The 112,784-nt window shown below is 68.1% G+C and carries 120 protein-coding genes (2 of these 120 cut by a window edge); 43 read left to right on the top strand and 77 right to left on the bottom strand.

The annotated features are described in order from the left end of the window. The 8 genes in view from NM203_RS25175 to NM203_RS25140 are tightly spaced (at most 60 nt apart) and all read left to right on the top strand, a layout consistent with a single transcriptional unit that may run on beyond the window. On the top strand, window positions 1-1,500 hold the 3' end of the coding sequence (locus tag NM203_RS25175; RefSeq protein ID WP_255063314.1) for an AAA family ATPase. 2,799 nt of this gene lie to the left of the window's left edge; only the last 1,500 of its 4,299 coding nucleotides appear in the window; its start codon lies beyond the left edge, outside the window; it ends in the stop codon at window positions 1,498-1,500. A 60-nt stretch (window positions 1,501-1,560) separates the two neighbouring features. Next, complete coding sequence (locus NM203_RS25170; RefSeq protein WP_255063313.1) at window positions 1,561-2,364, top strand: hypothetical protein; 804 nt, start codon at window positions 1,561-1,563, stop codon at window positions 2,362-2,364. 19 nt (window positions 2,365-2,383) lie between these two features. After that, a complete protein-coding gene (locus NM203_RS25165; protein WP_255063312.1) occupies window positions 2,384-3,568 on the top strand; it encodes a polyprenyl synthetase family protein in 1,185 nt (394 codons plus the stop codon). Continuing rightward, entirely contained in the window at window positions 3,565-4,017 is a 453-nt protein-coding gene (locus tag NM203_RS25160; RefSeq protein ID WP_255063311.1) for a hypothetical protein, read from the top strand. The genes NM203_RS25165 and NM203_RS25160 overlap by 4 nt, the downstream gene beginning before the upstream one ends. Further along, window positions 4,014-4,286 carry a hypothetical protein gene (locus NM203_RS25155; RefSeq protein ID WP_255063310.1) on the top strand — a complete coding sequence of 91 codons (273 nt, stop codon included), beginning with the start codon at window positions 4,014-4,016 and terminating at the stop codon, window positions 4,284-4,286. Before NM203_RS25160 ends, NM203_RS25155 begins: the two co-directional genes overlap by 4 nt. Next, a complete protein-coding gene (locus tag NM203_RS25150) occupies window positions 4,283-5,296 on the top strand; it encodes a hypothetical protein (protein ID WP_255063309.1) in 1,014 nt (337 codons plus the stop codon). Before NM203_RS25155 ends, NM203_RS25150 begins: the two co-directional genes overlap by 4 nt. Further along, window positions 5,289-5,693 carry an SCP-2 sterol transfer family protein gene (locus NM203_RS25145; protein WP_255063308.1) on the top strand — a complete coding sequence of 135 codons (405 nt, stop codon included), beginning with the start codon at window positions 5,289-5,291 and terminating at the stop codon, window positions 5,691-5,693. The genes NM203_RS25150 and NM203_RS25145 overlap by 8 nt, the downstream gene beginning before the upstream one ends. Next, complete coding sequence (locus tag NM203_RS25140; protein WP_255063307.1) at window positions 5,690-8,878, top strand: FAD-dependent oxidoreductase; 3,189 nt, start codon at window positions 5,690-5,692, stop codon at window positions 8,876-8,878. The genes NM203_RS25145 and NM203_RS25140 overlap by 4 nt, the downstream gene beginning before the upstream one ends. A 9-nt stretch (window positions 8,879-8,887) precedes the next feature. Here the strand turns inward: NM203_RS25140 and NM203_RS25135 are convergent, their stop codons facing one another. Continuing rightward, window positions 8,888-9,439 carry a CGNR zinc finger domain-containing protein gene (locus NM203_RS25135; RefSeq protein ID WP_255063306.1) on the bottom strand — a complete coding sequence of 184 codons (552 nt, stop codon included), beginning with the start codon at window positions 9,437-9,439 and terminating at the stop codon, window positions 8,888-8,890. A 31-nt stretch (window positions 9,440-9,470) separates the two neighbouring features. Between NM203_RS25135 and NM203_RS25130 the strand changes: the two genes are divergently transcribed. Genes NM203_RS25130 through NM203_RS25115 form a run of 4 tightly spaced genes read left to right on the top strand, consistent with a single transcriptional unit; the run spans window position 9,471 to window position 12,658 of the window. Beyond that, window positions 9,471-10,535 carry an EamA family transporter gene (locus tag NM203_RS25130; RefSeq protein ID WP_303625142.1) on the top strand — a complete coding sequence of 355 codons (1,065 nt, stop codon included), beginning with the start codon at window positions 9,471-9,473 and terminating at the stop codon, window positions 10,533-10,535. A 37-nt stretch (window positions 10,536-10,572) separates the two neighbouring features. Next, window positions 10,573-11,238, top strand: coding sequence for a cutinase family protein (locus NM203_RS25125; protein WP_255063305.1), 666 nt, complete (start codon window positions 10,573-10,575; stop codon window positions 11,236-11,238). A 25-nt stretch (window positions 11,239-11,263) separates the two neighbouring features. Beyond that, window positions 11,264-11,935, top strand: a complete 672-nt coding sequence (locus tag NM203_RS25120) for a cutinase family protein (RefSeq protein WP_255063304.1) — start codon at window positions 11,264-11,266, stop codon at window positions 11,933-11,935. Window positions 11,936-11,992: 57 nt separating this feature from the next. Next, window positions 11,993-12,658: a cutinase family protein gene (locus tag NM203_RS25115; protein WP_255063303.1), complete on the top strand. Its 666-nt coding sequence runs from the start codon at window positions 11,993-11,995 to the stop codon at window positions 12,656-12,658. On the opposite strand, the gene NM203_RS25110 is transcribed toward NM203_RS25115, so the two are convergent. From NM203_RS25110 to infA, 10 genes are all read right to left on the bottom strand, one after another. Next, the gene (locus NM203_RS25110; RefSeq protein ID WP_255063302.1) at window positions 12,655-12,930 is read right to left on the bottom strand and encodes a hypothetical protein; all 276 of its coding nucleotides are present in this window, start codon (window positions 12,928-12,930) and stop codon (window positions 12,655-12,657) included. The genes NM203_RS25115 and NM203_RS25110 overlap by 4 nt on opposite strands. A gap of 146 nt (window positions 12,931-13,076) precedes the next feature. After that, entirely contained in the window at window positions 13,077-14,498 is a 1,422-nt protein-coding gene (locus NM203_RS25105) for a DUF222 domain-containing protein (protein ID WP_255063301.1), read from the bottom strand. 135 nt (window positions 14,499-14,633) lie between these two features. Continuing rightward, the gene (gene truA, locus NM203_RS25100) at window positions 14,634-15,509 is read right to left on the bottom strand and encodes a tRNA pseudouridine(38-40) synthase TruA (protein WP_255063373.1); all 876 of its coding nucleotides are present in this window, start codon (window positions 15,507-15,509) and stop codon (window positions 14,634-14,636) included. 13 nt (window positions 15,510-15,522) lie between these two features. Beyond that, entirely contained in the window at window positions 15,523-16,098 is a 576-nt protein-coding gene (gene rplQ / locus NM203_RS25095) for a 50S ribosomal protein L17 (protein WP_255063300.1), read from the bottom strand. Between the two features lie 60 nt (window positions 16,099-16,158). Then, window positions 16,159-17,211 (bottom strand): DNA-directed RNA polymerase subunit alpha, encoded by a 1,053-nt coding sequence (locus tag NM203_RS25090; RefSeq protein ID WP_255063299.1) that lies wholly within the window; start codon window positions 17,209-17,211, stop codon window positions 16,159-16,161. A gap of 72 nt (window positions 17,212-17,283) precedes the next feature. Further along, window positions 17,284-17,889: a 30S ribosomal protein S4 gene (gene rpsD / locus NM203_RS25085; protein ID WP_255063297.1), complete on the bottom strand. Its 606-nt coding sequence runs from the start codon at window positions 17,887-17,889 to the stop codon at window positions 17,284-17,286. Window positions 17,890-17,903: 14 nt separating this feature from the next. Then, entirely contained in the window at window positions 17,904-18,320 is a 417-nt protein-coding gene (rpsK, locus tag NM203_RS25080) for a 30S ribosomal protein S11 (RefSeq protein WP_163918913.1), read from the bottom strand. 6 nt (window positions 18,321-18,326) lie between these two features. Continuing rightward, window positions 18,327-18,707, bottom strand: coding sequence for a 30S ribosomal protein S13 (gene rpsM / locus NM203_RS25075; protein ID WP_255063296.1), 381 nt, complete (start codon window positions 18,705-18,707; stop codon window positions 18,327-18,329). 148 nt (window positions 18,708-18,855) lie between these two features. After that, window positions 18,856-18,969, bottom strand: a complete 114-nt coding sequence (gene rpmJ, locus NM203_RS25070) for a 50S ribosomal protein L36 (RefSeq protein ID WP_003879483.1) — start codon at window positions 18,967-18,969, stop codon at window positions 18,856-18,858. Between the two features lie 45 nt (window positions 18,970-19,014). Beyond that, window positions 19,015-19,236, bottom strand: coding sequence for a translation initiation factor IF-1 (gene infA / locus NM203_RS25065; protein WP_003418601.1), 222 nt, complete (start codon window positions 19,234-19,236; stop codon window positions 19,015-19,017). A 294-nt stretch (window positions 19,237-19,530) separates the two neighbouring features. On the opposite strand from infA, the gene NM203_RS25060 reads away from it, so the two are divergent. From NM203_RS25060 to rfbC, 6 genes are read left to right on the top strand one after another with little or no spacing between them, the layout of a single operon-like run. Further along, window positions 19,531-21,234 (top strand): NAD(P)/FAD-dependent oxidoreductase, encoded by a 1,704-nt coding sequence (locus NM203_RS25060; RefSeq protein WP_255063295.1) that lies wholly within the window; start codon window positions 19,531-19,533, stop codon window positions 21,232-21,234. A 15-nt stretch (window positions 21,235-21,249) separates the two neighbouring features. Next, on the top strand, window positions 21,250-22,764 hold the full coding sequence (locus NM203_RS25055; protein ID WP_255063294.1) for an ATP-binding protein: 1,515 nt from the start codon (window positions 21,250-21,252) through the stop codon (window positions 22,762-22,764). Window positions 22,765-22,793: 29 nt separating this feature from the next. Further along, on the top strand, window positions 22,794-23,648 hold the full coding sequence (locus NM203_RS25050; RefSeq protein WP_255063293.1) for an LLM class F420-dependent oxidoreductase: 855 nt from the start codon (window positions 22,794-22,796) through the stop codon (window positions 23,646-23,648). Window positions 23,649-23,663: 15 nt separating this feature from the next. Beyond that, complete coding sequence (locus NM203_RS25045) at window positions 23,664-24,521, top strand: LLM class F420-dependent oxidoreductase (protein WP_255063292.1); 858 nt, start codon at window positions 23,664-23,666, stop codon at window positions 24,519-24,521. A 16-nt stretch (window positions 24,522-24,537) separates the two neighbouring features. Next, window positions 24,538-25,533: a dTDP-glucose 4,6-dehydratase gene (gene rfbB, locus NM203_RS25040; protein ID WP_255063291.1), complete on the top strand. Its 996-nt coding sequence runs from the start codon at window positions 24,538-24,540 to the stop codon at window positions 25,531-25,533. After that, window positions 25,530-26,120 carry a dTDP-4-dehydrorhamnose 3,5-epimerase gene (gene rfbC, locus NM203_RS25035; RefSeq protein ID WP_255063290.1) on the top strand — a complete coding sequence of 197 codons (591 nt, stop codon included), beginning with the start codon at window positions 25,530-25,532 and terminating at the stop codon, window positions 26,118-26,120. The genes rfbB and rfbC overlap by 4 nt, the downstream gene beginning before the upstream one ends. On the opposite strand, the gene NM203_RS25030 is transcribed toward rfbC, so the two are convergent. The 4 genes from NM203_RS25030 to NM203_RS25015 form a co-directional block, all read right to left on the bottom strand. Beyond that, window positions 26,107-27,777: an LpqN/LpqT family lipoprotein gene (locus NM203_RS25030; protein ID WP_255063289.1), complete on the bottom strand. Its 1,671-nt coding sequence runs from the start codon at window positions 27,775-27,777 to the stop codon at window positions 26,107-26,109. The two genes, rfbC and NM203_RS25030, sit on opposite strands and share 14 nt — an antisense overlap. A gap of 72 nt (window positions 27,778-27,849) precedes the next feature. After that, window positions 27,850-28,560, bottom strand: coding sequence for an LpqN/LpqT family lipoprotein (locus NM203_RS25025; protein ID WP_255063288.1), 711 nt, complete (start codon window positions 28,558-28,560; stop codon window positions 27,850-27,852). Between the two features lie 76 nt (window positions 28,561-28,636). Continuing rightward, window positions 28,637-28,966, bottom strand: coding sequence for a DUF732 domain-containing protein (locus NM203_RS25020; protein ID WP_255063287.1), 330 nt, complete (start codon window positions 28,964-28,966; stop codon window positions 28,637-28,639). A 97-nt stretch (window positions 28,967-29,063) separates the two neighbouring features. Next, window positions 29,064-30,479, bottom strand: coding sequence for a YncE family protein (locus NM203_RS25015; protein ID WP_255063286.1), 1,416 nt, complete (start codon window positions 30,477-30,479; stop codon window positions 29,064-29,066). 207 nt (window positions 30,480-30,686) lie between these two features. Between NM203_RS25015 and NM203_RS25010 the strand changes: the two genes are divergently transcribed. The 4 genes from NM203_RS25010 to NM203_RS24995 all read left to right on the top strand — a co-directional run bounded on the left by NM203_RS25010 (window position 30,687) and on the right by NM203_RS24995 (window position 36,159). After that, on the top strand, window positions 30,687-32,207 hold the full coding sequence (locus NM203_RS25010) for a CoA-acylating methylmalonate-semialdehyde dehydrogenase (RefSeq protein WP_255063285.1): 1,521 nt from the start codon (window positions 30,687-30,689) through the stop codon (window positions 32,205-32,207). Window positions 32,208-32,218: 11 nt separating this feature from the next. Continuing rightward, complete coding sequence (locus NM203_RS25005; RefSeq protein WP_255063284.1) at window positions 32,219-33,382, top strand: acyl-CoA dehydrogenase family protein; 1,164 nt, start codon at window positions 32,219-32,221, stop codon at window positions 33,380-33,382. 13 nt (window positions 33,383-33,395) lie between these two features. After that, a complete protein-coding gene (mmsB, locus tag NM203_RS25000; RefSeq protein ID WP_255063283.1) occupies window positions 33,396-34,271 on the top strand; it encodes a 3-hydroxyisobutyrate dehydrogenase in 876 nt (291 codons plus the stop codon). Window positions 34,272-34,401: 130 nt separating this feature from the next. Further along, complete coding sequence (locus NM203_RS24995; RefSeq protein WP_255063282.1) at window positions 34,402-36,159, top strand: HNH endonuclease signature motif containing protein; 1,758 nt, start codon at window positions 34,402-34,404, stop codon at window positions 36,157-36,159. A 30-nt stretch (window positions 36,160-36,189) separates the two neighbouring features. Here the strand turns inward: NM203_RS24995 and NM203_RS24990 are convergent, their stop codons facing one another. Together NM203_RS24990 and NM203_RS24985 are read right to left on the bottom strand one after the other, a co-directional pair. Beyond that, complete coding sequence (locus NM203_RS24990; protein WP_255063281.1) at window positions 36,190-37,341, bottom strand: NAD(P)/FAD-dependent oxidoreductase; 1,152 nt, start codon at window positions 37,339-37,341, stop codon at window positions 36,190-36,192. A gap of 17 nt (window positions 37,342-37,358) precedes the next feature. Beyond that, the gene (locus NM203_RS24985) at window positions 37,359-38,126 is read right to left on the bottom strand and encodes an HAD family hydrolase (protein ID WP_255063280.1); all 768 of its coding nucleotides are present in this window, start codon (window positions 38,124-38,126) and stop codon (window positions 37,359-37,361) included. A gap of 105 nt (window positions 38,127-38,231) precedes the next feature. On the opposite strand from NM203_RS24985, the gene NM203_RS24980 reads away from it, so the two are divergent. Next, the gene (locus tag NM203_RS24980; RefSeq protein WP_255063279.1) at window positions 38,232-38,885 is read left to right on the top strand and encodes a response regulator; all 654 of its coding nucleotides are present in this window, start codon (window positions 38,232-38,234) and stop codon (window positions 38,883-38,885) included. After that, window positions 38,882-40,090: a GAF domain-containing sensor histidine kinase gene (locus NM203_RS24975; RefSeq protein WP_255063278.1), complete on the top strand. Its 1,209-nt coding sequence runs from the start codon at window positions 38,882-38,884 to the stop codon at window positions 40,088-40,090. The genes NM203_RS24980 and NM203_RS24975 overlap by 4 nt, the downstream gene beginning before the upstream one ends. A 13-nt stretch (window positions 40,091-40,103) precedes the next feature. On the opposite strand, the gene NM203_RS24970 is transcribed toward NM203_RS24975, so the two are convergent. Then, complete coding sequence (locus NM203_RS24970) at window positions 40,104-42,233, bottom strand: DUF7159 family protein (RefSeq protein WP_255063277.1); 2,130 nt, start codon at window positions 42,231-42,233, stop codon at window positions 40,104-40,106. A 371-nt stretch (window positions 42,234-42,604) separates the two neighbouring features. Between NM203_RS24970 and NM203_RS24965 the strand changes: the two genes are divergently transcribed. Then, a complete protein-coding gene (locus NM203_RS24965) occupies window positions 42,605-44,308 on the top strand; it encodes a DUF7937 domain-containing protein (RefSeq protein WP_255063276.1) in 1,704 nt (567 codons plus the stop codon). 24 nt (window positions 44,309-44,332) lie between these two features. On the opposite strand, the gene NM203_RS24960 is transcribed toward NM203_RS24965, so the two are convergent. The 10 genes from NM203_RS24960 to secY are packed head-to-tail and all read right to left on the bottom strand — an operon-like array spanning window position 44,333 to window position 53,195. Continuing rightward, window positions 44,333-44,863, bottom strand: coding sequence for a MarR family transcriptional regulator (locus NM203_RS24960; protein WP_255063274.1), 531 nt, complete (start codon window positions 44,861-44,863; stop codon window positions 44,333-44,335). A gap of 7 nt (window positions 44,864-44,870) precedes the next feature. Continuing rightward, window positions 44,871-45,902, bottom strand: coding sequence for a pyridoxal phosphate-dependent aminotransferase (locus NM203_RS24955; RefSeq protein WP_255063273.1), 1,032 nt, complete (start codon window positions 45,900-45,902; stop codon window positions 44,871-44,873). Continuing rightward, window positions 45,899-46,912 (bottom strand): 3-oxoacyl-ACP synthase III family protein, encoded by a 1,014-nt coding sequence (locus NM203_RS24950; RefSeq protein WP_255063372.1) that lies wholly within the window; start codon window positions 46,910-46,912, stop codon window positions 45,899-45,901. Before NM203_RS24950 ends, NM203_RS24955 begins: the two co-directional genes overlap by 4 nt. Before the next feature lie 7 nt (window positions 46,913-46,919). Continuing rightward, window positions 46,920-47,567, bottom strand: a complete 648-nt coding sequence (locus tag NM203_RS24945; protein WP_255063272.1) for an SRPBCC family protein — start codon at window positions 47,565-47,567, stop codon at window positions 46,920-46,922. Continuing rightward, window positions 47,548-49,194: a thiamine pyrophosphate-binding protein gene (locus NM203_RS24940; protein ID WP_255063271.1), complete on the bottom strand. Its 1,647-nt coding sequence runs from the start codon at window positions 49,192-49,194 to the stop codon at window positions 47,548-47,550. The genes NM203_RS24945 and NM203_RS24940 overlap by 20 nt, the downstream gene beginning before the upstream one ends. A gap of 48 nt (window positions 49,195-49,242) precedes the next feature. Beyond that, window positions 49,243-49,950: an anti-sigma factor family protein gene (locus NM203_RS24935; RefSeq protein WP_255063371.1), complete on the bottom strand. Its 708-nt coding sequence runs from the start codon at window positions 49,948-49,950 to the stop codon at window positions 49,243-49,245. Further along, a complete protein-coding gene (locus NM203_RS24930) occupies window positions 49,950-50,465 on the bottom strand; it encodes a sigma-70 family RNA polymerase sigma factor (protein ID WP_255063270.1) in 516 nt (171 codons plus the stop codon). The genes NM203_RS24935 and NM203_RS24930 overlap by 1 nt, the downstream gene beginning before the upstream one ends. A 59-nt stretch (window positions 50,466-50,524) precedes the next feature. Next, the gene (gene map, locus NM203_RS24925; protein ID WP_255063269.1) at window positions 50,525-51,328 is read right to left on the bottom strand and encodes a type I methionyl aminopeptidase; all 804 of its coding nucleotides are present in this window, start codon (window positions 51,326-51,328) and stop codon (window positions 50,525-50,527) included. Then, the gene (locus NM203_RS24920; RefSeq protein ID WP_255063268.1) at window positions 51,328-51,873 is read right to left on the bottom strand and encodes an adenylate kinase; all 546 of its coding nucleotides are present in this window, start codon (window positions 51,871-51,873) and stop codon (window positions 51,328-51,330) included. The genes map and NM203_RS24920 overlap by 1 nt, the downstream gene beginning before the upstream one ends. Further along, a complete protein-coding gene (gene secY, locus NM203_RS24915; protein WP_255063267.1) occupies window positions 51,870-53,195 on the bottom strand; it encodes a preprotein translocase subunit SecY in 1,326 nt (441 codons plus the stop codon). The genes NM203_RS24920 and secY overlap by 4 nt, the downstream gene beginning before the upstream one ends. 237 nt (window positions 53,196-53,432) lie before the next feature. Here secY and NM203_RS24910 point away from each other — a divergent pair, with 237 nt between their 5' ends. The 3 genes from NM203_RS24910 to NM203_RS24900 are packed head-to-tail and all read left to right on the top strand — an operon-like array spanning window position 53,433 to window position 56,178. Further along, a complete protein-coding gene (locus NM203_RS24910) occupies window positions 53,433-54,338 on the top strand; it encodes a class I SAM-dependent methyltransferase (RefSeq protein ID WP_255063266.1) in 906 nt (301 codons plus the stop codon). A gap of 12 nt (window positions 54,339-54,350) precedes the next feature. Beyond that, complete coding sequence (locus NM203_RS24905; protein WP_255063265.1) at window positions 54,351-55,259, top strand: class I SAM-dependent methyltransferase; 909 nt, start codon at window positions 54,351-54,353, stop codon at window positions 55,257-55,259. Between the two features lie 10 nt (window positions 55,260-55,269). Beyond that, window positions 55,270-56,178: an SAM-dependent methyltransferase gene (locus tag NM203_RS24900; RefSeq protein ID WP_255063264.1), complete on the top strand. Its 909-nt coding sequence runs from the start codon at window positions 55,270-55,272 to the stop codon at window positions 56,176-56,178. 4 nt (window positions 56,179-56,182) lie between these two features. Here the strand turns inward: NM203_RS24900 and NM203_RS24895 are convergent, their stop codons facing one another. From NM203_RS24895 to NM203_RS24820, 16 genes are all read right to left on the bottom strand, one after another. Then, window positions 56,183-58,927, bottom strand: coding sequence for an ATP-binding protein (locus NM203_RS24895; protein ID WP_255063263.1), 2,745 nt, complete (start codon window positions 58,925-58,927; stop codon window positions 56,183-56,185). Between the two features lie 70 nt (window positions 58,928-58,997). Further along, window positions 58,998-60,770, bottom strand: a complete 1,773-nt coding sequence (sppA, locus tag NM203_RS24890) for a signal peptide peptidase SppA (protein ID WP_255063262.1) — start codon at window positions 60,768-60,770, stop codon at window positions 58,998-59,000. 50 nt (window positions 60,771-60,820) lie between these two features. After that, window positions 60,821-61,270, bottom strand: a complete 450-nt coding sequence (locus tag NM203_RS24885; protein WP_255063261.1) for a hypothetical protein — start codon at window positions 61,268-61,270, stop codon at window positions 60,821-60,823. Window positions 61,271-61,378: 108 nt separating this feature from the next. After that, the gene (gene rplO / locus NM203_RS24880) at window positions 61,379-61,825 is read right to left on the bottom strand and encodes a 50S ribosomal protein L15 (RefSeq protein WP_255063260.1); all 447 of its coding nucleotides are present in this window, start codon (window positions 61,823-61,825) and stop codon (window positions 61,379-61,381) included. Further along, window positions 61,822-62,022 carry a 50S ribosomal protein L30 gene (gene rpmD / locus NM203_RS24875; RefSeq protein WP_255063259.1) on the bottom strand — a complete coding sequence of 67 codons (201 nt, stop codon included), beginning with the start codon at window positions 62,020-62,022 and terminating at the stop codon, window positions 61,822-61,824. The genes rplO and rpmD overlap by 4 nt, the downstream gene beginning before the upstream one ends. A 3-nt stretch (window positions 62,023-62,025) precedes the next feature. Continuing rightward, window positions 62,026-62,691 carry a 30S ribosomal protein S5 gene (gene rpsE / locus NM203_RS24870; protein ID WP_255063258.1) on the bottom strand — a complete coding sequence of 222 codons (666 nt, stop codon included), beginning with the start codon at window positions 62,689-62,691 and terminating at the stop codon, window positions 62,026-62,028. 28 nt (window positions 62,692-62,719) lie between these two features. Further along, the gene (rplR, locus tag NM203_RS24865) at window positions 62,720-63,133 is read right to left on the bottom strand and encodes a 50S ribosomal protein L18 (protein WP_255063257.1); all 414 of its coding nucleotides are present in this window, start codon (window positions 63,131-63,133) and stop codon (window positions 62,720-62,722) included. A 2-nt stretch (window positions 63,134-63,135) separates the two neighbouring features. Then, window positions 63,136-63,675 carry a 50S ribosomal protein L6 gene (rplF, locus tag NM203_RS24860; protein WP_255063256.1) on the bottom strand — a complete coding sequence of 180 codons (540 nt, stop codon included), beginning with the start codon at window positions 63,673-63,675 and terminating at the stop codon, window positions 63,136-63,138. 12 nt (window positions 63,676-63,687) lie between these two features. Further along, window positions 63,688-64,086, bottom strand: a complete 399-nt coding sequence (gene rpsH / locus NM203_RS24855) for a 30S ribosomal protein S8 (RefSeq protein ID WP_255063255.1) — start codon at window positions 64,084-64,086, stop codon at window positions 63,688-63,690. A gap of 89 nt (window positions 64,087-64,175) precedes the next feature. Then, window positions 64,176-64,361: a type Z 30S ribosomal protein S14 gene (locus NM203_RS24850; protein ID WP_255063254.1), complete on the bottom strand. Its 186-nt coding sequence runs from the start codon at window positions 64,359-64,361 to the stop codon at window positions 64,176-64,178. A gap of 4 nt (window positions 64,362-64,365) precedes the next feature. Further along, window positions 64,366-64,929 carry a 50S ribosomal protein L5 gene (gene rplE, locus NM203_RS24845; protein ID WP_255063253.1) on the bottom strand — a complete coding sequence of 188 codons (564 nt, stop codon included), beginning with the start codon at window positions 64,927-64,929 and terminating at the stop codon, window positions 64,366-64,368. Between the two features lie 2 nt (window positions 64,930-64,931). Then, window positions 64,932-65,249, bottom strand: coding sequence for a 50S ribosomal protein L24 (gene rplX, locus NM203_RS24840; protein WP_255063252.1), 318 nt, complete (start codon window positions 65,247-65,249; stop codon window positions 64,932-64,934). After that, the gene (gene rplN / locus NM203_RS24835) at window positions 65,250-65,618 is read right to left on the bottom strand and encodes a 50S ribosomal protein L14 (protein ID WP_255063370.1); all 369 of its coding nucleotides are present in this window, start codon (window positions 65,616-65,618) and stop codon (window positions 65,250-65,252) included. A 169-nt stretch (window positions 65,619-65,787) separates the two neighbouring features. Further along, window positions 65,788-66,666 carry a formylglycine-generating enzyme family protein gene (locus NM203_RS24830; RefSeq protein ID WP_255063251.1) on the bottom strand — a complete coding sequence of 293 codons (879 nt, stop codon included), beginning with the start codon at window positions 66,664-66,666 and terminating at the stop codon, window positions 65,788-65,790. Further along, complete coding sequence (locus tag NM203_RS24825) at window positions 66,663-67,328, bottom strand: MotB domain-containing protein (RefSeq protein WP_255063250.1); 666 nt, start codon at window positions 67,326-67,328, stop codon at window positions 66,663-66,665. Before NM203_RS24825 ends, NM203_RS24830 begins: the two co-directional genes overlap by 4 nt. A gap of 29 nt (window positions 67,329-67,357) precedes the next feature. Next, the gene (locus tag NM203_RS24820) at window positions 67,358-69,709 is read right to left on the bottom strand and encodes an arylsulfatase (protein WP_255063249.1); all 2,352 of its coding nucleotides are present in this window, start codon (window positions 69,707-69,709) and stop codon (window positions 67,358-67,360) included. A gap of 172 nt (window positions 69,710-69,881) precedes the next feature. Here NM203_RS24820 and zwf point away from each other — a divergent pair, with 172 nt between their 5' ends. Continuing rightward, entirely contained in the window at window positions 69,882-71,381 is a 1,500-nt protein-coding gene (gene zwf, locus NM203_RS24815) for a glucose-6-phosphate dehydrogenase (RefSeq protein WP_255063248.1), read from the top strand. Between the two features lie 219 nt (window positions 71,382-71,600). Continuing rightward, window positions 71,601-73,547, top strand: a complete 1,947-nt coding sequence (locus tag NM203_RS24810) for a hypothetical protein (protein WP_255063247.1) — start codon at window positions 71,601-71,603, stop codon at window positions 73,545-73,547. An 84-nt stretch (window positions 73,548-73,631) separates the two neighbouring features. On the opposite strand, the gene rpsQ is transcribed toward NM203_RS24810, so the two are convergent. The 13 genes from rpsQ to NM203_RS24745 form a co-directional block, all read right to left on the bottom strand. Continuing rightward, window positions 73,632-73,940, bottom strand: a complete 309-nt coding sequence (gene rpsQ / locus NM203_RS24805) for a 30S ribosomal protein S17 (RefSeq protein ID WP_255063246.1) — start codon at window positions 73,938-73,940, stop codon at window positions 73,632-73,634. Beyond that, window positions 73,940-74,173 (bottom strand): 50S ribosomal protein L29, encoded by a 234-nt coding sequence (rpmC, locus tag NM203_RS24800; RefSeq protein ID WP_255063245.1) that lies wholly within the window; start codon window positions 74,171-74,173, stop codon window positions 73,940-73,942. Before rpmC ends, rpsQ begins: the two co-directional genes overlap by 1 nt. Next, window positions 74,173-74,589 carry a 50S ribosomal protein L16 gene (rplP, locus tag NM203_RS24795; protein ID WP_255063244.1) on the bottom strand — a complete coding sequence of 139 codons (417 nt, stop codon included), beginning with the start codon at window positions 74,587-74,589 and terminating at the stop codon, window positions 74,173-74,175. The genes rpmC and rplP overlap by 1 nt, the downstream gene beginning before the upstream one ends. Before the next feature lie 3 nt (window positions 74,590-74,592). After that, complete coding sequence (gene rpsC, locus NM203_RS24790) at window positions 74,593-75,465, bottom strand: 30S ribosomal protein S3 (RefSeq protein WP_255063243.1); 873 nt, start codon at window positions 75,463-75,465, stop codon at window positions 74,593-74,595. Continuing rightward, window positions 75,465-75,968: a 50S ribosomal protein L22 gene (gene rplV / locus NM203_RS24785; protein ID WP_255063242.1), complete on the bottom strand. Its 504-nt coding sequence runs from the start codon at window positions 75,966-75,968 to the stop codon at window positions 75,465-75,467. The genes rpsC and rplV overlap by 1 nt, the downstream gene beginning before the upstream one ends. Then, complete coding sequence (gene rpsS / locus NM203_RS24780) at window positions 75,968-76,249, bottom strand: 30S ribosomal protein S19 (protein WP_083410212.1); 282 nt, start codon at window positions 76,247-76,249, stop codon at window positions 75,968-75,970. The genes rplV and rpsS overlap by 1 nt, the downstream gene beginning before the upstream one ends. Before the next feature lie 16 nt (window positions 76,250-76,265). Further along, a complete protein-coding gene (rplB, locus tag NM203_RS24775; protein WP_255063241.1) occupies window positions 76,266-77,105 on the bottom strand; it encodes a 50S ribosomal protein L2 in 840 nt (279 codons plus the stop codon). A 28-nt stretch (window positions 77,106-77,133) separates the two neighbouring features. Continuing rightward, window positions 77,134-77,436: a 50S ribosomal protein L23 gene (gene rplW / locus NM203_RS24770; protein ID WP_255063240.1), complete on the bottom strand. Its 303-nt coding sequence runs from the start codon at window positions 77,434-77,436 to the stop codon at window positions 77,134-77,136. Then, entirely contained in the window at window positions 77,436-78,092 is a 657-nt protein-coding gene (rplD, locus tag NM203_RS24765) for a 50S ribosomal protein L4 (RefSeq protein ID WP_255063239.1), read from the bottom strand. The genes rplW and rplD overlap by 1 nt, the downstream gene beginning before the upstream one ends. Beyond that, complete coding sequence (gene rplC / locus NM203_RS24760) at window positions 78,092-78,742, bottom strand: 50S ribosomal protein L3 (RefSeq protein WP_255063238.1); 651 nt, start codon at window positions 78,740-78,742, stop codon at window positions 78,092-78,094. Before rplC ends, rplD begins: the two co-directional genes overlap by 1 nt. A 13-nt stretch (window positions 78,743-78,755) precedes the next feature. Further along, the gene (gene rpsJ / locus NM203_RS24755; protein WP_003883485.1) at window positions 78,756-79,061 is read right to left on the bottom strand and encodes a 30S ribosomal protein S10; all 306 of its coding nucleotides are present in this window, start codon (window positions 79,059-79,061) and stop codon (window positions 78,756-78,758) included. Between the two features lie 332 nt (window positions 79,062-79,393). Further along, the gene (locus tag NM203_RS24750; RefSeq protein ID WP_255063218.1) at window positions 79,394-79,603 is read right to left on the bottom strand and encodes a hypothetical protein; all 210 of its coding nucleotides are present in this window, start codon (window positions 79,601-79,603) and stop codon (window positions 79,394-79,396) included. Window positions 79,604-79,636: 33 nt separating this feature from the next. Further along, window positions 79,637-80,011 carry a hypothetical protein gene (locus tag NM203_RS24745; protein WP_255063217.1) on the bottom strand — a complete coding sequence of 125 codons (375 nt, stop codon included), beginning with the start codon at window positions 80,009-80,011 and terminating at the stop codon, window positions 79,637-79,639. Between the two features lie 279 nt (window positions 80,012-80,290). Here NM203_RS24745 and NM203_RS24740 point away from each other — a divergent pair, with 279 nt between their 5' ends. Next, window positions 80,291-80,779 (top strand): hotdog fold domain-containing protein, encoded by a 489-nt coding sequence (locus NM203_RS24740; RefSeq protein WP_255063216.1) that lies wholly within the window; start codon window positions 80,291-80,293, stop codon window positions 80,777-80,779. 224 nt (window positions 80,780-81,003) lie between these two features. Here the strand turns inward: NM203_RS24740 and NM203_RS24735 are convergent, their stop codons facing one another. Beyond that, the gene (locus tag NM203_RS24735; protein ID WP_255063215.1) at window positions 81,004-81,249 is read right to left on the bottom strand and encodes a hypothetical protein; all 246 of its coding nucleotides are present in this window, start codon (window positions 81,247-81,249) and stop codon (window positions 81,004-81,006) included. A gap of 142 nt (window positions 81,250-81,391) precedes the next feature. Between NM203_RS24735 and NM203_RS24730 the strand changes: the two genes are divergently transcribed. Then, window positions 81,392-83,860, top strand: coding sequence for an Ig-like domain-containing protein (locus NM203_RS24730; RefSeq protein WP_255063213.1), 2,469 nt, complete (start codon window positions 81,392-81,394; stop codon window positions 83,858-83,860). A 36-nt stretch (window positions 83,861-83,896) separates the two neighbouring features. Here NM203_RS24730 and NM203_RS24725 read toward each other — a convergent pair whose 3' ends face one another. Continuing rightward, window positions 83,897-84,130: a hypothetical protein gene (locus NM203_RS24725; protein ID WP_255063212.1), complete on the bottom strand. Its 234-nt coding sequence runs from the start codon at window positions 84,128-84,130 to the stop codon at window positions 83,897-83,899. Window positions 84,131-84,183: 53 nt separating this feature from the next. After that, on the bottom strand, window positions 84,184-84,426 hold the full coding sequence (locus NM203_RS24720) for a hypothetical protein (protein WP_255063211.1): 243 nt from the start codon (window positions 84,424-84,426) through the stop codon (window positions 84,184-84,186). Between the two features lie 150 nt (window positions 84,427-84,576). Between NM203_RS24720 and NM203_RS24715 the strand changes: the two genes are divergently transcribed. Beyond that, window positions 84,577-86,706 (top strand): hypothetical protein, encoded by a 2,130-nt coding sequence (locus tag NM203_RS24715; RefSeq protein WP_255063210.1) that lies wholly within the window; start codon window positions 84,577-84,579, stop codon window positions 86,704-86,706. Here the strand turns inward: NM203_RS24715 and NM203_RS24710 are convergent. After that, entirely contained in the window at window positions 86,703-87,056 is a 354-nt protein-coding gene (locus tag NM203_RS24710) for a nuclear transport factor 2 family protein (protein ID WP_255063209.1), read from the bottom strand. The two genes, NM203_RS24715 and NM203_RS24710, sit on opposite strands and share 4 nt — an antisense overlap. A 6-nt stretch (window positions 87,057-87,062) precedes the next feature. Continuing rightward, window positions 87,063-88,610, bottom strand: a complete 1,548-nt coding sequence (locus NM203_RS24705) for a carboxylesterase/lipase family protein (protein ID WP_255063369.1) — start codon at window positions 88,608-88,610, stop codon at window positions 87,063-87,065. Window positions 88,611-88,784: 174 nt separating this feature from the next. Here NM203_RS24705 and NM203_RS24700 point away from each other — a divergent pair, with 174 nt between their 5' ends. After that, the gene (locus NM203_RS24700) at window positions 88,785-90,038 is read left to right on the top strand and encodes a cytochrome P450 (RefSeq protein WP_255063208.1); all 1,254 of its coding nucleotides are present in this window, start codon (window positions 88,785-88,787) and stop codon (window positions 90,036-90,038) included. Here NM203_RS24700 and NM203_RS24695 read toward each other — a convergent pair whose 3' ends face one another. Continuing rightward, the gene (locus NM203_RS24695) at window positions 90,039-90,659 is read right to left on the bottom strand and encodes a TetR/AcrR family transcriptional regulator (protein ID WP_255063207.1); all 621 of its coding nucleotides are present in this window, start codon (window positions 90,657-90,659) and stop codon (window positions 90,039-90,041) included. A 92-nt stretch (window positions 90,660-90,751) separates the two neighbouring features. On the opposite strand from NM203_RS24695, the gene NM203_RS24690 reads away from it, so the two are divergent. Together NM203_RS24690 and NM203_RS24685 are read left to right on the top strand one after the other, a co-directional pair. After that, window positions 90,752-92,332 carry an MFS transporter gene (locus tag NM203_RS24690; RefSeq protein WP_255063206.1) on the top strand — a complete coding sequence of 527 codons (1,581 nt, stop codon included), beginning with the start codon at window positions 90,752-90,754 and terminating at the stop codon, window positions 92,330-92,332. Between the two features lie 14 nt (window positions 92,333-92,346). Continuing rightward, complete coding sequence (locus NM203_RS24685; RefSeq protein WP_255063205.1) at window positions 92,347-93,012, top strand: aspartate/glutamate racemase family protein; 666 nt, start codon at window positions 92,347-92,349, stop codon at window positions 93,010-93,012. On the opposite strand, the gene mftG is transcribed toward NM203_RS24685, so the two are convergent. The 7 genes from mftG to mftA form a co-directional block, all read right to left on the bottom strand. Continuing rightward, complete coding sequence (gene mftG, locus NM203_RS24680) at window positions 92,999-94,420, bottom strand: mycofactocin dehydrogenase MftG (protein WP_303625140.1); 1,422 nt, start codon at window positions 94,418-94,420, stop codon at window positions 92,999-93,001. The two genes, NM203_RS24685 and mftG, sit on opposite strands and share 14 nt — an antisense overlap. 21 nt (window positions 94,421-94,441) lie before the next feature. Continuing rightward, window positions 94,442-95,854: a mycofactocin biosynthesis glycosyltransferase MftF gene (mftF, locus tag NM203_RS24675; RefSeq protein WP_255063203.1), complete on the bottom strand. Its 1,413-nt coding sequence runs from the start codon at window positions 95,852-95,854 to the stop codon at window positions 94,442-94,444. Next, window positions 95,851-96,582: a mycofactocin biosynthesis peptidyl-dipeptidase MftE gene (gene mftE, locus NM203_RS24670; RefSeq protein WP_255063202.1), complete on the bottom strand. Its 732-nt coding sequence runs from the start codon at window positions 96,580-96,582 to the stop codon at window positions 95,851-95,853. Before mftE ends, mftF begins: the two co-directional genes overlap by 4 nt. Before the next feature lie 132 nt (window positions 96,583-96,714). Beyond that, window positions 96,715-97,899 carry a pre-mycofactocin synthase MftD gene (gene mftD, locus NM203_RS24665; RefSeq protein WP_255063201.1) on the bottom strand — a complete coding sequence of 395 codons (1,185 nt, stop codon included), beginning with the start codon at window positions 97,897-97,899 and terminating at the stop codon, window positions 96,715-96,717. Between the two features lie 3 nt (window positions 97,900-97,902). Beyond that, the gene (gene mftC, locus NM203_RS24660) at window positions 97,903-99,087 is read right to left on the bottom strand and encodes a mycofactocin radical SAM maturase (protein ID WP_255063200.1); all 1,185 of its coding nucleotides are present in this window, start codon (window positions 99,085-99,087) and stop codon (window positions 97,903-97,905) included. After that, window positions 99,084-99,365, bottom strand: a complete 282-nt coding sequence (mftB, locus tag NM203_RS24655; protein ID WP_255063368.1) for a mycofactocin biosynthesis chaperone MftB — start codon at window positions 99,363-99,365, stop codon at window positions 99,084-99,086. Before mftB ends, mftC begins: the two co-directional genes overlap by 4 nt. 32 nt (window positions 99,366-99,397) lie before the next feature. Beyond that, complete coding sequence (mftA, locus tag NM203_RS24650) at window positions 99,398-99,493, bottom strand: mycofactocin precursor MftA (RefSeq protein ID WP_255063198.1); 96 nt, start codon at window positions 99,491-99,493, stop codon at window positions 99,398-99,400. Window positions 99,494-99,608: 115 nt separating this feature from the next. Here mftA and mftR point away from each other — a divergent pair, with 115 nt between their 5' ends. The 3 genes from mftR (at window position 99,609) to NM203_RS24635 (ending at window position 102,084) form a co-directional block, all read left to right on the top strand. Continuing rightward, window positions 99,609-100,181: a mycofactocin system transcriptional regulator MftR gene (gene mftR, locus NM203_RS24645; RefSeq protein WP_408633408.1), complete on the top strand. Its 573-nt coding sequence runs from the start codon at window positions 99,609-99,611 to the stop codon at window positions 100,179-100,181. 104 nt (window positions 100,182-100,285) lie between these two features. Further along, window positions 100,286-100,795, top strand: coding sequence for an RNA polymerase sigma factor (locus NM203_RS24640; RefSeq protein WP_255063196.1), 510 nt, complete (start codon window positions 100,286-100,288; stop codon window positions 100,793-100,795). Then, window positions 100,792-102,084 carry a VOC family protein gene (locus NM203_RS24635; protein WP_255063195.1) on the top strand — a complete coding sequence of 431 codons (1,293 nt, stop codon included), beginning with the start codon at window positions 100,792-100,794 and terminating at the stop codon, window positions 102,082-102,084. Before NM203_RS24640 ends, NM203_RS24635 begins: the two co-directional genes overlap by 4 nt. Before the next feature lie 55 nt (window positions 102,085-102,139). On the opposite strand, the gene NM203_RS24630 is transcribed toward NM203_RS24635, so the two are convergent. Continuing rightward, window positions 102,140-103,312: an FAD-dependent oxidoreductase gene (locus NM203_RS24630; RefSeq protein WP_255063194.1), complete on the bottom strand. Its 1,173-nt coding sequence runs from the start codon at window positions 103,310-103,312 to the stop codon at window positions 102,140-102,142. 60 nt (window positions 103,313-103,372) lie between these two features. Further along, on the bottom strand, window positions 103,373-103,819 hold the full coding sequence (locus NM203_RS24625) for an Rv2324 family transcriptional regulator (protein ID WP_255063192.1): 447 nt from the start codon (window positions 103,817-103,819) through the stop codon (window positions 103,373-103,375). 124 nt (window positions 103,820-103,943) lie between these two features. On the opposite strand from NM203_RS24625, the gene ddaH reads away from it, so the two are divergent. Genes ddaH through NM203_RS24605 form a run of 4 tightly spaced genes read left to right on the top strand, consistent with a single transcriptional unit; the run spans window position 103,944 to window position 108,461 of the window. Continuing rightward, window positions 103,944-104,789: a dimethylargininase gene (gene ddaH / locus NM203_RS24620; protein ID WP_255063191.1), complete on the top strand. Its 846-nt coding sequence runs from the start codon at window positions 103,944-103,946 to the stop codon at window positions 104,787-104,789. Next, window positions 104,786-106,072, top strand: a complete 1,287-nt coding sequence (rocD, locus tag NM203_RS24615) for an ornithine--oxo-acid transaminase (protein ID WP_408633407.1) — start codon at window positions 104,786-104,788, stop codon at window positions 106,070-106,072. The genes ddaH and rocD overlap by 4 nt, the downstream gene beginning before the upstream one ends. A 17-nt stretch (window positions 106,073-106,089) precedes the next feature. Then, window positions 106,090-107,583 carry an amino acid permease gene (locus NM203_RS24610; RefSeq protein WP_255063189.1) on the top strand — a complete coding sequence of 498 codons (1,494 nt, stop codon included), beginning with the start codon at window positions 106,090-106,092 and terminating at the stop codon, window positions 107,581-107,583. Further along, window positions 107,580-108,461 carry a universal stress protein gene (locus NM203_RS24605; protein ID WP_255063187.1) on the top strand — a complete coding sequence of 294 codons (882 nt, stop codon included), beginning with the start codon at window positions 107,580-107,582 and terminating at the stop codon, window positions 108,459-108,461. The genes NM203_RS24610 and NM203_RS24605 overlap by 4 nt, the downstream gene beginning before the upstream one ends. Here the strand turns inward: NM203_RS24605 and NM203_RS24600 are convergent. From NM203_RS24600 to NM203_RS24580, 5 genes are all read right to left on the bottom strand, one after another. Continuing rightward, window positions 108,458-109,174: a dienelactone hydrolase family protein gene (locus tag NM203_RS24600; RefSeq protein ID WP_255063185.1), complete on the bottom strand. Its 717-nt coding sequence runs from the start codon at window positions 109,172-109,174 to the stop codon at window positions 108,458-108,460. The two genes, NM203_RS24605 and NM203_RS24600, sit on opposite strands and share 4 nt — an antisense overlap. A 60-nt stretch (window positions 109,175-109,234) precedes the next feature. After that, window positions 109,235-110,089, bottom strand: coding sequence for a mycofactocin-coupled SDR family oxidoreductase (locus NM203_RS24595; RefSeq protein WP_255063184.1), 855 nt, complete (start codon window positions 110,087-110,089; stop codon window positions 109,235-109,237). A gap of 132 nt (window positions 110,090-110,221) precedes the next feature. Continuing rightward, window positions 110,222-111,490: an arginine deiminase gene (locus tag NM203_RS24590; protein WP_255063182.1), complete on the bottom strand. Its 1,269-nt coding sequence runs from the start codon at window positions 111,488-111,490 to the stop codon at window positions 110,222-110,224. Next, a complete protein-coding gene (locus NM203_RS24585; protein WP_255063181.1) occupies window positions 111,487-112,344 on the bottom strand; it encodes an SHOCT domain-containing protein in 858 nt (285 codons plus the stop codon). Before NM203_RS24585 ends, NM203_RS24590 begins: the two co-directional genes overlap by 4 nt. A 78-nt stretch (window positions 112,345-112,422) precedes the next feature. Next, on the bottom strand, window positions 112,423-112,784 hold the final stretch of the coding sequence (locus tag NM203_RS24580) for a PP2C family protein-serine/threonine phosphatase (protein ID WP_255063180.1). It continues 562 nt past the right edge of the window; the window shows 362 of its 924 coding nt (coding positions 563-924); its start codon lies beyond the right edge, outside the window; its stop codon occupies window positions 112,423-112,425.

The raw sequence follows: 112,784 nt of genomic DNA, 5'->3' as shown, positions 1-112,784 counted from the left end.
ACCGCCGGACTCTACTCCGAGACCGGCCGGACGAGGCTGGGCCAGCACATGCTGCGAACGGCGTATCAACGCTTCTCCAATCTGGGACTCGCCGTACGCACCGATCGACTTGCGCAGGACAATCCGTGGCTGCTGAGCCGTGACCTCGTCTCGACTGACGACATAGGGGTGGACACCCGCAGCGCGCATCGCCTGGTGAGAACGTTGTCCGCAGCACACACGGCCGATGAACTGGCCAAACTCGTTCTGGGCACCATTGCGGACGCAACCGGCGCCCACCGCGTGCTGTTCCTCACCGGAGAGGGGGAGCATCTCGCGGCCAAGGCCTCGCAAGAGGACGGGCACGTCACACGCATCGACGGACCGTGGACCGAACTCACGTACGACGCCTCTCTCGTCAGCAGGATGAGTGCGATCCGTTCGCCGCTGACCACCGGCGATCCTGCCACCATGGTCGTACCGATCATCGTGCAGGACAAGATCATCGGAGCGATCTACGCCGAGCACAATCGGTCGGGTCAGCACTTCACGATCGACGACGAACATGCGGTTGCACTGGTGTGCGCTCAGGCGGCCGCGCCGTTGTGGAACTTCCATCTGGAGGCTCGGTTGCGCGATGCCGACGAGCACCGGCAGTCGCTGATGGACGTGCAGTCGCGATTCGTGCCCAACGAATTGCTGCGCATCCTCGATATCGACGACCTGCGCAGGGTGCGCAGCGGCTACCGCGTGGATCGCGAAATGACCGTGCTGATCAGTGACATTCGCGGCTACACCACGATGCTCGAAGACATGGACGTGTCGGAGGCGAGCAATCTGGCCATGGGTTTCCTGCGTGCAACGGAGATGCCGATCGTCAGTTGTAACGGCATGATCCAAGACGTCCGTGGAGACGAGATCGTCGCGGTCTTCGAGTCGGAGGCCGACGCCGTGCGAGGCGGCCTGGCCATGCTTCGGTCGATGCGCGAGCACAACCGGGAGCGAATCGCGCTCGGCACCCAGGAGCTGCGCGCCGGGGTGGGACTGAACACCGGTCGGGTCGGCGTGACGCTCGTCGGCGGCGTGAACCGCATGGTGTTGACGATCATCGGTGACACCGTGAACCTGGCCGCCCGCATCGAGAGCACCACGAAGCGGTACGGCTCGTCGATGCTGATGTCGGGCACGACCCTGGCCGGTCTCGCCGATCCGAGCGAGTTCGACATCCGGCGCATGGAACGGGTGATGGTGGTGAACCGTCGGAAGGCGGTCACGATCTACGAGGTCTACGACGAGGACCCGCCGGAGCTCCGTGATGCCAAGCGCGTCGCCCAGCCCGCGTTCGACGAGGCGTTCGCACTGTTCGACGCCGGCGATAACAACGCCGCGCGGGCAGCGTTCGAGCGGTGCCGGCAATTACTGCCCGATGATCCGGTAGCCCCGTTGCACCTCGCCCACTGCGACGCGGTCGACCGTGGTGAGATGACGCCGGGTCAGGACATCGTGCTCGCTCAGAAATGACGCGGGCGACGACTCCGGTCTGCCATGATGTGCTGACTATCGACTTGGGGGGTCTAGGGCATGTACGTGACCGCAGAACGGTTGGCCATCGCAGACCGGGCAGTCGTCGAGACGTTCAAGCAGACCAGCATCGCGTGGCAGGCCTTCCCGAACTGGAACACAGGTGATCCCGGCCAGTCGCGAGTCCGCAGCGACGTTCTCGATACGCCCAGCTTCCTGCCCCTGCATCTCGAAGAGGTCCAGTTTCAGGCGTCCCTCGCACAGCTGGGCGCACCGACGCCCGACTCGCTCCTGGCCGAAGTCATGGCACGCGCGACGAAGCTTGCGGCGCAAGTGGATGCCCGCGCCTTCACATCAATCATCGCTGCCGCTGCCGCTGCCGCCGCTGCCGCCGGGAACGCTGACACGGAAGTCGTCCTGAGCACGCCCCCCGACATCATGGACGCGCTCATCGACGCACGGGCGAGCGTCGAGGACGCCGGCTATCGCGCCCCGTCATGCTTGATAACGAACACCGCAGGAATCAAGGCACTCAACAGGCTCGACGACGGACGCCCTGCCTATGACGCCATCGTGAAGGCGGCCAACATCAACTCCGTGCACAGGACGTCCCTTCTGCCCGGAAAGTCGCCCAACCCGCTCATGCTTCTGATCGGCAGACGGAACCGGATGGCACACGGTGCCGCCGCCGAAGCGTCGCCGGGCGAGGAACCGGTCGATCTAGCGGTGAGCGTGGTCCCGAGCTTGGAGATTCTCGGCGAAGCGGGATCGGACGTGGGGGGTATCGAGTTAGGCCTTCGAATCCGTTTCGCCACCCGCGTGACCGACCCGGAGGGTGTCGTGCGTCTCACCGGTTCGGCTTGACCGGCGACCTCGATGCCACATGACCTCGACACTGCCTGAGGCACTTGCGATCCAGAGCACATCTGACGCTCTCGAGGCCTACCTCGCTGAGTGCAAGGAGGCCTGCGACGCGGAACTGAGTCGGCTCTACGCGCCGTCGGAGGACCAGAGCCGCCTTCTCGAGCTGATCCTCGACTACCCGTTGCGCGGCGGCAAGGCGCTGCGTCCTGCACTGTCGATCGCATCGTGCCTGGGACTCGGCGGGCATCTCGACGCCGTACTTCCGACGGCGGCCACGCTCGAGCTCTACCACAACGCGTTTCTGATTCACGACGACATCGAGGACGAATCCTGGCGGCGTCGCGGCAAACCGACGATGCACATCGATCACGGCATTCCGATCGCGGTGAACGTCGGCGACGCCATGCTGTCGCTCTCGCTGCAACCGTTGCTCGACAACGTCGAACGCGTCGGCCTCGGCCCCGCTCTTCGGATCCTGCGCGCAGTCGCCCGCATGACTCAGCAGACCGTCGAAGGCCAAGCGCGCGAACTGGAATGGGTGCGCTCGAATGCGTGGCAACTGTCCGACGCCGACTATCTCGACATGGTCGAGCTGAAGACCAGCTGGTACTCGTTCATCACGCCGCTGCAAGTCGGTGCGATCGCCGCCGGTGCGCCTGCGGAATACCTGGCGCCACTGGAAACCCTGGGCCGCCATCTCGGCGCGGCGTTTCAGATCACCGACGACCTGCTGAATCTGCGCGGCGATCCCGAGGAGTACGGCAAGGAGATCGGTGGCGATCTCTGGGAGGGCAAACGCACGCTGATGCTGCTGCACACCTTGCGGCGGGCGGAAGCCGACGAACGGCTGAGAGCGGTGGAAATCCTCTCCAAGCGGCGGCCGGGCATCGATGACGGTGGACTCGGACTGACCGAGTTGCTCGATCGACTCGCCGTCCAGGGCCACCTGTCCCGCGATGGACACGATGCGATTACGGCACAGCTGGCTGGGCTCGATGTCTTGGAGACCAAGCGGCTCGATGACATCCAATGGCTCTACGATCTGATGGGGCGTGTGGGATCGCTCAAGCACGCGCGGGACATCGCCGAGCGACATGCCCGCGCCGCAGCCGGCACGTTGCTGGACATGAACTGGTTTCAGCCGAGTCCGCACCGCGACGCGATATCGAGCCTGGTCGAGTTCGTCCACGGGCGGACGCGATGACCCCCGAGGATCTGGTCAAGTCGTTAGTCGAGCTCGAACGCATCCGCGCGCTCGTTCTCGATCAATTAGAAACGCACACAACACAATTGCGACCTCCTCCGTCCGAGGACTCAGGGGAGCAGCCCATCGTCGACCTGCTTCTCAGCGTCCGCAAATCCGTACTCGGCAGCCCGGCGGCGGCTCGCGGACTCCACAATCTGCTGGTGACCGAGGGCCGCCGGTACGCGGCAACAGCCGACGGCGCCCGGCTGCGCGACGGCCTAGCCTCATCCTCAGCCGTCGACGACCTCCGACGCATCTGGGAAACTCTGAGCCTCAACGTCCTCGACGGGCCGGCGGAACCGAATGCCGCGCCCGACGCCTGGGCTGAGGTGCTCGCCGACGCCGTCATCGGCGGCAGCCTCAACGATGCGATTCTCGCCAGGCTGCGGCCAGAGGGCTTCGCATGACGCTCCTCGACCCTCGCGACGCCCTCGCCGATCAGAACAGCTTCATCGGGTATCTGCTGGGTATCGCCGGTCTGGCCGATACGGTCCGGACCCTGGCGACCGACGAGAGCCGCGCGCTTCCCCCGCCAGAGCACGTCGACGACTTCGTCTATGCACTCCTCGGCATCGCCGGCCTGGGCGACCGCATCAACGGACTCTCTCGATCGGGCTCCAACCCGGAACCGTTGATCTCGTCAGCAATTCAGCCTCCGATGCGGTGGCTGCGATGACCGCGATCCTGGCGATGAGCGACTTCCTCCGCGCGCCCACGCACGGGACCGCTCGCCCCCGCGGCTTCAAGGAATGGCAGCACTTCGTCGTCCACGGCCGCGGCGGACACTTCCTCATCAACTTCAGCCTCAACAACGAAGGCGCCAACGACCTCCTGGTGCCGCGTGTCATCGTCATCGGTCACGACGGCACGTGGACCGGGGTCGTCGAGCGATTCGACGACGCGGACTTCGACGTTGCCGCCAACCTCGGCGACCTCACCATCGGCGGCAACCGAATGACGTTGCGCCCCGACGGCTATCACGTGATCATCGACCTTCCCGGCTCGGGCATCAGCGGCGAAATCGACTTCACCTCCGTCAGCCGCCCCTTCGTCGTCAACAATCAACCGCTGGGCGAAGGCCGCCTCAGTTGGCTCTTCGTGCCGAGGCTGCGGGCCACGGGGTGGCTGCGCATCAGCGGCGATGAACATCGATTCGACGGCGATCTCGCCTACCACGACCACAACTGGGGCAGGTTTCAGTGGGGCGACGATTTCGGTTGGACGTGGGGAACGATCCTGCCGAGAAGTTCGCACGACCCGTGGTCGATGGTCTTCCTTCAGATGACCGATCGCAAACGTCTCCGCTGCCTGTCCAAGGCACTGTACGTGTGGCGCAATGAAGAGCCTGCCGGGCTGTACCGGCATTCCGCCGTGCAGACGCACTTCCGCGGCGCGCTCGCCGGCGGCGCGGACTGCACGCTTCCAGCACCCATGCGCATGCTCCTCGACGGCGACGTGCCCGGCGTGCCTGAGGTCGTCGAGGTAACGGCGTCCGGCGGGGAGGATCGCGTTCGAGCCGAGTTCCGCTCACAGTCGTACGCGCGCCTGGCGAAGCCGAGCGAGGTGCACCTCGACCGCTCGATCGTGCTCTGCGAGACCAATGGAACCGTGCATGTCAGCGGAAGCATCCAGGGCGAGGACGTCGACTTCGTCGGCGACGGCGTATTCGAGTTCTTTTATGGCTGAGGGCATTTCGGCACTGTTGAGACAGTCTGTCGGACACCTCGCCGAGGAAGCACCCGACAGCTATCGATTGCTGCTCGACAAGCTCGGGGAGCTCAAGGTCAATCTCGAAGTCGACGGTGAGTACTTCCACGTCGTAGGTGGACGCCGACTCGACGTGTACGACGGCGCGGGCGGCGCCGTGGGCGCCACCATCACGACGACGCGCGCCGCGATGCTCGACGTGCTCGACGCGAACGTCGGTCTGCGGGAGGCCGTCGAGGCTGGAACGGTCTCGATACGCGGCTCCCTCGACAACGTCCTGCGCGCGCACGACGCGATCATCGCCTACGTCCACGCCGCGGTCCGGGCGCCGTCTCAGCCCGAGCTGTTGGTGGAGTTGCGAGCGGGGGCGTCGTGACCGAATGCATCACCACGCCCGCGTCGTGCGCGCGCCGACCCACCGTCGCGGTGCTCGGCGCCGGAATCGCCGGTCTGACCGCCGCACACGAACTGGCGGAGCGCGGCTTCGACGTCACGGTTTACGAGCCGCGTCGCGATGAGCGCAACGGCATCGGCGTCGAGCCCCCCGGCTACTACCCACCGGTGAAACTCGGCGGACTGGCGGCCTCTCAGTATTCGACCGTCGGAACACAGGACGGCAGCCCCGCCGAACTCCGGCCGTTCCCCGGTCGACGAGGTACGCCTCCGACACCCGGACGCGCCATTGCCGGCGAGCACGGCTTCCGGTTCTTCCCCGCGTACTACTTACACACCTGGGACCTGTTCCAGCGCATACCCACATACGAACCGGTCGCCTCAGCTCGCGGCGACGTCACCTGGCAGGCGACATCGCGGACCGTCATGGACAACGTGAAGCGGGTCATCACGCAGGGCACCACGCTGAAGGGCCACGAGAACCTGGTCTTCCCCAGAGAGGCACCGCGCTCACAGGTCGAAAGCCGAGACGTCAACAAACAACTCAGACAGTTGGGCTTCACGTCCGACGACATCACGAAGTTCCTGAGCCGGATTCTGCGCTACCTCGCCACGAGCCCCCTGCGTCGCGCCACCGAACTCCAGAACATCTCGGCGTACGACTTCTTCGTGGGTCGGGACAAGCCGGGTGATCCCCGGCGCATCACCTACTCACCGAGGTTCGAGAAGTACCTGCTCGAGATGCCGCGCGTGCTTGCCGCTTTCGACTCCCGCTGGGGCGACGCCCGCACGAACATCACGACATTCCTGCAGCTGCAGTTGCAGCTGGACCGGCGGGATAACAAAGCCGACGGGGTGCTCAACGGGCCGACCACCGAAGCGTGGTTCGACCACTGGTACCGACACCTGGTCAACCTCGGCGTGCGTTTCGTGCACGGCTCAGTCGACCACATCGAGCCGCTCGCCGCGCGGCCTGATCTACCGCCACACCTAAGGCCGAGAGTCCGGATCACGCTGGCAGACGGCAGTACTGTGACTCCGGATTACACGGTGGTCGCGGTCGACGCCCCTGCTGCCGAGCGGATTTCGGCACCGATGCGTGCGTCGGGCACCGGTGGCGCCGCGGCCAAACTCGACGGTTTCACCACCTTCGCTCCCCCGTCCGACGGTCCTCTGACCCCCGGTCACGCACGGTCCGCTGCGCGGCGCAACCCCTACGCGATGGACGAGATGGGTCGCAAACCCTGGGATCGGTTCCAGACGTTGGCGGGTATCCAGTACTTCTTCGACACCGAGTTCCAGTTGATCCGCGGACACATGTACTACTCGGGTTCGGAATGGGGACTGTCGTCGATCAACCAGCACGGCATGTGGGAGAAGCGACCGACACTGCTTCGCGACGGGCACATTTCGGTGCTCTCCGTCGACATCGGCGACTTCAACGCCGTATCGAGCCATTTGGGAAAGGCAGCGCGCGACTGCACCGCCGACGAAATCGCCGCTGAGGTCTGGCGCCAGATCGCCGCCGCCGTCACGGACACCGTGGACAACACCCCGGAGGGGCTGCTGCCGTGGCCGTCCTGGTACGCCCTCGATCAAGGGCTGATCATGGCTGGTGGTCCCGGACAAGGCGGCGGCAGAGCGACGCACAACCTCACGCCCTACCTCGTTCCCATCGTGGGCGACTGGGACAACCGACCCGGCCGCGACCCGTGGAACCCGCACAACACGTCACTGCAGGACATTCCCCCCGAGGACGTGTGGCTCGACGATCTGGAGTTGCGCAACGTCTGGCAGGCTCGCCACGGCGGCTACTTCGTGCACAACAACTCCGTCGTCTTCGCGGGCACCTGGGCGAGGACGTTCACCCGGATGACGTCAATGGAGGCGGCCGGCGAATCGGCGCGTCATGCCGTCAATGCCATCCTCGATCACTACGTGTGGGTTACCTCGAACGGTGCCGACCGACGTGAGCACACATCGCTCAACTGGCGGTTCCCCTTCGGCTTCATCGACCAGGGTTTCTCCAGCCCGGTCCGGATGCCCTCGCCCGCAGGCGATTACTGCTACGTCTTCGACATCGAGAACCGCGAGCCCGCCGAGACCAGAGAACTCCGCATTCTGGACGGTGACCGGTGCGAGCGATCGCAACCCCATCCGCTCGACAGCCCGTTTCCGCCGCCCGTCTCAACTCCCGAATGCAGTCCCCCCGGACCGAATGGAGGCCACCCCATGATGCCGTCGCCCTTCGATGACAATCAACAACTGACTACGTACGTGAACGCATTGCGGCAGTTATTGGAACCGCTGACAAGCGCGACGACGGGTCAGCCCACCCCACCGAATCCTTTTGCACAAGGCCAGAATTCATTGCTGCCGCCAGCGCCCGCCGATTACAGCCAACAACTCTTCAGCTATCTCCAGGCGTGGCGCCAGTACCTCGAGAACTCGGTCGGTACCCCGCTGGCACCGGCGTCGCCTCAGCCCCCGCACGGGAACAGGGCCGCGCCGGCGCAGTCGCCGTCGGCCATGGCGCCCACGCGCGTTGACAGGCGGCAGAACGCCGTCGACCCCAGGGGTGGCGGTCAGATCGGCGACCCCAACGCCAATTACGAGGACCTGGTCAAGTCCCCGGAACCACACACCCATCGCGATACTGCGTCTACGCCGTCCACCGCACTCACGCCGCCTGCGCCGCCGACACCACCCAAGCACGAACGTGGACAGAACGAACGCGGAAGCACGCGCCTTCCGACAGGTGAAGGTCCCAGCCTGTACAGCACATCCGCGGCATCGGGCGCCACGCCTCCGCAAGAGATCATCAAGATGTCGCGGAGCTCGCTGCTGGGCGGAGAGCGCGCGGCGGAGCTTCAGCCGTCAGCGCCAGGACGCCTGCAGAACGCCGAAATCGGCGACGGCAGCATGGGAACCGACCGTGAGATCGGCGTGGTGACTGTCGGCCCCGTCATGGACCTCTCGAAGTACAACCTGTCGCCTGCGCTCCACGAGGACAGAAGCTTCATAACGTCCAACGATCTCGCCAGCCTGTTCCAGGCTCCGCCCGCAACAGCCGTCACTTCCTCCACCACTAGGCACTTCGGCACAGCTCATGCGCGAATCAGTGAAGCTGTAGCACAGCACGAGGAGTCGAACGTTCAGCCCGACTGAACCGGACCACTACCCCTTCGCGCGGCGCTCTCGATAGGCCGCGACGTGCTGCCGATTGCCGCAATTGCCGGTGTCGCAGAACATCCGCGAACGGTTACGCGACAGGTCGACGAGCACGGCCTCGCAGTCCGGCGCTTCGCAGATCTTGAGCCTGCGCAGTTCGCCGGCTCGGATGAGGTCGGCCAGCGCCATCGCCATCTCGGCGCCCATGCGCTGCCACAGCGGATCGTGAATCGACGCCAGATGCAGATGCCACTCGGGCATCTCGGCGTGACGGGTCAGCCACGGCGACGCCTTCGTGTCGCTGAGTAACGCGTTGACCTGACCGACCACGCGCTCCTCGTCGTCGGCGACGGCCCAGATCTTGCCGAGGCGTTCGCGGAGCCGATGCACCGAGGCGAGCTCGGCGTCGTCCCTGTCCCGCCTGCCGGTCCAGCCGAAGCCGTCCAGGTACTCGTCGAGGGGTTTGAGGGTGCCGAGTTGCTCGCCGTCGACGCGATCGGTGTTGACCAGGACACACGCAGCCCGGAGCGTGAGCTCGGTGTCATGACTGAAAATCATTTGACTCATGACTCCTCTCGGCGATAGCGTCATGACCAATCGTAATTTTACTCATTACAGTGCAGTTCAGCGTACTGGAGGTGGCATCGTGACCGCACAACTGGAACCCCGCACCGCCTCGGCCAACCGGTTCCGGCTCGGACTGGCGTTCGCCGTCGCTTCCGCGCTCACCTTCGGCTTCTCCGGCCCACTGGCCAAATCGCTGATCGAAACCGGCTGGTCGCCGACCGCCGCCGTCACGGCACGACTCGCCGGCGGCGCCCTCCTGATGGCGGTGTTCGCCACCGTGATACACCGCGGGTGGGTGCGCGAAGCCCTTCAGCACTGGCGCACCGTGCTCGCCTACGGCGTCATCCCGGTCGCGGGAGCGCAGTGGTGCTACTTCAACGCGGTGTCACACCTCTCGGTCGGCGTCGCCCTGCTGCTCGAGTACACCTCCCCGCTGCTCGTCGTGGGCTGGGTGTGGGCCACCACCCGGAGTCGCCCCAGCAACCTGACGCTCGTCGGCGTCGTCGTCGCCATCGCCGGAATCATGTTGGTGCTGAACGTGTTCGCCGCCGCGCACATAAACCTGGTAGGCGTCACCTGGGGCCTCGCGGCAGCCGTCTGCGCGGCCTGCTACTTCATCATGTCCGCGCGCGTCTCCTCCGGCGACGGTGAAGCCGGTGGGCTCAATCCGATCACGCTCGCCGCGAGCGGTCTGTTCGTCGGTGCGATCACGGTCGCGCTGCTCGGCTTCTCCGGCGTCATGCCGATGACCTTCACCACGAACGACGCCGTCATCGCGGGGTGGACCACCTCGTGGATCGTGCCCGTCGTCGCGCTCGCGCTGATCCCAACGGCGATGGCCTACACACTCGGCATCATGGGCATCGCCCGACTGCGGCCGCGGTTCGCCTCGCTCGTCGGGCTGGCCGAGGTGCTGTTCGCGGTGCTGGCCGCCTGGGCCATGCTGGGTGAGGCGATGACGATCACCCAGGCCATCGGCGGAGTTGTCGTGCTGGCCGGGCTAGCGCTCGCGCGTCAGGGTGACCGCAGCGAGCAGGTCGAGCGCGCGAGCTGGCCCGAGGCGCCACCCGACGGTCGGGTGCTCTGAGCAAACAGTTCGTCGTAGCTGATTCCGATATGTGAAGATGGGCTACGTGACACTGCTCAGATTCACCGCCCGGCTCGGAGCGATCGCATCGGCACTCGGTTGTGCGGCGACCGTCGTGGCAGCTCCCCCGGCCGTCGCCGAGCCGGGGTGCTCCGACATCGAGGTCGTCTTCGCCCGCGGCACCAACGACGCCCCGAATCTCGGAAACGTCGGGCAGGCGTTCGCCGACGCACTGCGCTCGCAGGTCGGCGGGCAAACGGTCACCACCTACGCGGTCAACTACCCGGCCAGCTTCGACTTCCTGACGTCGGCCGACGGCGCGGCGGATGCGACCAATCACATCGCGAACCTGGTCAGCCAATGCCCGTCGACGCGGATCGTGCTCGGCGGCTACTCGCAGGGCGCAGCGGTGGTCGACATGCTCGGCGGCATTCCCCCGCTCGGCAACAAACTCGGCGGCGAGATCGCCCCGGCGCTGCCGAGCAACCTCGCGCAGTCCGTCGCCGCCGTCGCTGTCTTCGGCAACCCGTCCGCCAAGTTCTCGGTCCCGATCACCAACTCGCAGTTCGGCGGCAGGGCCATCGACATCTGCAAAGACGGTGACCCGATCTGCTCGGACGGCCGCAACCCGTTTGCCCACAGTGACTACGTGAGCTCTGGATTGGCGCAACAGGGCGCGAGCTTCGTTGCTGGACTCGTTTAGGCAGTCTTAACGGTTATCATTCGGTGTGACGTTCAGCCGACTGCGCCGCCTCGCCCTTGCAACGACTACCGCCTTCGTAACGGCCTCCGCGGCCGTTCTCCTTCCGGTTCTATCGCCGAACGCCGTTGGCGGACTCGGAACCGCCAACGCCGACTGCCCCGATATCGAGGTCGTGTTCGCGCGCGGCACCAACGAGGCTCCCGGACTCGGCGTCGTCGGCGGTACGTTCGTCGACCAACTCCGCGGCAAAGTCGGCGGCCGGTCGGTCGGCGCCTACGCCGTCAACTACCCGGCGAGCTACGACTTCCTCGCCGCGGCGAGCGGGGCCAACGACGCCAGCGGCCACATCCAGTTCATGATGAACTCCTGCCCCAACACCCGCCTGGTTCTCGGCGGCTACTCGCAGGGTGCCGCGGTCATCGACGTCATCGCCGCAGTGCCGATTCCGGCGATCGGGTTCAACAGCCCGTTGCCGCCCAACACCCCGGACTTCGTGGCGGGTCTGGCCGTGTTCGGCAATCCCTCGGCGAAACTGGGTCTCCCGCTGACGACCAGCCCGGTGTGGGGCGGACGGTCGATCGACCTGTGCAACGGTGGCGACCCGGTCTGCACCAGCGGTGAGGACGTGGCGGCCCATCGCGCGTACGCCGGCGGACCGACCGACAACGCAGCCAACTTCATCGCCGGTTTGCTCTAACCGCGGGTAATCGTCGTAACCTCGGCGGCGGCAAATCGTTCGGCTAGAGTCGATTTCGTGAGCCGCCGCCCAGTCACCGCGTCACTCGTCATCACGCTCGTCGCGAGCTTCCTGTTCGTCGCCCCGGCAGTCGTCGGCCACGGGGTCCCCACCGCGTCCGCGGCCTGCTCCGACGTCGAGGTGATCTTCGCGCGCGGGCGGCTCGAGCCCGCGGGCCCCGGCCAGATCGGCAACGCCTTCATCAGAGCGCTGCGCTCCAAGACGGGCAAGAACGTGTCGCAGTACGCCGTCCAGTATCCCGCGGACAACCAGATCGACATCGGCGCCAACGACATGAGCCAGCGGGTGCAGAACACGGCGGCCAACTGCCCAGACACCAGGATCGTCCTCGGCGGCTACTCGCTCGGCGCCGCGGTGACGGATGTGGTGCTGGCGCTGCCGTTCTCGTTCTTCGGGTTCAAGAACCCGCTGCCGGGCGATATGGAACGGCACATCGCCGCGGTCGCCGTCTTCGGCAACGGCAGTGCGTGGGCCGGACCCATCGGCACCTTCAGTCCGGTGTACCGCGAGCGGACGATCGAGCTGTGCCACGGCGCCGACCCGATCTGCAACCCCGCCGACCCGAACACCTGGGAGGAGAACTGGACCGACCACGCGGCGACGGCGTACATCGACGCGGGCATGGTCAACCAGGCGGCCGATTTCGTGGCGGGCCGCGTCTAGAACGGTGGGATGCTGTCGCGGAGGTACTGCTCGGCCCAGGGCGTGTTGCGTTCGCGTTCGTCGTCGATGCGCTTGGCGCGGGCCTGTTTTCGGGTGATCGCGCGTGTGGGCATGGTCAGGCCCGCGGCGTGTTTCGGTGGCGGACTCCCGCGGGTGGCGGCCGGTGCGGTGGGTTCGCAGAGTTCACCGAAGAGCAGTCGGCTGCCCGGATAGCTGGTGGAGCTCTGGCCGTCGGGGTCGGTGAACACGATCCGCCCGTCGGGGTACTGCACGCTGGACCAGCCGGGGAAGAACGTCTTGAGCAGGTGGTGCTCGCGGCAGAACCCGGCCAGGTTCGACGCGCACGTCGGCCCCCACGGGTAGGGGATGGTGTGGTCGAGGTCGTCGATGTCGCGGGTGCAGCCGGGCTGTCGGCACCTCAGATCGCGTGCTTTGACGAAGTCGGCGAGTTGTCGGGAGGGCCGGTAGCGCGGTTCGGTGGGGCGTGACCCGGATGGATCAGGTCCGTGACGGTGGCGTGCATCGCCAGCCGCGCGATCACCGGTGCCGGCAGCACCGGGCCGCCCAGGACGATTCCCGGTGAGGCGGGGCAGTGCTGGCCGCGGTCGGCGCTGACCTCGTCGACGAGTTCGGTGATGGTGTACTCGCGCAACGGTTTGGGCAGCATCCGCGGCTGCTCACCGACCAGGCCGCGGCGCTGAGCGGTCAGATCCCCGGTGGGAACGTCGGCGGGCTCGGATTCGTCACTCGGCGCGCTGCTCTCAGGCTCGGGGTCGCACACCGGATCGGCCGTGGACTCGCCGGTGCCCTCGCGGGACGACTGATCCCCGTAACGGGCCTGCGGCGAACCGTGACCGGTCGCCGACCCGGATTCACCATTCGGCGAATCGGTTTCGACGTCGAATTCGGGGTCGGGTCGTGGTTCGTCGCCGTCGTCGGGAGGTTGGGGGTCGACGTCGAACCGCTCCTCCGGATGCTCCGGTGCGGTGGGTGGTTCGGGTTCGGTGTCCGGCTCGTCGTCGGTGGCGCCGTCGAGGGTGTCGCGGCGGGTGATGACGTGGATGACGACCCCGCCGACGGCCGGTCGGCTCGCCGCGGCGCAGCCGTCGGTCTCGCACATGCAGGGCAGCCGGTCCCAGCCGAAGCCCATCGCCCCGACCGCCGCCGCGCGGCGTTGATCGGCGGTGCGGGGATCGCGGTCGCACACGGTGCGGGCCAGCAGCTCGACGCGCCGCTCGAACGCCGCCCCGTCAGTCGCCTCCACCGTCGCCTCGATGCGGGACACCCCGGTGGCCTTCTCGGTGTCCACGCTGACGCCGGTGGAACGCACGACGTCCTGCACGCGGCGCAGCGCGTGCGGGTCGTGACGCAGGATCAGGGCGTCGATGTCGGCGTCGGTCTGATCCAGTGACTTCGCACCCCAGCCCCTGAGTTCGGCGGCCAGCTCGGCGTCGATCGCGGCCAGCGCGGCGGGGTCCTTGACCAGCGCGGTGCGCCGGCAGATGGTGCGCACCAGCAGGTAGGTGATCAGACCCTCGGCGAAGACCGCCCCGACCTTCGGGAGTTTCTCGCGCAGGACGACCGCGTGGGTCAGCAGACTGTTGACCATGCCCGCGGTCAGGGTCTGCGCGGCGCCGATCTGGGCGCACACCGAGGCCCAGTTGTCGCAGCGCCACCGGTCGCGGTCGGCCGACCCGGAGGCGCGGTGGGCCTGCTCGAGCAGATCGGCCATCGAGGACAGCCGCGCCGCGCACGCGGCGTTCTCCAGCATCGCCTGCGCGCGGACCCGTTGGCCGGGGGTGCGGGCGGCCGCCACGGCGGCGGTGAACTGATCGAACACGCTTTCGACACTACCGGCGTCCACCCCCCGAAACCACAAGTCCACCCCCACCCTGTGGATCAACCAGCGACTGTGGATAGCTCAGACCCACAACACCTTTCATGTCACACCACAGTGCTAGGGCTCGGCACGCACCTAACGCTCGACGTCGTCGGCGGTGCGCACGTCCCGCGTCACCGAGGTACGGGCCGACAGCTCGTCATCGGCCGGGTAGTCGACGCCCACCAGCGTCAACCCCCGCGCCGGCGCGACCGAGAACGCGCTCGATCGCGACGTCTGCGAAAGCAGTCCGGCACACCACGCGGGATCCAGCCGACCCTCCCCCACCGCCAACAGTGCGCCGACCAGCGAGCGCACCATCGACCAGCAGAACGCGTCCGCCGTGACGTACGCCGTGATCGCGTGACCGTCGCGCTCCCAGTCGAGCCGCTGCAGATCGCGGATCGTCGTCGCTCCCTCGCGTGGTCGGCAGAACGCGGCGAAGTCGTTCAGCCCCAGTAGTTCCCGTGATGCCGCACGCATTGCGTCGAGATCGAGGGGCCGGCCCCAGGCGGTGACGAAGCGCGCAACGGCGGGCTCGGCGCCGAATGGGGCAGTCGACAACCGGTACTCGTAGTGCCTGCGCAATGCCGAGAAACGCGCGTCGAATCCCGTTGGTGCACGGGTGATCTCACGGACCCTGACGTCATCGGTGAGCAGCTTGGCCAGCCGTCGTACCAGCGCCAGGAACTCCGGCTCACCGACACGCTGCATACGCGGGTAGGCGAGCGAGACGGCCTCGGTGGGCACGTCGACGTGCGCGACCTGGCCCGTCGCGTGCACCCCGGCGTCGGTGCGGCCCGCCGCCCTGGTGACGATCGGCGTGCGGAACACCCTCGACAGCGCGTCGTCGATCGCACCCGCGACGGTGCGTTGCCCCGTCTGCGCGGCCCACCCCGCGAAATCGGTTCCGTCGTAGGAGACGTCGAGCCGCAGACGAACATGCCCGCCACCGGATTCGGTGGCGGGCATGGTCACTGGTCGACTACTTGGTGTCGTCAGCCTTGTCCTCGGCGGACTCGGCGTCGGCCTCGGCGACCTCGTCGGCTGCCTCGGCTTCCTGGGCGTCCTCGATGGCCTCGTCTTCGACCTCGGCCTCTTCGACAACGGGAGCCTCGTCGGCAGCCGGAGCGGCGGCCGCCACCGGCTGAGCCTTCTTGGCGCCCGAGACCCGACGCGCGCGGTCGGCCTCGGAGGTCACGGTCTTCTCCCGCACCAGTTCGATGACCGCCATCGGGGCGTTGTCGCCCTTGCGGTTCTCGACCTTGATGATGCGGGTGTAGCCACCGTTGCGGTCGGCAAAGAACGGACCGATCTCGGCGAACAGGACGTGGACGATGTCCTTGTCGCGGATCTTCTTCATCACCTCACGCCGATTGTGCAGCGTGCCCTTCTTGGCGTGGGTGATGAGCTTCTCCGCGTAGGGCCGCAACGCCCGCGCCTTGGGCTCGGTCGTCTTGATGCGGCCGTGCTCGAAGAGCGACGTGGCCAGGTTGGCCAGCAGCGCCTTCTGGTGCGAGGACGACCCGCCGAGGCGGGGACCCTTAGTGGGCTTGGGCATGGCGACTATCTCCTTTTCGGGGCCGGCCCCCGTATCAGGTAGGGCCGGGACGGAATTGTGTTAGAGCTGTTCGGTTTCGGCGAAGTCCTGGTCGGTGTCCAGGTCGTAGCCTGCATCGCTGTTCCAGGTGCCGGTCGCCACGTCATAGCCCGCAACCTCCGAAGGATCGAAGGTGGCCGGGCTGTCCTTCAGCGAGAGACCCAGCTGGTGCAGCTTGATCTTCACCTCGTCGATGGACTTCTGGCCGAAGTTGCGGATGTCCAGCAGGTCCGACTCGGTGCGCGAGACCAGCTCGCCCACCGTGTGGACACCCTCGCGCTTGAGGCAGTTGTACGAGCGGACGGTGAGCTCGAGATCGTCGATCGGCAGCGCGAACGACGCGATGTGGTCGGCCTCGGCGGGCGAGGGACCGATCTCGATGCCCTCGGCCTCGACGTTGAGTTCCCGTGCCAGACCGAACAACTCGACGAGCGTCTTGCCCGCCGAAGCCAGCGCGTCGCGCGGGCTGATGGAGTTCTTGGTCTCGACGTCCAGGATCAGCTTGTCGAAGTCGGTGCGCTGCTCGACGCGGGTGGCCTCGACCTTGTAGGTCACCTTCAGCACGGGCGAGTAGATGGAATCGACCGGGATACGGCCGATCTCGGCGCCCGACGCCTTGTTCTGCACGGCGGGCACGTAGCCACGACCGCGCTCGACGACGAGCTCGACCTCGAGCTTGCCCTTGTCGTTCAGCGTCGCGATGTGCATGTCCGGGTTGTGCACCGTCACGCCGGCGGGCGGAACGATGTCACCGGCGGTGACCGCACCGGGGCCCTGCTTGCGCAGATACATGGTGACCGGCTCGTCCTCTTCGGACGACACGACCAGACCCTTGAGGTTCAGGATGATGTCGGTGACGTCTTCCTTCACACCGGGTACGGTGGTGAACTCGTGCAGCACGCCGTCGATACGGATGCTGGTGACCGCTGCGCCCGGAATGGACGACAGCAGCGTGCGCCGAAGCGAGTTACCGAGCGTGTAGCCGAAACCCGGCTCCAGGGGCTCGATGACGAACTTGGACCGGTTCTCGGCCAAGCTCTCCTCGGACAGGGTGGGCCGCTGAGAAATCAGCATTTTTCTATCTCCTTCTCGACACCCGCTATTTGATGTCGTCTGGCAACTCTCGGCCGGGTGACCGAAAGTTATTTACTTCGAGTAGAACTCGACGATGAGCTGTTCGGCGAGTGGCACGTCGATCTGCGCCCGCTCGGGCAGCTGGTGGACGAGGATGCGCTGACGCTCCCCGACGACCTGCAGCCAGCCCGGGATGGGCCGATCGCCCGCCACCTCGCGCGCGATGATGAACGGCACCGTGTTCAGCGAGTTGTCCCGCACGTCGATGATGTCGTACTGCGAGACGCGGTAGCTGGGGATGTCGACCTTCACACCGTTGACGGTGAAGTGGCCGTGGCTGACCAGCTGGCGGGCCATGCGGCGCGTGCGGGCGAGCCCGGCGCGGTACACGACGTTGTCCAGCCGGCTCTCCAGGATGCGGAGCAGGTTCTCACCGGTCTTGCCGGCGACGCGGTTGGCCTCTTCGTAGTAGCGACGGAACTGCTTCTCCATCACGCCGTACGTGAAGCGGGCCTTCTGCTTCTCCTGCAGCTGCTCGCGGTACTCGCTCTCCTTGATCCGCGCGCGGCCGTGCTGGCCGGGCGGGTAGGGGCGCTTCTCGAATGCCTGGTCGCCGCCGACGAGGTCGACGCCGAGGCGGCGCGACTTGCGGGTGACGGGTCCGGTGTAACGAGCCATTGTTCAGATCCTCCCTAGACCCGGCGCCGCTTGGGCGGACGGCAGCCGTTGTGCGGCTGCGGTGTGACGTCGGAAATGGCGCCAACCTCGAGGCCGGCAGCCTGCAGCGAACGGATCGCCGTCTCGCGGCCCGAACCGGGGCCCTTCACGAAGACGTCGACCTTCTTGACACCGTGCTCCTGCGCCTTGCGCGCGGCGTTCTCGGCGGCCAGCTGCGCGGCGAACGGCGTCGACTTACGCGAGCCCTTGAAGCCCACGTGACCCGACGACGCCCAGGCGATGACGTTGCCCTGAGGATCGGTGATCGAGACGATCGTGTTGTTGAACGTGCTCTTGATGTGCGCGGCGCCGTGCGGAACGTTCTTCTTTTCCTTGCGGCGGGTCTTCTGACCCTTCTTGGCGGCGGTGCCGCCCTTCTTCGCTTGTGCCATCCGGGGTTACCTGGCCTTCTTCTTGCCTGCGATGGTGCGCTTCGGGCCCTTGCGGGTGCGCGCGTTGGTCTTGGTGCGCTGTCCGCGCACGGGCAGGCCACGACGGTGACGCAGGCCCTGGTAGCAACCGATCTCGATCTTGCGACGGATGTCGGCCTGCACCTCGCGGCGCAGATCACCCTCGACCTTGATGTCGGGGTTGCTTTCGATGAAGTCACGCAGCTGGGTGACCTGATCGTCGGTCAGATCCTTCGTGCGCAGGTCCCGGCTGATGCCGGTGCCGTCCAGGATCTCCTGGGAGCGGGTACGGCCGATGCCGTAGATGTAGGTCAGCGCGATCTCCATGCGCTTGTCGCGCGGGAGATCGACGCCCAATAGACGAGCCATTGTGTGTCATTCCTTCGTTGCGGAGGTCTGATCCCAGTCCGTTCCCCGTCTATCGGGGTCCGGCCTCCGTGCCGGACGTGGATGAGGGCCGTCTGCCCTCAGTGGTACTGGGAGGTCATCATTCAGTTGTGTTGCAGTTCTGCGACTGCTAGCCCTGCCGCTGCTTGTGGCGGGGATCGGAGCAGATCACCATGACCCGCCCATGCCGGCGGATCACCCTGCACTTGTCGCAGATCGGCTTGACGCTCGGGTTCACCTTCACGGCTGTTCGATCCTTTTTCAGACTCGTAGTTACTTGGTCGGGCAGTTACTTGTACCGGTACACGATGCGGCCCCTGGACAGGTCGTATGGAGACAACTCCACGACGACGCGGTCCTCGGGCAGAATGCGGATGTAGTGCTGCCGCATCTTGCCGCTGATGTGGGCGAGCACCTTGTGTCCGTTCTCCAGCTCAATGCGGAACATCGCATTGGGCAGAGGCTCGACCACGCGGCCCTCGACCTCGATGGCACCGTCTTTCTTGGCCATGCTCTTAGACGATCCTTGCTTTGGTTTCGTATTTCTTGCGCCCGTGCTGGCGCAGCCTTCGATCCGACTGAAAACGTGAGCCGGAGCGGGAAGATTCCCTGGGATCCGAGGAGAGCACGCAGAAAGTCGGCGCGGAAGCCGCACCGTTGGTCCATGGTACTCGCTGTGCTGGCCTGCCCAAAATCGTCGCCGGCGGGTCCTGCCAGCACCCATCTGTTCGCTCTCCGCGATGCGCCGTTCTTACCGGGTAGCTGGAAAGATATTCGTTGGACCTGCGGCGCATACTTATACGCGATGCCCGGATCCGAACACCAGCCCCGTTTACCCGCAATCCTCACCGTCGACGACGACCCCGCGGTCTCCCGCGCCGTCGCGCGCGATCTTCGCAGGCACTACGGCGAGCGCTACCGCATCATCCGTGCGGAATCCGGTGCCGACGCCGTCGAAGCCCTCAAAGAACTGAAGTTGCGCGGCGACACCGTCGCCGTGCTGGTCGCCGACTACCGGATGCCGCAGATGAGCGGCATCGAGTTCCTCGAGCAGGCGATGGAGTTCTTCCCGCTGGCCCGCCGAGTGCTGCTCACCGCCTATGCGGACACCCACGCGGCGATCGACGCCATCAACGTCGTCGACCTCGACCACTACCTGCTCAAGCCGTGGGACCCGCCCGAGGAGAAGCTCTACCCCGTCATCGACGGCCTGCTCGAGGAGTGGCGCGCCGTCGGCGACCGCGGCATGCCGTACACCAAGGTGATCGGCCACCGGTACAACGACCGGTCGTGGGAGGTGCGGCAGTTCCTGGCACGCAACGAGTACTCGTTCCGCAGCGTGAACGCCGACGAGCCCAAGGGCAGGCAGCTGCTGGAGGCGGCGGGCCTCGACGACAGTCAGCTACCCGTCGTCATCACGGAGAAGGGCGAGAAGCTCGTCGCGCCGACCGATGGTGAGCTGGCGACGCTGCTCGGTCTGTCCACGAGTCCGTCGCTGGAGATGTACGACCTCGCGGTGATCGGCGGTGGGCCCGCGGGCCTGGCCGCCGCGGTCTACGGGGCCTCCGAGGGACTGAAGACGGTGCTCATCGAGAAGTCCTCTACTGGTGGGCAGGCGGGCCGCAGCTCGAAGATCGAGAACTACCTCGGATTCCCGTTCGGCATCTCAGGCGCCGAACTGACGACGTCGGCGCGGCGCCAAGCCGAGAAGTTCGGCGCCGAGGTCATCACCACCCAGGAAGCCGGCAGGTTAAAGACGGGCGGCGTGGGTGCTGCACATTCCATCGTGCTCAACGACGACACCACGATCGGCGCACGGGCGGTCATCCTCGCCACCGGCGTCGACTACCGGCAGCTGCGCATCACCGGCTGCTGGGACGACCCCGACGATCCGGCCTGCAACTACATCGGCCGCGGCGTCTACTACGGCGCCTCGGTGTCGGACAACTCGGAGTGCGCAGGCGAGGACGTGTACATCGTCGGCGGGGCCAACTCGGCCGGCCAGGCGGCCATGTTCATGTCGCAGACGGCCAAGACGGTGACGATGCTGATCCGCGGACCGTCGCTCGAGGCGGGCATGTCGCAGTACCTCGTCGACCGGGTCAAGCGCACCGAGAACATCATCGTGCGGACGTGCACGGAGGTCATCGACACCGTCGCCGACGGAGATCGCCTGACAAGCCTGGTGCTCTCCGATCGACAGACCGGCGAGACCGAGACCGTCTCGTGCGACCGCATGTGCTGCTTCATCGGCGCCACGCCGCGCACGGACTGGCTGGAAGAGGCGGGAATAGCCCGCGACGATCACGACTTCATCCTGTCGGGACCCGACGTGTCGAAGGTGAGCGGCTGGATGCTGGACCGCCCGCCGCACCACCTGGAGACGAGCGTTCCGGGGGTCTTCGTAGCGGGTGACGTGCGGTCGGACTCCGCCAAGCGCGTGGCCGCCGCGGTCGGCGAGGGCTCGATGGCGGTCATGCTCGTGCACCGGTACCTGGCTGAGACGTAGGAGAGGCGAAGGACGATGGGCGCTGACAACGAAGCCGATGGCGAGGTGTGCCTCCGCGACGAACTGCGGACGCTGTTCCTGTTCGAGGACCTCTCCGACGAGCAGCTCGACATCCTCTGCGAGGCGGGCAGCATCCACACCTTCCCGGCGGGTCCGCTCAGCCAGGAGGGCGAGCCGGCGACGTGCTTCTACGTTCTGATCGACGGCGAGTTGGTCATGTCCAAGCGCTCCGGCGGTGTCGACATCCAGACCAACCAGACCTCGCAGCGCGGTGTCTACTTCGGCGCGTGGTCGGCCTACATTCCCGGCGAGGAGCAGAGTTATCAGGCGTCCGTGCGGCTCACCAAGCCGTCCCGGTGCTTCGTCCTGGACTCCAATGACTTCGCCTCCTTCATGCGGACGCAGTTCCCCATGGCGGTGCACCTGCTCGAGGGCCACCTGGTCGGCGGACGCCGCCAGGCTCAGGTCATCGGGCAGCGCGAGAAGCTGCTGGCGCTGGGCACCATCACCGCGGGCCTGACGCATCAGCTCAACAACCCGGCCGCAGCCACCGCGCGCGCCGTTGCGAACCTGCGCGAGACGGTCGGCAAGATGCGGCACAAGCTGTCGATGCTCGCCGACGGCAAGTTCTCGCCGGAGGCGTTGCGCGTGCTGGTCCGGATCCAGGACGACGTCGCCGAGCAGGTCGCGAAGTCGCAGTCCGTCGAACTGACCGCACTCGAGGCGTCCGACCGCGAGGACGCGATCGGCGACTGGCTGGAGGATCACGGCATCGTCGGCGCGTGGGACTACGCGCCGACGTTCGTCGAAGCCGGCCTCGACACCGATTGGCTCGAACGCATTCTGGCCTCGGTCGACGAAGTCGACGCCACGGCGTCGCTGCAGGCCGCGGTCGGCTGGCTGAAGTACACCATCGAGAACGAACTGCAGATGAACGAGATCGCCGAGGCCAGCAAGCGCATCTCGGCGCTGCTGGCGGGCGCGAAGCAGTACTCGCAGATGGACCGCGGGTCCTACCAGAGCGCCAACGTGCACGAACTGCTGCGCAGCACGATCATGATGTTCGGCGAGAAGATCGGCCACGAGGGCAAGGGCAGGCCGATCGTCATCTGCAAGGACATGGATCAGACGCTGCCCGAATTGCAGTGCTACCCAGGCGATCTCAACCAGGTCTGGACCAACATCATCGACAACGCGATTCAGGCCATGGACGGGCACGGCACCCTGACCATCCGAACCGCACGCGAGAACGACGAGATGATCCGCGTCGAGATCTGCGACGACGGCCCCGGCATCCCCGAGGACATCGTTGACCGCATCTTCACGCCGTTCTTCACCACCAAGCCGTTCGGCGAGGGCACCGGGCTCGGCCTGGATCTGGCGTGGCGAATCGTCGTCGAGAAGCACGCGGGCAACATGTCGGTGCAGAGCAAGCCCGGTGACACCCGCTTCATCGTGTGCCTGCCGCTGGTCGCACCACCGCCGCTGACGCCGACGCCGGGTGAGCTGTCGGCCGCGGGCACGGAATAGGTGCGTGATCGGAGGAGGTTGACCCGATCATGACTCACACCTCCAAACCCGAGCTCGGTCGTTTCGGCGTGTTCAGCCACTACTCGCAGTGGCAGCAGCTGTCCGCGCAGCAGCTCACGGACATCGAGGCTCTCGGTTACGGGGCCATCTGGGCCGGTGGCTCGCCGCCAGCCGACCTCGCGTGGATCGACCCGATCCTGGGCGCGACGGACTCGCTGCAGCTCGCGACGGGCATCGTCAACATCTGGACGGCGGCCGCAGCACCCGTCGCCGAGTCCTACCACCGCATCGAGAAGGCCTACCCCGGCCGGTTCCTGCTCGGCATCGGCGTCGGCCACCCCGAGGCGCACACCGAGTACAAGAAGCCCTACGACGCGCTCAACGACTACCTCGACGAGCTCGACCAGCACGGCGTGCCCAAGGACCGCATCGTCGTCGCCGCGCTGGGGCCCCGGGTCCTGAAGCTGTCGGCCCGCCGCAGCGCGGGTGCGCATCCGTACCTCACGACGCCCGAGCACACCGCACAGGCGCGCGAACTCATCGGGCCGGACGCCTTCATCGCCCCCGAGCACAAGGTGGTGCTGACCACCGACGCCGAGCAGGCGCGCGCGGTGGGCCGCAAGGCGCTCGAGATCTACCTCAACCTCGCGAACTACCTGAACAATTGGAAGCGCCTGGGGTTCACCGACGCGGATGTGGCCAAGCCGGGCAGCGACGCGCTCGTCGACTCCGTCATTGCATACGGCACCACCGAGGCCATCGCCGCGCGGCTGACCGAACATCTGACGGCGGGCGCCGACCATGTTCCGGTTCAGGTCCTGACGGGTACTGACAAGCTCGTGCCCGCACTCACCGAGTTGGCCGGCCCGCTCGGACTCTCCTGATACGAAGGATCACGCATGACTGACGCTGTAACCCACAAGCCCGACCTCGGCCGGTTCGGCGTGTGGACGTTCGGTACACCCAAGACCGAGCAGGCGGTCGAGATCGAGAAGCTGGGCTACGGGGCGATCTGGATCGGCGGGTCACCCGCGGGCGATCTGAGCTACGTCGAGCCGCTGCTCGACGCCACCGAGACCCTTCAGATCGCCACCGGCATCATCAACGTCTGGACGGCGAAGGCCGAGGAGGTCGCCGAGGCCTACCACCGCGTGGAGAAGGCGTATCCCGGCAGGTTCCTGCTCGGAATCGGCATCGGGCACCCGGAGCACACCGAGGAGTACCGCAAGCCCTACGACGTGCTGGTCGAGTACCTCGATGCGCTGGATGCCGCGAAGGTGCCGACCAGTAGGCGGGTCGTCGCGGCCCTCGGCCCGAAGGTGCTCGAACTCTCAGCCAAGCGGAGCGCGGGCGCCCACCCCTACCTGACCACGCCCGAGCACACCGGGCAGGCGCGCAACCTCGTCGGCAACACCGTGTACATCGCACCCGAGCACAAGGTGGTGCTCAGCACGAACGTCGAGGAGGCGCGCGAGGTCGGCCGCGGTGCCGTCGACTTCTACCTGAATCTGTCCAACTACCTGAACAACTGGAAGCGCCTGGGCTTCACCGACGAGGACATCGCGAAGCCCGGCAGCGACAAGCTGATCGACGCGGTGGTCGCGCACGGGACGGCCGACGCGATCGCCGCGCGGCTCAACGAGCACCTCGCGTCCGGCGCCGACCACGTCTGCATCCAGGTGCTGGGCGGCTGGGACAGGCTGGTGCCCACGCTCACCGAACTGGCGGGACCGCTGGGGCTCACGGCGAAGGACTAGCCGCTAGGGTCGACGCATGCGGCTGCTGGTGACCGGCGGCGCCGGCTTCATCGGCGCCAATTTCGTGCACTCCACGGTCCGCGACCGTCCGAACGTTGCGGTCACGGTCCTCGATGCACTGACCTACGCCGGCAGTCGCGAGTCGCTGGCCCCCGTCGCCGACGACGTCCGACTGGTGGAGGGCGACATCACCGACGCAGCCCTGGTGGACACGCTGGTCGCCGAATCCGATGCCGTCGTCCACTTCGCAGCGGAGACGCACGTCGACAACGCACTCGCCGACCCGGAGCCGTTCCTGCGCAGCAACGTGATCGGCACCTTCACCGTGCTGGAGGCCGTGCGCCGCAACGACGTTCGGCTGCACCACGTGTCGACCGACGAGGTCTACGGCGACCTGCCGCTAGACGCGAAGGACCGCTTCACCGCCGAGACGCGCTACAACCCGTCGAGCCCGTACTCGTCGACCAAGGCGGCCGCGGATCTACTGGTGCGGTCGTGGGTGCGGTCTTACGGTGTGCGAGCGACGATCTCGAACTGTTCGAACAACTACGGGCCCTACCAGCACGTCGAGAAGTTCATCCCCCGCCAGATCACCAACGTGCTGACGGGCCGACGCCCGAAGCTGTACGGATCGGGCGCCAACGTCCGCGACTGGATTCACGTCGACGACCACAATCGCGCCGTGTGGCGAGTGCTCACCGACGGCGGCCTCGGCCGGACGTATCTGATCGGGGCCGACGGGGAACGCTCCAACCTCGCGGTGATGCGCGCGGTGCTGCGACTGATGGACCGCGACCCCGACGACTTCGATCACGTGACCGATCGCGCCGGACACGACCTGCGCTACGCCATCGACCCGTCCGCGCTGCGCGACGAACTCGGCTGGGCGCCCGAGCACACCGAGTTCGACCTCGGGTTGGCGGCCACCATCGCCTGGTACCGCGACAACGAATCATGGTGGGGGCCCATGAAAGACACCGCAGAGGCCGCCTACCAGGAGTGGGGCCGGTGAGCGTCCGCGAACTGAGCGTGGTGGGCGCGTGGGAGATCACGCCGACCGTCCACCCGGATTCCCGCGGCCGCTTCTTCGAGTGGTTCACCGACCGCGAGTTCACCGAGATGACCGGCCACCGGCTGGATCTCCACCAGGCCAACGTGTCGGTGTCGGCGGCGAACGTGCTGCGCGGGTTGCACTTCGCGCAGCTACCGCCGAGCCAGGCGAAGTACGTCACCTGCCTGCGCGGCGCGGTGTACGACGTCGTCGTCGACATCCGGGTGGGCTCACCGACATTCGGACGGTGGGACGCGGTGACCCTCGACGCGGTGTCGCACCGGTCGGTGTACCTCTCCGAGGGTCTGGCGCACGGTTTCCTTGCGCTGGAAGATGATTCGACCGTTGCCTATCTGTGCTCAGCCGGTTACGCACCCGGCCGCGAACACACCATCCGCGCCGACGATCCCGCCCTGGCGATCGAGTGGCCGACGGCGGCCCCGATCCTCTCGGATCGGGACGCCGCCGCTCCGACGCTCGCCGAGGTGCGGGCGGCCGGTCTGTTGCCGATGTGGGACGAGTGGAAGACGTACGTCAGGGAACGGTGATCGTGGTGCCCTCGTCGATCGCCGCGGTCGCGTCCATCATCTGCGTCGCGTACTCCTCGTTGCCCTGAACGTCCAGCGCCAGCAGATACGTGGCGTCCTTGGCCGGGATGACGACCGTCTTGCGCGCGACCAGCATGTTGACCCCGTCCTGCACGAACGTCCCGCCGATCGTGGAGGCCTGGAAGCCCGCGAGCTGACCGTCCTGACCGGTCTCCGGTCCGTCGAACTCGGGCAGGCTCCTCACCTTGTTCGGCGCGAGTCTCATCAGCGTCGCGGGATCCGGGTTGCCGCCCGTCAGCTTCGCCATCGTGGCGATGATGGCGGGCGGATTGCTGCCGGCCGCCGGATCATCGAGAACGATTGCACCCCAAGCGGTCTGGGGAGCTTCGGAGTCGGTGAGGACACGCCATCCCGGTGGCGTGGGCAGCCCCAGCTCCGGAGTTCCGGGATCCCCGCGCTTGACCAGTGTCTGCTGAATGCCGTTGGCCTTCAGGTAGTCGTCGATCGTCTCGTTCGCGGAGGCCTCGGCCGTCGTCGAACTCGGCGCTAAACCGGTTGAAGGAATAGCCGCCGACGACGGCATTGGCACCCCGGCCGACGGCTTGGGCGACGGGGCTGCTTCTTCTGAGCCGGCTCGCATGATTGCCACGAACGCGAATACAAGCAAACCAACCACGCCAAAAGTCAACGCGCCTAATGCAATCATCTTGCGGTGTGGGTTCCGCGTCGAAGTCCCCCAACGTTCCGCAACTGGAGCTTGCAACGTTGGTGAAGCTTCGGGGGTTAACTGCGTTGTTGCAGAGATCAAGGGCTTCGTAACCGGTTCCAGACGCCCTCGCGCAAGTGCTTCGGCGAACTCTGCGCACGACGAGAATCGCAATTTCGGGTCCATCGACATCGCGCGCGCGAGTGCGCCGCCGCAAGACACTAGGTCGGGCCGTGAATCACCAATGCGAGGTGTAGAGCCCTTCAAGCGTTCTACGATCATGACCGCGGCGTTGGACTGCGGAAATGGCGGACTCCCTGACAAGAGGTGGAAAGCTGTGGCAGCCAATGCATACTGATCTGCACGTCCGTCAAGTGACCCACCCATGAGTTGCTCGGGTGCCGCGTATGCGATTGTGCCGACGGTCATGTTGGTCTGGGTGATGCCCGCGTCATCATCAACTCGCCGGGCAATTCCGAAGTCTGCAAGGACGATCCGCCTACCGGGCGAGTCTGTAACGAGAATGTTGCTCGGCTTCACATCGCGATGCAGAAGGCCTCTTGCATGCGCATAATCCAACGCGTCCGCAACGGCGGTGACAATCGCGACGACGTCGCGCAGCGACATCCCGTCCAAGTAGTGTTCTGTGAGAAGCCGACCCGCATCTTGGCCGTCGACATAATCCATCGATATCCAGAGTTGCCCTGCGGACTCACCTCGATCGTGAACTCCAACGATATTAGGGTGGTACAGAGTCGAAGCTAGGTCGGCTTCGCGATCGAACCTCTCGCGGTACTGCGGGTCGTACGACAAGGCGGACGGCAAAAGCTTCAAGGCTTCCCTCCGCGGCAGCCGCGGGTGCTGCGCCAGATACACCTCTCCCATGCCACCTGAGCCGAGCGAGCGAATAATAGTGAACCCCGCGAAGTTGGCGCCCTCGGTCAGCGGCATTACCGGATACTACGGGTGGTCACCGGAGCCAGAAGCTAACTCGGCGCTATTGCCTACTCACACGGTTCAACCTCAGGGCACGGTGATTGTCGTCTGCTCGTCGATCGCCGCGGTCGCGTCCATCATCTGCATCGCAAATTCTTCGTTGCCCTCTACCTCCAGCGCCAGCAGATACGTGGCGTCCTTGGCCGGGATGACGACCGTCTTGCGCGCGACCAGCATGTTGACCCCGTCCTGCACGAACGTCCCGCCGATCGTGGAGGCCTGGAAGCCCGCGAGCTGACCGTCCTGACCGGTCTCCGGTCCGTCGAACTCGGGCAGGCTCCTCACCTTGTTCGGCGCGAGTCTCATCAGCGTCGCGGGATCCGGGTTGCCGCCCGTCAGCTTCGCCATCGTGGCGATGATGGCGGGCGGATTGCTGCCGGCCGCCGGATCATCGAGAACGATTGCACCCCAAGCGGTCTGGGGAGCTTCGGAGTCGGTGAGGACACGCCATCCCGGTGGCGTGGGCAGCCCCAGCTCCGGAGTTCCGGGATCCCCGCGCTTGACCAGTGTCTGCTGAATGCCGTTGGCCTTCAGGTAGTCGTCGATCGTCTCGTTCGCGGAGGCCTCGGCCGTCGTCGAACTCGGCGCGGCACTCGAGGCGCTCGCCGTGGTCGACTCCGATGCCGAACTCGAAGACGATGTCGTCGCCGCGGTGTCGTCCTTCGACCCGCAGCCCGACAGCGCCAATCCGACTGCGGCGACTCCCGCCACCACAGCACCAACTGTTCGCACCGACATACCGTCTCCTCCTGGGATCAAGATCTAGGACCCCCAAGGTAGGGCAAACCGGTCGCCGAGCAAAGCAACTACGGCGTTACAGGTATTCGGGGCAGTACGCGGTGGCCGCCGCGACGATGAAGCCCTTGGCCTGCCTGACGGTCAGTTCGGGGCTCGCCGCCCGGTAGTCGGCGAGGATGTCGTCGGGATCGGCGCCCTCGTCGAGGCGCTGGCAGACCAGCTGGCCGTCGTTGATGGCGCCCGAAGCCGTGTCGTAGGCGATCCCCACATTCGCGACGTCCTCGAGGAAGAGATCGTCCACGGTGCCTGCGGACGCCGCGCCCGCCCCGATGAGAGCGGAGGTGGTCAGGCCCGCAGCGGCGAGGGCGGTGACGGCGAACGAGGCGAGGCGGGTGGTGCGGATCATCTTCGGAACTCCTGGTCTGGTACTTCCGGGCGTTTCCCGGGGCTGCCACCAGGTTCGAATGCCGGGCTTGCCGCATTCTTGGCGAATTCTTGGAGTCTCAGGCCTCGACGTCGATCGGGCCGCCGATGACCTGGAGATAGGTCGCCGGATCGGACGGGTCGTTGCCGACGACCACGACATCACCGTCGGCGGGCAGGAACAGGCCGCTGACGATCTGCGCGTGCTGCCTGCTGATGTAGAGCAGGCCGCCGTCCGGCGAGAACGCCAACCCACCGTCGGGCACGTAGTAGTCGTTCGGTCCGACGTATCCGCCGGCGACGATCGGCTCCGAGTGGGCGGTGGCGTCGTCGATGTCGACGGTGCTGCCGAGCACGGTGTCGATGGCGTACACGCCGCCGTTGTGCGCTCTCGTCACGAACATCCTCGCCCCGTCGGGGCTGACCACGGGTGTGCTGACCAGTTGGTCGAGGGCCACCGGGACGTCGACCACCTCGTGGGTGTCGACGTCGACGACCGTCACCGAGTCGCTGCCGCGATTGACCACGTAGGCGTACCGGCCGCCGGTGACGACGATGAACGTCTCGGGGTCGTCGTCCGGGCCCCGACTCGTCTGCCCCGGTTCCGCCAGCGGGTTCGGGTCGGCGCCGCCGGCGAACTGCCGTCGCACCAGTCCCAGCACGGCCCAGACGATGGGCGAGTCGGGCGGCGCGCTGCCCGGCGTGGGTTCGAAGAGCACGTTCAGCACGCCGGAGAGCAGCGCCGACGCCGCGGTGAGGAACCCGTCGGGCTCGGTGAACAACTCGCCGAATGGCGGAAACGGCGGGCCGGTGATCAGAGGCGCGCTCAGGGCTCCGGTACTCGTGGTCGCCGCGGTGTCGGTACCGGCGACGACCGACCTCCGCGCCGGCTGCGAGTCGGGCGTGCCGAGGTGGAACCGGTCGTCGACGTGCTCGAGTCGCAGCGGCTCGAGGACATCCGGGTCGTCGACTCGCGCCGGTTCCTCGGCTTCGATCGCCACGTCGGCCGCGGGCTGCGGCTCGACCGCGCTCGGAACCTCGGGTGTCACGGTGGGCGGCGGCTCGGTGTCCACCGCAGGATCGGCGAGTGCCACCTCCGCCGGCGTCGGCTCCTCGGCAGGCGCCTGCGGGTCCGGTGCCGGCGCGTCGCCCTCGTAGCCACCCGAGTATCGGATGATGACCTCAGGTCCGCCGTCGCCGAGGGTGACCTCCGACTGCGAGGGTGAGTCGCCCTCCGGGGTCGAATCGACCGCCGGGCCGTTCGCGGGGCTGCCGCCGTCGGCATCGGCGCCCGTCTGCTGGCCGTCCGGGTCGGCGGTGCCGTCGACGTCCGACGGCGACTCGGTCGATGCGGTCGTGTCATCAGCGGGATCGGCCCACGCGCAGCAGGGGGTGGCCAACACCCCGAATCCCATGCCCAGGGCGAGCGCGAGTCCGCTCAGTCCGAGTCGCACCGGGTAGCGCGGGCCGTCGCCGGAAAAATGCGCGCTGACCATTGCTTCCCCCTCGAGCGTTTCCGCCGGTGTCCAGCGGCGCTGCACCGAAATGTATCGGCGTCGTGCGCCTCATCGCATCAGGGGAATCCCTATTTCTTCCTGGCTTCCCGATGCAGGGCGGGGGCCCTTGCGCGGCACCGTCCAAAATTACTAGGATTTCCTAGTATTCTCGGTAACGCCGGGCACTCCGTTCCCAAGGGGCCTTCCATGACCACGCAGATTCCGCACTACATCAACGGCGAACGCACCGCCGGATCGTCGACTCGCACCGCCGACGTCTTCAACCCGAGTACCGGTGAGGTGCAGGCCGAGGTCGTGCTCGCCTCGCGGGCCGACGTCGACGCCGCGGTGGCCGTCGCCGTCACGGCGCAGAAGGAGTGGGCGGCCTGGAACCCACAGCGTCGGGCGCGGGTGATGATGAAGTTCGTCGATCTGGTCAACGCCAACAAGCAGGAACTCGGCGAGCTGTTGAGCCTCGAGCACGGCAAGACCTTCGAGGATTCACTCGGCGACATCCAGCGCGGCGTCGAGGTCATCGAGTTCGCGATCGGCATCCCGCATCTGCTCAAGGGCGAGTACACCGAAGGCGCCGGCACCGGCATCGACGTCTACTCGCTTCGCCAGCCGCTCGGCGTGGTCGCGGGCATCACGCCGTTCAACTTCCCCGCCATGATCCCGCTGTGGAAAGCCGGCCCCGCGCTCGCATGCGGGAACGCGTTCATCCTGAAGCCCTCCGAGCGCGACCCGTCGGTGCCGCTGCGCCTGGCCGAACTGTTCGAGGAGGCGGGCCTGCCCAAGGGCGTCTTCCAGGTGGTGCAGGGCGACAAGGAGGCCGTCGACGCCATCCTCGAGCACCCCGACATCCAGGCGGTCGGCTTCGTCGGCAGTTCCGATATCGCGCAGTACATCTACTCGACGGCCGCCGCCAACGGCAAGCGCTCACAGTGCTTCGGTGGCGCCAAGAACCACATGATCATCATGCCGGACGCCGACCTGGACCAGGCCGTCGATGCGCTGATCGGCGCTGGCTACGGCAGCGCGGGCGAACGGTGCATGGCCATCAGTGTCGCGGTGCCGGTGGGTGAGGAAACCGCGAATCGGCTGCGCGCAAGGCTCGCCGAGCGCGTGAACGAACTGCGCGTCGGCCACAGCCTGGACCCCAAGGCCATCTACGGCCCGCTGGTCACCAAGGCCGCACTCGAGCGCGTTCGCGGCTACATCGACGCCGGCGTCGAGGCCGGGGCCGATATCGTGGTCGACGGCCGCGAACGGGCCAGCGACGACCTGCAATTCGGCGATGCGAACCTCGAGGGCGGCTACTTCATCGGCCCCACCCTGTTCGATCACGTCACCACGGACATGTCGATCTACACCGACGAGATCTTCGGCCCGGTGCTGTGCATCGTCCGGGCGGCGAACTACGACGAGGCACTCGCACTTCCGTCTCAGCACGAGTACGGCAACGGCGTGGCGATCTTCACCCGCGACGGCGACGCCGCGCGTGACTTCGTGGCCAACGTCCAGGTCGGCATGGTCGGCGTCAACGTGCCGATCCCGGTTCCGGTGGCCTATCACACCTTCGGCGGCTGGAAGCGGTCCGGTTTCGGCGATCTGAATCAGCACGGGCCGGCGTCGATCCAGTTCTACACCAAGACCAAGACGGTCACCTCGCGCTGGCCGTCGGGCATCAAGGACGGCGCGGAGTTCTCCATCCCGACCATGAAGTAGTCGACGAATACATGGACTTCTTCGGGATGGATGACGACGCCCGCGTCATCGCCGAGACCGCGGCCGAGTTCGCGGCCAAGCGCATCGCGCCGAACGCGCTGGATTGGGATGCCACCAAGCACTTCCCGGTCGACGTGCTGCGCGAGGCCGCCGAACTCGGCATGGCGGCGATCTACTGCCAGGAGGATTCCGGCGGTAGCGGGCTGAGTCGGCTCGACGGTGTGCGGATCTTCGAGCAGCTGTCGGTCGCCGATCCGACGGTGGCGGCGTTCCTCTCGATCCACAACATGTGTACGTGGATGGTCGACACCTACGGCACCGACGAGCAGCGCATGAAGCTGGTGCCGCGGCTGGCGTCCATGGAGCTGATCGCGAGTTACTGCCTCACCGAGCCGGGGGCCGGATCGGACGCGAGTGCCTTGCGCACCAAGGCCGTTCGCGACGGTGACGAGTACGTGCTCGACGGCGTCAAGCAGTTCATCTCCGGCGCCGGGGCATCCGACGTGTACATCGTGATGGCCCGCACCGGGGGCGACGGACCGCGTGGAATCTCGGCGTTCGTCGTCGAGAGGGAGACGCCCGGCGTCTCGTTCGGGGCCGACGAGTACAAGATGGGCTGGAACGCGCAGCCCACCGCGCAGGTGGTCTTCGAGGGCGCGCGCGTGCCTGCCGACGCGATGCTGGGCGGAGCCGACGGCGAGGGCACCGGATTCGCGATCGCGATGAACGGGCTCAACGGCGGACGTATCAACATCGCCGCGTGTTCGCTGGGCGGGGCGCAGGCCGCGTACGACAAGTCGGTCGCCTACCTCGCCGACCGTGAGGCGTTCGGGATGACGCTGCTCGACGAGCCGACCATCCGGTTCACGCTCGCCGACATGGCCACCTCGCTGGAGTCATCGCGAAACCTGTTGTGGCGGGCGGCTGCCGCGCTCGATGGCGATCATCCGGACAAGGTGGCGCTGTGCGCGATGGCGAAGCGCTATGTCACCGACGCGTGTTTCACGGTGGCCGACCAGGCGCTGCAGCTGCACGGCGGTTACGGCTACCTGCGCGAGTACGGCCTGGAGAAGATCGTCCGAGATCTGCGGGTGCACCGCATTCTCGAGGGAACCAATGAAATCATGCGCGTGGTGATCGGGCGAGCCGAGGCTTCCCGTGCGCGCGCGTCGTAACAAGGAGATGTGAGTGGCGACGATTGCGTTCTTGGGTTTGGGCAACATGGGCGGTCCGATGGCGGCGAATCTGGTCGCGGCGGGCCACACCGTGCGCGCCTTCGACGTCGTCGCGGCGCTGAGGGAGGCTGCGGAAGCGAAGGGCGCCACCACGTTCGACAGCGGAGCCGACGCGGTCGCGGGGGCCGACGCGGTGATCACGTCGCTTCCCAGCGGGGCCATCGTGAAGAGCGTCTACGCCGACGCGGTGCCCGCCGCCGAGGACGGCGCGCTGTTCATCGACACCTCGACGATCTCGGTCGACGACGCACGCGAGATCCACCAGCAGGCCCTCGCCCGCGGCCTTGCGCAGCTCGACGCCCCGGTGTCGGGAGGCATCAAGGGCGCGGTGGCGGGCACGCTGGCCTTCATGCTCGGCGGCGAGGCGGACGCCGTCGAACGCGCCAAGCCGATTCTGGAACCGTTGGCGGGCAAGATCATCCACTGCGGCGATTCGGGCGCGGGGCAAGCCGCCAAGCTCTGCAACAACATGGTGCTAGCGGTACAGCAGATCGCCATCGGCGAGGCCTTCGTGCTCGCCGAGAAGCTCGGCCTGCCCGCGCAGTCGCTGTTCGACGTCATCACCGGAGCCACCGGCAACTGCTGGTCGGTGCACACGAACTGCCCTGTCCCCGGACCGGTTCCGACATCACCCGCCAACAACGATTTCAAGCCGGGGTTCGCGACCGCGTTGATGAACAAGGACCTCGGCCTGGCCATGGACGCGGTGAAATCGGCCGGATCCTCCGCGCCGCTCGGCACGCACGCCGCGGAGATCTACGCGAAGTTCAACCAAGATCACGCGGACAAGGACTTCTCCGCGGTGATCGAGTTGATCCGGAGGGGTTAGCCAGCCGCGCCTAGCACGCGGGTGTGACATGTAACGTGTTGTGCGCGTTGGTTATCCACAGTCGGCTGTTCATCCACAGGGCGGGGTGGACCTGTGGTTTCGGGGGGTTGACGCCGGTAGTGTCGAAAGCGTGTTCGAAGAGTTCACCGCCGCGGTCGCCGGGGCGCGTACCCCGGCCGGGCGGGTCGGGGCGCAGGCCCGGTTGGAGAACGCGGCGTGTGCGGCGCGGCTGGCGTCGATGTATCAGATGCTCGAACGGGCCTACGCGGCGTCGGGGTCGGCCGATCGCGAGCAGTGGCGCTGTGACACCTGGTCGGCGGTGTGCGCGCAGATCGGGGCCGCCCAGACCATTACCGGGGGCATGGCCAACGGGCAGCTGATGACCGCGGTCATCCTGGCCGAGAAACTGCCGATGGTGGGCGCGGTGTTCGACGAGGGGCTGATCACCTACCTGGTGGTGCGCACCATCTGCACCAGGACCGGGCTGGTGAAGGACCCGGACGCGGTGCGCGCCGTGGACGCCGAGTTGGCCGCCGATCTGCGCAGCCACGGGGCGCGGTCGTTGAATCAGCTCGACGCCGACATCGACGCCGTGGTGTTGCGTCACGACCCGTACGCGGTGCGCCGCACCGAGGACAAGGCGCGCAGCCGCCACGCCGAGGTGGCCTACGACCACGGCGCCGCGTACGTGACGGCCACGGTGACCGAGCCCGAGGGCCGCGCGCTCGACACCCGGTTGGACGCATTGGCCGCCACCGTCTGCGATCGCGATCCCCGCACCCGCGATCAGCTTCGCTCGGCCGCGGTGGGGGCGATGGGGTTCGGCTGGAACCGGGTGCCGTGCATGTGCGAATCCCCGGCCTGCGACGCCGCCACCACCCCGCCCGTCGGCGGGGTAGTCATCCACGTCATCGCCCCCCGCGACGCCCTCGACAACGCCGGTGGCCCGGCACCCGAACCACCCGAACCCGACGACGACGTCGAACCGCCACCCGACGACGGGTTCGATTGCAGTGACGATCTCGGGTTCGAGGACAACGACGCCGACAGCACTGCGGGTTCCGAATCAGACTGCTCACCAACATCATCGAACTACGAGCCGCCTACCGAGGACGACCGCGAGACGCCAGCCGAGCCCGAGTCCAGGCCCGGTCCCGGGGTGGGGGACCTCGCCGCGCAGCGCCGCGGGCTGGTCGGCGAAGCACCGCCGATGCTGTCCAAACCGCTGCGCGAGTACACCTTCGCCGAACTGTGCGCCGAGCAGAGCGCCGACCCCGGACAGTTCTGCCCCGCCGGCCCCGGCGTCGTCCTCGGCGGCGGCGTGCTGCCCGCGCCCCTGATCGCGCACTTGGCGATGCACGCCAGGATCACGGCCCTGATCCACCCCGGTCAGGCGCCACCGGAACCCCGATACCGACCCTCGCGGCGACTGGCCGACTTCGTCCGCGCTCGCGACCTGACGTGTCGGCATCCGGGCTGCACCCGACCCGCCACGGTCTGTCAGATCGACCACGTCATCCCCTGGCCCTACGGAGCGACCATGGCGTCGAACCTGGCCTGCCTGTGCGTCGAGCACCACCTGCTCAAGACGTTCTGGCCGGACTGGACCTACACCCTGGCACCCGACGGAACCGTCGTGTGGACCGACCCCGACGGGCAGCAGACCACCACCTATCCGGGCAGTCGGCTGCTGTTCGGTGAACTGTGCGCGCCCACCGCCGAGGTCGTCACCACCGGCACCCCACCCCCGAAACACACCGCGGGCCTGACCATGCCGCGGCGCGCGATCACCCGAAAACAGGCCCGCGCCAAGCGTATCGACGACGAACGCCGAGCCAACACCGAATGGGTCGAGCAGTACCTCCGCGAATCCATCCCACCCTTTTAGCGGAGTGCACTCGCCCCCTGCGAACCATGCTCATCCCTCCGCCGTCGGACGCGACTGCAGGTCCGGTGCGGCGGCCGCGAGGAGGTCGGCGCGACTGCCGGTGCGCGGCGGGTAGATCCGCTCACGGTTGATGGTGTTCTTGGTGGCCTTGGCGTCCGCGCCGGTGGCGACCACCGTGCGTCCCCACCCCTCGGTGTAGACGGCGCCCCACGGACCGAGGTCCAATACCGTGACGTACCAGGGGATTCGCAGCGGGAGCATCGGCGCCGTCAGGAGGTCGCTCACGGCGTTGTACCCCGCATAGCGGCCCATCGGCCTGCCGTGCTGACACGACATCACCGACAGGTGCTCGTCGTCCATCCGCGCCGCCGCCACGTCGCCGGCGGCGAACACCCCGTCCAGTCCGGACACCCGCAGGTAGTCGTCGACCGCCACCCGGCCGAGGGGGTCGAGCGGAACGCCGAGGGACGCGGTGACGCCGCTGGCCCGCATTCCCGCGCACCACACCACCGTCGAGGCAGTCACCACCTCACCCGTCGACAGCGTGGCAGTGTCACGGTCGACGGCCACCACGCCTGCCCCGCACCGGGTTTCGACCCCGTTAGCGGCAAGCGCCCGCTCGATGACGGGGCGTGCCGACTCCCCCATGTCCGACCCGACCCGCGGGTTGCGATCGACGAGCACCACCCGGAACCGCCCGGCGAGCTCGCACGCCGTCTCGATACCGGTGAGGCCGGCGCCCACGACGACCACGGTGCTCCGGGCACTCAGTCCATCCAGGTGCGCCTGCAGCGTCATCGCGCCGTCGTAGGTGTCGACGTCGAACCCGAACTCGCGCAACCCCGGTATGTCGGGAATCGCGACGGCGCTGCCAAGCGCCACGACCAGGCGGTCGTAGCGTCGCTCGCCAACCGACGTGGTCACCGTGTGCGCCGCCGGGTCGATGGCCGTGACGTCGGCGGCGACGTGCGCGACGCCCGCCGGGTCGAGAACATCGCTCAGCGGTATCCGGCAATCGGTGAGGTCGGGCTCGTAATTGCGCACCCGGATGTCGTGGTACGGCTGTGAGCTGACGACCGTGACGTCGACGCCCGATGCTCCGAGTTCGTCGATCCGACGTGCCGCAGCCAACGCGGCCCAGAGCCCCGCGAATCCCGATCCCAGCACCAGTACGTCGGCCACGACGCAACGCTAGGCGATCAGCGGCCCGCCCAGTGGCGCCGGTGCAGCACCTCGCACCCACCGGCCAGCAGGCCGTCGTAGGACGTGCGCACGTCGGCGGCGCCGGTGTAGTCGGCACCGACGGTGTACCCGGTGGTGACGACAACGGTGGCGAGCTTCGCCGCGCGCGCGGCGAGGTACCCGCGCGGGCCGCCCGCGACGGCCAGCGCGCTCTCCGGCCCGAGGCCGAGTTCCCACAGTGCGTGCCCGTGCAGGTCGGGTTCCCGGCCGGGGCGCGGCAGGTCGTCGGGCGTGACGACGGTGTCGGCGATACCGTCGCCGATGAGTTGGCGCACCAGAGGGTCGACCCACGATCGGGCGCCCGTGCTCACCACGGCGACGGGGATCCCCGCGAAGTACAGGCTGTTGACCAGATCGTCGAGACCGGCGCGCGGGGTGACGTCGCCGTTCAGCACGGAGTCCTCGAACACCTCGTTCTTAGTCCGGTGCACGTGTGCGGCGATCTCGGCACTGACCCGGCCGAAACCCGCCCGGCGCAGCGCCGACGCGATACGGCGCTGCTCGTCGCCGATGCACACCAGGCGGCCGTACTCCTCGACGCTCCACTCGATGCCGAGCCCGTGTTCGGCGAAGGCCGCGTTGAACGCCTGGCGCTGCCCGTCGCGCTCGATGTCCGCCAGCGCGCCGTCCAGGTCGAATACGACGGCCTGGAGGGGCTCGACGGTGGCCAGGGCGGGACGCCCCGCATCCCACCAGAACGACCGCTCTTCACACGTAACCGTCATGCTCAACAGGGTGGCCCAGGTCACACCGGGTGAACCTCCCCCATCTGGGGGATTCGCGGCGTCATCTTGGGGGGAGCGCGCGGGCCGCCGCCTTAAGGTGTTGACATGCAACCCGTGCGGTTGGTGCTGGTAGACGACCACGAGATGGTCATCGAGGGACTCAAGGCGATGCTGACCTCGTTCGGTGACCGGGTGGAGGTGGTCGGCCAGGCCGTTGGCGCTGAGCGGGCGCTCAGCGTCATCGCGGACCTCGATCCCGACGTCGTGCTCTGCGACGTCCGCATGCAGGGCGCGAGCGGACTGGACCTGTGCGCCGATCTCCGCGACCGCGATCCCGGCCGTAAGGTCGTCATGCTGTCGGTCTACGACGACGAGCAGTACCTGTTCCAGGCCCTCCGCGTCGGCGCGCGCGGCTACCTGCTCAAGAGCATCAGCAGCGACGAACTCGTCCGGCAGCTGGAGTTCGTGCATCGCGGCGAGACGGCCATCGACCCCGGCATGGCGGCACGCGCCGTCGACACCGCGGCCAGGATGCAGCGCGACGAGTTCTGGCCCGGTGCGCGGCAGGGCCTCACGCAGCGCGAGAGCGAGATCCTGTCGTGTGTCGTCAACGGCCTGTCGAACAAGGGCATCGCGAACAAGCTCGTCATCGGCGACGAGACGGTGAAGACGCACCTGCGGTCGATCTACCGCAAGCTGGGCGTCACCGATCGCACGGGCGCCGTGGCGACCGCGCTGCGGGAGGGCATCTACCAGTGACCCGGCCGACCGGTGTGCTGACCGCCGACCGCGAACTCGCGCTGTTGCGCGAGATCATTCGCGCGGCGTCGTCGGGGCCGGGGGTCGAGCCGCTGGCCGCGGCGGCGGCACGGATGATCACGGCGGCCACCGAGACCGACGTCTGCTTCGTCCACGTGCTGGACGACACGGAACGTTCGCTGACGCTGACCGGCGCCACTCCGCCGTTCGACAGCCAGGTGGGCAAGATCCGACTTCCCCTGGGCGAAGGCGTATCCGGCTGGGTGGCGAGCCATCGCGAACCGGTCGTGATCATCCAGGACAAGGAGTCCGATCCCCGCTACCGACCGTTCGAGTCGCTGCGGGGTTCGGACTTCACCTCGATGGTGTCGGTGCCGATGGAAACCGATCCCGGCGGGCTGGTCGGCGTGCTCAACGTGCACACGGTCGGGCGCCGCGAGTTCGCCGACCGCGACGTCGAGTTGCTGCTGGTGATCGGCAGGCTCATCGCGGGCGCCATGCACCAGGCGCGGCTGCACCGGCAGCTCGTCGCGCGCGACCGGGCCCACGAGAACTTCGTCGAGCAGGTCATCCAGGCCCAGGAGCTGGAGCGCCGCAGGCTCGCGGGCGACATCCACGACGGCATCAGCCAACGCCTGATCACGTTGTCCTACCGGCTCGACGCCGCAACGCGCGCGATGGGCGACGACCGGCCGGTCGCAGCCGAGCAGCTGACGCTGGCCCGCGAACTCATCGACCTGACGCTCGGCGAGGCACGGGCGGCGATCAACGGGCTGCGCCCACCGGTGCTGGACGACCTGGGCCTGGCTGGCGGACTGGCGAGCCTCGCCCGCTCCATCCCGCAGGTCGGCATCGACGTCGAGGTGTCGGAGGTCCGGCTACCCGATCACATCGAGCTGGCGCTGTACCGGATCGCGCAGGAGTGTCTGCAGAACGTCGTCAAACACGCGCACGCGACGACCGCGACGTTGTCGTTCGCGGTGGTGCCGATGGACAGCGGCGACGCCGCGCGGCTCGAAATCGCCGACGACGGAGTAGGTTTCGACACGTTCGAGAACCCACTGGGCGGCGACGAGATGGGCGGCTACGGCCTGCTGTCGATCGCCGAGCGGGCCGAGATCGTCGGCGGCAGGCTCAACATCCGGTCGCGCCCCGGCTCCGGCACCACCGTCACCGCGACGATTCCGCTGCCGTCCACGGAGTAACCCGTCTCTCGGTTCACTCGAAGCCGGAGTCGGCGAACGTCGTCGTGACCGCCGTCTCCGCAGGTGCCTCGTACGTCGGTTCCGGCTCCGGCGGCGCGGTGTACGCCGGCTCCGGCGGCGCCGTGACCACGGGCTCGGGGGGAGCGGTGTAGGCCGGGCTGGGTTCCACCGGCGCCTGGGTGATGACGGGCGCCTGAGTCGTCACCGGCGCTTGCGGGGTCGCGGACGGCACGTTCGTCGTCGGCGCCTGAGTGATCGCCGTCGTCGGCTTCGACGACGGAGTCGACGGCACGGTGGGCGACGACTCGCTGGCCGAACGCTCGGCGGGAGTGGGTGACTCCGACACGGACGGCGTCGTCGACGAACCGGTGGTCGACGACTCCGTGCTCGACGACTCCGTAGTCGACGAACCGGTGCTCGACGACTCCGTGGTGGACGACTCCGTGGTCGACGAACCGGTGCTCGACGTCGGACTCGTCGATGTCGACGTCTCGGACGTCGAACTCTCGGACGTCGACGTCTCAGCCGTCGAGGTGGACGTACCGGGGGTGGACGGGCTTGAGGACGTCACCGAGGAACTTCCGCTGTTGTCGGTCTCGTCGACGAGGCCGTTCTTCTTCTGTTCCTCCTCCTGCTTGGCCTTCTCCTCGGCTTCCTGCTTGGCCTGCTCCTCGGCGATCTGCTCGTTCCGCAGCCGGATCAACTCGAGTTGCGCGGCGGTCCTGCCGACCGACTCGATGATGGCGCCCACCCCGGCGAAGATGCTGCCGAGAGCGACCGGCGGCACGACCGCCCCGCCGTTCGGCGGACCCACGGGCCCCGGAGTTCCGGGGCGTGCCGGCGGCGGGGCTCCGCCGCCCCGGTTGGTCGGCGCCGACCCTCCGGATCCGGCTGTGCCGCCGCCGGATCGGGCGACTCCGGAGCTCGGGCGCGATGCGATGGGAACGATCACCGGCGGGGCCGCTCCGGGTGGTGCGGGCAGATCCACCCTCGGCAGCGCCACCGGATCGGGCTCGTGCGGCACCGGCGGGAGGTACTTGCCCGGCACGGTGTCGGCCTTCACCAGAGGCGCGGGCGGTGCACTGGTCACCGCTGTCGGCCGCACGCTGATCGCCACCGTCACCGCGGTCGCCGCGAATGCGACGAAGACGACACCCGCGATGCCACTGCCGAGCAGCAGGGCGCGCGGTCGCACCGGCGGCGCTGCCGCGTAATCGGTCTCGTCGTCGTCTTCGGGGATGAAGTCGGACAACGGCTCCATGGGCATCTGCGTCAGGGCGTCACCGAAATCCGCGTCGCCGTACTGCTCGCCGCCGAGGTTCAGCGGGTCGACGTCCGGTACCTGGGAGTACGCCAGCTGCGGCTCGATCACACCGGCCAGCGCGGTGACACCGGCGTCGGGTGTCGGCGCGGGGGGCACGTAGAGGTCCGGGGTGGTCGGCGTCGCCGCGGTCAGCGGTGCCCCGCCCGGTGCCGGCGCCAACGCCGTGTCCGCGGGGAGTTCGGTCAGCGGACGCGCGGTTTTCGCGGCGCCCCGTGCGATCGCGAAGCTCGGGTCGTCCGGTACCTGCACGGGCATCGCCGAACGACCCCCGATGTCGTAGGCGACCGTGGCGGAGGTGTCACCGATCCCCACCAGCGTCACGCGGTTCGGAGCGCCCGGCCGATTGCGGAGTCTGTCGAGCACCGTCATGCACGCCGCCGTTACGCCGGCACCCGCCACCGGCGCGGAGTCGATGAGCGTGGTCGCGTCCACGTCCGGGCCGATCACCGTCACCGTGGCCGCCTCGGAGTCCACGAACAGCAACGCCGAGCCGGGTCCGTCGGTGCTGCGCACCAGCGCGGTGGCCGCTTCGGCTTCCGAGACGACGTCGACGTCGTCGACGCCGAAGCGCATCAGCGTCTGAACCAGTTCCTCGGCCTGCTCCGGATTCGGTACACACAGCCGCGTTGCGACGACCCGATGCCCGGCGCTGGCCACGTCGCGGACCGTTCCGACCACCGTGTCCACCAGTTCCGTTGTGCCATAGGGCGACACGGCGAATTCGTACTGGTCGTGCACCTGCCCGCCATCGGCCGGCGAACCCACCATCGCCAGCCGGGCCACAGGTCCCGTCACCGCCACCCCGAGGACTACGTCCACGAGCCCCTCCTTCTCCGGCGCGCGCCCTGACCCGTCGAGCGAAGCCACGGCGCGAGCGAGGCTACCGCAAATCGCGACGACGAGGCGCCCAATGGCTCTCACCGCGCTAAAGCGCTGGTGGACCACTGTCGCTCGCCGAGCGCTCAGCTAACTCCAAAGAGCACCATCGCGTGTTGGTGTTACCCAGTGCATCGACCACACGACGAATAACGTTTCAGCGCTGGTGGCGCCTGTGTGCCGCGCACCGAATTCGCCTGCAATCCGCGCGGCTCTGGTGGACTGTGTCCAGCCACCATTGCGCTACCCGTCGAACGTGTCAGAATTCGACTGCGTGTCGCGCGTCCGACACGGGCGAGAAGGGGGACGTCACGATGACTGACCACGGCACCGGGGATCCGCAGCCGGGGGCGGGTTACGTGCCGATCCGTGCCAATCTGGTCCGCGATGTCACCGCGGCGGTGTTGCTCGTCGTCGCTCTCTTCCTCCCGTGGAGCGTGTACTTCGGGTTCGGAATCCCCGGTACCAACTCCACGGTCTACGCCGTCCTGGTCGCACTGACCGTGCTCGCCGTCCTCGGGGCGCTCGCCGTGCACGTCCCGCCGCTGCGGCTGACGGCGCAGGGCGCGGATGCCCGCCGCGCGAGCCGAGTTCGATTCTGGTTGAGCGTCGCCTACTTCCTGGGCGTGGTCGGCTTCGTCGTCTTTCACATCGAGCAGATCGTCCTCTACTCCGGTACCGGCGCGGTTCCGCCGGGTATCGGACCCGGTGCGTGGCTGGGCGCCGCGGGCGCGGTTCTCGCCGCGCAACCGCCGATCACCGCAACGACCCTTGAGGACAACAGCTTTCAGCGGTGGTACTCCGCGAGCAGGATCATCGGCATCACCTCGATCGCCCTCGCAGCCGTCGCGGTGGCGTACAACCTGTTCCTGCGACTGCGCTATCTCTTCGTCACCGACATCGCGTTCGGCGCCCACGACGCGGCGGTCGTCGTGACCACCCTGCTGTACGGCGCGGTGGCGATGACCGCCGTCGCGATCGGCTCGTCGTGGCTCGTGCAGAAGTCCGCGGCGGGGCGCCTGGCCGCCACCGCGCTCGGCGCATCGACCGTCCTGGCCGGGCTCCTGGTCTGGGTGGCCGGTGTGGGCCGCGACGTCGACGCCTTCCACGGCATCGCCCAGAACACCTCCACTGCCGCAGTCGGTTACGAGGGCTTTCTCGCGTGGGCCGCCGCTGCGGCGATCGTGGCGCCGACGACCCTCTACGCCGTGTTCCTGATCCGCCCGCCGAATCTCGGGGTGTATCGCGGTGCCGCCCTGAAGTGCCTGTCGCTCATCGCCTTCTGGGCGTTCGCCGCAGCGGGCCTGCGCGTCGTCGACTTCTTCGTGACGAGCACCCTGGAACTGCCGCACTCGATCTACGACACCATCGCGCTCGCCGGGTTCAACCTCACCACCGGCGTCATCGCCGTCTGGCTGCGACGCAACCTCGCCAAGGGCGGCCTGTCGTCGACCGTGATCGCCGCATTCAGCGGGGTGCTCGCCGTGTTCACGATCGCCCAACTCGTCCTCGGGGTCGCGCTCGCCCCCCGCTACGACGAGCCGTCCCCAACCGGTGTGTACGGCAACAATCTCGCGCAGCAGATCACCAGCACCTTCGACGTCGTGATCTGCGGACTGAGCGTCGCGATCCTCGTCGCCGTGCTGCTGACCGGACCGCTGGCGGGCTGGGTGGTGAAACGCAGGGCGGCTCGACCCGTCGCCAAGGCGCCCGCCGCCAAGGCACCCGTCGCCGAGGCGCCCGTACCGGTGGGCGCGGGAGCGCCGGTGGCTCCTCCGGCGGCTCCGGCAGCCCCGACGGGCATGCTCAGAATTCACCGTCGCCCCGACCCGGCGCGCGCTGATACGGCGGAACCGACGGCGATGCTCAGGATCCAGCGCAGGCCCGAAACAACCGGTGCTCAGCCACTTTCGCCGGACCCGGGCGACGGACCGACACCGCCGACGGCCCAGCTGCGAATCCAGCGCAGACCCGAGCAGGGACCGATCAAGCCTGGAGAAACGCGCTACCACCGGTAACCGACGCCGCGCTCCGGTGCGGCCTCAGAAATCTCCCGCGTGGTGACGCAGCGCCTCGATCGCAGCGGCCAGCGTCCGTGATGAGTCGTCGGAGATCCCGATGTCGGCGAACACGTCGTTGTTCAGCGTCACGGTGGCGTCCTCGACCGTGGACCGCCCGAGGTCGGTCAGCTGGACCAGGGTGGTGCGTCCGTCGGTGGGGTGCGGGAGCCGCTCGACGAGGCCGTCGGCCTCCAGCCTGCGGATCGCGTGGGTGACGCTGGTGACGTGCACCTGCAACCTGTCTGACGCCTTCGTGATCGGCAGCGCTCCGGCGTGCGAGAACGCGAGCAGCCGCAGCAGTTCGAAGCGGGAGAAGCTCAGGTCGTAGGGCCGCAGCGCCGCTTCCACCCTGGCCAGCAGGATCTGGTGCGCCCGCATCACCGACGTGACGGCGACCATCCCGTCGGCGACCTCACCCCAACCCGCCCTCTCCCAGTTCGCGCGGGCCAGCGCGATGGGGTCGGGCTTGGCGCCGTCGGGCTTCTCCGCGTCGGATCTCTGGGCGGGGGACACGGGCTCTTCATACCGCACCCGGTGCCACCGCCGCGAGCACGGCACACGACGAACTGCGGCCGCCGACACTGATCCGCACCCCGCCGTCGGCGTAGCTGCGCACCCGCAGGCGAGTGCGGCCGAACACCTCACGCCACGGCGTCGCGCGGGCTGGCAGATAGACGAAGTTGGCGTGACTGTCGGTGCTGTAGACGCCCATCGCCCGCAACCGCGCCCGCAGATAGCGCCCTTCCGCACAGATCGTTCGAATGCGCTGCTGCAGTTCAGCTTCCGCGTCGTAGGAGGCGGCCACGCCGACCAGTCCGGTGGTACCGATGCCGAACGGGATCTGCATCGTCCACAGGCTGCGGGCCAGCTCCGGTGCGCAGAAGCCGTAGCCGATGCGCAGGCCCGCGAGCCCGTAGGCCTTCGAGAACGTTCGCAGCACCACGACGTTCGGGTGCCGGGCCACCAGTGCGGGGGCGTCGATCCGGTGCTGGGGCGCCAGGAACTCGACGTACGCCTCGTCCAGCACGACGACGGTGTCCGAGGGCACGCGCGCCAGGAAGTCTTCGACGTCGGCGGCCGCTTCCACCGTGCCGGTCGGATTGTGCGGACGGCACAGCACGACGACGCGAGCACGCTGCGCCGCCTCGGCCATCGCGTTCAGGTCGTGCCTGCCGTGTGCGTCGAGTGCCACCGGTACCGATCGCAGTCGCGCCATCTGCGCGAAGATCGGGTAGCCGTCGAACGTCGGGGCCGCCATCACGACCGCGTCGCCGGGGCTGGTGACCGCGTGCAGCACCTGAACCATCACGCCGGTCGCCCCCGCACCGACCACCACCTGCGCGTCGCCGACTCCGACGCGCGCCGCGATCAGCGACCGCAACCGGTCGGGCAGGAACTCCGGGTAGCGGTTCGCGGTGTCGAGCGAGGCGGCCAGCGCGGCGCGCACCGACGGCAGCGGGGGGAACGGATTCTCGTTGAGCGACAACGCGAACGGGTCCACCGCGGGAGTCAGGGCGTCGACGGCGTGAGCGGTGGCGTGACTCCCCGTCATGCGATGCGTCCTCCCCACCTGACCGCCGCGGCCCCGGCGAAGTCACCGGCGTGCGCGAACGCCGCCATCATCACGACGTCGCCCTTCGCCAGCGCGCCCGAACCGATCGCCCGGTCCAGGTTCACCGGGATGCCCGCGGCGAACAGGTTGCCGCAGTCGTCGAACGTGTCGACGTGGCGTGCGTCGGGCAGTTCCAGCGCCTCGCGCCAGTTGCGCAGGAACACCCGGTTGGGCTGATTGGTCACCAACAGGTCGAGATCCTTTGGCGCGACGCCGATTCGGTCGCACACCGCGTACGCGACCTCGGGCACCTGGCGGTTGCCGCGGGCCAGCACCTTGGTGATCTTGCCCTCGGTGAACCCGATGTAACCCTCCCCCGGTCCGGCCTGCCACCACTTGCGCGGCGGGTCGATCGCGATGGTCATGTCACCGGCGTACTCGCCGTAGGTGCGGCACTCGACGTCGAGGATCGGCGACTCGTCCGATGCGGTCACCAGCCCGACCGCCGCGCCGTCCCCCGGTACCGCCGCCTGCGCCTTGCGCCGAACGCTCGGCTGCTCGAACACCTGGCCCGCCGCGTTCTGCACCACCGCCAACAGCGCGGTGCGGCCCTCCCCCGCCGCGATGAGGGTGCGAGCCAGCTTGAGCCCCAACACGAATGCCGCGCAGCCGCCGTTGTGCAGGTCGATCACCGTGCCGGGCCGCATGCCGAGGCGGTGTGCGATGGCACCCCCGCTGCCGTAGAACGGCACGTCCGGCAGCTGGGTGTGGGTGATCAGCACGTCGACGCCGGCGAGCACATCGGCGCCGTGGCGGTCGACGAGGCCCGCCGCGGCACGCTCCACCATGTCGACCGAGGTCTCGTCGTCGGCCACGTGATGGCGTCGCCGCGGAGCGCGGAACATCAGGTTGTCGCGCAGGTCGTCGGACTCGGCGAACCGGGCGTAGTAGTCCGCCTCGACCGGCGGGCCCGGCAGGTAGGTCGAGACGTCGATGAGGCTGACCACGATGCGCTCCTCAGCTCATCCAGGCCGGTGTCACCGGCAGTCCGTTGCGGTGCCGGTACTCGGCGATCGCCTTGAGGTTGCGCAGTTCCAGCAGGTGCCCCGCGCCGAACATGTCCCAGAAGTCGCCGACCCACACCGGCCGTTGCGGCGGGGCGGTCTCGGGGTACGGGTTCTCGTCGTAGAACGGGTGGTGGCAGTTCGTCCACAGCACCACCGATCCCGGCTTGTCGAGGACGAGTTGGGCGTCGACCACGCGCATCAGGTAGATCATCCAGAGGTGCCTGCCCTGATCCCACGCGCAGTGGTAGTCGACGGTGCGTGCCTCGCGGTTCGCGACGGTGCGAGTGTAGATCTCGGTGTCCGAGCCGAGCCGGTCGTAGGCCAGCCACAGCCCGGCGTCGTCCGTCGGGGTGAAGCCTCGCAGGCTGTAGGTCCACTCCTCGAGGCTGCGCGTGTCGGCGAGCCAGCCGAACAGGTCGTCGGGTGGGCAGTCGACGTAGTCGTTGACGGTGCAGTACTCGCCGAAGACCTGGTCGTGCGGGTACACCGACCGCATCATCTCCATGATGATCGGCGTGGCGCGCTCCCGCGGCGAGGTTTCGATGCGGACGAGACCGTCCAGCGGCGCGGTGATGTCGTCAAGTGCGGGCAGCGACACGGTGGGCCTCCTTGGTGGTAGTGGTGAGAAATGCTGCGAAGGGCGGGATCTCGTCGGCGGAGCAGTCGACGCTGATGACGGCGGGACCGTCGTGGGCCAGCGCCGCACGCAGCGCGGTCCGCATCGATTCGACGTCGGCGACGTCGCTGGACGGCAGACCGGGGAACATCGCGGCGAGGCCGGCGCCGAGCCGGCTGGTGGTGAAGCGGTTACGGCTGTCGAGGCCGCCGTAGAACAGTCGCTCGCGGGTCACGCACATCGCGTGCGCGTTGTTGTTGAACAGCACCACGGTCAGCGGCAGCCCGTACTGAACGGCGGTGTGGATCTCCATCCCGTGCATGAAGAACGACCCGTCACCGGCCAGCACCACCGTTCGGCGCCCGCGCGCGAAGCACATGCCGATGGCGGCACCGAAGCTGAAGCCCATGCCACCCATCCCGAGTGCGACGACGAAGCGCCCGTCGCGGCGTGCCGGCAGGAGGTGAATCGCCGCGGCGCCGCTGTTCCCCGCGTCGACCACCACGTCCGCGTCACCCGGCAGTTCCTCGTCGAGCACGGTCATCGCATCGCCGTAGCGCACGCCGGGGCCGTCGTGCGTCGGTGGCTGTAACGCGTTGTGCGACATGGCTACCGGTTCGCTTCGCGGCCGGTCCCGCAGCTGGTCGGTCAGCTGCGCAAGCGACCGTCGCAGGTCGTCGGAGTGCACGTGCACCGCCGGCACGAACGGCGTCTCCGCTCCGATCGACAGCGTCGGGGTCGACGTCCGCGCGTGCTCGATGCCCACCCGCGTGGTGACGGGCAGCCGGGTGCCGACCAGCAGGCACACCTCGCAGTCCCCGATGGCGTCACCCACGTCCGGGTGACCCATCACCCCCGCGACGGGTGCATCGGGGCTGACGTCCCTGGCGTCGGGGGCCGCGATGACAGCGGCGCCGAGCACGTCGCGCAGGGCCTCGAACTCGGCACGGGCGTCGTCGCGGGCGACCTGGGCTCCGGCGATGATCACGACCCGGCCAGGTGTGCGGCCGAGCAGATCGGCGACCGGCCGCGGGTCGGGGGTGCGGCGGTGGCTCGGTACGGACACCGTCCTCGACACGCGGATCTCGCTCTGCTGCACGTCCTTCGGTAACAGCAGCACCGCCGGGCCACCCTGCCGGGCGGCCACCAGCGCCTCGGCCAGCAGGGTGCCGATATCGGCCGGGTTCTCGACCCGCCTGCAGTACACCGAGACCGCCGAGAAGAGCCGCAGCGCATCGAGCGAGCCACCGCGACCGCTGGTGTCCTGAAACCCGCCCTGGCCGTCCAGCGCGGTGGGCGACTGGCCTATCAGGGCCAGCACCGGAATTCGACTGGAGTACGACTCCCCCAGCCCCGCAATGAGATTGAGCGCACCGCCGCCCGAGGTGGCGGCCACCACGCCGACTTCCGCACCCGCTCGGCTGTACCCGTCGGCCATCGTGGCGGCGGCGAACTCGTGCTTGGCGAGGACGCCGGTGATGTCGGGATGGCTTCGCAGCGCGTCGAAGAGGTCCTCGATGTTCGCGCCGTCGACGCCGAACACGAAACCGATTCCACGACTTGCGAGTTGGTCGACTATGTAGTCGACCGCCCGACTCCTGCTGGCCATACCGGTGACACGATGCGGGCGGCACCGGGGTTCACCTGCCCGGTGAACTCACAGCGTCCGCTCGAGCAGCACCTTCCCGGTGTCGGCCGACACCAGCTGCACCGACGCGATGTCGGCGATCGGCGTCGGCGTGTTGCCGCTGGGCAGCGCCGTGGCCCCGGACATTCCCAGCCAGGTGGCGATCTGCGCGCGACGGCCGTCGCGATCGACGACGACCATGCCGAGATTGCTCGGCGGCGGACCGCCGCCACCCGACCAGTCGCCGTACGAGCACGCCATGTCGATGCGCGTGCCCCAGGCGAAGCTGTTCAGCGCCACGGTGGCGCTGAACGGCGTCTCGACGAGCTCGGTCATCGGAAGTTCCTGCGCGGTGGACTGCGTCGTCGCGCCGCTCTGCAGGCCGACGAGTTCCGGCCGAATCGCGATCACCAACCCGGTGGCGAGCACGGCCGCGGCCATGCTGACGACCACCGTGGTCAGCAGCCGCGCACGGCGGCGGCGCCACCGCACCCTGTCGAGCACCTGCTGGCGCAGCTCGGGACGCAACGGCGGCGGCTCCTGTTCGCTCGTCAGCGCCTCCACGTCGGCGGTGTCGAGCATCGCCAGCAGCGCCGGCATGCCGCTGAGGTCGGCCACGGCGGTGCGGCACCGGTCGCACATCTCCAGGTGCGCCTCGTACTCGCGCCGTTCGGCGCTGGACAGCGAGCCCAGGACGTACGCGGCGTCCCACGTCACGTACCGGTCTCCAGACGGCATCATCGTGTCACCCCCATCTCCTGCAGGTTGAGCCGCAACGCGCGGACCGCGTAGTGCAACCGCGATTTCACGGTGCCCTCGGCGATCTGCAGATCAGCCGCGATCTGCGCGACGCTGAGACCCTTGTAGTACGCGCGGAGAACGACGGCGCGGTGGTCGGCGGACAGCTCACTCATCGCGGTGCCGAGCAGCAGCCGGTCCAGGGCGCCGTCGACCTCGTCGGGTCCCGCGCGGTCGGCGATGGCCTCCACCTCGGCGGTGCCCGTCTCGTTGCGCCATCGCGCGCTGCGGCGTTCGTCGATGATGAGGTTGCGGGCCACCGTGAACAGCCAGGCGCGCGCGGGCCGATCGGTGTCGGCGCTCACCTCCGGATGCCGCCAGGCACGCAGCAGTGTCTCCTGGACGACGTCCTCGGCGCGTGCCGCGTCACCGGTGAGCCGCATGACGTAGCGCCATAGTGCGCCGGCGTGCTCGTCGTAGAGCACCCGCATCATGGCGGCCTCGTGATCGTCCATTCCCAACCTCCGCTGGTTAACACGCTGCGGACCGCTGAGCGGTTCAGTCGGACGTCAGATCACGCAGGAAGCGTCAGAATGCGCGGCCCGTCCTCGGTTGCGGCAACGGTGTGCTCCCAGTGCGCGGCGCGGCTGCCGTCGGACGTGACGACGGTCCACTCGTCGGCGAGCACCTTGGTGTTGACGGTGCCGAGCGTGAGCATCGGCTCGATGGCCAGCACCGAACCGGGTGCCAGGTACGGCCCGCGGCCGGGAGCACCCTCGTTGGCCAGGAACGGGTCCATGTGCATCTGCCTGCCGATGCCGTGGCCGCCGTAGCCTGCGACGATGCCGTACGTGCGGCCGTGCGCCTCCTCGGCGTCGTGGGTCCCGGTCTCGATGGCGTGCGAGACGTCGGTGAGCCGGTTGCCCGGCACCATCGCGGCGATGCCCGCCTCCATCGAGAGCCGGGTCGCCTCGGACAGCAACTCGTCGGCGGGGATCAGCGGGCCGACACCGAACGTGAACGCCGAGTCACCGTGCCAGTCGTCGAGGATCGCGCCGCAGTCGATGGACACCAGGTCGCCCGAGGCGAGGATCTCGTCGGCCGTCGGGATGCCGTGCACGACGCGGTCGTTGACCGACGAGCAGATGCTGGCGGGGAACCCGTGATAGCCGAGGAACGACGGGATGCCGCCCCCGTCCCGGATGACGGCTTCGGCGACGCGATCGAGATCGAGCGTCGAGACACCCGGTGCCGCCGCAGCGCGCACCGCCTGCAAGGCGGCCGCGACCAGCGCCCCGGCCGCCGCCATGGCGTCGAGTTCACCAGGGGTCCGCTGCGGAACGACCTTGCGACTACGCAGCCCCGGCAGGCCGATCATTACTTGCCGAGAGCCTGCAGTGCTCGCGCGAACACCTCGTCGAGGCTGCCGATGGCGTCAACCGTCTTCAGCTCTGCCGAGTAGTAGTCGAGCAGCGGAGCGGTCTCGTCGCGGTAGACCTTCATGCGGTTGAGGATGACGTCCTCGGTGTCGTCGGCCCGGCCGCGCGACTTCAACCGCGTCAGCAACTCGTCCTCGGAGACCCGGAACTCGACGACCGCGTCGAGCTTGAGGCTGCGCTTGGCGAGCATGTCGCGCAGTGCTTCGGCCTGCTCGACCGAGCGCGGGTACCCGTCGAGGATGAATCCCTCCGCCGCGTCGGCGTTGTCGAGCCGGTCGTCGACGAGCGCATTGGTGAGCGTGGCGGGGACGAGGTCGCCCGCGTCGAGGTACTTCTTGGCCTCGAGGCCGAGCTCGGTCTCGTTGGTGATGTTGTACCGGAACAGGTCGCCCGTCGAGATGTGCGGGATCTGCAGCTTCTCGGCCAGCTTCTCCGCCTGGGTGCCCTTGCCCGCGCCGGGCGGGCCAAGCAAAACGATTCTCACTTGAGGAACCCTTCGTAATTGCGCTGCATGAGCTGGCTCTCGATCTGCTTCACGGTGTCGAGTCCGACGCCGATCATGATGAGCACCGCAGTGCCACCGAACGGCAGGTTCTGCACCGAGCCGGTGTTGCCGATCTCGAGGAAGAGGTTCGGCAGCACGGCGATCACACCGAGGTAGATCGATCCGGGAAGCGTAATGCGACTGAGCACGTAGCGCAGATAGTCGGCGGTGGGCTTACCGGGTCGGATGCCGGGGATGAAGCCACCGAACTTCTTCATCTCGTCGGCGCGCTCGTCGGGGTTGAACGTGATCGACACGTAGAAGTACGTGAAGAAGATGATCAACCCGAAGTAGATCGCGATGTAGGCGGGGCTGGCCGGGTTAGTCAGGTAGTTCGCGACGAATTTCGACCACCAGCCGTTGGCGGCGTCCGGGCTACCGCTGGTGATCAGCTGGGTGATCAGGTGCGGGATGTAGATCAGCGACGACGCGAAGATCACCGGGATGACGCCGGCCTGGTTGACCTTGAGCGGCAGGTAGGTCGACGTGCCGCCGTACATGCGGCGGCCCACCATGCGCTTGGCGTACTGCACCGGGATGCGGCGCTGGCCCTGCTCGACGAACACGACGCCGATGATGATGATCAGCGCGGCGACGCAGACCGCGGCGAAGACGGGGCCGCCGCGGCTGTCGAGGATGGTCTTGCCCTCGGCCGGGATGCGGGCGGCGATGCCCGCGAAGATCAGCAGCGACATACCGTTGCCGATGCCGCGCTCGGTGACGAGCTCACCCATCCACATGACGAGCGCGGCGCCCGCGGTCAGCACCAGCACGATGACGACGAGGGTGAAGATGCCCGAGTCCTGGATGATGTCCAGCGAGCAGCCCTGCAGCAGGCCGCCGTTGGCCGCGAGCGCGACGATCGAGGTGGCCTGCAGGATCGCCAGCGCGATCGACAGGTACCGCGTGTACTGCGTCATCTTGGCCTGGCCGGACTGGCCTTCCTTGCGCAGCTGTTCGAAGCGCGGGATGACGACGGTGAGCAGCTGCACGATGATGCTCGCGGTGATGTACGGCATTACGCCGACCGCGAACACCGACAGCTGCAGCAGGGCGCCACCGGAGAACAGGTTGATCAGCGAGTAGATCTGCGCCGAGTCGCCGCCCTGCACCTGTTCGATGCATTTCTGCACGTTGGGGTAGTTGACACCGGGAGACGGCACCGAGGCGCCGACGCGGTACAGGATGACGATGCCAAGCGTGAAGAGGATCTTGCGCCTGAGGTCGGCCGTCCGCAACGACGAGATGAAAGCCGAAAGCACTCTTCCTCCTGCGCAGCCGGGAGCGGCATGCCTACGGGGCTGTTACCAGCGTTTGGTTAAGTCGTGCGCGTTCCGCGTACCAGGTCGCGGAGCATTCCCGCAGCCAGCGACGTCGCGCGTCGAACAGTCTACGAGAGTAACAGTCAGGAGCAGAATCACCGCCCACCCGTGCGGTCAGGAACGGGCGTACAGTCGGCCGAAGTCATTACATCACCTAACTATTGATCGGGGACCGCGATGACGCGTTCGGACTCGGATAGCTGGGATCTGGCGTCGAGTGTGGGCGCGACGGCCACCATGGTCGCGGCGGCGCGCGCCCTCGCCTCCCGCGAGCCGGACGCGCTGATCAGCGACCCCTACGCCGAGGGTCTGGTCCGCGCGGTCGGCATCGACTTCTTCACCAAGCTCGTCGACGGGACCCTCGACGTCGGGGACGCCGACGACAGCGGGGTGGCCCGCCTGATGACGACGATCATGGCGGTGCGCACGCGGTTCTTCGACGACTTCTTCCTGAACGCCTCGAGGGACGGTGTCCAGCAGTCGGTGATCCTGGCCTCGGGTCTGGACTCCCGCGCCTACCGGCTGCCCTGGCCGGACGGCGCGACGGTCTTCGAACTGGATCAGCCTCAGGTCATCGAGGCCAAGACCGCTGCGATGACGCACCTGGGTGCGCATCCGACGTGCGATCGGCGGATCGTCGCGGTGGATCTGCGCGACGACTGGCCCGCTGCGCTGCGCAGCGCGGGCTTCGATCCGGCACTGCCGACGGCGTGGAGCACCGAGGGACTGCTCGTCTACCTCCCGCCCGAGGCGCAGGACAGGCTGTTCGACGACATCACCGCCATGTCCGCGCCGGGTAGCGCGCTGGCGACGGAATACCACCCCGACGGCGGCGCGAGCATGAGCGAGCGCGCGGCCGCCGTCAGCGACGCGTGGGGCGACCACGGCTTCCGCGTCAACCTCCCCGACCTCTTCTACGCCGGTGAGCGACGCGCCGTCGCCGACTACCTCACCGAGCACGGGTGGCGGGTGACGACCGCACCCCGATCCGAGATGTTCGCGCGCTACAACCGCGACTTCCCCGAGAACGATTTGCTGGCGCCGATGCGCGAATCGTTGGCCGTGACGGCCACACTGAGTTGAGGAGCTCACCGAATGACGAACACCGACACCCGGTTCGACGGGGACAGCTGGGATCTGGCCACCAGCGTGGGAGCAACGGCGACGGCGGTCGCCGCGTCTCGCGCCATCGCATCGCAGGGGCCGGATGCATTACTCGACGACCGATTCGCCGAGCCACTGGTCCGCGCCGTCGGCATCCAGCACTTCGTCGACCTCATCGAGGGCAGGGTCGGAACTGACGACCCGGTGCTCAACAGGCGCGCGATGAGCGAGCAGATGACGGTACGCACCCGGTTCTTCGACGACTTCTTCACCGCTGCAACCGAAGCCGGCATCCGGCAGGCGGTCATCCTCGCCGCCGGACTGGATACCCGCGCCTACCGCCTGCCCTGGCCCACGGGCACCACGGTGTTCGAACTCGACCAGCCCGAGGTGATCACCTTCAAGTCGAACACGCTCGCCGAACTGGGCGCCGAACCGTCGGCGCAGCGGCGCACCGTCGCGATCGACCTGCGCGACGACTGGCCCGCCGCCCTGACCGCCGCGGGCTTCGACGCGAGCCGACCGACGGCGTGGATCGCCGAGGGGCTGTTGATCTACCTGCCGCCCGCAGCGCAGGACAAGCTGCTCGACGACGTGACGGCACTGTCCGCGCCGGGCAGCCGGATCGCCACCGAGCAGATGGACATGTCGAGCCTTCCGGACGACTGGGCGGACAAGCTCACCGAGCGGTCGCGCCGCATCGGCTCGAGCATCAACCTCGCCGACCTGTTCTACGCGGGCGAGCGGAATACGGCCGCCGACTACTTGGCCGCGAAGGGGTGGCGTACGGAACTGCTCACGACCGAGCAGGCCTTCGCCGCGCAGGGGTTCCGACCCGACGATGAGATGCTGGCGTTCGAGGGCTCCAACTCCGGGTACCTCGCCGCGACGCTGACGTAGCGAGGGAACTATGGACAGAACGAGCAGAAGTCCCGGTGACAGTTGGGATCTCGCGTCGAGCGTCGGCGCGACGGCGACCATGGTGGCGGGGCAGCGCGTCCTCGCTCACCGCGAGGGGCTCATCGACGATCCGTTCGCCGAGCCGCTGGTGCGGGCGGTCGGCGTGGACTTCGTCAACCGGATCCTCGATGGTGAGGTCGCGTTCGAAGACGTCGACCCGTCGTTCACTGTGCGGCTGGCAGCCGAGAGCATGGCGGTCCGCACCCGGTTCTTCGACCAGTTGTTCCTGGACGCGGCGGCGGCGGGCGTACGCCAGGCGGTGATCCTCGCCGCGGGTCTGGACGCGCGCTCCTACCGGCTGCCGTGGCCGCAGGGCACCGTCGTCTACGAGGTCGACCAGCCCGAAGTCATCGCCTTCAAAACCCGGACGCTGGCCGGATTGGGCGCCGCGCCCCGCGTCACCCATCGCGTCGTCGCCGTCGATCTGCGCGAGGACTGGCCGAAGGCACTGCGTGACAACGGCTTCGACCCCTCCCAGCCGACGGCGTGGATCGCCGAGGGGCTTTTGATCTACCTGCCGTCGGACGCCCAGGACAAGCTCTTCGACGCCATCACCACCCTCTCGGCGCCCGGTAGCCGACTGGCGACCGAGCGGGTGCACGACGTGGCGACGTTCGTCGGCGGCAGGCCCAGGGAGATCACGGACAAGATGCGCGAGCTCGGCTCGACCATCGACATGGAGCAGCTCGTCTTCACGGGTGAGCGCACCAACGTCGTCGACCACCTCGGTGGGCTCGGCTGGACGGTCACCGAGATCGACGCCCGAGCCGCACACGCGGACAACGGTTTCGAGTTCCCTGACAACGAACTGACCGCCTCGTTCGGCGACCTGAGCTACGTCAGCGCAGTGCTGGGCTGACGCCTCAGGTGGCGACGGCGTCGGCCAGCCGGCCGGCCAGTTGCGAGCGCGAGCGGATACCGAGCTTGCGGTAGGCGTTGCTGAGGTTGCTCTCCACGGTCTTGACCGACACGTGCAACTCGACGGCGATCTCCTTGTTGGACAGCCCGGCCGCCGCCCGCTCGGCGACGCGCCGCTCCCCCGGTGTCAGGTCCACGCCGTCCGTGCGACCCACGACGGTGCGGGACAGCTCGTCCCTGGCCCGCTGCGCCCACAGTGCGGCACCCATCCGATCGAACGCCGCGACCGCCTCGTTCAGGGTCTGGGCCGCACCCTTCTGCCTACTCCTGCGGAGCAGTTCGCCCAACACGACCTGTGTCCGCGCCAGCTCGAACGGCATCGACAGGCGCTGGTGCTCGACCACGGCCAGTCGCGCGGCCGCCAGCGCCCCCGGCAGATCCCCGTCGGCCGCGAGAACGATTGCGCGACACCGTGCCCCAACGGCGAGCATCCACGGGCGGTCCAGCCTCGCACCGTTGTCCTCGAGCGCTGCCACCAGCGGTTCGGCCTCGTCCGCGCGGCCGACCGCCACCAGCGCCTCGACCGCGTCGGGGATGAACGTCGCGGTGCTCAGCTCGGTACCGGTCGGCGTCGTGGGAAACCGCACGATGAAGTCACGCAGGATGTTCAGCGCCGCAGGGTAATTGCCCAGCGACGTCTCGAGGAACCCGAGCATCATCGTCGGCCACTCCCCGACCCGTCGCGCACCGGACAGTTCCGCCGCCTCGAGAGCGAGGCCGCCGTAGATGCGCGCCTCGTCGACGCGGCCGCGATACGCCGCCATGACCGTTCGGGCGGTCTGCGCCATGACGGTCGGCTGTTCCCCGCCGACATCTTCGGCCCGTTCGACGATGTCCCGGACGACCGCCTCGGCGTGGTCGAAGTTGCCGCTCCACAGTTCGATCTGAAGAGTCGGGATGGCGACGTGGAGCAGGTCGGACTCCGCGCCGCGCTCCTCGCTGCGGCGGCGAACGTCGGCGATCTGCGCCCGCGCAGCGACGAGATCACCCTTCCAGGCGAGCAGTTGCGCGTTGCTCGCGCTGGCCCGGAACGCGATGGGCACGTTCAGGCCGTGATCCTCCATCGCGAGCGCCCTGGCGTTGGCCGCCTCGTCGACGCCGTTGCCGCAGACGCAGTTGGCCATCACCCACATGGTGAGCACCTGGCTGGTCAGCGGTGGGATGCCGAGTTGCTCGGCCTCGGCGACGGCGAGTTCCGCGTTGTGCAGCGACTCCTCGAACGCGCCGTCGGCCAGCTGCGTGAGCGACAGCATCTGCAGAGTCTGCACCTGCAGCAGCGGGTTCTCGGCGGCGTGCGGCAACGCGGCCGTGAGATGACCGATCGCCTCGAGGTACCGGTTGGCGTGAACACACAGGCCGGCAAGGAGATTCAGGGCGGCGGCGCGCATGGTGCCCGGCGGCATGGTGTCGATCGCCGGCTCCAGCATGGCGCGTCCGGCGATCGCATCACCCGCGGCGAGCAGGCTGGCCGCGGCGCGGAACCGACGCATCGGGGTGTCGCCGCCGCGCTGAATGGCCAGCTCGAAGAGTTCCGCGGCGGCGGCGGGCGCACCACGCGCCGTCGCCGCTTCCGCCGCCGCGTCGAGTGCCTTGAGCGTGTCGGGGTCGGTGCTCACAGTGGCGAGAGCCAGATGCCGCGCCTTGAGCTCGGGGTGGGTTTCGACGCCCGCCAGCGCGCGGTGCATGCGCCGCCGGTCCGCCGCACTGGCTTGGGTGTACACCCCGTGGGCCAGCAGCGGGTGCTCGAAGCGGATGTGGTTGCCGTCGAGGGTCACCACGCCGTCGTTCTCCGCGAACTCGAGGGTCTCCACCACGTCGTAGATCGCCTGGTCGATGGCGGCCGCCACGACGTCCACCGTCGGATCGGCCACGCAGGACGCCGCGAGAAGCGCCTCCCGTACGTCGGAGCTGAGTGGGGCGAGCCGCAGCCGCATGACCTCCGAGAGCGTCGCCGACAGCGTCTCCCGGCCGGTGCCGCCGCCGGAGTCCACGATCGACCGCGCCAGTTCAATGGCGAAAAACGGGTTGCCGCCGGAGATCTCGTGGATCCGGGTCATCGTCGACTTCGCGAACGAGCGGCCGAGACGTTTCTGGACCACGGCGTGCAGCGTGCCGAAGGGCATCGGGCGCACGAGCAGCGACGCCAGACCGGCCGACATCTGCAGCCACGTGTGCGTGCTGCCGTGGCTCACGCCGCCGGTGCGTTCGGTGACCAGGATTCCGATGCCGCCCTTGAGCCGTCGCGCCGCGAAGCCGATCACCGCGCGGGTGGACGCGTCGAGCCACTGCACGTCGTCGATCGCGATCAGCAACGGGCCCTGCTCTGCCATCGACCCCACGATCGACGTGAAGGCCGCAGCGGTCACGCGCTGGTCGGTGGCCAGCCCGTCCGACCGGTCGTTGAGCAACACGCGGTCCACGGCGATGCGCTGGACCGCGGAGAGTCCGTCGATCAGCGCGGGATCGGCGTCGGCGAGCAGATCCGCGACGACCGCGTAGGCCAGCACGGACTCGGCCTGCACGGCGCGCGCGGAGAGCACGCGGAAACCCCGCTCCCTGGCCTGCTCGACGACGGTCGACCAGAGCGTGGTCTTGCCGATGCCCATCGCGCCCTCGATGACCAAGCCGACGGGGCTGAACGTCGCACGGGTCAGGAAATCGTGGGCATCAAGCGATGCGACGTCCCCCACCCTTCCCCCTCCCCTCCTACGCCCCCATCATGTCAGCTAACTCACGATCAGTCAGCGTCAACCGCGAGATCTAGTAACGATGGTCACCCAGCCAGAGCGCACTGGTGCCGGTCAGCGACCTCTCCACCTGGTCCAGCAAACCCGAGACCGACTGTCCCACTAGTGCGGCAAACGCGTCCGGCAGCGACGAAGCGGCGGGTTGAGACGATTGTTTGGGCCTCAGCATGTCGAGGAACCCCGAGCCCGGCAGCAAGGTCACGTTCACGTCGTCGTCGGCGGCGACACCTGCGAGCGCCTTCGCCCGGTCGACGGCCGTGCGCAGCCCGCCGAGCTCGTCGACCAGACCGCGGTCCTTGGCGTCGGCGCCCGTCCACACCCTGCCGCGGGCGACGTTCTCGACGGCCTCGGGCGTCATGGCGCGGCCCTCGGCGACCCGGTTGACGAAGTCGGTGTAGAACAGGTCGGCCTCGGCCTCGACGTGCGCGTGCTGTTCGTCGGTGAACGGCGCGTTCGCCGACCAGGCGTCGGCGTTCGGATTGGTGCGCACGGCATCCGATCCCACCCCGAGGCGATCCTTGAGGTCGCGCGCGATGAGCTTGCCGGTGACGACTCCGATGGAGCCGGTGATCGTGCCCGCGTTGGCGACGATCGCGTCGGCTGCCATGGACACGTAGTAGCCGCCGGATGCGGCGACCGCACCCATCGACGCGACCACGGGCTTGCCCGCCTCGCGCAGCCGCACCACTTCACGCCAGATGGTCTCGGAGCCGGTGACCGAGCCGCCGGGGCTGTCGACGCGCAGCACGACTGCTGCGACGTCGTCGTCGGCCGCCGCCTCGCGCAGCGCCGCGGCGATGGTGTCACCGCCCGCCGCGGAGGTCCCCAGCGGCGAGAGCTGACGTCCGCCACGCCCGCTGACGATCGGCCCGGTCAGCGACACGATGGCGATCGTCGGTTTGGCCTTGCGGCCGGGCAGGTTCGGCGTCGGCCGTGGCCCGCCTGCGCGCGCGTACCGCGACAGGAACAGTCGCGGGGGCGCGTCGTCGTCGTCGGGCGCGACGTCCGGTGCGCCCGCCAGTTCCGCGATGCGCGCGTAGGCCTCGTCGCGGAAACCGATCCGGTCGACGAGCCGCCCGGTGACGGCGTCGTCGCGCAGCAGCGGCGCGCGATCGGCCAGCGCGTCGATCTCCGCGGGCTCGAGGTGGCGTGACTCCGCGATTCCGGCGAGCACCTGCGCGTGCAGGCTCTCGATCAGTCGGCTGTCGGCCTCGCGGTGAGCGTCGGTGTAGCTGTCCTGGGTGAACAGGTTGGCCGCGGACTTGTACTCACCCCGTGCGATGAATTGCGCCTCGATCCCGGCCTTCTCGAGCGCGCCACGCAGGAACAGCGCGCTGGTGGCGAACCCGACCAGACCGACGGTGCCCGACGGCTGCATCCAGACCTCACGGAATGCCGACGCCAGGTAGTAGGCGAGCGTGCCCGGATACGTCTCCGCCCAGGCGATGGAGGGCTTGACGTCGGAGAACGCCGCGATCGCCGCACGTAACTCCTGAACGGGGCCGGCGGACGCCGCGGGCAGTTGCACCCTCGCGATCAGCGCGGCGACGCGATCGTCGTCCGCCGCGCGGTGGATCGCCGACACGGCCTCGCGCAGCAGCAGTGGCTTGCCCGATCCCGTGAGCATGGCGACCGGGTCGAAACCGGCCGACTCGGGCGGCACCGTCTGAAGGTCGAGTTCCAGAACGCACCCGTCGGGCACGCCGTGGTGCCGGGCGGTGTCCACCTTCCGTGCGATGGCTCGAATCTCGTCGGTTCCGGGAATGCCGGACAGCAGGCTGACCATCCTGCGAGCCTACCGACGGCCGCCGTCACGCCCCCGCGCGTCGACCGGTGTCAGCCGACGCACGGACCGCCGGGCCACAGGCAACCGGTCACGCCGCCGGCGTCCGCCGCCGCGCTGGGCCCGCCGGGGATGGCGAACGAGGCGCCGCCGCGGTCGGCGTCCACCGAGGGGCCGCCGGGGACAGCCGCCGAAGCGCCGTCGCGGGTTGCCTCAGCGACCGGACCACCGGGAGCCGCTTGCACTGCAGCGCCGTCGCGGCTGGTATCGACGACCGGACCACCGGGGACCGAGGCCGACGCTCCGCCGCCGTCGGCGCTGGCCGACGGTCCACCGGGCACCGCCGCGGATGCTCCGTCGGGTCCGGCGCTGGTCACTCCGCATACCGAGCCGTCGGCGTTGACGCACACGGGGTCGGCGAAGGCGACGGGTGCCGCGGCGATGGCGGCGGCGGCGAATCCGGTGACGAACAGGGGTCCTAGGGTTCTGATGTGTGTCCGCATGGTCGAGGCATTGCCACCATGATCAGAATTCAAACCCGCATGCGGACGACCCGCCCGACAACGCAGAAAGCCCCCGCCGTGGCGGGGGCTTTCGCGATGCCTTGCGAGCTACGACGCGTCGGTCGCGGATCCGCCTGCGGCGGTGATCTTCTCGCGAGCGCTCTCGCTGAACTTGTGAGCGGTGACGTCGACCTTGACGGTCAGCTTGCCGTCGCCGAGCACCTTCACGAGCGTGTTCTTGCGGACCGCACCGGCGGCGACCAACTCGGCGATGCCGACGGTGCCGCCCTTCGGGAACAGCCTGTTGATGTCGGCCACGTTCACGACCTCGTACGAGGTGCGGAAGCGGTTCCGGAAACCCTTGAGCTTCGGCAGCCGCATGTGGATCGGCATCTGGCCGCCTTCGAACGTCACGGGGACGTTCTTGCGCGCCTTGGTGCCCTTGGTGCCGCGCCCGGCGGTCTTACCCTTCGAACCCTCACCGCGACCCACGCGGGTCTTGGCGGTCTTCGAACCGGGGGCGGGCTTCAGATCGTGCAGCTTGATGACACTCACTTCGCCTCCTCCACTGCTTCAACTTCGATGAGGTGGTGCACGGTCTTGATCAGACCGCGCGTCTGCGCGTTGTCCTCGCGGACGACGGACTGACGAATCTTCTTCAGCCCCAACGTCCGAAGACTCTCGCGCTGCTTCCAGCGCGCACCGACGGTGCCGCGCACCTGGGTGATCTTCAGTGTTTTTCCGGTAGCCATGGCTTAGCTGTTTCCTTCTCGAGCGGCGGCCGCGGCCACTGCCTCGGCCTCGCGGCGCGCCCTGAGCATGCTCGGCGGCGCGACGTCTTCGAGAGGCAGACCGCGACGCGCGGCCACCTCTTCGGGGCGCTGAATCTGCTTCAGCGCGGCCACGGTGGCGTGCACCACGTTGATCGCGTTGTCGCTGCCGAGCGACTTGGCCAGCACGTCGTGGACGCCGGCGGCTTCCAGCACCGCGCGGACCGCGCCGCCGGCGATGACGCCGGTACCGGGGCTGGCCGGACGCAGCAGGACGACGCCCGCGGACGCCTCGCCCTGCACCGGGTGGACGATGGTGCCGCCGATGAGCGGAACGCGGAAGAAGTTCTTACGCGCCTCCTCGACACCCTTGGCGATGGCGGCGGGAACTTCCTTGGCCTTGCCGTAGCCGACACCGACCATGCCGTTGCCGTCGCCGACGACCATGAGGGCGGTGAAGCTGAAGCGACGACCACCCTTGACCACCTTGGACACCCGGTTGATGGTGACCATGCGCTCGATCAGATTGCTCTTCTCGCCGCTGTCCCGGCCGCCCCGACCGCCGCGGTCATCGCGTCGGCCACGACCACCGTCGCGGCCGCCACCGCGGTTGTCGTTGTTCGCCGGCCCGCTGCTAGCCTGCTCGGCCATCATGCAGTCCTTCCGTTGAAAGTCGTCATTAGAACTTGAGCCCGCCTTCTCGCGCGGCGTCCGCCAGCGCGGCGATCCGTCCGCCGTAGGTGTAACCACCACGGTCGAACACGACGGTGTCGATCCCGGCGGCCTTGGCGCGCTCGGCGATCAGCTGTCCGACGCGCACGCTGTGCGCCTTCTTGTCACCCTCGACGGCGCGCACGTCGGCCTCGATCGACGACGCCGCGGCCAGCGTGACGCCGTCCTGGTCGTCGACGAGCTGGACGTGGATGTGCCGGGCCGAACGGTTGACCACCAGGCGCGGGGCCTGCGGGGTGCCCGCGACCTTCTTGCGCAGCCGAGCGTGCCGGCGGATGCGAGACGTACGCCGGGTCTCGGAGACGTTCTTGCCCACGGGCTTCCGCTTCGCGGGTGTCTCAGTGCTTGCCTTGGTTGCCATCGCTACTTACCTGTCTTTCCGACCTTGCGGCGGATCTGCTCGCCTTCGTAGCGAATGCCCTTGCCCTTGTAGGGATCGCTCTTGCGCAGACGACGGATGTTGGCCGCAATCTGGCCGACGGCCTGCTTGTCGATTCCGGAGACCGAGAACTTGGTGGGCGTCTCGACCGCGAAGGTGACACCTTCGGGCGCGGTGATCAGGACCGGGTGGCTGTAGCCGAGGGCGAACTCGAGGTTGCTGCCCTTGGCCACCACGCGGTAACCGACACCGAAGATCTCCATCTTGATGGTGTAGCCCTCGGTGACGCCGGTGATCAGGTTGGCCACCAGGGTGCGCGACAGCCCGTGCAGCGAGCGGTTACGCCGCTCGTCGTCGGGCCGGGTCACCACGATGGCGCCGTCGTCGTTGCGGGCGACCGAAATCGGCTCGGCCACATCGAGGGCCAGCGTGCCCTTGGGTCCCTTGACCGACAGGCTCTGCCCGTCGATCGTGACGTCGACCCCGGACGGAACCAGGACCGGTTGCTTTCCAATGCGCGACATGTCGTTCTTCCCCTACCAGACGTAAGCGAGGACTTCGCCGCCCACGCCTTGTCGAGCTGCCTGGCGGTCGGTGAGCAGACCCGAGGACGTGGAGATGATCGCCACGCCCAGGCCTCCGAGCACCCGCGGCAGATTGGTGGACTTCGCGTACACCCGAAGACCGGGCTTGCTCACCCGCTTGATGCCCGCGATGCTGCGCTCGCGGGTCGGGCCGTACTTGAGTTCGACGACCAGCGACTTGCCGACCCGAGCATCCTCGGTGTGGAAATCGCTGATGTAGCCCTCGGCCTTCAGGATCTCGGCGATGTTCGCCTTGATCTTGCTGTGCGGCAGGGACACCTCGTCGTGATACGCCGAGTTGGCGTTGCGCAGACGGGTCAAGAAGTCTGCGATCGGGTCAGTCATCGTCATGACAACCGGCTCACCTTCCTCGCGGCGGTTCCCCTGGGACGAAATCCTTTGGGGGCCTGCCGCAATACTTTTCTAAGTGGTTTGGGGGACTACCAGCTGGACTTCTGTACACCGGGCAGTTCGCCGGCGTGTGCCATCTCGCGCAAGCAGATTCGGCACAGGCCGAACTTGCGGTACACGGCGTGCGGACGTCCGCACTTGTTGCAGCGGGTGTAGCCGCGGACCTTGAACTTGGGCTTCCTATTGGCCTTGTTGACCAGAGCCTTCTTTGCCATCTGTTCAGTTCTCCTTGAACGGGAAGCCAAGTGCGCGCAGGAGCGCGCGGCCTTCGTCGTCGGTCGTCGCCGACGTGACGACGGTGATGTCCATGCCCCTGGGCCGGTCGATGCTGTCCACGTCGATCTCGTGGAACACCGACTGCTCGGTCAGCCCGAAGGTGTAGTTGCCGCTGCCGTCGAACTGCTTCGGCGACAGACCGCGGAAGTCGCGGATACGCGGGAGGCTGATCGACACCAGGCGATCGAGGAACTCCCACATGCGATCGCCGCGCAGCGTGACGCGGGCGCCGATGGGCATGCCCTCGCGCAGCTTGAACTGTGCGATCGACTTGGTCGCCTTGCGGATCTCCGGCTTCTGGCCGGTGATCAGCGCCAGGTCGTTGACCGCGCCGTTGATCAGCTTGGCGTCGCGGGCGGCGTCACCGACGCCCATGTTCACGACGACCTTGACCACGCCGGGGATCTGCATGACGTTGTCGTAGCCGAACTCCTTGTTCAGCGCGTCGCGGATCTCTTCGCGGTAGCGCTGCTTGAGCCGGGGAAGGGTCTTCTCTGCGGTGGTCATGCTCAGATGTCCTTGCCGTTCTTCTTCGACACGCGAACCTTCTTGCCGCTCTCGTCGTCGATGCGGTAGCCGATGCGGGTCGGGTTGCCGTCGGAGTCGACGACCATCACGTTGCTCACGTGGATGGCCGCCTCCTGCGTGACGATGCCGCCCGAGGACGCGCCGCGCTCGTTGCGCGAGACCGCGGTGTGCTTCTTGATCCGGTTGACACCCTCGACCAGGACCTTGTTGCGCTCGGGGTAGGCCTGCAGGACCTTGCCCTTCGCACCCTTGTCCTTGCCGGAAATGACCAGCACGGTGTCACCCTTGTGCACCTTCATTTAGAGCACCTCCGGTGCCAGCGAAACGATCTTCATGAACTTCTTCTCGCGCAGCTCGCGACCGACGGGCCCGAAGATGCGGGTGCCACGGGGGTCGTTGTCGGGCTTGATGATCACAGCCGCGTTCTCGTCGAACTTGATGTAGCTGCCATCGGCACGGCGACGCTCCTTGACGGTGCGAACCACGACGGCCTTGACGACCTCGCCGCGCTTCACGTTGCCGCCGGGGATGGCGTCTTTCACCGTGGCCACGATGACATCGCCGATGCCGGCATAGCGCCGCGACGAGCCGCCGAGCACGCGGATGCACAAGATCTCCTTGGCACCCGTGTTGTCGGCGACCTTGAGCCGCGATTCCTGCTGAATCACTCGATCTCCTCGGTTTTCACATGCACGCCAAACAGCACTGAGTTGCGTGACGTACTCGGTCTTCGTCACCGAAGGGCACGCAGGGTTTTCCGGGAAGGAGAACCGAGGTCTGCCCAGGGCAACCCCTACATAGTAGGTGAGCACTGCGAATGCTCCAAATCGCTGCGAATCACAGTGAGACGACGCAGCGGAAGCCGATGTGGGTGGCCGCGCTGTCCTGCGACTGCGACGACCGCGCCGCGGGTCGATACCGGTGGCAGTACTCGGGCGCGCACAGATGCGACCCGCCCTTGAGCGTCTGCAACACCGCCGGATCGGGTGTCCGCGGCGGCGTGCAGCAGCTCTTAGCGCCGTCGACGCGGTGGTGCGCGGAGTACGGCGTGGTCGTCCACTCCCACACGTTGCCGATCACGTCGAGCAGGCCGTAGCCGTTGGCGGGGAACGCGCCGACCGGCGACGTGCCACGCCACCCGAGGGCACCGTCGTTGCGATACGGGAACGCGCCCTGCCAGGTGTTGGCCATCAGGCGGCCGCCGGGCGTCACCTCGTCCCCCCATGCGTACGACGTCGTCGACCCGCCGCGGCCCGCGTACTCCCACTCGGCCTCGGTCGGCAGGCGGCGGCCCGCCCACTCGGCGTAGGCGGCCGCGTCGACGTAACTGACCTGGACGACTGGATGGTCGGGCGCGGCGTGCGGCCCGTCCGGTCCGAACGGGTGCCGCCAGGACGCGCCCGGCGCCCAGTCCCACCACTGCCGCCAGTCCCGAAGATCGACCGGGCCCGCGGTCGGACGGAACACCAGCGCTCCGGGTGCCAGGTCGGCGGCGGGCACACCGGGATACTGCGCCGCCTCCAACGGGCGCTCGGCGACGGTCAGGTACCCGGTGTCCGCGACGAACTCGGCGAACTGGGCGGTCGTGACGGGATGACGTTCGACGGCCAGCGGCGCCACCACCGCGGTGTGCACCGGCGCCTCCTCCGGGTAGAAGGCCGTGGAACCCATCCGGAAGGTGCCGCCGGGTAGGTCGACCAGGTCGGTGAGCGTCACGGGATCGTCAGCTCGACGTAGTCGGTGAGTACCGAACTCGCCGCGGCCAGGCCGTCGACTCCGGTGGGCCCCTCGACGTGGATGGCGATCAGGAAATCGGACGTCGCCGTCCACACGTGCACGATGCGGTCGACGAACGCGACGCCCTCGTCCGGCCCGTCCGACCACGTCCCCGTGAGCTGCTGTCCGCTGTACTCGCACAGTTCGGCGGGCAGGATGCTCACGGTGCTCATCGCCGATGTCGCCATCACCCGGTCGGTGTAGTCGCGGAACGCCGCCGCCGCGTCCAGAGTGGTCGACGCGATGGTCACCGCCGCTGACAAGCCTTGCGGCCCTTGCATTGTCACGGCGACGTCGGCCGTGCCGGCGGTGAAGCTCCACCCCTCGGGCACACCGACGGTGATACGCGGCGCCGCCGGGTCGGCGATGGCGGCCGCCACGGATACCGGCGGGCTGTTCGGCGGTGCGCAGGTGATCGTGTTCGCGGGCACCGGGGTCCGCTGTGTCGGCAGGACTCCCGGCTGCGAGTCATCCGGGGCCGACGGCGTGCCGATGGTCGATGACGGCGCTGGCGTTGACGTGCGCACCGCTCCGGTCGGCTGCGCGACGGGATCGCCCGCGCTGACGCGGACGCATCCCGACAGCGTCATCACGGCGGCCACCCCGATCAGGGTGGCGGCCGCCGGTCGGCTCAGTCCTTCGCGAATGCCTTCGCCAACTCTCGTTCCACGTCCCGGTAGGGCGTACCCGAAATGTCGACCACCACCTTAGCGATGGTGCCGCCGGTGAACCGGAAGGGCGCCTTGTACTTGCGCGACACGGGCTGCCCCTCGTTGCGCCCGACGGCGAACGTGGCGCCGGAGATGCCGAACGTACCCGGTTGAGTCCGGACGTCCGAGCGTGTCGCGACGACGGCGTCGTCGATGTGCAGCGACACCTCACCCAGCGGGGTGTGGCTCCCCTCCACCGTGCCGGTCCTGGCGTAGCTCACGCCGAAGACGTGATGGCCCAGCGGAATCGGATCGGGGGCGGCGATCAGCTGCTCCTCCTCGCCGAGGAAGTTGTAGACGTACTGCAGCCGGCCGTCCTGCACGAAGAGCACGTGTCCACCGTGTCCGGCACCGTGCTTGAACAGGACGCCTTCGGCACCGGTGGTGTCCACCTCGAGGTCGACCATGATCGAGTACGACTGGCCCTTCAGTTCCACGGCGGCGCCGCTGCCGACCTCCGCCGAGCCGGGGTAGTACACGAAGTTCTGCCGGTCGCCGGTCAGGTACGGGCGGTAGCGCGAGATGGTCTCCATGATGTTCAGATCGGACAGCGGAAGCCCGTTGTACTTCCCCGCTTCCGCGAACCACAGGTCGATGAGTTCCTTCAGCTTCTCGGGCTGTTCCGCCGCGAGGTCGTGGCACTGGCTTCGATCAGCCTCGATGTGGAACAGCTCCCAGCGATCCTTGTCGAAGTGCGACCACCCGGACGGCGTTGCGGCGTGCAGGGTGTTGGCGAACCACCCGTCGTGCCAGATTCCGCGGGTGCCCAGCATCGCGTAGAACTGCGTCTTCTTGCCGGTGTCGGCCGCCGCATCGTCGAGTGCCGCCTTGAAACTGATTCCGTCCAGCGGCTTCTGGGCTATCCCGCCCACCTCGTCCGGCGGGTCGATGCCGAGCAGGTCGTAGATCGTCGGGGTTACGTCGCACACGTTGACGTAGTTGTCGCGCACCTCACCGTGTGCCTTGATTCCCTTGGGCCAGCTGATGATCGCGGTGTCGGCGATGCCGCCCTCGTGCGAGGCGTAGCGCTTGAACAGTTTGTACGGCGTGTTGAACGCCATCGCCCAGCCGATCGGGTAGTGATTGAACGTCTCCGGCCCGCCGAGGTTGTCGTAGTACCGCAGGCTCTCCTCGACGGTGTCGATGTAGCCGTTGAAGAACTTGCCCTCGTTGACCGAGCCGTTCGGTCCGCCCTCACCGCTGGCGCCGTTGTCGGAGATCGTGACGATGATCGTGTTGTCGAGCTGGCCCGACTCCTCGAGGTAGTCGAGGATGCGGCCGATCTGCGCATCGGTGTAGCTCAGGAAGCCCGCGAACACCTCGGCCATCCGGCTGAACAGCCGCTTCTCCTCGTCGTTGAGCGAGTCCCACGGCCGAACGGTGTCCTGGAACGGCCAGTCCTCACCGTTGGGACCCTTGACGTCGAGATACGGGTTCATCGGCGACATCTCGGTGTCCGGCGGGACGATGCCGAGCCGCTTCTGGTTCTCCAGCACGATGTCGCGGTAGGCCTCGTAGCCCATGTCGAACACGCCCGCGTACTTGTCGGCCCACTCCTTGAAGACGTGGTGCGGCGCGTGCCCCGCGCCGGGGCAGACGTAGGAGAACCACGGCTTGTCCGGTGCGATGACCTTGGCGTCGCGGATGAACTCGATCGTCTTGTCCGCGAGGTCCTTCGACAGGTGGTAACCGTCCTCGGGCGACGCGGGAGGGGCGACGGGGTGGTTGTCGTAGACCAGGTCGGGATACCACTGGTCGGTCTCGCCCCCCATGAACCCGTAGAAGCGTTCGAAGCCGCGACTGAGCGGCCAATGACGTTTGGTGGCAGCGAGATTGGACTCCTCCAGCGGAGTCAGGTGCCACTTGCCGACGCAGTACGTGTTCCAGCCGCGCTCGGCGAGCACCTCGGACAGCATGGCGGTGTCCGCCGGGACGCGTCCGTTGCAGTTGGGGAAGCCGTCGGTGAACTCCTCGATGGTGGCCATGCCCACCGTGGTGGCGTTCCGGCCGGTCAGCAGCGAGGCGCGCGTCGGCGAGCACAGCGCCGTGGTGTGGAACTGGGACAGGCGCACGCCGCGTTCGGCGAGTCGCGTCATCGCCGGCATCTCCACCAGTCCGCCGAAGCAGTCCCACGTCGCGATGCCGGTGTCGTCCCACACCAGGTACAGCACGTTGGGCGCGTCGTCCGGCGCGGTCGGTGCGGCGTAGGGCCCCCAGTCGGGCTCCGAATCGCGGATGTCGAGTTCGATCCTGCCCTGGAATTCCGCTGCCATGTCGTGCTCCTCGGTCGCCTGCTCTCGACGGTCGCCCGGACACTACACCCGCGCCGTTAACCGGTTCTGAGGAATTGACGACGCCGTCAACCGTGGCCTCCGTTCAACCGCCCGACGGTCCGCCCCCACATCGCATCGTGCGCGGTTCACGTCATGGTGCGATCATGCGGGGGTGGCGACCGACAAGCCCCAGACGATCTCGTACCCCGCGCCCGAAGCGCGACCACACCGATACGACGACATCGCGGTCGACCCGCACGTCATCGTGCTGTTCGGGGCCACCGGTGATCTGGCCAAGCGCAAGCTGCTGCCGGGCATGGCGTACCTGGACCAGTCCGAGCTCGCACCGAACATCCAGATCATCGGCACCTCGCTGGAGGATTTGACCGACGACGAGTTCCGCGCGTTGGCGAAGGAGGCCATCGACGCGTTCGGCACACACGAGCTGACGCAGGCCGAGTGGGATCGGTTCGCCGAGATTCTGCACTACGTCCCGCAGGGCGCCGGACCGGAGGCTCTCGCCGCCGCGGTCGCCAGGGCCGAGGAGACGCTGGGGCCGGAAGTCCGTCGGCTGCACTATCTCTCGGTTCCCCCGAAGGCCGCACGCGCGGTCATCACGATGCTGCGCGACGCCGACCTCGTGGAGCGATCACGGGTGGTGATGGAGAAGCCGTTCGGCACCGACTACACCAGCGCCGTCGCGCTCAACGACTTCGTCCACGAGACGTTCAAGGAACGTCAGATCTTCCGCATCGACCACTTCCTCGGCAAGGAGGCGGCACAGAACATTCTCGCTTTCAGGTTCGCGAACGGACTGTTCGAACCGATCTGGAATCGCAACTTCATCGACCACATTCAGATCGACATCCCCGAGACGCTGGGACTCGACGAGCGGGCCAACTTCTACGAGAGCACCGGCGCCTACAAGGACATGGTCGTGACGCACCTGTTCCAGGTGATGGCGTTCGTCGTGATGGAGCCGCCGACCGCGCTGGAACCCCGCGCCATCAGCGAGGAGAAGAACAAGGTCTTCCGGTCGATGCTGCCGGTCAAGTGTTCCGACGTGGTGCGCGGCCAGTTCGCGGGCTATCGCGAACTCGAAGGGGTGGCAAGGGATTCCGATACCGAGACGTTCATCGCGCTCAAGGTCGGCATCGACAACTGGCGGTGGGCGGGCGTCCCGATCTACCTGCGCACCGGCAAGCGGATGGCCGAGGGCATGCGGATCATCTCGATCGCCTTCAAGGAGGCGCCGCGGACGATGTTCCCGTCCGGCTCGGGTGTCGGGGCCCAGGGGCCGGACCACCTGACGTTCGACCTCGCCGACGCGTCGAAGGTGTCGTTGTCGTTCTACGGCAAGCGGCCCGGTCCCGGCATGAAGCTCGACAAGCTGTCGATGCAGTTCTCGACGCAGGAGGTGGACTCGGCCGGCGACGTACTGGAGGCCTACGAGCGGTTGATCCTCGACGCGATGCGCGGTGACCACACCCTGTTCACGACCGCCGAGGGTATCGAGTCGCTGTGGGAGCGATCAGCCGACCTGCTCGCCGACCCACCCGCCGCCAAGACCTACGCCCAGGGCACCTGGGGTCCCAATGCGATCCACCAGCTCATCGCGCCCAACGCGTGGCGGCTGCCGTTCGAACGGGCGTGGCGGAGCGCGAAGAAGTAGGCCGTGATGAGCCGTTGCCACACCTGCGCGACGGGTCGGGGCTCGTCAGGTCCACGGTGATCCGGGGCCGCGCAGAACATTAGCCAGCAAACACACGTCGATCTTTTTCAGCCCGTAAGAAGCCGTGTGGGGCATACTGGGCAACGAAGTTTGACCATTGCCGCCGATCCTGCACACTCGAGCGGTATGCGACGAGTACGCAACCCGAGAGATCACCTGATGACACTCGCACGGCGAGGGGCAGCGGCCGTCGTGTGCGGCCTGATAGCCGTCACCACCGTCGCGCCGACGGCCATGGCCGAGCCGACCGGCAGCGGCCGGGTGGCCGACGCCCCGACGCTGGCGGCGCGCGATCTCGGCGCCAGCCCGTCGCTGGCGTTCTACGGCATGCAGGGGCTGCAGTCGCTGACCATTCCGGTGCCGCCGGGCCTGCGTCCCGCCGCGGTGACCGCCGACGTCGAGCTGCCGGTGAACCTCTTCATCGGCAGCATCTCGGTGATCCAGGACGATCGCACCATCTCACGCGTCGACCTGCCCTCGGTCGACCGAGCGCCGGTCTCGTTGCCGCTGACCGGCGCCGAAGTGCGAGATAACGCGTTGACAGTGCAGATTCGCACCAATCTCGTGCCTCCGCAGGGCTATTGCGCCTACGACACCACCGACCCGCTGCAGCTGGTCAACGTCGCCGTCGCGTTCGACGGTGTCGAGCGGGCCCCGAGCGCGATCGCCGACTTCCTGCCGCCGGTCCTGCAGCGCGTGACGCTGTTCCTGCCCGCGCGGCCGACGATGACGGAGTCGGACGCCGCCGTGCGGATGGCCGCGGCTGTCGTCGCCCACTACGGCGCTCAGCCGGTGCGCGTCGACGTGGTGCGACTCGACGGCGATGCACCCCTCGGACAGGGCCAGCCGCTCGAACGGCAGATCGTGATCCGCGAGAGCGGCAGGCGCGGGATGAAGCTGTTGGGCGACGACGGTGTGCCGTCGCTCGAAATCGCGGGCTCCGGTGAGGATCTCACCAACCAGATCCGGCTCGTCACCGGCAGCGACGTAGCCCGGCTGGCGCTCACCTCCAGCGCGATACCCGGACCGCTCGACGCGCGGACGGTGTCGGCCGCGAACTCGACGACGCTGCGCGACCTCGGCCAGTCCGGTGCCGTCGCCACCTCCCTGACCCGCCCACGGGTCGACATCGACGTCGATCAGACGCGGATCGGCCGCCCCGCGAACCGGATTCGGGTGAACCTGAAGGGTTCCTACACGCCGCTGCCCCAGAACCTCAACGGTCAGATCGTCGTCACGGCCAACGACGAGCCGGTCGACCGGTGGGCGGTCGAAGCGAACGGCGTCATCGACCGCTGGGTCGACGTTCCCGACCGGCTGCTGAGCCGTAACACCGAGCTCGGCGTCATGATCGATGCGACGGGCACCACCGGGCAGTGCGGCGAGTCCCTGCCGCTGACACTCACCATCGACGGCGACACCACCGTCACCAGCGAGCCCGCGGACCCGCCTATACCGCCTGGCTTCCAATCGATTCCGCAGGCGTTCCTTCCGCGCCTGCAGGTCGGCATCACCGACGACGCGTTCGACGACACGGCGCGTGCCGTGACGATCATCTCCGGTGTACAGCGGCTCAGCGCCCAGCCCATCGACACCGCGGTGGTGACGCTGCGGGACGCGATCGCATCGCAGACACCGGCGGTCCTGATCGCGGCCGACGAGTGGACCGACGACAGCGTCACGCTGCCCGTGCAGACCGAACGACGCGCCGGCCGGGACGCCGTGGTGCTCGAGGGCACGTCGGAAGCGGGCGTCCGGGAGTCCGTGACACTCGATCCCGACCTGCCGATCGGCTCGCTGCAGACGGTGCGCACCGGCGACCGCACCGTCCTCGTCGCGACCTCGAACGAGGCTCCCGCACAGCTCGATTCGCTTCTCACCTGGCTCAACGACGACCCGAGACGGTGGCAGCGGCTCAGCGGCGCGGCCGTCCTCTCCGCCCCCGACCGCGAACCGTTCACCGTCCCGGCCGCACCTCAGGCGGCATCGACACCGTCAACCCAGCAGGACGACTCGCTCGACTGCTGGCTCGTCGGCGCGGGTGTTCTGATCGCCGCCGTTGCCGTCGGGGGGCTGGCATGGCTCCGCGGCCGCCGGACGTCGTAGCGGCTTACCGCGAGCAGACGCAAAAGCTCCTGAATCCCATGGATTCAGGAGCTTTTGCGTCTGCTCGGCGAAAAGCGGAAGTCTTTACTTGGCCTTTTCCAGGATCTCGACCAGGCGCCACCGCTTGGTGGCGGACAGCGGCCGGGTCTCCATGAGCGAGACGCGGTCGCCGACACCGGCGTCACCGTTCTCGTCATGGGCCTTGACGCGCTTGCTGGTACGGATGATCTTGTCGTACCGCGGGTGCTTCGTGCGGTTCTCGATCTCGACCACGATGGTCTTCTGCATCTTGTCGCTGACCACGTAACCGATCGCCGTCTTGCGGTTGTTACGCGGCTTCTCGGTGCGCGGCGTGTGGCGCGGACCAGCGGTCCCCGATTGTGCTTCTGCCATTACGAATCCTCACCTACGGGTCCGGCGGCCAGACCCAGTTCACGTTCACGCAGCACGGTGTAGACGCGTGCGATCTCCTGCCGCACGACGCGAAGCCGGCGGTTGTTGGCCAGCTGGCCGGTCGCCATCTGGAAGCGGAGGTTGAACAGCTCCTCCTTCGACTCCCTGAGGCGCTCGACGAGCTCGTCGTCGGTCATCTCGCGAAGTTCACCAGTCGAAACTCCCACAGCCATCAGAAGTTCTCCTCTCTGGTCACGATGCGAGCCTTGATCGGCAGCTTGTGGATCGCGCGCGTCAGCGCTTCACGCGCGACGGCCTCGTCCGGGTAGCTCAGCTCGAACAGGATGCGGCCGGGCTTGACGTTGGCGATCCACCACTCGGGCGAACCCTTACCGGACCCCATGCGGGTCTCGGCGGGCTTCTTGGTCAGCGGACGGTCCGGGAAGATGTTGATCCACACCTTGCCGCCACGCTTGATGTGCCGGTTGATGGCGATACGAGCGGACTCGATCTGCCGGTTGGTGACGTAGGCGTGGCCGAGGGCCTGGATGCCGTAGTCGCCGAAGGTAACGGTCGTGCCGCCGCTGGCAATACCACGCTGCCTGGGGTGGTGTTGCTTGCGGTGCTTGACCTTGCGGGGAATAAGCATGTCTCAGTTCTCCGTAGGTTCCGATGTCGGAGTGGTCGGCACCTCAGTCGCCACCGGCGCCTCAGCCGGTGCTCCCTCGGTGGCGGCCCGACCGGCTTCAGTGCTCGTCGCCGTCGTGCCCGCGGATCCGCTGCGACGCGGACGGGTGCCCGAGGGGCGGTCGCGACGCGGACGATCGGCGCTGGCGGGCACCGCGGCGGTCAGCTCACGCTTGCCACCGACGACGTCGCCCTTGTAAATCCAGACCTTCACACCGATGCGGCCGAAGGTCGTCTTCGCCTCGTACAGCCCGTAGTCGATGTCGGCGCGCAGCGTGTGCAGCGGCACCCGGCCATCGCGGTAGAACTCCGAGCGGCTCATCTCGGCGCCGCCGAGACGGCCCGAGCACTGCACGCGGATGCCCTTGACGTTGGGCTGGCGCATGGCGGACTGCATCGCCTTGCGCATGGCGCGACGGAACGCGACGCGGTTGCTCAGCTGCTCGGCCACACCCTGGGCGACCAACTGCGCCACCGACTCGGGGTTCTTCACCTCGAGGATGTTCAGCTGCACCTGCTTGCCGGTCAGCTTCTCCAGCGCTGCGCGGATGGCGTCGGCGGCCTTGCCGCGCTGCCCGATGACGATGCCGGGGCGGGCGGTGTGGATGTCCACGCGAACCCGGTCACGGGTGCGCTCGATCTCCACCTTGGCCACGCCGGCGCGCTCGAGCTCCACCGCACGCGGCGAATCCGGAATCGAGAACGGCTGGAAGAGGCGACGACGGATCGCCACGTCTTCCTTGACGTAGTCCTTGTACTGCTTGTCCGCGTACCAGCGAGACTTCCAGTCGGTGGTGATGCCGAGGCGGAAGCCGTGGGGATTGATCTTCTGGCCCACTACTCTGAGCCCTCCTTCGATTCCGAAGTCTCAGCCTTGGCTTCAGCCTTCTTGGTGGAAGCCTTCTTGGCCGGTGCCGTGGTGGCGGCCTTGCTGCCCTGAGCGCGACGAGCGCGTGCGCTCGACGCCGAGGAACCCTTGTCCTTCGCGGGACGGCTCTCGACGATCACCGTGATGTGGCTGGTGCGCTTGCGGATTCGGTACGCACGCCCCTGGGCGCGCGGCCGGATCCGCTTGGCGGTCGGGCCCTCGTCGGCGTAGATCGCGGCGACCACGAGGGTCGACGGGTCCAGGCCGTCGTTGTTCTGGGCGTTGGCGGCAGCGCTCGCGATGACCTTGGCCACCGGCTCGCTAGCGGCCTGGGGCGCCCAGCGCAGGATGTCGAGTGCCTCGGTCACGGACTTGCCGCGAACCAGGTCGATGACCCGGCGCGACTTGCTGGCCGAGACGCGGACGAACCGCGCCTTCGCCGTCGCAGACGGAAATTCAGTCGTCGTAGTCATTACCGGCGCTTCGCCTTCCGGTCATCCTTGATGTGACCCTTGAACGTGCGGGTGGGGGCGAACTCGCCCAGCTTGTGCCCGACCATCGACTCGGACACGAACACCGGCACGTGCTTGCGACCGTCGTGGACGGCGAAGGTGTGACCGATGAAGTCCGGGATGATGGTCGAACGACGTGACCAGGTCTTGATGACCTGCTTCGTGTTCTTCTCGTTCTGAGCGTCGACCTTCTTCAACAGATGGTCGTCGACGAACGGACCCTTTTTGAGGCTGCGTGGCATCTTTAGCTACTCCTGCCTAGCGCTTGTTCTTGCCGGTGCGCCGGCGTCGGACGATGAGCTTGTCGCTCGGCTTGTTGGGCTTGCGGGTGCGGCCCTCGGGCTTGCCCCACGGGCTGACCGGGTGACGGCCGCCGGAGGTCTTACCCTCGCCACCGCCGTGCGGGTGGTCCACGGGGTTCATGACGACACCACGGACGGTCGGGCGCTTGCCCTTCCACCGCATGCGGCCGGCCTTGCCCCAGTTGATGTTCGCCTGCTCGGCGTTGCCGACCTCGCCGACGGTGGCGCGGCAGCGCACGTCGACGCGACGGATTTCGCCCGACGGCATACGCAGGGAGGCGTAGGTGCCCTCCTTACCCAGCAGCTGGATGCTGACGCCCGCTGAACGAGCCAGCTTGGCGCCGCCGCCCGGACGCAGTTCCACCGCGTGGATGACCGTGCCGGACGGGATGTTGCGCAGCGGCAGGTTGTTGCCGGGCTTGATGTCGGCGTTGGCACCCGACTCGATGACAGCGCCCTGCTTCAGACCCTGCGGCGCGATGATGTAGCGCTTCTCGCCGTCCAGGTAGTGCAGCAGTGCGATGTTGGCGGTGCGGTTCGGGTCGTACTCGATGTGAGCGACCTTGGCGTCGACGCCGTCCTTGTCGTGCCGACGGAAGTCGATCACGCGGTAGGCGCGCTTGTGGCCGCCACCCTTGTGACGGGTCGTGATGCGACCGTGCGCATTACGACCACCCTTGCCGTGCAGCGGCTTGATCAGCGACTTCTCCGGAGTCGAGCGAGTGATCTCGGCGAAATCGGAGACGCTGGCACCGCGACGACCGGGGGTCGTCGGCTTGTACTTGCGAATTCCCATGTCAGTTAATCCCTTAACTCCCGGCCGGTCAGGCCGGTGCTCCGAAGAGGTCGATCGGCTTGCTGCCGTCGGCCAGGGTCACGATCGCGCGCTTGGTGGACTTGCGCTGTCCGTACCCGGCGCGAGTGCGCTTGCGCTTGCCGTTGCGGTTGAGTGTGTTCACGGAATCGACCTTGACGCCGAAGATCTTCTCGATGGCGATCTTGATCTGCGTCTTGTTCGAGTCCGGGTGCACGACGAACGTGTAGGTGTTCTCCTCGATGAGCGAGTAGCTCTTCTCCGAAATCACCGGCGCGAGGATGATGTCGCGGGGGTCAGTCACGGTTGCCATCAGGCCGACACCTCCTCTTCTGCCTTGCTGTGCGAACCGATCCAGGCGTTCAGCGCCTCGACGCTGAACACCACGTCGTCGGCGTTGAGCACGTCGTACGTGTTGAGCTGATCCGGCGAGATCACGTGCACACCGGGCAGGTTGCGCACGCTCTTCGCGCCGACCTCGTCGCTGCGACCGATGACCAACAGAACCTTCGCGTTGGTGGTCAGCGTGGCGAGGAACGCCTTCGCCGTCTTGGTCGACGGCTCCTGGCCGCTGATGATCTCGGTGATCGCGTGGATCCGGTCGTTGCGCGCCCGGTCCGAGAGCGCTCCGCGCAGTGCGGCGGCGATCATCTTCTTGGGCGTGCGCTGGCTGTAGTCGCGCGGCTTGGGGCCGTGCACGATGCCACCGCCGGTGAACTGCGGGGCGCGCGTCGAACCCTGACGGGCGCGGCCGGTGCCCTTCTGGCGGTACGGCTTCTTGCCGCCGCCGGACACCTCACCGCGGGTCTTGGTCGAGTGCGTGCCCTGCCGCTTGGCGGCCAGCTGCGCGTTGACGACCTGATGCATCAGGGCGATGTTCGGCTCGACGTCGAACAGTTCGGCGGGCAACTCGACGCTGCCGTCCTTCTTGCCAGCCGGCGTCAAGACGTCGATCTTCTTGGAAGCCATTACTTCTCACCTCGTTTGATCGCGGTGCGAACCACGACGAGTCCGCCGTTGCGGCCGGGGATGGCGCCCTTGATCAACAGCACGCCGTTCTCGGCGTCGACCTTGTGCACCTTCAGGTTCTGCGTGGTGATGCGATCGCTACCCATGCGACCCGACATGCGCGTGCCCTTGAACACGCGGCCGGGGGTAGCGCAGCCACCGATCGAGCCGGGCCGACGGTGCACGGCCTGTGCACCGTGAGCGGCGCCCTGACCCTTGAAGCCGTGGCGCTTCATGGTGCCAGCGAAGCCCTTGCCCTTGCTGGTGCCGGTGACGTCGACGTACGCGCCGTCGGCGAAGATCTCGGCGGTCAGCTCCTGGCCGAGTTCGTACTCGGCGGCGGCCTCGTCGTCGAGCCGGAGCTCGGCGAGGTGGCGACGGGGGTTCACACCCGCCGCGGCGAACTGACCGGTGACCGGCTTGTTCACCTTGCGGGGGCTGATGTCGCCGTACGCCAGCTGGACGGCGCTGTAGCCGTCGCGCTCGGGGGTGCGGATACGGGTGACCACGTTGGGCCCGGCCTTGACGACCGTCACCGGGACGACCTTGTTGTTCTCATCGAACACCTGCGTCATGCCCAGCTTGGTACCCAGAATGCCTTTTCTTGCCATTGCTCTGGATCTCCTACTGAATGTTGACGTCGACGCTCGCCGGCAGATCGATGCGCATGAGTGCGTCAACGGTCTTCGGCGTCGGGTCGAGGATGTCGATAAGGCGCTTGTGCGTACGCATCTCGAAGTGCTCCCGCGAATCCTTGTACTTATGCGGGGACCGGATGACGCAGTACACGTTCTTCTCTGTCGGCAGCGGCACCGGGCCGACCACGCTTGCGCCGGTACGGGTAACCGTCTCGACGATCTTGCGCGCCGAGGCGTCAATAGCCTCGTGGTCGTAGGCCTTGAGCCTGATGCGGATCTTCTGTCCCGCCACGCTTCTCCTACCTCACTACTTACGGGCCCTGTCGGGCCTGGTTGCCACCCGCGCGCCTGGACCAACCTGGTCGCGCGGATTTGCCGCCGCTGTTTACCTGTCTCTGGTTCACCGACCCCCGCGCTCGGGTGTGTCGCCCTAACGCACGCTCGCCCGCAGCGGATATCCGTCACGATCGAGGTTGGGATCGGACGCGCCCACGAGGGGCGCAGTCGCATGCCCCGGCCAGGCGAACCCGGCTCAAGGCAACCCGAACAGTATGCCTCAGAAGCGCGCGTGCTCCAAATCCCTGGTCATCGGCGATCGCGCCAGGTCAGGAGCGGCCGAGACGGTCAGTCGCCGCCCCCGCCACCGCAGCCGCCTCCCCCGCAACTGCTACCACCGCTGCAGGAGCTGTCGCCGCCGCTGTAACCACCGTCGCCGCCGGCGCCGTCCCCGCCACCGGCACCCCAGGCGCCGCGACGCCGCGACCGGTTCATGCTGAGTACGACGGCCAGCCCGACCATCGCTCCGAAGACCGCGAGCACGATCCAGGTCACCATGTCGATCCCCTCATCTCCATGCGGCCACCGGCATCAGTCGCCGCCGCCGCCACCGCACCCACCGCCGCAGGAACTGCCGCCACCGCAACTGCTGCCGCCACCAGAGCACGAGCTGGCGTGCCCGTGGTCTGAGTCGCCACCGCCGAAGAAGCCGTGGTGGCCCGGTTCCGACGTGCCGAAGTCCTGGTTCGCCCAGTAGGTGCTGCCGCTGCATCCGGAGTGCTGCGATCCGTAGAGGCCCGCCGCGGTCGCACCGCCGACACCCCAGGCGGCGCGGCGCTGCACCTGCGCGTTTCTGCGCAGGGTGCGCCTGAGAGCCACGATGAGGATGACGGTGAAAACGACGACGAAAAGTGTGCTCGCCACCCCGACGATCAGCGCGATCATGGCCGTGTCCGGTACCCCCACGCGCTGAATGTACGCCCGACGGGCGCGGTGCACACGGCAATGGACGACCCGCCACCTGCGCGGACCGTGCGTATCGAGCTAGGAGAAGCCTTCCTCGGTGAACGCGAAGCCTCCGCGGGCTGGCCGTGTTGGTCCACGTCTGCTGGAACTCGCTGCAGGTCGTCGATCTGGAGATCCGGTATCGATTTACCCACATCGATGTCGGCCTTGAGGTCCCGTACCGCACACACGCGTCGATTCGCGCACGCGGGCGAACTTACTCTGAAGTAAGGTCCGCGCATGGGCAACTCTCAGACCGCCACCTACGTGGCGTGGCAGCGACTGGCGGGCGTGCCCTCGGGCAGCCGGGTCTTCTCCATCGCCGCGATGGCCCGCGTCCCGTACTTCGCCTCGGTTCTCCCCCATGTCCGGCGGATGGAACCGGGCTTGGCCGAGGTCGACGTGCCGAAGTGGTTCTTCGTGCACAACCACCTTTCAACCGTGCACGCGATCGCGTCGTGCAACGCCGCCGAGATGGCGATGGGGATGCTGATGGAGGCGACGGTTCCCACGACGCACCGCTGGATCCCCAAGGCGATGACCGTGCAGTACCTGCAGAAGGCGACTACGTCGCTGCGGGCCACCGCCCGGATCGACGTGCCGGACTTCGATGAGATCACCGACGGCGTCGATGTCGTCATCCCCGTCAGCGTCACCGACCGCCGCGGCGTCGAGGTGGTGCACGCCGACATCACCGCATGGGTGACTCCTGGCAAATTATCTGAATAGTCAATTACCGGACACTCGGGAGCCTTCCACTGCTACGGTTCGACGGCTCGGCAGGTTTGCCTAGCGACACCGGAGCTCCCGCCTCAGGGCCGGCGATCCACTTCCTGGGGGGATGTCAGCATGGTTGACGCAGGTAGAGGTTGTTCGCCCACAGCCGACGACAGCGTGTGGACTGTTCCTTCGCCGAGGGTCGCAGCGACGTCGAGCGTCGGCCGGATGGCTACCTATGTCGGAAGAATCGGCGCACTGGCGGTCGCACTGGGCGTTGGCGTCGCCGTGACGGGGTCGCCTGCGGTGGCGTGGGCGGAACCGACTGCGCCGAGTCCGTCCTCCGACTCGGCTGCCCCGTCGGACACCCAGGACACCGCGTCCACCGACCCGCCCGTTGACGCCGACGGCGAGTCGTCGTCGACCGCATCGCAGGCGTCCAACACGGTCAGCGACGACAGCACGGTGTCGGGGTCCTCCACGCAGGAGACGACGACGCTTCCAGGCGGCGTGACTATCTCGTCGTCGGGTGGAGCCCGTACCTCGGATGCGATGCCAGGAGCGCAGGAACCCGTTAGCTCCTCGCCGCCACTCGCGACGCCGCTGCACGGCGGCTCAGCAGTCGTGACTCCACAGAAGCAGGGAAACGACGATCCGCCGGCCGGCGATACACCTACGCAGAAGGTCGCGCCGGCCTCGGCCGACGGTGGCGCCGCCGCCACGCCGCCCGCCGAGGATCCGGGCCCCGAATCCACTGTCCCGACCGTGGCGACGCCGAGCGCGCTTCGCGCAGCGCCGAGTCTGATGAGCACCTCCAGCTCGAGGACCTCACTCACCGCAAGTGACGCAACGACATTGGCGCCGGCGCCGGATCCGATCGCCAGCCTGATTGCGATCCCGGGCCAGGTCATCACCGCGGTGATCGGCACTCTCCTGTCGCCGTTCCTCGCCCCAGCAGGGACACCGTCGCAACCTCCTCTGCTGTGGGCGGTACTGGGGTGGGTACGGCGCGAGATTCAGACGACCTTCTTCAACCGCCGACCGGTGTTGGCCGCCCCGACCGACGTGGTGCAGCTCGACCGAGTGGTCACAGGCGTGACCGTCGGCACCGACCCCGACGGCGACGAGGTCGTCTACACCGTGGCGCCGACGAGTGCGGCGGGAGGGACCGTAACGGTCGACGATCAGGGCGGCTTCCTCTACGTCGCTCCCGAGAATTGGAACGGCGCAACGGAACTGACCGACAGTTTCGTGGTGACGGTCAGCGACGCCACCGACGGCTTCCACGTTCACGGGCTGGCCGGCCTGTTCTTCGGCGGCGGCCACACGACCACCCGGACCGTGGAGGTGACGCTCGCACCGACAGATGTCGAGCCGATCGCCACCGCGGCAGGCTCCATCACCGTTCCCACGTCGGGAGCCGGGTGGGCGCGAGGCGTCGACGGCACGCTCGCCGCCTACTACCGGACCGGTTCGGGCACTACCGCCGATCCGTATCGCACGACGATCACCGTGCTGCGCCAGGGGCGGACCCCGGTTTCGTCTACTGCCGACGGCTCGGTGACCGGTGGCGTGACGGTGCTCGCCGATGGCACGACGGCGGTCACGACGAGGACCGGAGCGGGAACGCTGGGCGATCCCTCGAACGTCGTCTTCACCGTCATGCGCCCCGGCGTGGCGACGGAAACCCTCACGACCGCCGGGACGCCTGGCCTCGCGTACCCAAACGTCGGTCAGACGGCGGTCGCGGGCCTCACCTACATCGCGGTGGACGGTGTCCTCCGCATGGGTGCAGTGCGAGTCGCGCGCGTGGGTGAACCACCGATCGTCATCACCTTCGACGGGAGGCCGCAGTTCTTCGCGCCGAGGGTGGGCGCCGACGGCACGGTTGTCTTCACGTCCACCCTGCTTGCTGACGACGGGTCGACGATCTCCAACACCGTGAACGTCCTCCCGGCGGGCAGCCGCGCACTACAGCAGTACACGTTCGCCGCCGACGGCCCGGAGCAGTTGGCTGGCGATCCTACCGTCGGCGGCAACGGCACCGTCGTGTTCGCCACCATGTCGGGGTCGGGCACCGATGGCGACCCGGTCGAGACCACCGTGACCATCCTGCGCCCCAACCAGAATCCGTTGGTACGCACCACTGTAGGTGCCTTCAGCGCCGCTGAGGTGGGCTCGGACGGCACAGTGGCCTACGCGACGGAAACCGGATCGGGCGCGGCCACCGAGACGACGATCACCGTCGTGCGGCCCGGCCAGTCGGCAGTCGCGTCCACCACCTCGGGGCGCTTGCACAGCACGCAGATCGGTGATGACGGGACCGTGGCTGCCCAGACCTATACCGGGGTGGGCAGCCCCGCCGACCCGTACCGGCTGACGGTCACGGTGCTGCGCCCGAGTGCGGATCCGATCATGACGACGGCGACCGCGGGCTACCTTTTCCTTCCGCAGATCGGCGCCGACGGCACAGTCGTCGTCGACGCGCTGACCGGCCCGTCCGGCGGTTGGCATCACGAGTTCATCGTGCTGCGTCCCGGCCGGGATCCTGCGTCGATCGTCACGGATATGCCGGGCAGCACCGCCGTGGTCGGGTCGGACGGCACGGTGGCCGTGCGGTCGACCAGCTACGCCGGGCCGTCCCCAGTGACCGAGATCGTGGTCCTCCGCGGCGGCCAGGGCACCGCGTCGTCCTACACCGCCGCGGGCAGCGGACTCTTCAACCCGGCGATCGGCGCCGACGGAACCGTCGTCGTGACCTCTACGGATGGACCGGCGGCTGTGGTGACGGTGATTCGGCCCGGCCAGTCCGCGGCGACGTACACCGGCACCGGCGTCCTGGGCACGGAGCCGTTCATCGGGTCTGACGGCGTCATCTATCAGCCTCTGGAAACGGATGGCCGAACGAACACGGATGTCATCGTCATCGAACCCTCGGGTGAATCGAAGCTCCTCTCCTTGACGGGCCGCCTTCTCGATTTCACGGTGCACGACATCGACGGCGCGAGTGTGCTCGTCGCCACGACCTCCCCCGCTGACTCCACCACGACGTACACCTCGTACGAGATCACGCTGGCGCCGACGACGGTGTAGCCCTCCGCACCACGCGGGGTGACGAGGACCCAGCCGTTAGAGCAGGCCCAGCGGGCGGCACACGTTGGACAACGCGTTCCAGTACTCGCCCGGCGCGCAGTTGTCGGCCGGACGCGGCGTCTGGCAGGTGTTGGTGATCGGGTCCCAGAACTGCCCGTTCACGCAGTTGAGTGGCTCTGCCGAACCGATCGGTGCGGTGAACAGCGACGCGGCGGCGATGGGAGCGGCAGCAACGGCGGCGATGGTCGAACGACGTAGAAGATTTCGCATGGATTTTTTCTTGCCCGAGAGCGCACCGTCTCAAACGCGCCTCAACGAGGAAATCACCCGATCTGCAGCGAGTCGACGAATTTTCTCGCCGCCGCCAGGTCGACACCCGTCTCCTCGTGGTAGGCCTTGACGGCGGCGAGCTTATTGCCTGAGAGCAGCAGCTCTCTCACCCGATCCGACGCCCGCGCCTGCGCGAGTGCCCGGAGGTCGGGCATCGGGACACCCGTTTGCCGATAGAGGTGGTCGACGAGTTGCTCGAGCGCACGCAGCCGTTCGTACACGTCATTCGAAGTCATCGACATAGTGTGAACGCTCACTACAGTCCGCCGCACCGAAAGCCGGCGGAGATTTCTCGGATGCGATGGCGCACGGGTGCGCTCGGCAATATTCTTCATTCGCCGGGCGACCTGCAGGGGGTTGCAGATCTCCGCGGGAGGGTGGCGGTTATGAGGTATGGACAGTACGTCGGCCGGGTCGCCGCATTGGCGTTCGCACTCGGGGTGGGCGTCGTCGTCGTGGGCACCACACCGCCTGTCGCGATCGCGTCCCCCGATTCGGACTCGGGCTCCAACACCACCGACTCGAAGACCACCGACTCGAAACCGGCCGGCCCGAACGCCTCGCCCTCGAAGGACGCGGACGCGGGCGGTGCCGACACCGGCGACGGTGCCGAGGCGAAACCGCCCAGCGCAGACGCCGAGGAAGATGAGCACGAGGACGACGAATCCGATCCCTCGCGTGGCGACGTCGAGGCCGACGAGCCCGTCGGCGAGCCAGTCGACGCCGCGGGGTCCGACGATGGCGTCGAGCACGACACGGGTGTGCGCAAGCCGGTCCACGGCAGCATTCGGCCCCGGGCTGTCGTAACGCCATCGGTGAAGCGGCCCGCCGAACCCGATTCCGGCACAGCCGAGCGCAGTGATCCCGAAACCGCCGAAACGCCAACGGAGTCGCCGGCCGTCGCCGCAACACCCGCGCACACCGAGGTTCTTGCGCAGGCTGCATTGACAACCACGGCCGTCACCGCACCTGCCCCTGAGCCCGCGCCCGCGCCGCCATCGCTGATCGAGGCGGCGACGAGTCTGCTCGCCGCAGTGGTGTCGCCGTGGGCGACGTCCCGCACCGGCGCGCCGACCGATTCCCCGCTCGCGTGGGCGATGCTGGCATGGGTTCGTCGCCCGGAGTCCACTTCAGACGCCCGCTCCGCTGTTGCACTGCTCCCGGCCAGCACACCGTCGATCACCCTGATCCACATCGGCGACCTCAAGCTCACCACGACGGGCATCGGGTCGTTCGCGCTCTCGTTCGGCAGCGGCGCGTCGGCCGACGCGAGCGGGTTCGGCAGCTTCGCCATCGCAATCGGCGCCGGGACCACCGCGGTGGCGACCGGTGGGGTGTTCAACTCGGCGGTGGCGTTCGGCGACAACAGTTCCGCCTACGTGGGCGTCGAGGGCACCGACAGCGATTTGAACTCCGCACTGGCGATCGGGCCGGGCGCACAGGCGTTCGCCGCGAGGTTCGGCAATGACAACGACTTCAACCGGGCGCTGGCGATCGGCGGCGACAGCCTGGCGCAGTCGGGCGACGCCGGAGACGACGCCTTCGGCAACACCGCAGCCGCGTTCGGCGGTGCCGCCATGGCGGGGAGCAACGGTGACGACGGCGACAACAACGTCGCGACCTCATTCGGCGCCGACAGCATCGCGGTGGCCGGTGGCGGCTTCATCGCCGGCCAGCTGTTCGACTCGGTGAACAACGACTTCAACCGCGCCACCGCGGTCAGCGGGGGCACGGCGTGGGCGGGCGCTGAAGGCAGCGACAACACCTGGAACAGGGCGTACGCAAACGGGGCGGGCAGTACCGCCGACGCCGCGCGCTTCGCCTTCCACAGCGATGGCAACCACGCGACCGCACTCGGTGGCGGCGTGGCGAGGGCAGCCCTCGGGGGCCTGCTCGACAACGACGGCAACACCGCCTACGCCAGCGGCGCGGGTGCCGTCGCCGAAGCGGGCAGTTACGCGTCGGATAGTGACGAAAACACCGCCAGGGCAACGGAATCCGGCAGCCGCGCACGCGCAGGCGGCGGCATCGACACCGCCGACTACCCCGACGACAACGATCGCAACACGGCCACGGCGACGACCGGCGGACTCGCCGAAGCCGGCTTCGGCGGCAGCCGCAACACCGACAACACCGCGACGGCGTCGGGGGGTGCGACCGCCCGCGCGGGGTGGCTCGGCGACGACAACACGGCCAATTCGGCGACGGCATCGGGCAGCGCGCTCACGTTCGCGCTCGCCGGGATCACCGGCGACGGTCACGACGGCAACGTGGCGCGCGCGTCGGGAGACAACGCGATCGCGTCGGCCGGCGAAGGCGGCGTCGACAACGACGGCAATGCCGCGTCGGCGACCGGCGAGGCATCCCGCGCCTTCGCGGGCGGTGCCGGTACCGACAACGACGACAACCGCGCGGTCGCATCGGACGGGGGCATCGCCCTGGCGGGATACGGCGGAGACGGGTACACCGGCTACACCGCGATCGCGACCGCCGGACAGACGGTCGAGGTGCCCTAGTCCACGTAGGTGCCGTGGCCCTCGCGAACCAGGTCGCCGTCGAATGCGAGCACCTCGTTGACCAGTTGGCCACGCTCATTGCGGTAGTTGATGACGAGCAGCGACTCACCCTGGTGCACCGCGACCAACTCGAAATGCAGGTCCGGTAGCTTGGCCAGCGCCGTCGTCCAGTAGTCCCGTAGTGCGGCCTTGCCGCGGACCACGCCCCCGGTCGCGGGCAGCAGCCGGGCGGCCACCGGCGAGGTGAACACGACGTCGTCGCGGAAATGCGCCAACACCGCCTCTACGTCATGGGAGTTCCACGCCGTCAACCACTCTCGCGTGAACGCGTCCCTATCGGGGGTCGGCACCTTCGGTCACCTCTTCTGTTCCGCCCAGAAGCCGCACTGGTGGGCTGCGGCGAAGTCGGTGCTCAGCCTGCTCCCGTCGGGCTGTAGAGACAACCGCTTCATCGCCGCCGGGTCATCGCCCGCCTCGGGCCAGTCCGGCAGCCCCTCGGTCGCGGGATTCCCGTTGGCGACGAAGCTGGTCCAGTAGTCGATCATCTGGTTCGACAGTTCCTGCTGAGCCGGGTTCAACGGCGGTGCCCCACCGACGTCGAACAGGTAGCGCAACTCGAGCGAATGGCTGGCGCCGACCGGAAAAGGCAAGGTGCGCATGGGTTCCGGCGTCGGCGGACGCGGATCGTTGAACTCGTAGGCGTAGACGTCGTTGGTCGGCGCCAACTCGTCGGTCATCGTGTTCGCGACGCACGCGAAGACACCGTCGGTGACCGCGGCCGCGTACGCCAGTGCGGCGCTGCCGCCGTAACGGTCCAGCGGATAGCGCGCACCCACGGCGGCGGCGTCGCGCCCGAAGGTGTCGGCGAGGAGGCCGGGGTACTCGCCCGGTGCGTACTGCCGCCCCAGTCGCAGGTACTGCAGCGCGACGAAGAGCGTGAACTCGTCGCGGTTGCTGCCGATCAGCACCGGCACGTCCGCCGCCCGACGCTCCGCGATCGCCACCATCGGGTCCTCCGGAAGCACGGCACTGCCGTAGACCGGGCCGCTGAGCGTGTCCTCGCCGATCCGGTCGTACCACACGGGTTTTCGCAGTTTGTCGGCAGGCAGAGCGCGCAGGCACGCCGCCGCGGTGGCGGGGTCCCCGCACCCGGCGTCACGCGCATACTCCTCGCTGATCCGCTCGGCCTCCGGCAGCGCCAACTGCGCCTGACACGGTCCACTCTGAATGATCGCCGCGCGGAACAGGCCCTTGGAGTCGGGCGCGACCATGTGATCGCACACCGACATCCCACCCGCCGACTCGCCGGCGATCGTGACCTTGTCCGGGTCGCCACCGAACGCGGCGATGTTGTCGCGCACCCAGCGCAGCGCCGCCTGCTGATCCTGCAGTCCGTAGTTGCCGACGGCGCCCTTCTGGCCGAGAGCGGGGTGGGCGAGGAAGCCGAGGGCACCGAGGCGGTAGTTGATCGTGACGACCACGATGTCACCGCGGTCCACCAACCACCGCGAGTCGTACATCCCACCGCTGCCGTTGATGAACGCGCCACCGTGAATCCATACCATCACGGGCCGTAGCTCATTCGACGGCGCAGGCGTCCACACGTTCAGTGTCAGGCAGTCCTCGTCGGTCCCCTTGCCCAACTCCAGGTCGGTGCCCTCGTCCTGCAGGCAGCGCGGCCCTACCCTGGTCGCGTCGTGCACGCCCTCCCAGGGTGCGACGGGTTGCGGCGGCTGCCAACGCAGCGGTCCCACCGGCGGCGCCGCGTACGGGACGCCCGCGAAGTGCCGCTTGTCCAGAGTCGCGAGACCGCGCACGAAACCTGCGGTCGTCTTCACCACCGACGGGTCGGGCGGCAGCGTTACACCGGGCGGGTCGTCGGTGGCGCACCCCAGCGGGAGCATCAGCACCGCCACCAGCGCGAGCGCACAGCGGACGAGTCGCGACACGGGGGGCACGACACCAGAGCCTACTGATGGCGGATCCAGCAATCCGGCCGTGCGCGCCGCGGCGCCGCCCTAGACTTCGACTTGACACCCGTCAAGTCAGCCCAGCGCAGTGAGCGGTAAGGAGTGCCGATGAGCAACAGGACTATGGATGAGGCCGCCAGGGTCTTCGCCGACCCCAAGGCCTACGCCGACGATGTCCGACTGCACGAGGCACTCACGCACCTTCGCGCGAACAATCCCGTTGCGTGGGTGGACAACCGGCCGTACCGGCCGTTCTGGGCGATCACGAAGCACGCCGACATCATGGCGATCGAGCGCGCGAACGAGCTGTTCATCTCCGAGCCGCGGCCGCTGCTCGCCACCGCGGCCGCCGACGACCTGGCCAAGGAGCAGCTCGCGGCCGGGACGGGACTGCGCACCCTCATCCACATGGACGACCCACACCACCGCAAGATCCGCGCCATCGGCTCCGACTGGTTCCGGCCCAAGGCGATGCGCGATCTCAAGGTGCGCGTCGACGAACTCGCGAAGCGGTACGTCGACAAGATGCGCGACATCGGCCCGGAGTGCGACTTCGTCACCGACATCGCGGTGCACTTCCCGCTGTACGTCATCATGTCGCTGCTCGGCCTGCCCGAGGACGACTACGGCCGCATGCACAAGTTGACGCAGGAGATGTTCGGCGGTGACGACGACGAGTACAAGCGCGACGGCGGATCCCTGGAGGATCAGCTTGCTGTGCTGCTGGACTTCTTCGCCTACTTCTCGAAACTGACGGCGTCGCGCCGCGAGCATCCCACCGACGATCTCGCGTCCGCCATCGCCAACGGCCTCATCGACGGTGAGCCGCTCTCCGATGTGGACACCGTGTCGTACTACGTCATCGTGGCCAGCGCTGGGCACGACACGACGAAGGACGCCATCTCCGGCGGACTCCTGGCGCTCATCGAGAACCCGGCCGAACTCGAACGGCTGCAACGGGATCCGGGCCTCATGGGCACAGCGGTCGAGGAGATGGTGCGGTGGACGACGCCGGTCAAGGAGTTCATGCGGACGGCCACGGAGGACACCACCGTGCGCGGCGTCGACATCGCGAAGGGCGAATCGGTGTACCTCGCCTACGTTTCGGGCAACCGCGACGAGGAGGTGTTCACCGACCCCTTCCGTTTCGACGTGTCACGCGACCCCAACAAGCACGTGGCGTTCGGGTACGGCATCCACTTCTGCCTGGGCGCCGCCCTGGCGCGCATGGAAATGAACAGTCTGTTCACCGAGTTGCTCAGCCGACTGGAGTCCATCGAGTTGGCGGGCACCCCCGAACTGCAGGCGACGACGTTCGTCGGCGGGCTGAAGCACCTACCGATTCGCTACTCGCTCAAGTAGTTACGCGTCGGCCGCGGTGACGTGGGTCGCCAGGAACCCGTCGACGGCGGCTTCGGCGATCTCGCGGTAGTCGAAATCCTGCAGCGTGCTGAGTTTGCCAAGCACGATGGGACCGACGAGCAGGGCTACGGCGCGCGTCCTGTCGATCTCGCCCATCGCCGCGATCGCCTGTGTGCTGCTGAACACCGCGTCGAACGGGGCCGCGTACTGCTCGGCCACCCGTTCCCGAAGCGTGCTGACCTCGGGGCTGTCGTCCTTGTCCCTGCCCCATCGCATCTGCTCGAGGTCACCGCCGAGCGCCAACCACGACATCGCCGCGAGGCTGATCGGCGCCTCGGCGATGAGTTCCGCGAAACCGCGGGTGGCGGCCACCAATCGGTCGCGCAGCGATCCCTCGTCGGGAGGGATCGGCGCAGGCGGGATCAGCGCGTGAAACGCCGCTGCCAGAAGGTCGTTTCCGCTCGGGAAGTGGCGGTACAGCGTCGCTCGCGCGACGTTGGACGCGCGGGTCACCGCGTCCACCGTGACCGCGCTCGGCCCGCCCGACCGCAGCAGCGTCGTCGCCGCATCGAGTAAACGCGCGCGCGACCGCGCCGGCCTGGGATCCGTACGCACCGTCACTTCAGTTCACCTCCGCTATCGAAACGAGACTGTTAGTCTCGGTTCAAGACCTGCAGTCTCGGAATCACGGTACTCCGCGAAGGGAGGGGAGCGTGGCCGACACGTTGTCTGATCAGGCCCAGGCTACCGACCCCGCGCTCGCGACCCTCTCCCCTCGGGCGCGGGTCTGGACGCTGTTCGTGACCTGCCTGCCGGTACTCCTGGTGATCTCCTCGATGGTCGCGCTCAACACGGCACTGCCCGACATCGCCAGCGCGACCTCGGCCACCCAGAGCCAACTCACCTGGATCGTCGACAGCTACACGCTGGTGCTGGCCTGCCTGCTGCTGCCCGCGGGGGCGCTCGGCGATCGGTACGGCCGTCGCGGCGCGCTCCTGCTCGGCCTGGTGGTGTTCGCGGTGGCGTCGATCGCACCCGCGATCTGGTCGGATCCGCTGCACCTCATCATCGCCCGCGGGGCGGCCGGCGTCGGCGCCGCGTTCGTCATGCCCGCAACACTGTCGCTGCTGACAGCCGGATACCCGAAAGAGCAGCGCAACAAGGCCGTTGGCATCTGGGCGGGCGCAGCGGGATCGGGGGCCGTGGTCGGGATGCTGGGGTCCGGTGGCATCCTGCACTTCTTCTCCTGGCAGGCCATCTTCTGGGGGTTCGCGGGGGCCGCCGGGCTGCTGTTCGTGCTCACCCTGACGATCGGGACGTCGCGCGAATCGGTCGCGAAACCCCTCGACTGGCCGGGTGCGGTGGTCATCGGCGGCGGCGTCGCGATCCTGGTGTTCGGCATCCTGGAGGCGCCCGCTCGCGGCTGGTCCGACCCATTGGTCATCGGCTCCATCGTCGTGGGCGCGGTGATGTCCGTCGCGTTCGGAGTCATCGAACTGCGGCAGCGCCATCCGCTGCTCGACGTCCGACTGTTCACCAACCCCACCTTCGCGACGGGCGCCGCGGCCATCACCGTGTTCTTCCTCGCGATGTTCGGCTTCTTCTACATCGTCATGCAACACATGCAGCTCATCCTCGGATACAGCCCGATCAAGACCGCGTTCGCGCTGACACCGTTGATGGGGCCCGTTCTGCTGCTGTCCGCCACGGCGTTCTGGTACGTGCCGCGGATCGGTTTGCGGCTGGTGGTGTTCACCGGACTGGGGCTCATCTCGCTTGGCTTCCTCCTCATGAGCGACGTCGACATCGACGCCGGTTACGGCGCAGTCGGATGGCCCATGCTCGTCATGAGCTTCGGCATCGGGCTACTCACCGCCCCAACGACTTCCGCGATCATGAACACCACACCCGATGACAAGCAGGGAGTTGCGTCCGCAGTCAACGACACCACCCGCGAGGTCGGTGCCGCACTCGGGATCGCACTGGCCGGATCGCTGCTCGCCGCGCAGTACACCGAGCTGCTGACCCCCCGGCTGCCCGCGGCGCTGCCCGAGCCCGCGCGGGATGCGGTGCTCGGCTCCCTCGGGCACGCCCTGGAGGTCTCGGCGTCCCTGGGTCCGCAGGGCGCCGCCGTGACGGAACTGGCCAGGACAGCCTTCGTCGAGGCGATGAGCACGTCGCTGCTCGGCATGGCGATCATCGTCGGGGTCAGCGCCGTCGTGATCGGACTGTGGGCACCGGGCCGCGACGACCGCCAGCTGGCGGTCGTCGAGCGGCTGACTCGTCGCGGCTGAACTACCCTGGGCGGGTGCGGCTGCTCCTGGTCAACCCGAACACGACCGCCTCGATGACGCGTGACATCGAGGCCAACGCGCGTGCGGTCGCCAGCGCGACCACCCTCGTGGAAGCCGTCAACCCCGTCGACGGCCCGGCCAGCATCGAGTCGGACGACGACGAACACCGTTGCTTACCTAACCTTCTCGCCGAGCTGACGAAAGCGCACGCACGCGACGTGGGACGCCCGGACGCGTCGATCATCGCGTGCTTCGGCGATCCCGGTCTTGAGTTGGCGCGCACGCTGGTCGACGGTCCGGTGCTCGGAATCGCGCAGGCCGCCATGCACGCGGCGGCGCTCGCGGCCGGCGACTTCTCCGTCGTCACCTCGATGTCGGCGACGGTACCGCGGGCGTGGGAACTGGCGAAGGCCTACACCCCGAGCCAGTGCCTCGGCGTGTACGCCTGCGACATCCCGGTGCTTACCATCGACTCCGATCCCGAGACCATCGGACCGATCGGCGACCTGTGTGCCGGCGCCCTCGAATCAGACGGCAGCCGCGCGATCGTATTGGGCTGCGCAGCAATGGCGAAGTTCGCCGTTCCCCTGACCCGACGTCTCGGGGTACCGGTCGTCGACGGTGTCGTCGCCGCGACGGTGCTCGCCGAGTCGATGGTGCGTCTGATCAACCGAGGATGAACTCCGCGGCGCGGTGAGCGATCATGACGATCGTCGCGTGCGGTCCGCGGCTGGTGATGGCGGGCATGATCGACCCGTCAACAACCCAGAGTCCGTCGACGCCCCGCACTCGGCATCGCTCATCGAGCACCGACGTCCCGTCGTCGGCTCCCATCGGCGCCGTACCGCACAGGTGCTGCGACGTGGACCAGACTGCCTCGCGCGCTTCGTATCCCGCGCCCGCGACCGTCCGAGCCAGCACTGCTCCGCGTTCGAGGGCGGCGACGTCCTCGGGCACGCTGTCGTAGCGGTGCTCGATGATCGGCGCGACGTCCGGATCCGCCGACGCCAACGTCACCCTGCCCCGGCTGTGCGGTCGCATCAGCGTGACGCCGAAGTGCGGCCGATCCGCCGGATCACCCCCCGGCCCGCCGGTCATCACACCGAACCCCGTCGTGTACGACCTGAGCTCGAGCCCGTCCGACGTGGTCAACACCGACTCCAGGGGCGGTCGTCCCAGCGCGGCGGGCCAGTCGACCGGCAGCACCCATTCGGGGTGGTCGGCTGATCGCGTCCCGACCGGCAGGTCGGCGTTGACTCCGATCCCCAACCCGGACAGCATCGCCGCCGGACCCACCCCGGACAGCATCAGCAGCTGGGCCGATCCGATTGCCCCCGCGGACAACACGATTCGGTCCGCCTCAAGGTAGTCCGGACCGGCGGGACCGACACAGTCCACACCGCGCACCCGGCCGCCCGCGATCCGGACGCCGCGCACGCTGCTGTCCTCGACGATCGTCAGGTTGGGACGGTCAGCCGCCCTGGCGAGGAACGCCCCACCCGGACCGGTCCGGATTCCGTCGAGGATGTTCAGCGGTACCGCGCCCACGCCTGGCCGACCACCGTCGGCGCCGTTCAGATCGTCGATCCACTGGTATCCGTGCCGCTGTGCCGCCTCGATGAAAGCCCTTGCCCCCTCGTCGAACCGGTGTACGCGCCGTATCGCCATCGCGCCGTCGGCACCGTGCAGCGGTCCGGTGAAATCCAGGTCGGTCTCGATGGCCAGGAAGTGCGGCAGCACGTCCGCCCAGGCCCACCCCGGCACGTTCCACCCGTCGAAGTCCGTGGGCAGGCCGCGACAGAAGTAGCCGCCGTTGACCGCACCGGACCCGCCGACCACCGCACCGCGCATGATCACCGTCTCACGCACCGGGTCCTCGGTGAGGATGGTTCGGTAGCGTCGCACGACCGAACTGGCGTCGCCGATGGGCAGTCGCAGTCCATCGCTGATCTGGGCCCGCACATGCGGATCCGAGGGCCCCGGACCCGCTTCGACCAGGGTCACCCGACAGGACGGATCAGCCGAAAGCCTTTCGGCGAGAACGCAGCCGGCGCTCCCCGCGCCGACGATCAGCACGTCGCTGAACAATGGCCTACCCGTGTGCCGGGCTCAGGTCCGGATCTGCGGCTTGAGCGCACCGACGTGGCGCTCGCGCACCACACCGGTCCACAGCCCCAGCCCGTAGGCGATGTCGTCGAGCCGCTTCAGCAGGAGGTAGGACAGCAGACCGACGTGCTGGGAGTCCCCGTCGCCGTTGCGGTCGCGGCTGACCCAGTCCGACACCCCGTCGACCACCGCGGCCACGAGCACCACCTGGCGACAGCGCTGGAACAGCACGGCGAGGATGAGTGCGACGGGCCAGTAGTGCCTGCAGATCGCCGACGCGAGTTGCAGGGCCGCGGCCCACAGCCCCTCGGCCGCCAGCCCCGCGACCTGCTTGGGCTGGGTCTCGACCGGGCGCAGCGACTTGGCGATGCGGTGTCCGGTGAACACCGCGACCACAGTGGACGCCAGGAACCCGAAACCGGAGCCCATCGCGAGCAGCAGCCACACCAGCAGCGTCCAGCCGGACAGCACCAGCGGGGCGGTCTTGCCGGGATGCCGGACGGCCAGCGGAGCCGCCGATGAACCGTAGAAAGCCTTGCGCAGGAACCACTCTCGCAGCTGCGTCCGATGGTCGTGCGCCACCAGTGCGATGGGTTCGTAGCGCAGGCGAGCGCCGGACTCGACCATGCGCCAGCACAGGTCGACGTCCTCGCCCGACTCCATGGACTCGTCGAAGCCGCCCAACTCGAGCAGTGCGCTGCGCCTGCAGACGATCGCGGCACTGGGCACGTAGGACACCGTGCCGTACGGAATGACCGGGGCCTCGCGATGACCGAGATCGAGCGACGACCGGACCGCCTCGTAGCGGCCGACCAGGCTGTCGGGCTCCCGCAGGCCGACGATGCGCGGCGCCACCAGTGCGACCGCGGGGTCGCAGAAGTGGCCGAGCAGGGCCTCCAGCCAGCCTCGCCGGGGCACCACGTCGGAATCCAGGAACGCCACGAAGTCCGTCTGGCAGGCGGCCATGCCGGCGTTGCGGGCCGCCGACGGACCCTTACTGCGCTCGTGGCGGAGCACCACCACGTCGCAGTGCAGACCCTCGAACGCCGCGGCCGACACCGGTGTCGCCGACCCGTCGTCGACCACCACCACCCGCAGTCCACGCAGCGCACGGACGAGCCGGTTCAGCCCGAAGGCGTTGTCGCGCACCGGAATAACGACGGTGACGTCGCGATGCGATGGGCCGCTGGCCGGGCGGGGGTGGGCGACGGTGGCGTCCAGCAGCGTGCGGGCGAGCTGGGCGCTCTGCGCGTCGTGGACCTCGAGGCGGCCGCCGCTGAGCATCGTCTGCGCGGCGGGCGCGAGCCTCAGCAGCCGCGTCGGCGAACCCCCCAGCAGCGCCGAACCCTGGCCCAGCACCTTGACCCGTCGGTCCACCTGCACGGCGAAGCCATCGGGCAGTCTCGGTCCCGTCACTCCAGCATCCCCCTGTTGTTCGGCGTCCATGCCGCGATGCGACGGGCGCACGTCTCCACCATCTCGGTGAAGATGCGGGCGCCCTCCGCGGCGGAGGCGGTAGTCGGGTCCCCCAGGACCCCGACCGGACTCACGGCCGCCACGCCGCCGTGACGCAGCCGCGGCATGAGCTCGGCGAGCGGTGCGGCGTTGCCCGGCACCCGCTCGTCGATTCGCACGTCGTTCGGCGAAATATGTAGCAATACAGATGTTTCGGTGTGCCCCGCGTGCGCGTCGGCACCCGCGACGGAGCACGGTGACCAGGCCGCGTCGCGTCCCTCGACACGCAGCAGGGTGGTAGCTTCAGCAACCGCATCGAGGTTGCCGCCGTGTCCGTTGACGAACACCAGCCGGGAGGCCCAGTTGCACGCCGACCGGCCGAACTCGACGAGCAGTTCGCGCAGCGCAGCGGTGCCGATCGACACGGTGCCCGGGAAGCCCTCGTGTTCTCCGCTCGCGCCGTAGCCGATCGCCGGCGCGATGAGCCAGTCGCCAGGCAGGAGACCAGCAACGGCAGAGGAAACCGCGGTCGCGATCCGAGTGTCGGTGTCCAGCGGCAGGTGCGGTCCATGTTGCTCGGTCGCACCTAGGGGGATAATCAACGCGGGCGTCTGGTCGAGCAGCTGCCTCGTCGTCGAGTTCCCAAGCTCACTGGGGAAAGCCACCCGCCGATGGTAGGCCGAATTCACCTGTCGTGCGCCAGTTGTTGGCTTATGCGCAGCAATTGATTCCGTGCGGCACTCCGTGCGGGGCGGAAAGCCTTCCCGCCAGTCTCGTCAGCCACGCCTGCCCCATCCTCCGGCGCGCCGCGACCCGGCGTGTCAGCTTTCGGGCGCGCCCAGCGCCCGCACGAACCCGTCGGGCACCAGCACGTCCCCGGCATTCAGGTCGTGGACCGATGCCTTGCCGAGTCCGCGCAGGGCGGAGTCGATGCCGCCGTGCATGAGGTCGAGGACGTTCTCGACCCCCGCCTGTCCCTCAGCCGCCAGCCCCCACAGGTAGGCCCGACCGAGCATCACGGCGCGGGCGCCGAGTGCGAGGGCCTTGACGACATCGCTGCCGCGCCGGATGCCGCCGTCGAGCAGGACTTCGACCTGGTCGCCGACGGCCTCGGCGACCGCGGGCAGCGCGCGAATCGAGGCCGGGGTGCCGTCCAGGTTGTTACCGCCGTGGTTCGACACCGAGATGGCCGAAACGCCCGCGTCCACAGCACGTTTGGCGTCGTCGATGCGCATGACCCCCTTGAGCATGAACGGTCCGCCCCACAGCTCGCGCAGCCAGGCGATGTCCTCCCACGTGGGCGGCGGGGTGCCCATCCACTCGCCGTAGGCCTGGAAGAACGGCGGCCCCTGCTCGCCCTTGGCCGCCTGGTTGGGCACGGTGAGCGTCGGCGGCTTCATCGTCTTGGCCCACTCGAACAGCCAGCGCGGCCGGGTGAGCCCCTCGGGCATCATCTTGATCGCGGTCTTGAGGTTCATCGCCTCGGGGATCTTCGGGCTACCCCAGTCGCGGCCGTGCGAGAAGCTCCAGTCCGTCGTCACGATGAGCCCGACGGCACCGGCCGCCCTGGCACGCTCCGCGCGCGCGGCGATCGCGTCTCGGTCGCCCAGCCAGTAGATCTGGAAGAAGGTCTTCGGGTTCGCGGCGACGACCTCCTCGACGGGCTTGCTGGCGAACGACGACAGCCCCATAGCGGTGCCGCGCGCCGCCGCAGCACGGGCGACGGCGACCTCACCGTCGGGGTGGATCGCTTGAACACCCGTCGGCGAGATGATGACGGGCAGCGAGATCTCCTGTCCCATCACGGTTGTCGCCATGTCGCGCTTCTCCAGAGCGCCGATGACGTGCGGCGCGAACCCGAGTTCGTTGAACGCGGCGTTGTTGCCGTTTACCGTCAGCCCCTTCTCGCTACCTCCGAGAAGGGCCGAGTAGGCCGATTTCGGGATGCGCTTCTTCGCGCGCTCCTGGGCGATGGAGACGGTTTCGAACCACTTATCACGAGCCATGGGTCAGACCGGACTTTCGTTGCAGAATTTCTTCGGTGGTGCGAGGAGCTTGAGCGGGACGGATGCTTGGGCCTTGCGTCCGCCGCTGCGGGAGTGGTCGACGCTCGGCTTCGGCTTGCTGCGTTCGAGCGCCAGCGCGGGTTCGCCGTAGCCCTGCACGCATTCGGGGTCGGGTCCGTCGAGCGGCAGGCCGGTGAAGAACTTGGCGGCCATGCAGCCGCCGCGGCACGCGTCGTAGTGTCCGCAGCCGCTGCACGCGCCCGCGGACTGCGGCTCGCGCAGCTCACGGAACAGTTCGGAGTTCTGCCACACGTCCTGAAAGCCGTTGCTCGTCAGCACGTTTCCGGCGAGGAACTTGTCGTGGATGGCGAACGGGCAGGCGTAGACGTCGCCGACCGGGTCGATCAGACACACCACGCGGCCGGCGCCGCACAGGTTGAGGCCGGCGAGCGCACCGGGCGCGCCGAGTCCGGACAGGTGGAAGAACGAGTCACCGGTGAGCACCCGCTCCCCCTTGGCGACCAGCCAGTCGTACAACTCGACCTGCTGGGCGGGGGTGGGGTGGAGCTCGTCCCAGACGTCGGCGCCGCGGCCCGAGGGGCGCAGTCGCGTGATGCGCAGGGTGGCGCCGTACCGGTCCGCCAGCGCTTTGAAGTCGTCGAGCTGGCTGACGTTGTGCCGCGTGACGACGACCGAGATCTTGGCGTCCTTGAAGCCCGCCGCGGCGAGGTTCTCCAGCGCCCGGATGGCCATGGCGAACGAGCCGGGACCGCGGACCTCGTCGTTGACCTCGGCGGTCGCGCCGTCGAGCGAGATCTGCACGTCGACGTAATCGCTGGCGGCCAGCTTCGCGGCGACCTTCTCGTCGATCCGGACGCCGTTGGTGGAGAACTTCACGCCGACGTGATGGGCGGTCGCGTAGTCGACGAGCTCCCAGAAGTCCGGGCGCACAGTCGGTTCCCCGCCGCCGATGTTCACGTAGAACACCTGCATCCGCTCGAGCTCGTCGATGATGTCCATGCACTGCCGCGTCGACAGCTCGCGAGGATCCCGCTTACCGGACGCGGACAGGCAGTGCACGCACGACAGGTTGCACGCGTACGTCAGCTCCCAGGTCAGGCAGATGGGGGCGTCGAGGCCTCGCTCGAACTGGTCGACGAGCCTGGGAACGGGCTGCATAGTCGTCACTGCGTTTCCTCCGGGACGAGCATCTTGGACTGGACGAGCACGCCGAGGGCGTGCAGGTAAGGGGCCTGCCGGTCGTCGTCGATCCCAGCCGCGCGCAACGCCGAGCGGGCGTCGGGGTGGTCGGCCAGCGAGTTGACCACCTCGACGATCGTCGTGTTCTTCAGGAACGAGAGTTTGCGCGTGCCAAAGTGATACAGCAGCGCCCCGAACGGCTCGGGCCGCACCGCCACCTGGTGGTGGAGGCGCCAACCGCGGTCGGGGTCGAAAGCCGTGTCCATGGGCGACGTCGCCGGCAGAGCCGCCGTCACCGTCAGTAAACCCCGCACATACCGTCGATCGAGACCTCTTCGACGAGGGTCTCGGTGACGAGCTCTTCCTGGGTTTCCGCCTGCGGGTTCTGATCCATGGTTTCGCACCTTTCGGGTCGTGGCTCTTGCACAAGTGTGATCGAGATCGCAAGAATATGGCATCGAGTGCCTAAATGGAAGGGTGGGATCGCCGTGCGGGGAGAAACCGTCCGTGTGGGTAGGCGACGGTCCACCACCCAGGACCACATCACCGACGTCGCACTGGACCTGTTCGTCAGTCGCGGCTTCGACGAGGTCAGCGTCGACGACGTCGCGCAGGCCGCCGGGATCGCGCGCCGCACCCTGTTCCGGTACTACCCGTCGAAGAACGCGATCCCGTGGGGCGACTTCGACGCCCACCTCGATCTGATGCGCCACCTGCTAGCCGAGGTGCCGCACGACGTCCCCGTCGGCTCCGCGTTGCGCTCGGTTCTGCTGGCGTTCAACGACTTCGGTGAGATCGAGCTGTTCAAGCACCGCCAGCGCATGCAAGTGATCCTCGGAACGGCGGCACTGCAGGCGCACTCCATGACGATGTACGCCGGCTGGCGCGCGGTGGTGGCCGAGTTCGTGGCGCGCCGGACCGGTGACGAGCCCGCCGGCCTGATCCCCCAGACCACCGCGTGGACCATGCTCGGCGTCGCGCTGTCGGCCTACGAGCACTGGCTCGCCGACGAAACGGTGGCCCTCGACGCCGCTCTCAACGACGCCTACGACACTGTTAGCACAGGCCTCGCCCACCTGTGATTCGTGCACCCGCGGGAGCGCTCACCGCTCCTGCGAGTGCCCGAATCGCAAGAAAGTTCGGGAAGGGGCGTCGGAGTTCGGGTCCGGATGGCGACGATGAGGGTGTGAGTGCCCACCCGAGCGCGCCGCACGCGCTCCTCGCGTTGTACGACGACGCCCTGCCGTCGGTGTACGGGTACTTCGTGCGCAGATGCGCGGACAGGGCCACCGCCGAGGACCTGACGTCGGAGACCTTCCTCGCGGCGATGGACGCCGCGCGCAAGGAGAATCCGCCGCCGATCACGGTGCCGTGGCTCATCGGAGTGGCACGGCACAAGCTGGCCGACCACTACCGGCGCCGCCACGACCGGTTCACCGTGCCGGTCGCGGAGCTGCCGGAGCCGATCGAGCCGGACGACGGGTGGGACGCCGAACTCGACCGCATCGTCGCCGAGACCGTGCTGGCCCGACTGCCCGAGCAGCACCGCGCGGTGCTGGCGCTGCGCTATCTCGACGACCGCTCGGTGCCGGAGTGCGCCGAGCTGATCGGCCGCACCGTGCACGCCACCGAGGCGTTGCTGGTGCGGGCGCGTCGCGCGTTCAGAACCGAGTACCCGGAGGGAGGGCAGTCGTGAGCAACAACCACTACGACCCGCTCGACGTGCTCCGCGACGGCGACCTTCCGGTGCCACCCGATCCCGAGTTCGCGGCGCGACTGCGCGCACGGCTGGAAACGGCTCTCGCACTTCCGAATCGAACCGAAGGAGTTGTCATGAGCGGCACCGATACCGCCATCGCCGAACTGATCGAACCCGCCGAGACGGCCGCCGAACCGACGGTCCCCCGCCCCGCCGCGCTGCCCTACCTCGCGGTGGCCGGCGCGCGGGCGGCCATCGACTGGTACGTCGACGCGTTCGGGGCGACGCTCGTCGGCGAGCCGATCGTCATGGACGACGGCCGCATCGGGCACGCGGAGTTGGCGCTCGGCGGCGGCGTGCTCTACCTCGCCGACGAGTATCCCGAAATCGGGCTCAAGGCGCCTGCCCCGCAAGCGGTTTCAGTCAGTCTGATGCTGCCGGTCGTCGACACCGACACCGTTCTGGAGCGGGCCCGCGCCGGTGGCGCCGAGGTCCAGCGTGAGCCCTACGAGAACTACGGCTCGCGCACCGCCGCGATCGTCGACCCCTTCGGCCACCGGTGGATGCTGAGCGGCCCGGTCACCGGTGGCGTCGTCCCCATCCAGCACGGCGACCTCGGCTACGTGTCGGTCTGGACCCCCGACGCCGACCGCGCCGCCGCGTTCTACGGCCACGTGCTCGGGTGGCGCTACGACCCCGACACGCATCAGGTCACCAACACGACGGAACGCATCGGGCTGTACTCGGTGCCCGGTCCCCCGACGCTGTTCTGCTGCTACGCGGTGACCGACCTCGCGGGTGCGCGGCAGTCGATTGCGAGCGGCGGCGGAACCCCCGGCGAGGAGCAGGAGTTCGATTTCGGCACCGTGCTCGACGCGACCGACCCGGCGGGGACGGCGTTCGCGGTGTTCGAAGCGACGCCGGGCACACCGCGTCCGGCGCTGAACGGCACTGGGCCGGGCGAACTCTCGTACCTCACCTACGAGGTCCCCGACTCGGCGGCCTTCAAGGCCTTCTACAGCCGCTTCCTGTTCTGGGCGTTCGAGCCCGGCCGGGTCGACGACGGCTGGGGCGTCGTGGGCGCGCACCCGATGTCGGGGGTTGCGGGCGGCGCCGACCGCGGCGTCGCCGTACCGATGTGGGCCGTCGCGGACATCGACGCCGCGGTCGCACGGGTGCGCGACGCCGGCGGCACCGTCATCGACGAGCCGTCACAGCAGCCGTACGGCCGCTCGGCGCTGTGCACCGACGATCAGGGCAGCCGCTTCTACCTCGGCGAGCACTAACTCCTTGCGATTTGTGCACGTTCCGGAGCGCTCACCGCTCTCGAGCGTGCACAAATCACAAGAGATCGGCGATGGCGGCGCCGGCCGCGATCTTGGACCGCGCCTTCATCACCTTGCCCGGCATCCCGCCACCGACCACGCCGACGACGACGCCATCGCGCTCGTAGTACGCCAGGAACTTGCGGCCGTCGTCCTCGACGACGTGCACGACGTCGTCGGCCTCGGGCTCACCAAGGCACTGGATCTTGACGTCGTACTGGTCGCTCCAGAAGTACGGGACGACGACGACGTCGGGCGGATCGCCACCGAGCAGGGCGGGCACTATGACGCGGGCCTGCTCGGCGACGTTGCTCCAGTGTTCAACGCGCACTTGGTGTCCCGACGCGTCCTGCCAGGACGCCACGTCACCGATCGCCCACACGTTCTTCGCGGACGTTCGGCCGTGCACGTCGCACACCACGCCGTTGTCGACCTCGACACCGCTTCCGGCGAGCCAGTCCGTGTTCGGCCGGGAGCCGATGCCGATGACCACCAGGTCGGCGTCCAACTCGGTGCCGTCGGCCAGCTGGACCTTCTCGACGTGCCCACTACCCGACACCCCGGAGACGCCGACGCCGACGCGGACGTCCACGCCCTCGGCGCGGTGCAGGCGGGCGACCAGGTCGCCGATCCGCCGACCGAGCACCGATGCGAGCGGAGCGGGCTGCGGCTCGACGATCGTGACCGCGACACCGAGCTTGCGCAGGCTGGCCGCGACCTCGCAGCCGATGAATCCGGCGCCGATCACCACGGCGCGCTGCACCGAGCCGGCGTGCTCGCGCATGGCGAGACTCTCGTCGAGGGTGCGCAGCACGCGGACGCCCTCCAGGTCGGGCAGCGACGGAATGCGCTTGGGTACCAACCCCGTCGCGATCACCAGCTCGTCGTACGGCAGCACGTCACCGTCGGCGAGCGTGATCGTCTGCGCCTCGGTGTCGAGCGCGGTGGCGCCGGAGCCGAGGCGCAGCGTGATGTTCTTCTCCTCGTAGAACTCCGCGGGCTTCAGCAAGACGTCGTCGAGCTCGCCGCGCAGGACGTCCTTCGACAGCGGCGGCCGGTCGTACGGCAGGTGCTCCTCGTCGCTGACGATGGTGATCGGGCCGTCGAACTCGGCGCGACGCAGCTGTTCGGCAGTCCGCGCCGCGGCAAGTCCGCCTCCGACGATCACGATGCCCGCGTTGGTAGTCACACGGTGTTATTACACGATGGGCCATCCCCGGTGTACCCCACCCTGCGCACACCCGCTCAGTTACACCCGCGATCGCTCGATGATGTTGGACAGCACGACGATGCTCTCGCTGCGCTCGATGTCGGCGCTCGCCCGGATACGCTCGAGCGCCTCCTCGAGATGCCGCATGTCGCGTGCGAGCACGTGCAGGATGGCATCCGCGGTGCCGGTGACCGTCGCCGCGCTGACCACCTCCGGGATGTCGACCCAGGCCTGCCGCAGCTCGGCGGGCGCAATAGTGCCGTGGCAGAACACCTGTACGTACGCCTCGGTGTTCCAGCCGAGCGCGTTGCGGTCCACGACGGTGGTGAAGCCGCGGATGACGCCGTTGTCGAGCATGCGGTCGACGCGGCGCTTCACCGCGGGCGCCGACAGATTCACGCGCTCCCCGATCTCGGCGAAGGTGGCCCGTGCGTGGTCGGTGAGCGCCGCGAGAATGCGCTCGTCGGTGTCGTCCAACCGGTCCATCGAAGCCTCCACTGGATTGCGCGCAACAGATCACCGCTCTGAACAGTTTGGCACAACGAACAGCGACTAGACACGCAATGCCTGGCGATTGATTGCGTCAACGGTCATCCATACCCTCTATTTCATGACGATTTCAGAATTCGAAGTCGCCGCAACGACGCAGCGATCCCGTGTCCCGTCCCTCCGCCGCTACGCGATGACCCCGCCGCGGCACTTCACCGTCGAGTACGCGATCAACCCGTGGATGGACACGTCCACGCCCGTCGACACCGATGCCGCCGTTAGCCAGTGGGAGCAACTGCTCGACGTGTACCGGTCACTCGGCCACACCGTCGACATCGTCGAACCCGTCGAGGGTCTGCCCGACATGGTCTACGCCGCAAACGGCGCACTGATCGTCGGGGGTAGGGCCGTCGTCGCCCGCTTCGCCTTCCCGCAACGGGCGGGCGAGGCCGACGCCTACGCACGGTGGATGTCCGCGCACGGCTTCACCCCGCAGGAGACCGTGCATACCAACGAGGGCCAGGGCGATCTACTCGTCGTCGGCTCAACGGTCCTGGCGGGACACGGCTTTCGGACCGACCCCCGCGCTCACACCGAGGTGGCCCAACTGGTCGGCATGCCGGTCGTCAGCCTCGAACTGGTGGACCCGCGGTTCTACCACCTCGACACCGCGCTCGCGGTGCTCGACGACGCCACGATCGCCTACTACCCGCCGGCGTTCAGCGACGACGCCCGCGCGCGGCTCCAGGAGCTGTTCCCCGACGCCATCGAGGTGGCCACCGCCGACGCGTACGTGCTGGGGCTGAACGTCGTATCCGACGGCCTGCACGTGGTGATGCCCGCCGCCGCCACCGGCTTTGCCAGACAGCTGGCCGACGCGGGATTCGAGCCGATCGGCGTCGACCTCTCGGAACTGTTCAAGGGCGGCGGATCCGTCAAATGCTGCACGCTGGAGGTGTATCGGTGACCATCCTTGATGACGTGACGACTGTGCGGACATCAGCGCGGGACGACTCCTCGCGCGAGCGCTCGTCGGCGACGGACGCCGCGATCGCGCTCGACGACCGCTACGCCGCGCACAACTACTCCCCGCTGCCCGTCGTCGCCTCCTCCGCCGAGGGCGCCTGGATCACCGACGTCGAGGGGCGCCGCTACCTCGACTGCCTGGCCGCGTACTCGGCGGTGAACTTCGGGCATCGCAACGCCGAGATCACCGCGGCCGCGCACGCGCAGCTGGACGCCGTCACGCTGGTCAGCCGGGCGTTCCACTCCAACCGCCTCGGGCCCTTCTGCGAGGCGCTCGCAGCGCTGTGCGGTAAGGACATGGTGCTGCCGATGAACAGCGGCGCCGAAGCCGTCGAGAGCGGCCTCAAAGTCGCCCGCAAATGGGGCACCGACGTCAAGGGCGTCCCCGCGGGCGAGGGCAATATCATCGTGGCCCGCAACAACTTCCACGGTCGCACCACGACGATCATCAGCTTCTCCGACGACGAGACCGCCCGCCGCGGCTTCGGCCCGTACACACCGGGCTTCCGCTCGGTGCCGTTCGGTGACGCCGACGCGCTGGCCGACGCCGTCGACGAGAACACCGTCGCCGTCCTGCTGGAGCCGATTCAGGGCGAGGCCGGGATCATCGTGCCGCCCGACGACTTCCTGCCGCGGGTCCGCGCCCTGTGCACCGAGCGCAACGTGTTGATGATCGCCGACGAGATCCAGTCGGGGCTCGCGCGCACCGGCCGGACGTTCGCGTGCGATCACTGGAACGTCGAGCCCGACGTGTACCTGCTCGGCAAGGCGCTCGGCGGCGGGGTGGTTCCACTGTCCGCCGTGGTGGCCGACCGCGACGTGCTCGGCGTTCTGCATCCCGGCGAGCACGGCTCGACGTTCGGCGGGAACCCGCTGGCGGCGGCGATCGGCAGCACCGTCGTCGCGATCCTCGCTCGCGGCGAATTCCAGTCTCGCTCCGCCGAACTCGGCGAGCACCTGCACCGCCGACTGCGCGACCTGATCGGACACGGTGTCCTCGCGGTGCGTGGCCTGGGCCTGTGGGCCGGCGTCGACATCGACCCGAGCATCGGCTCAGGTAAGCAACTCAGCTTGCGCTTGGCCGACCGCGGTGTTCTCGTTAAGGACACTCATGGTTCCACCCTCAGATTCGCACCGCCGCTGGTGATCACTGCAGAGGAGATCGACTGGGCCGTCGACCAGTTCGCAGACGCACTGGCCGAGACCCGCACCGCCACCGCCTGACCCGACGAGGAGCATGCATGTCAGCACCGACGATCCCCATTCGTGAGCAGTTCCTGCGGCGGAGGCCGATCGTCGGCGCTGCGGTGGCGCACGGTGCGTCCGAGGGCCTGAAACGCACGATCGGGACCTTCCAACTCACGATGTTCGGCGTCGGCGCGACGGTCGGCACCGGCATCTTCTTCGTCCTGTCCGACGCGGTGCCGGAGGCGGGTCCCGCGACCGTGCTCTCGTTCGTGATCGCCGGCATCGCGGCGGGCCTGGCGGCGATCTGTTACGCGGAGATGGCTTCCGCGGTGCCGGTTTCCGGCTCCACCTACTCGTACGCCTACACCACGCTCGGCGAGTTCGTCGCGATGGGTGTCGCCGCCTGCCTGCTGCTCGAGTACGGCGTCTCCACAGCTGCCGTCGCAGTCGGCTGGAGTTCGTATCTCAACGTGCTGTTGGACAACGTGTTCGGCGTGCAACTGCCGCAGGCCCTCATCGCCGCCCCGTGGGACGCCACACCCGGCGTGGTGAATCTGCCCGCGATGGTGCTCGTCGCGTTGTGCGCGCTGCTGCTCATTCGCGGTGCCAGCGAGTCGGCCGCGGTCAACACGGTGATGGTGATCATCAAGCTCGGCGTGCTGGCCATGTTCATCGCGGTCGCCATCACCGCGTTCAACGCCGACAACTTCGCGAACTTCGCACCGTTCGGCGCCGCCGGTGTCAGTGCGGCGGCGGGCGTGATCTTCTTCTCCTACATCGGCCTCGACGCGGTGTCGACGGCGGGCGACGAAGTCAAGAACCCGCAGAAGACCATGCCGCGCGCCCTGATCGCGGCGCTGCTGACGGTCACCACGTTCTACATTCTCGTGTCGATCGCCGCGCTCGGCGCGCAGAACTGGGAGCTGTTCGAGGGGCAGAACGCCGGGCTCGCCGCCATCCTGGACGCCGTCACCGGAGCGAACTACTTCGGCACGGTCCTAGCCGCGGGCGCGGTCATCTCGATCTTCTCCGTCACCCTGGTCACGCTCTACGGCCAGACCCGCATCCTGTTCGCGATGGGCCGCGACGGTCTGCTGCCCGCCACGTTCGCGAAGGTCAACCCGCGCACCATGACTCCGGTCAACAACACGATCATCGTGTCGGTGGTCGTGGCGCTGCTGGCGGGATTCGTCCCGCTGGACTACCTCATCGACATGGTGTCGATCGGCACGCTGACCGCGTTCATCGTCGTCTCCGCCGGTGTGATCATCCTGCGGGTGCGCGAACCGGATCTGCCGCGCGGCTTCAAGGTTCCCGGCTATCCCGTCACTCCGGTCCTCTCGATCGCGGCGTGCCTCTACATCCTGTACTTCCTGCACTGGTACACCTGGCTCGCCTTCGGGGCGTGGGTGACCGTGGCGCTGATCTTCTACGTCCTGTGGGGTCGCCACCACAGCGCACTCAACGACGGCGGCGACGGCATCATCGCGTCGGCAGCACCGGGTGTCGACGACGTCGAGATCATCACGCCGAAGGACGAGAAGTGACGGTCATCGTCGGATACCTGGCCGGCAAGGCGGGCATCTCGGCGCTGCACCTCGGGGTCGAGGCGGCGCGCACGCTCAAGACGACGCTGTCCGTCGTCACCGTCGTACCGAAACCATGGACCACGCCGTCGCCGGCGCGCATCGACGCCGAGTACGCCCAGTACGCGGACAAACTCGCGGTCGACTCGGCGTCGCAGGCGAAGGAGTGCGTCACCAAGCTGGATCCCGGCCTCGACGTGACCTTCCACAAGTACGCGCACCGTTCCGCGCCGGGCGGGCTGCTCAAAGCGGTCGAGGATCTCAACGCCGAAGCGCTGGTACTCGGTTCGGCCGCGGACGGCAGTCTCGGTCAGGTGGTCGTCGGCTCCACCGCCGACCGACTGCTGCACTCCTCACCCGTGCCGCTGGCCATCAGCCCGCGCGGCTATCGCGGGTCGAAGACGCACGGGCTGACCAGGATCACGGCGGCGTATCCCGGCACCGAGGAGTCGATCCACGTGGTGGAACGCGTCGTGGCGTTGGCCGAGCGGCTCGGGGTGCCGATGCGCGTCGTCACGTTCGCGGTGCGCGGCCGCACCATGTACCCGCCGACGGCGGGGCTCAACGCCGAGGACACACTGCTGTCGTCGTGGGCCGCTCAGTCGCGAGAGGCGTTGGCGGCGTTGAAGACCCGAGGCGTCGTCGGCGATGACGTCGAGCTCCAGGTGGTCACCGGCAACGGTTGGGATCAGGCGCTCGACGCCGCCGAATGGCAGGACGGCGAACTCCTCGCACTCGGCACGTCGCCCCAGGGTCCGATCGCGCGGGTGTTCCTGGGTTCGAAGGGCACCAAGATCATTCGGCACAGCCCGGTGCCGGTGCTGGTGCTGCCGAACTAGACCACGTCGGAGAACGTCTCGGCGAGGAAGTCGACCAGGTTCTCCCACGCTCGCCGCTCGATGACGGCGTTGTACTGGATGCCCCTCTCCGGGGTGTTTGCGAACGGCGCCATGAACGCGTGCATCGCGTAACCGTAGGCGTGCAGCTGCCAGTCGGCGCCGCGCTCGGTGAGTTCGGTTGCCAGTGCCAGCATCTCGTCGGGCGTAGCGAACGGGTCCTCCCAGCCGTGGTAGACGACGACCTTGGTGTCGATGGGGGTCGTCGGAGGCTCGGGCAGCGGGGTGACGAGACCGTGAAAACTCGCCACCGCTTTCAGGTGCGTGCCGTGCCGGGCCAGATCGAGCATGCACAGACCGCCGAAGCAGAAGCCGACGGCCGCCATCGAATCACGCTGCACTGTCGGCAGATTCGACAGGATGTCGACCACACCGATCAGCCTGTCGCGCATCAGATCCCGATCCTCGATGAGCGTCGTCATCGCGGCGGCGCCGGCGTCCCACCCACCTGCGGTGACGTCGCGGCCGAACAGATCGACGGCGATTGCGCGATAACCGAGATCCACGATGCGCTCGCATATCCGCACCTGCAGGTCGCTGCGCCCCTCCATGCCGTGGAACACCAGGATGGTCGGGGCGTCGGGGTCATCGGGCGAGCAGATCACGCCCTCGAAGTCGAGGCCGCCGAAACCGTAGTCGAAGGGCACCTGCGTCATGTCGTGAACGTACCCACCGATTGCGCCGCAGCGAAACGCCTTTCGCTCTGCGCGGACAGATCAGTACTTGGCGGTGCCGCGGTCGACGGCGATCTGCGACCCGGAGATGGTCTTCGACCCGTCGCCGGCCAGCCACGACACCACGTCGGAGACCTCTTCGGGGGTCATGAACTCCTGCAACCCCTTCTTGCCCTGATGGTTGACCGGTTGGTACGGCATCGGCGAGAAGCTGTGCAGGAACTGCGGGTACTTGCTGAAGATCTCCATCATCGCCTCGGGCTCGACCATCGGCGTGTTGATCGAGTAGGGGTGAATGGAGTTGACCCGAATGCCGAACTCGCCCAATTCGATTGCCAGCGCGTTGGTGATCGCGACGAGGCCGTGCTTGGACGCGGAATAGTGCCCGTTGCCCGGCGTCGCCTTGGTGCCCGCCGACGAGCTGACGATGACGATCGACCCGCCGTTACCCGCCTCGATCATCGCGGGCGCCGCCGCGCGAATCGTGCGCCACGTGCCGTTTAGGTTGACGTCGATGACGGTGTCCCACTCCGCCTCGGACATCTCGAACATCCGGCCCCAGCTGAGGATGCCGGCGTTCGCCACCACGATGTCGAGGCGGCCGAACTGCTCGATGCCGTCGGCGACGACCTGTTGCTGGGCGGCGAGGTCGCGGATGTCGACCTCGCGGGTGAGGACTTTACGTCCGGCGGCCTCGACGCCTGCGGCGGTCTCGGCGAGCTCGGCCGCGGTGGCGGGCGGATAGGTGATGAAGTCGGCGGCTGGCGCGCAGATGTCGACGGCGATGATGTCGGCGCCGTCCTGCGCCAGCCGGATCGCGTGCGCCCGACCCTGGCCGCGGGCGGCTCCCGTGATGTATGCGACCCGTCCCTCGAGCGGTGCGCTGCCTGCCGCCATCGGCCAGTCCTTTCGTCGAAACCCGCCTCAGGCTAGCAGCCGAACTGGAACGTGTTCTAGAACCGCCGGAATAGTATTCCTGGCTGGCAACCGCGCAGGTTGACCGCCGGGAATACTGTTCCGGCGGGGAAGTTAGTAGTCGACGGCGTCGCGGATGATCGGGCACGTCATGCAGTGCCCGCCGCCGCGGCCGCGGCCCAGTTCGGCGCCGACGATCTCGATCACCTCGATGCCCGCCTTGCGCAGCAGCGAGTTGGTGTGGGTGTTGCGGTCGTAGGCGAACACCACACCCGGCTCGACGGCGACCAGATTGTTGCCGCTGTCCCACTGCTGGCGCTCGGAATCGTAGGCGTTGCCGCCGGTTTCGACGATGCGCAGCTTGTCGAGTCCGAGCGCCTCGGCCACCACGTCGACGAACGGCGCGGCCGCCTCCAGCACCTCGATGCCCGGCGGGCGATCGCTGGGCACCAGGGTGAAGGTCTGCACCGCGTCGATGATGTCCGGGTACAGCGTGACGACGTCGCGGTCGGCGAACGTGAACACGGTATCCAGATGCATGGCCGCGCGCAGCTTCGGCATCCCCGCGACGATGACCTTCTCGGCGGCGCCCGCGGCGAACAGCGACGCCGCCACCTGCGTGATGGCCTGTCGCGAGGTCCGCTCACTCATCCCGATGATCACCACGCCGTTGCCGGGCACCAGCACGTCACCGCCCTCGATGGTGGCGAGCCCCCACGACTGCTCGGGATCGCCCCACCACACCGTCGATCCGACGTAGTCCGGGTGGAACTCGTAGATCGCCTTCATCAGCAGCGTCTCGTCGTGGCGGGCAGGCCAGAACAGCGGATTGAGCGTGAGGCCGCCGTACACCCAGCAGGTGGTGTCACGCGTGTACAGCGTGTTCGGCAGCGGCGGCATCAGGTACTCCGTGACGCCCCTGGCATCCCTGGCCAGCGCCCGGTAGCCGGACCTCAAGGTGTTGGGCAGATCCCGAATCGACATCCCGCCGATCAGCAGTTCGGTGAGCCTGCGCGGCTCCAACGAGTCCAGGAACGCGCGGGTGTCGTCGACGAGACCCAACCCCACCTCGTTCGCGACGATCTTGCGGTCCAGCAGCCAGGCCTTGGCCTCGGGGTTGGCGACGGTCTGCGCCAGCAGGTCGTGCAGTTCGACGACCTCGACGTCCCGGTCGCGCATCTTGTCCATGAAGTCGAAGTGGTCGCGCCGCGCATTCTGCACCCACAGCACGTCGTCGAACAGCAGGTCGTCGCAGTTCGTCGGGGTCAGCCGCTCGTGTGCCAGCGCAGGCGAGCACACCAGCACCTTGCGCAGCGTCCCGACCTCGGAGTGCACACCGTACGCCGATGACGTTGGCGTGCTTGTGATCTCGTCGGTACTCACAGGTCGGCGATGATCTGCTGGCGCTTGGCGGCGTACTCGTCATCGGAGATTGCTCCGGTGGCCCGCAGGGTCTCGAGCTCCTGCAGCCGCTGCGAGGTCGACGGCTCGGGCGCGTTGACGAAACTCGGCGGAGCGGGCGGCGGAGTGGCGTACCCCGGTGGTGACGCCGGATAGCCGGGCGGAGCAGGCGCGGGTTGCTGGGCCGCGGTCCGTCGTACGACGTCCATAACCTGTTGACGGACAACCGGATTGGACCGGATGTCGATCGCCCCGGTCATGGGCACGCCGTTGGCCTTGAGGATGTGCATGATCTCCATCAGCGGGCCGACCTTGCCGGAGAGGTCGTAGGTGCGGTTGTCCTCGGACAGCGTGAACTGCGCCGGCATCACGCCCGACACCAAAGCGCTGCGGTTCCAGTCGATCTGGAACTCACTGGTGGTCGGATCGACCAGCGCCACCAGTGTTCGCGAGGTGATCATCGGCATGCGCGTCAACGAGGCCAACACCGAATCCTGTGCGGTGAACGGGGTGAGCCCCGGCCCCTCGATCTGCAGGTTGAGCTTCACCAGGGGTTGGTTGTTGACGCGGGTGCCCGTCTCGGTGATGCCGACGACCCGCGCCAGCGCCAGGACCCCGTGCGCTTCCAGCATCTGCGACATGGCGGCCGACTTCGCCCCCACCCTGGCCCAGACGACGGCGACCACCACGTCGATGACGGTGATCGCCAGACCCAACCAGAGGAACATCGTCCCGACGACGGGAACCCCCGCCAACCCGACGGCGAGGAAGATCGGGCCGATGATCCCGCCGAACAGCAGTACCAGGAGCTGGCACTTGATATAGCGCATGAGCATCCGGTGCCCCTTGGCTCGAAGCAGTGATTTCGAACGTCAGATTAGCGTCGGGCCGCGCGCTGCGCGCCGGTTGTGGGCCTAGCGACCGAAGCGCTTCCAGCCCGATCGCCCCGGCGGCGGCGCGGCCGGCACCGGTGACGGCGGCGGACCGGCGGGCACGGGAGCCTGCTGCTGCGCGTACGCGGGCGGGGGCGGCGGCGGGGGTTGTTGCGGGGGCGACGGTTGAGCGGGTTCCGTCGGCACCGCCAGGCCGGCCTGGACGGGCCCGGTGTCGCTGACCTCGAGGTCGGGGATCGCGATGATGACGAGCGAGAAGTTGTCCTCCGCACCGTTCGCCCGCGCACCGCGGATCAGGGTCTGGGCGACGGCGGTGAGGTCGGGGGTGTTGATCGCCGCGTGGATGTCGGCGTCGGCGAGCATCCCGTGCACGCCGTCCGAGC

The organism is Mycolicibacterium arenosum, from assembly GCF_024320865.1.
GTDB classification, from domain to species: Bacteria; Actinomycetota; Actinomycetes; order Mycobacteriales; family Mycobacteriaceae; genus Mycobacterium; species Mycobacterium arenosum.
Note: the sequence above shows the minus strand (reverse complement) of the source record. Positions and strands in the feature narration are given on the sequence as shown.

Bases quoted from the DNA above. Each gene is read 5' to 3' on its own strand.
- NM203_RS25005 (WP_255063284.1), top strand. From the start codon at position 32,219: ATGGACTTCTTCGGGATGGATGACGACGCCCGCGTCATCGCCGAGACC.
- NM203_RS24700 (WP_255063208.1), top strand. From the start codon at position 88,785: ATGAGCAACAGGACTATGGATGAGGCCGCCAGGGTCTTCGCCGACCCC.
- rpmD (WP_255063259.1), bottom strand. From the start codon at position 62,022: ATGGCTACCGGAAAAACACTGAAGATCACCCAGGTGCGCGGCACCGTC.
- rplC (WP_255063238.1), bottom strand. From the start codon at position 78,742: ATGGCAAGAAAAGGCATTCTGGGTACCAAGCTGGGCATGACGCAGGTG.
- NM203_RS24940 (WP_255063271.1), bottom strand. From the start codon at position 49,194: ATGGCCAGCAGGAGTCGGGCGGTCGACTACATAGTCGACCAACTCGCA.
- NM203_RS24885 (WP_255063261.1), bottom strand. From the start codon at position 61,270: ATGCGGACACACATCAGAACCCTAGGACCCCTGTTCGTCACCGGATTC.
- NM203_RS25015 (WP_255063286.1), bottom strand. From the start codon at position 30,479: ATGGTCAGCGCGCATTTTTCCGGCGACGGCCCGCGCTACCCGGTGCGA.
- sppA (WP_255063262.1), bottom strand. From the start codon at position 60,770: ATGGTCAGCCTGCTGTCCGGCATTCCCGGAACCGACGAGATTCGAGCC.
- NM203_RS24715 (WP_255063210.1), top strand. From the start codon at position 84,577: ATGAGGTATGGACAGTACGTCGGCCGGGTCGCCGCATTGGCGTTCGCA.
- map (WP_255063269.1), bottom strand. From the start codon at position 51,328: ATGATCGGCCTGCCGGGGCTGCGTAGTCGCAAGGTCGTTCCGCAGCGG.
- NM203_RS25155 (WP_255063310.1), top strand. From the start codon at position 4,014: ATGACGCTCCTCGACCCTCGCGACGCCCTCGCCGATCAGAACAGCTTC.
- NM203_RS24900 (WP_255063264.1), top strand. From the start codon at position 55,270: ATGGACAGAACGAGCAGAAGTCCCGGTGACAGTTGGGATCTCGCGTCG.
- rplB (WP_255063241.1), bottom strand. From the start codon at position 77,105: ATGGGAATTCGCAAGTACAAGCCGACGACCCCCGGTCGTCGCGGTGCC.
- rplV (WP_255063242.1), bottom strand. From the start codon at position 75,968: ATGACTACGACGACTGAATTTCCGTCTGCGACGGCGAAGGCGCGGTTC.
- NM203_RS24705 (WP_255063369.1), bottom strand. From the start codon at position 88,610: ATGCTCCCGCTGGGGTGCGCCACCGACGACCCGCCCGGTGTAACGCTG.
- mftB (WP_255063368.1), bottom strand. From the start codon at position 99,365: ATGGACACGGCTTTCGACCCCGACCGCGGTTGGCGCCTCCACCACCAG.
- rpsS (WP_083410212.1), bottom strand. From the start codon at position 76,249: ATGCCACGCAGCCTCAAAAAGGGTCCGTTCGTCGACGACCATCTGTTG.
- rplR (WP_255063257.1), bottom strand. From the start codon at position 63,133: ATGGCAACCAAGGCAAGCACTGAGACACCCGCGAAGCGGAAGCCCGTG.
- rpmC (WP_255063245.1), bottom strand. From the start codon at position 74,173: ATGGCTGTGGGAGTTTCGACTGGTGAACTTCGCGAGATGACCGACGAC.
- ddaH (WP_255063191.1), top strand. From the start codon at position 103,944: ATGACGATTTCAGAATTCGAAGTCGCCGCAACGACGCAGCGATCCCGT.
- NM203_RS24905 (WP_255063265.1), top strand. From the start codon at position 54,351: ATGACGAACACCGACACCCGGTTCGACGGGGACAGCTGGGATCTGGCC.
- NM203_RS25025 (WP_255063288.1), bottom strand. From the start codon at position 28,560: ATGTCGGTGCGAACAGTTGGTGCTGTGGTGGCGGGAGTCGCCGCAGTC.
- NM203_RS25145 (WP_255063308.1), top strand. From the start codon at position 5,289: ATGGCTGAGGGCATTTCGGCACTGTTGAGACAGTCTGTCGGACACCTC.
- NM203_RS24750 (WP_255063218.1), bottom strand. From the start codon at position 79,603: ATGGTGACCTGGATCGTGCTCGCGGTCTTCGGAGCGATGGTCGGGCTG.
- rplD (WP_255063239.1), bottom strand. From the start codon at position 78,092: ATGGCTTCCAAGAAGATCGACGTCTTGACGCCGGCTGGCAAGAAGGAC.
- rpsQ (WP_255063246.1), bottom strand. From the start codon at position 73,940: ATGGCAGAAGCACAATCGGGGACCGCTGGTCCGCGCCACACGCCGCGC.
- NM203_RS25130 (WP_303625142.1), top strand. From the start codon at position 9,471: ATGACCAATCGTAATTTTACTCATTACAGTGCAGTTCAGCGTACTGGA.
- NM203_RS25045 (WP_255063292.1), top strand. From the start codon at position 23,664: ATGACTGACGCTGTAACCCACAAGCCCGACCTCGGCCGGTTCGGCGTG.
- NM203_RS24810 (WP_255063247.1), top strand. From the start codon at position 71,601: ATGACACTCGCACGGCGAGGGGCAGCGGCCGTCGTGTGCGGCCTGATA.
- rpsK (WP_163918913.1), bottom strand. From the start codon at position 18,320: ATGGCACAAGCGAAGAAGGGCGGCACCGCCGCCAAGAAGGGTCAGAAG.
- NM203_RS24820 (WP_255063249.1), bottom strand. From the start codon at position 69,709: ATGGCAGCGGAATTCCAGGGCAGGATCGAACTCGACATCCGCGATTCG.
- NM203_RS24930 (WP_255063270.1), bottom strand. From the start codon at position 50,465: ATGGACGATCACGAGGCCGCCATGATGCGGGTGCTCTACGACGAGCAC.
- rpsE (WP_255063258.1), bottom strand. From the start codon at position 62,691: ATGGCCGAGCAGGCTAGCAGCGGGCCGGCGAACAACGACAACCGCGGT.
- NM203_RS24935 (WP_255063371.1), bottom strand. From the start codon at position 49,950: ATGCCGTCTGGAGACCGGTACGTGACGTGGGACGCCGCGTACGTCCTG.
- truA (WP_255063373.1), bottom strand. From the start codon at position 15,509: ATGCCCGCCACCGAATCCGGTGGCGGGCATGTTCGTCTGCGGCTCGAC.
- NM203_RS24980 (WP_255063279.1), top strand. From the start codon at position 38,232: ATGCAACCCGTGCGGTTGGTGCTGGTAGACGACCACGAGATGGTCATC.
- NM203_RS25150 (WP_255063309.1), top strand. From the start codon at position 4,283: ATGACCGCGATCCTGGCGATGAGCGACTTCCTCCGCGCGCCCACGCAC.
- NM203_RS24965 (WP_255063276.1), top strand. From the start codon at position 42,605: ATGACTGACCACGGCACCGGGGATCCGCAGCCGGGGGCGGGTTACGTG.
- rplF (WP_255063256.1), bottom strand. From the start codon at position 63,675: ATGTCGCGCATTGGAAAGCAACCGGTCCTGGTTCCGTCCGGGGTCGAC.
- NM203_RS24600 (WP_255063185.1), bottom strand. From the start codon at position 109,174: ATGACGCAGGTGCCCTTCGACTACGGTTTCGGCGGCCTCGACTTCGAG.
- NM203_RS24725 (WP_255063212.1), bottom strand. From the start codon at position 84,130: ATGCGAAATCTTCTACGTCGTTCGACCATCGCCGCCGTTGCTGCCGCT.
- NM203_RS24740 (WP_255063216.1), top strand. From the start codon at position 80,291: ATGGGCAACTCTCAGACCGCCACCTACGTGGCGTGGCAGCGACTGGCG.
- rfbB (WP_255063291.1), top strand. From the start codon at position 24,538: ATGCGGCTGCTGGTGACCGGCGGCGCCGGCTTCATCGGCGCCAATTTC.
- NM203_RS24625 (WP_255063192.1), bottom strand. From the start codon at position 103,819: ATGGACCGGTTGGACGACACCGACGAGCGCATTCTCGCGGCGCTCACC.
- rplW (WP_255063240.1), bottom strand. From the start codon at position 77,436: ATGGCAACCGTGACTGACCCCCGCGACATCATCCTCGCGCCGGTGATT.
- NM203_RS25125 (WP_255063305.1), top strand. From the start codon at position 10,573: ATGGGCTACGTGACACTGCTCAGATTCACCGCCCGGCTCGGAGCGATC.
- NM203_RS25135 (WP_255063306.1), bottom strand. From the start codon at position 9,439: ATGATTTTCAGTCATGACACCGAGCTCACGCTCCGGGCTGCGTGTGTC.
- NM203_RS24910 (WP_255063266.1), top strand. From the start codon at position 53,433: ATGACGCGTTCGGACTCGGATAGCTGGGATCTGGCGTCGAGTGTGGGC.
- NM203_RS24595 (WP_255063184.1), bottom strand. From the start codon at position 110,089: ATGGCGGCAGGCAGCGCACCGCTCGAGGGACGGGTCGCATACATCACG.
- NM203_RS25170 (WP_255063313.1), top strand. From the start codon at position 1,561: ATGTACGTGACCGCAGAACGGTTGGCCATCGCAGACCGGGCAGTCGTC.
- NM203_RS24610 (WP_255063189.1), top strand. From the start codon at position 106,090: ATGTCAGCACCGACGATCCCCATTCGTGAGCAGTTCCTGCGGCGGAGG.
- NM203_RS25050 (WP_255063293.1), top strand. From the start codon at position 22,794: ATGACTCACACCTCCAAACCCGAGCTCGGTCGTTTCGGCGTGTTCAGC.
- rpsD (WP_255063297.1), bottom strand. From the start codon at position 17,889: ATGGCTCGTTACACCGGACCCGTCACCCGCAAGTCGCGCCGCCTCGGC.
- NM203_RS25055 (WP_255063294.1), top strand. From the start codon at position 21,250: ATGGGCGCTGACAACGAAGCCGATGGCGAGGTGTGCCTCCGCGACGAA.
- NM203_RS25160 (WP_255063311.1), top strand. From the start codon at position 3,565: ATGACCCCCGAGGATCTGGTCAAGTCGTTAGTCGAGCTCGAACGCATC.
- NM203_RS24720 (WP_255063211.1), bottom strand. From the start codon at position 84,426: ATGACTTCGAATGACGTGTACGAACGGCTGCGTGCGCTCGAGCAACTC.
- NM203_RS25030 (WP_255063289.1), bottom strand. From the start codon at position 27,777: ATGCCGCTGACCGAGGGCGCCAACTTCGCGGGGTTCACTATTATTCGC.
- rpsH (WP_255063255.1), bottom strand. From the start codon at position 64,086: ATGACGATGACTGACCCGATCGCAGACTTCTTGACCCGTCTGCGCAAC.
- infA (WP_003418601.1), bottom strand. From the start codon at position 19,236: ATGGCCAAGAAAGACGGTGCCATCGAGGTCGAGGGCCGCGTGGTCGAG.
- mftD (WP_255063201.1), bottom strand. From the start codon at position 97,899: ATGGCTCGTGATAAGTGGTTCGAAACCGTCTCCATCGCCCAGGAGCGC.
- mftA (WP_255063198.1), bottom strand. From the start codon at position 99,493: ATGGATCAGAACCCGCAGGCGGAAACCCAGGAAGAGCTCGTCACCGAG.
- rplP (WP_255063244.1), bottom strand. From the start codon at position 74,589: ATGCTTATTCCCCGCAAGGTCAAGCACCGCAAGCAACACCACCCCAGG.
- rplE (WP_255063253.1), bottom strand. From the start codon at position 64,929: ATGACCACCGCAGAGAAGACCCTTCCCCGGCTCAAGCAGCGCTACCGC.
- NM203_RS25010 (WP_255063285.1), top strand. From the start codon at position 30,687: ATGACCACGCAGATTCCGCACTACATCAACGGCGAACGCACCGCCGGA.
- NM203_RS25020 (WP_255063287.1), bottom strand. From the start codon at position 28,966: ATGATCCGCACCACCCGCCTCGCCTCGTTCGCCGTCACCGCCCTCGCC.
- NM203_RS25060 (WP_255063295.1), top strand. From the start codon at position 19,531: ATGCCCGGATCCGAACACCAGCCCCGTTTACCCGCAATCCTCACCGTC.
- NM203_RS24850 (WP_255063254.1), bottom strand. From the start codon at position 64,361: ATGGCAAAGAAGGCTCTGGTCAACAAGGCCAATAGGAAGCCCAAGTTC.
- rplX (WP_255063252.1), bottom strand. From the start codon at position 65,249: ATGAAGGTGCACAAGGGTGACACCGTGCTGGTCATTTCCGGCAAGGAC.
- NM203_RS24985 (WP_255063280.1), bottom strand. From the start codon at position 38,126: ATGACGGTTACGTGTGAAGAGCGGTCGTTCTGGTGGGATGCGGGGCGT.
- rpsM (WP_255063296.1), bottom strand. From the start codon at position 18,707: ATGGCTCGTCTATTGGGCGTCGATCTCCCGCGCGACAAGCGCATGGAG.
- NM203_RS24955 (WP_255063273.1), bottom strand. From the start codon at position 45,902: ATGACGGGGAGTCACGCCACCGCTCACGCCGTCGACGCCCTGACTCCC.
- NM203_RS25165 (WP_255063312.1), top strand. From the start codon at position 2,384: ATGACCTCGACACTGCCTGAGGCACTTGCGATCCAGAGCACATCTGAC.
- NM203_RS25090 (WP_255063299.1), bottom strand. From the start codon at position 17,211: ATGCTGATTTCTCAGCGGCCCACCCTGTCCGAGGAGAGCTTGGCCGAG.
- rplQ (WP_255063300.1), bottom strand. From the start codon at position 16,098: ATGCCCAAGCCCACTAAGGGTCCCCGCCTCGGCGGGTCGTCCTCGCAC.
- NM203_RS24585 (WP_255063181.1), bottom strand. From the start codon at position 112,344: ATGCTCATGCGCTATATCAAGTGCCAGCTCCTGGTACTGCTGTTCGGC.